Genomic DNA, 115343 nt, shown 5'->3' with positions numbered 1-115343 from the left:
ACAAATGGAGAGGTTTGGTCAAGTGTAATTCTTGGTTTAATCACGATTATATTTAGTTTATGGAGCTTGGGATCTAATTCGGGCTCAAAGGCTGTGGGTTAAGGATAAAATGGATAGGAGCCAACTACTTTAGCAAGCTACTTAACAACGATGAAGTGGTTAAGGATCCAAAAAGCGAAAATCAAAAAACAGGGAGCTATTTCCTAAGGGGAATAGCTCCCTGTTTTTTGATCTGGTTGTACATGTTTAAGATCCCCATTTCCTTGTGCAACAAGTTGCTCGTTACGATAATTTACTGGGGATTGTCGATTTAATTATTTTTGTCTCTTTATATAATATATTGATTTTTTAATACTTCTGGTACGTAAATCCTTGCCTTTTCCCTCCCTCATTAAGATTCCATGGAAATTCTTAAAACAACATTCCTCATTTCCCATCTTTTGATGTAACACTCTTGATCAGTATATCCTTTTTTTGCACGCCTCTATTATCTAAAAAAAGCTTGACCCTCTTTTCCATCCAAGGTCGACTAACTGTGATTTTTTCAACATCCGCTCTAAGGGTGCAGCCTCGAGGTTCAGCGTTCTTTTCTATTCTAAACGTATACAGTAAGTAAAGATTATCCAGTTAAAATAATCATTATTATTAAGAAATTGGAACTCTCAATTTTAATGGCGTTCTATCTATCTTCACATGTCCAAACTTTTTTCATTCAAGTGAATATTCTACTAGTACAAATATCTTTTATGAAAGGAGAACATCTCTTTGCCAATCAATATTCAACCGATCCTCATCAGTATGGAACTTATTCTGCAGGATGTTTTAAAAACAAATTTAGTTACGCCACAGTACCCCGCTGCATTCAGAGAAATAGCAATACCTGTCCCTACACCTCCGGGAGTTACCAATTTACCCTCCTTTATTTATTTTGACCTTGACAATCAATTTACCCTAACACAAGAACAAGGTATTAAAGATGCCATTTCACTTGTACTATTTAATTGGTTCCATCATCTGAGGCAAAAATGGAATGGTGGAACTAATAATGGTATTTCTAATTTAGCTGCTTGCAATAATGTGTATGCAATACGGAATTTACAACCTGCTTGGTATACTGGACCACGTATTCCCAATGGGTTAGTGGCTACGAACATAGCTATGGATCAATTCACCCGACTTATACGTGACAACGGTTTGCGTCTCGCTCCCAAAGCGAAGATCTTTGCTGGCTCCCTTGATAATGATTCCCTTACTTTGGCTTTAACAGCTTTAAACCGAACCAAAGTACCTTTATCATTTATTGTTGATCTATCGAAGGTAGGCAATATTGGCATAGATGCAGGATCCATTATGCATGCTTGGTTACATCGGGCAGGATTTTATAATCCTAATACAACTAGTTATTTTATTACGGAGTGTTCAATGTGTATTATGCGGGATTATGAACTTAAAAACCTCTTTCTACCCGATAGTGCTTTCTATAAATTTTTTAGCCAATGATGAAGAAGTTAAAAGTGTAAGGGATATATAAAGTTAGTTTTTAAAAGAACTAATCGGATCCAATATCTTGAGCAAACTACCCAGGATGCTCTAAAGCGTCCATTCGGAAATCCACATTGTTTTGAGTTGACAACATGTATCATGAAAAGCTACTGAGACCTGTTCAGTGCTTTTCCTTGTCTTTTTAATGTATATCATATACAGATCTACTTAACATAATGAACTTCCTAGGAATCAGACACAAAAATAGTAAAAAACTTAGATACACTGAGCGCCTGTCCAAACGCTTTTCATTACTTTGCATACTATAATATTGAGCAACCTCCTTGCTCTTCCAATAGATTTCGGTTCTTACATTGCTATTAGGCGAGAGAAAAGACTACTTTTGGGGCAAAAAGTAGTCTTTTCTGTTTTTAGGATGTATATGCCTTACATAAAAGTAATTGTCCAAGCAAATTTACTCCACTAAGCATCTTATATAGGAGAGTTTCAAAAGAAAAGTAGGAGAATGATTAATTTGAACTTACATGATATCAAAGGATCCTATGATGCTGTGTTTAGTTTGGGAAGTGCTTGTAATCCAGCTATTCAATTTCAACGCCTTAATTTAAAAAGATTTACCTCAAGTCCACTTGATTGGAATTACTCCCCATTCCTTTCCGATGTAAATAGATTGTTAAGAAATAAATTTAATGGATTTATGGAGCTTAAAAACATGCGTGTGATAAATGATAAAGGAGTTTCTATGTACGCTGATGAGGGAGTTTTTATCTTTCCAGATAAAGGGATTCACAAACCTATAAAATCCTATCTAGTACTAGATACTGTTTATAAAATTTTTTCTGCTCATGATTTCCCTATTATCCCTAACCAAAATTGGTTTTTAGCTTATCCACCTTTTAAAAAAACACTCAACTATCGGATAGATAGATTTTTAGATAAGGTTAAAAATAGTCAATCCATTTTATTTGTTAGATGGGTAGCTAATTATCAAGAAGCAGTTGAATTAGAGTCTACCTTATCCCAGATAACGACGGGGAGCTTTAAAGTCCTTATCCTTAATCCAGTAGAAGGTCTGCAGGGAATTAGTGAAGTTGATTGGGGATTAAGTAGAACTTGTGTAGTTAACGTTCCTAACGATCCAAATAGTAATGTAACATGGGATTACGTTTTAAATGGAGTAACATTAACTAATTAAGGGCTTTTTTTAGACCATTAAATCGTTTAATTTATAACAATTTTTTTATCAAGAATAAGATTTAATACTTTGAGAAAACTACTCAAGATGGTGTAAATCATCGCTCTGTATAAAACCAAGTATAAGCAGAAAAACCTACTGTTCAGGGGGTCAGTCTCCAGGAGCAGTAGGTTTTTCCATTATAAGCTGTCTATGCTATACAACATTAGTTAACATAATGGATTAAATCGGTATCTAAAAAATCTTTTAAATGGGTATTTTTTCCTCTGGAGCTTATTTTTATAATTAACTTTTTACAGCTTGTCCAATCAAATTTATCTAATTAATCATCTTATATAGTAAGTCATAAAAAAAGGAGAATTCTGTTGAAGCTAAAAGAAATTAAGGGATTATATGATGTAATTGTTAGCTTAGGTAGCGCTTGTAATCCGGCAATGGAATTAAAACGGTTAAATTTAAGAACATTCGCTGGACCACTAGATTGGAGTGTAGCTCTATCACTTTCTGATGTTAATAGACTACTTAAAAATAAATTCAATGGCTTTATGGAACTTGAAAATATGCAATTGATAGATGGAGCATTTGCATTTAGTAATGACGGAGTCCTGATTGAAGGTGTCGAATCTTATTTGATAGAAGATACTCTTTACAATGTTATTTCAGTACATGATTTCCCAATAATTCCAAATCAACATTGGAGTGCAACATATGTTTCCTATAAAGAGAAACTTACCCATCGAATCGATCGATTTTTCGAAAAAATCACAAGTTCTCAATCTATTTTATTTATTAGATGGGCGGCTACCTATGAACAAGCTGTAGAATTACAATCGACTTTGGAGGGAATTGTTAAAGATCAGTTCAATATTCTTATTCTTTGCCCAGAAGAAGGCTTCAAGGGTGTAAGTGAAATTGATTGGGGACTTGATAAAGTATGTGCAGTTAAAGTACCTAGAATCCCAAATGACCCTGAGACTTGGAATTATGTTTTAGAAGGTATAACATTGACCCCTAGAAAACAATAGTATCCATCGATTTATATAGTTTCCTACCTTCCTGTTCTCTTTCGAGATAACGACATTCGTTTTCTCTCCTGTCCTTTACCCTCTGTCACATCGTTGAATCTTATGATTCCCTTCCTGTTTACACAAGTGACAAGGAGCTTACCAAGTTCCGCATCTTATAGATAAGACGAGGTTAGCTGGGTTCTTTACTTCGGGCAAGATTTGGGGCACATCCCAGCATTATTATGATTATGAATCTTCTTTTCCTCTTGCCAATACCTAGGCAAATCAGTATACACTCCTGAGCTAACCCTTACGAAGATTACAGGTCTCCACTGATGTTCATCATAATGAAGCTTATCGGTAATTATAGATATATAATATATAACACTATAGGCAAGTACTTGACTTGAGTATTGAATTGAAGGCTTACTTACAGCGGTAGCTCTTTCGGATAATGGAAGTTGTTAATTCTTATTTCTGATTATCTTTTCCTAAATCACATAGAAATTGTTAAATAAAAAAGATGAATTTGAATTTCTTAACATTTTAATCTGGATCAATAATTTTTTAGATGAGGTTCATAAAAGTATTATTACTTCAATTAATAATACTTTATTCTTTACTCAATTCCTCAACATTTATAAATCATTTTTTGTACTGTACAGGCATTTTTCAACCAATTGAATATTATAAAAAAAAAGGAAAGGATGATTAAGATAGATTCTTATGGTCATTATCACAACCCTCAAGATGGAAAAAAATACAAAAAGGGAAAAAATTATAAAAAAAAGGGAGAAAATAATCAAAAAAAATTAAGAGAAACCAAAAGTGAAATTAATCAATCCTATAATTTGGACAACAGCTTATATAAGATGAGTATAAAAAATAATCATAACCATCCAATTAAAGTTAGTATAATTATGCCTACCTATAATAAATATAATCAAATCTCCCTTTCCCTTTACGGCCTCTCAAAACAAACGTTTCCTGACTCTGATTATGAGATTATCTTAGTAGATGATGCTTCTTCTGATAAAACTCGTGATATTTTAAAAGAAATTGACGTCCCATTTAAATTTAAATATATACGTATGAAAAAAAATAAAGGACGTTCCTTTGTACGCAATATAGGAATTAAGCATTCTGAAGGAGATGTTTTAATCTTTTTGGATGGAGAAATGTTAGTGACTCCTCATTTTATTCAAAACCACTATAAACATCACTTGCAAGAAACAAACCTTGTAGTCACGGGAGCCATGCATTATGAAGGAGTCTATACTTTTATTATGCCTGATTATAATGAAGATCAATTGGCACACCTAAAAGATCTAGTGAGAAAAGATCCTAAGTATATGGAAATATACGAAAGTTACGAACGTACTAGACATAAATCAAAGAAACCTTATCCGCTTGTAACAATAGAAGATATTGATACAGAACGTTTTCAAAGTTTATCATTTTCTAACCGATATTTTCTTAATAGTGGGTTAAAACATTTCGGGGAGAGGCTTAAGGGATTTACACTTCCCTATATCGCATTTTTAAGTGGAAATGTATCAGTAAGGAAAGAAGAATTAAACAAATCTGGATATTTTGATGAAACCTTTGTTGGTTATGGGGCAGAAGATTGGGAAATTGGATATCGTTTATATAAAAACGGAGCGCAATTTGTTTTAGATCCCTCTACAGTTGCTTATCATCAAGAGCATCCAATATCTAAGAAAAAACTTAAAGAACAATGGGGTAATCATTATCGTTTCGTTAAAAAACATCCAAATATAGACGTTCTTATCTTATCTCTTGAATGGAAAGAACTATCATTTATGCATATGCATCAGACATTAGTTGAATATAATGCACTAGATGAGCGTTTTCCAAATGAATATAATGAACTGAAAAAAGCTTTTCGGGTAATGCTTTTTAGAATTATTGAATGTTTAAATAACGAGCAGCCTGTTACAGAACTTTACAAACTGCCTGGCGGATCAGAAGAAAGAATAAAAATTCATCAACAATTTGAAACACTACGTCCTCGCGGATTTGATTATCTTGCAAGTTCTTTCGAACAAATATATCACTTGTAGTCCTTATAAAGCCGGGATTAAAATTAAAAACAAATGATGTGACAGAAAGAAATTACTTTCAAACAGTAGGTTTTTCTGTATTTAAAATGTGTAGAACATAAAATTTTAGTTACCATAATGAATTTTACAGACATGGAAGGCTTATTCGATGATTAACTGAAGAGGCTTTTGATGTGAGGAAAATGTATATAGGAATGAATTAAAGTAAGGTTGTATTAACTAGTAAATAAACACTATTCATTAACTCACTTCAAGTGAATTGTCCAATCAATAAAGTGGGCTATATCTAGAGTCTTGTTAGTTAAAAGAAAAACTCCCTACCGTTTAAGGGAGTTTTTTCAGTTTAGAGTGTATACGGTATATAAAGTTAGTTTTAGAATCCCACTCAAAAGAACTCTTGGGGAAGTAGCCTTCCAACAAGGATTGTTTTTCCAGAATATGTACGTTTTGTTACATCGTTAACAATAGAATTTCAATGTTCCTTCAGTAGATGAAATTGGAAGTAATCAATAAAACACGTACCTTTTATATATGTGTTATGACCTGTGAAAAATAGCATGAAAGGTATAACTACAAAAAAGTCTTTACCTCTTTCAATCAAATTTTTTTAGATATTTAATACTTAGAATATGGTTAATATTAAAATACATATGCTCAAATTTTCTCTGTTTATCTAAGGATGGTTTGCCAGGTGCAACTGACAGGAATCTACCTAAATGTAACTCCTTGTTACCAATTAATTGCTCCTCTATGTCATATATAGATTGTTTATCTCTAATTGTGTAATTTCTCCCGTCTATTATTTTAATTTCAATGGAAAGTACATCTTTTGTTTTGTCTTCCACTTTTTATCTCTCCTTTAACCTAGAGAACATCATATTTTATAATCATTAATCCTAATTAACGGTAAGGTTTGGCATAGAAATCTATTTTTACTAATGAGCTATTTAAGTGTTTAACAATTTTACAATTTTGCTATTCATCGTAAAGCTGTAGCTCGAACTTTGAAAAGGGTGATCGGAATAACTACATTTATTTAGAGTGCGTGACAGCAATTTTGGCTACCACGTTTTTAACTAACCTCTTTTAGTTAATATAGATATCCTTGGTGTAAACGTATTTAAGATTATCTTGTAATGGGACCCTTTGTTGAATGGATATATGAGGTTTTGAAAAACATAGTAAATTAAACTTCTATCTATCGTGATTGAAAAAATTACTGATTGGAGTTCAGTAGTTTTTTTATTGTATAAGTTATATCAATGGATTTTAGCTTTGAAAATTTTTATTTTATCACTTATCACTGTTAGTGGATAAGCATACAAGCAAATCAGCCGTAGTTTCATAGCTTATATTAACGATATAAAAGGAAGTGCATCGATTGAATAATAGAAAGTCTAAAAAAAAACAAATATGGTTTCTTGGCCTAATCAAATATTAAAAATTAGACCCGATCAACAATACCAAAATAACCTTCAAGTTAATGTTTATGGTATCTTTACTGCAGGCTCTAAGCCTAGTGATTTCAATGGAAGGCAAAAAAGATTTAATCGAGACATCAATTTGGCAAATCAGATATGGAATGGCGGAGGAATGTGTAATATAAATTTTATTCCACAACCTGTATTTGAAATGAAAACAATAATAGACGCGACCAATTTAGGTTTTCAAGCAGCAATGGAAGGTCCTGTTAAAGGTTTAATTAAGAAAGTTAAACATAAGATTGGCAATCCAATTGGGATATACGTTGTTTATACGAGTGGGAATGATTTTGCATTTTCTTCGGATAGTACTTGCCCTATAGGTGCAGGAGGAGTCATAATTGAGGATTTTAGAATTAGAGATGGTATACCTAAATTTAAGCTCTTTGGCTCTATTGCATTGAGCAACAGAGCTTTAAATGCACCTTTTACATTTGCACATGAAGCAGGACATGTTCTATTGACTGAACTTGATAAACAACCTTTTAATAATATATTTAGATTTAATGCTATAGACCCTACGGGTCCTTTTATTAACCCTGTAACGGGGAAGAGTGATATAGCTCACAGTAATCTTGTAGGTAATCTCATGGCCCCTGTACTTCCTAACATTATCCCAACTATTGATCCCTTACAACTGCAAAAAGCTAGAATGAGTAAGATATTTCAAAATGCAATAATAAAATGATAAATAGATTATCATTCATTTGAAAATCCCATTGGATAATGGTATTAAAGCCAATAGGGATACTAAGATGATTCATAAAATCCCAGAATGTTATTAATAGGATAGCTTCTAATCTTAAGAGAGAACAGGAAAAGCAATAGATAGTGGATTTAATAGCTCATCTTCAAATGAATTCTTCATCATATATATTATCCAAGAGTTTGAGCAAGTTACTTCAGACACACTAAAGGCTCGCTCCTATTAGATGATTTTATAGAATAGAAAAAACTACTGATTAGGCGGCACCAGTAGTTTTTTCTATTTTTCAGCTGCAGGCCGGCTGTATAGTTAGTTCGTGCCATGATCTGTATTGATAGTAATTAGAACCATCAAGATAAACAAAATAATTTATAGCTTCTTAGAATTGGATAACAAAATGGCTCTTGAATTAAAGTAACAATTCATAAAAACCAAGTTGTTTCTCATAGTACTATGCAAAATAACTTTCATTAAATTAATGGTTACATTAATCAATTCTTCAACTTCCTCTCTATATTCCCAGGGGTAAAACGATAATAATTTGATTTACTTCTACTTTTACTTTATATGATTACTTCATCTTTTTATTCATAAAACATTCAAATAAAAACCTTAACTATTAGATTCTGAAATGGCTTTTTAGTTTCTTAAAACTTAAAAGTTCATTCCTTAATTAATACAAAGTTGGTTCACACAACAAAAATTACCAGAAATAACATGGGGAAATTATAAACTTTAGACATCGCTAAAATGCAAATAATCATTTTTAGATTTATTGTTTATATATTATTGATTCACCACATTTTAGCGAGGATTAAGCCTGGATTTTTTGTATAAAAACCAGATTCTTATGCTCTCAAATCATACTAAATAAAGGAAATACACAAGTTTTATCGAATTTGTGTAGATAAAATTTTATTATATGGAAAGCACAAAGATAACATATTAGGATCGGAGGCCAACCATGGATATCAAGCAGGATGCAATAAATGCTGAAGAAATGGCTAAGCGCTTAAATACAACTTCCAGCAATATTAGAAAATGGTGTATCGAATTAGAAAAGCATGGTTATAAGTTTGTAAAAGATAACAGAAAGAAGCGTTACTATTCTGTTACTGATCAAACTTTACTGTCAAACTTAAAGTATGCTATTCAAGAAAAAAAACTGCCTTTAGAAATAGCTGCAATGACTGTTGTAAAAGGGTTCGATAGAAACCATTCCTCGTCAAACACACAAGAAGAACACTTGTTTAATGAGGAGAATAACCGTGAGCTAAATATTCTCCAAGAACATGAAAATTACACAAAAGATGTTGTATTAGATACATTAAAACAACAACAATCTGTTAATAATAAGTTACTAGAAATGCTAGATCATTATAAAAATGCTTTAAAAATATCAGAAAAGAGAAGACAAACAGAACAGGAACAGACAAGCAAACAGTTAAAAGAATTAGAGGAACGCTTGGCCGAAAGAATAAGTCAACAGATTAATAATAGGGATAAAGAAATGATGGACTACATACGCCAATCACAAAGACAAAACCAACAACAATTATTAGACATTGTAGCTATAAAAGAAAAAAAACAGCAAAAAAGCTTTTTTGTCCGCTTATTTGGCAAGTAACATTTTAATTGTAAAAATTAAGTGTTCCTCGTTAAGCACACAAGAGGAGCTATCCCTAATAGGTAAGATTTTGGCTGCCTTAAGGCGGCCACTTAGTCTTTATAGCTATTTTAATTTTTTATATCTCCGAACGATATCTACAATGGCATTTCTAGGAAAGAGATAGCTTCTTTTTCGCATATGTTCTTGAAGATATTCATTAGCTTCTTCAATTAAGGAAATCATTCCTCTGTGTTTGCCTGGTGTCAATATTCTTCATCCTCGCCTGTGATTTTATGAGAAATACAATTCAGATTTGTTATTGGACCTGAACACTTTTCCATTGCCTTTATAGTTCAATTATATAAATTATCAATAGCTTGCCCTCTCTCTGTTTCATCTTCAACAATTGATAGTGTTTCAGGTTTTTCTTTCAAAAAAGCTTGTCTAGAAAGATCTTTCCCTTTTGCTAAATCATCTAAATTCTTTACAACAACCGGACACATATTTCTCACTTTAATCTCCATCTTTATTCTCCTTTTCAGTGTTTTTCTACTTCAATATAAAAAAGTAAAAAACATCTTGAAGAGCATAAGGGGTTTTTGCCCCCACCATAGGTGTGGGGCTAGGCAGAGCCTAGCAAAACCGTGGGGACAAAGAAAATTGCTAAATGTCCCCTTTACGTCTCCTTTTTTTGGTGTACGTCCCTTTTACGTACCCTTTTAAAATCCCGATGTCCCCTTTATGTCCCCCTGTTTTGGAGCCATGTCCCCTTTGCGTCCCCCTCACAGATGACTTAATGTATATATTCTGTTGATGTTAAGCCCCTTCAAAGGTCACATGAGTTTATCCAGATTGAAGAAATTTTCTTGGTGATTCATATGCTAAATTCTGAAGTTTTCCAACAGCTTACTTTATAGAGGATACACCTAATTTGCGTGTGATATGTTGTCTTTGTGATCTAATCGTGGTTTCTTTTTTAGACAGTATCAACTGCATATCTCGTCCTGAATATCTATCTAAAGCAGACTCAAAAACTTGCGGTTCGGCGATTGTAAATTGATTTAGAAATACTTTTTCTTTAAGAGTTTTGCATTCCTCTTCTACATTTTTTACTCAAGCAACCCTCAAAATGTATTCAATTCCCATTGAAGTTTTTCATTTTGATCCACAATAAGACCCTTCTATTTTTTAAGGGCAACCGCTGTTATAATAAAGTCTACCAATACTTTAATATCTACATGGGGTGCTTCCTATCCAGAGGAAGTACCCTTTCTTTTCTTACTTTCTTTACATGTTTTTTGAAATCGCTTTCACGTATACCATAATGCTTGTGTTGTTCTCTGAAGTTAAAAAATGTAAATCCTTATGTAGCTCTTCTGAAATGTCAAAAGTAAGACGAGAATTTCCTTTCCTAATCATATGCTTTTCCTTTCAGACAACGTATTTAATTTGCAACGTTACTTATAATTTTGTCTAAAAGGATATAATTTCTATTCTAGAAAGTAAAAAAAATCCAGGTTCTAAAAAAAGAATCTGGCTAAAGAAAATGAAAAGGTGGTAACACATCATATAGGCTTTATAAAAAATATCGTATTAGAAAATAATCTAATCGTAATAAATAAAGCTAGATTTCTAGAGCAAACTATTCAAGGTGCAGCAATGCATCAATCTATGCGATAATTCTTGTAGCAGAAAAGCTCCCTGCGGAAATAGGGAATTTCCCTGTTTTTTATTCCTGCATATCCAAATAAATATATGTGAATTTATTTTTAAAGATCTTTCAATTGCCTAATAAAATTAGATTTTATATATTTAAATAGTTCTATATCTAACTCATTATTTTTTTCTATTTTCTTTATTATTGCAGTTGATACTTCACTGAGTCGAGGGCGGGATTTTGTAACATTCTTCTTCACGTATTCAATATTAGTCCAATTAAATTTATTCTTTAGTAATAGAAGTGATTCATTAAACAACTCTGTTATTCCAACTAATTCAAATACTCCTAGATTTTCTTTTGCTTTTTCTAAACTTAGTTGAGAGCTTAACCCACAAATTTGATGAATTTGTCCATTCTTAGCTTGTGGATCCCAATCAATGTATTCTTCAAAGGACATATTTTTCATATTTTCCTCATAATAACCCGGATATGTTTTTAAAAAATAATATAACGATATCACACGTTCAATAGGATTACGCATCATAGTAAAGTAAGTATAGGGTTTAGAAAAAAGGTCATGTATTCCATAAAAATGGTGACCAGATATTGCTTTGATTACTTTTTTATTTTCTGCTTTTAACTGACTGAAATGCTCATTCATTACTTCCACGGGGACATGATCATATATCTCATTCTCAGCATAAGATTTTTTGAAAATTTCATTTAATGTGGTTCCTCCAGTTTTAGGAATGTGTATAAAGATAATAAGCTTTTTCCCCATTCGAAAATTTACCTCCTCTCTTAAAAATCCTTTAATTCTTATTTTCCAAATGCAAAGAGAAAAATTCCCTTTTAGAAATTATGTAACAAGCATAGCCATAAATTAATAGAATTAAAAGTCCTTGCAAACAATGATTTCAAGGGTTTTTAATTTAGTGTTGTAAGTAACACATACCATTTCCACATGATTTTCTTAATTTTTAGTATATTCCCCTTTTTTCCTTTTTGGAACTTGAAAACTTAAAGAATAAATTCTAACACCTCGAACAAACTACTCAAGGCAATTAGAGTTATCAATAAACACATAGTTTTTTCTGTTTTAGACTGTATATGATATACAAACTTAGTTAACACGGAAGTCTATGAAAAAGAGAACCTTGATATACCAAAGGTTCTCTGTGTGTCACTTTTTTTTCAATATGCAGCTTTCTACACAGCCTTGATATAACAATGATTTCTCTACAAGTGAATGAAAATAAGGTGTATAAAAAGCGCACATTTTATACATATGCAGCTAAGGTAAAATGTAGTATTAGTGGTAAAAATACGGTTTCATTAATTCGAAATTATCTTTTCATTGCTTGTTATACGTGTGAAAGCTGATAAAAAGATACCTCAGTCTAGAGTGACTTCAATTAGAATCAACTTAAATTCACTTTTTTATGAATAGATAGAAAACTATTACTTTTACACCATTAAAAATTCAATAACAGGACGTGTTTGTAATTCTTTTTTCATTACTCTTGTGGGTTTAATGGCCCGTAATTCTACAACCATTTCACTTACAACATTTCGCTTTCTCATCACGTCCTCGTATATTTCGTGAAATGATTTTTTCTTATATACTGCTTGACTAACAAATAAAGAGATTTTTTCTGTTTTCCAATCACCCTTGTATCCATAATCAGTTCTCCAATAATAAGGTTGTGAAAAACAAGCAAAAGAATCTATAAAGTATGGTTTTACCACATATTTATCATCACTCAATCCATATTGAAGGCGAAAAACCGCTTTTGAATCATTCTTTGCTATTCTGTGAAGTTCCTGCATTAGAGGGAGCGTAAAGTGGATATGTTCAATTAGATGACTTGCATAAAATTCATCTATGCTATTGTCTTCAAAAGGAAGAGGGATTTCTGAACACATTTCTAGGTCAGCTACAATGTCTACTCCTTGTCCTTTCATGATATCTAGATTTATCCACTCTTTTAGAATAGTTTTCCCACAACCCAGATGAAGTTTTTCCTTCATTAATATCTCCTCCTTTTTTGAGTGAGTGCCTTTTTAAGCATTGTCTATTTTTCTTTATAAATGTTTCTCTTGTTGAGGTTACAAAAGGATCCAGTCTCAGTTTAATAGAATGTCACTTAAAAATAATAAGAATAATTAATTGATAAAATCAAAATCTTTTATTGTAACACTACATAAGGACTTCTTGAGGAAATAGGCATCTTATATGGAATCAGCACTCGTCCATACCCTTCTTACTACTTTACATATTGTCAATTAAGCAATTCTATTTTAGTATCCTTCTAACTTTTTAACAGAAGGTTTGAATATCTGTCTGTTCAAGAAAAAACTACCTTAATTTCCGCATAAGATAGTTTTTCTTTTCGTATAATCACAATTATTAAAAAAGCCCTTAGAAGTGTTTGTTCTAGGGACTTTTTGATTTATAAAGATCAGAATGATGTAAAAATATGAACGTTAAAAGTTAATGATTCCATCACCAAAATAAACTATTCTTAATACACTATATGTTTTCATTCTCAATCAGGTGACTTGCCTAAGCTGAATATTTTCTATCATTGGAGAAAAGTAATCGAGATGGTTCACATTATTACTCTGTATAAACCTGCTTCTAAACAGAAATAAACACTGTTCAGGAGCATTAGTTTTTTGTTTTAAGCTGTATAGTTTATTCATTTTTAGTTATCTGGGTTTTCTCGGAGGAATAAAAAGGGAAATCACTGCTCGGTTCATGAAAGTAATAATATTTCTCTAGACCTAACTTAGTAAATTTATTACATGAAAAATAATTATCTTTTTAAGTTGTCCAATCACTTTTAATTAATTGATCATTTTATATAATAAGGACAAAAAAAGGGAGGGAATAACCATCATGCATCCTGATAACGAAAATTTACATGAAGTATTAGGTTATGTTGACAAGGCCCTTATTAACATTAACAAAGCGATAGATGATTTTGAAATACAAAAAGATTTTGAAAGAATATATGAACTTAAAATAGTAAAAGCCAATCTCGAAATATCAAAGAAAATAATAATATATGGACTATTTCATAATTAGCTTTAATTTATAATATAAAAGGTTTTCACAACAATTTGGACATAAAGCTATATAAATTTTCTTATTAATGAAAAAAGGGAGAATTCAATTGATAACACCATCTTCGATTATTTATAGTGTTCTTGCTTATGTTGCAAATCCTGGAAATAACACAGTTTCAATAATCGATACAGAAACTAATTTAATGATCTACAACATTTTAGTTAGAAGTATCCCATACAGACTGGCTATCACACCGGATGGAAGGCGAATTTTTGTTGCAAATTATGGAGATCTTACGATCTCAGTAATTGATACGATTGCTCATGCAGTGACTGCTACTATTTTCACTGAAGGCGATCCATCTGGACTGGCTATTACACCAGATGGATCGCGAATTTTTGTTACAAATGAGGATAATAATACAATTTCGGTAATTGATATTGCTACAAATACAGTAATCGCCACAGTTTATGTTGGCACTACCCCTAATGAAGTGGCTATTACACCAGATGGGAAATGCACTTACGTTACAAATGCGGATAGCGATAATGTATCGGTCATTAATACAAATACAAATACAGTAATTTCTACTATTTCCGTTGGCTATAAACCATCTGGAGTAGCTATTACACCAGACGGGAACCATGCTTATGTTACAAATAAGTTCAGTGACAATGTATCGGTTATTAATACAGCCATAAATACAGTGATTTCTACTATTTTCGTTGGTTATAAACCATCTGGAATAGCTATTACACCAGACGGGAACCATGCTTATGTTACAAACTTGGGTAGTAATAATATATCAGTTATTAATACCGCTACAAATACGGTAACAGCTACTGTTTCCGTGGGGGATGCTCCATCCGGAATAGCTATTACACCGGATGGAACCCATGTTTATGTTACAAATGAGTTCAGTGACAATGTATCGGTTATTAATACAGCTACGAACACAGTGACCTCCACTATTGATATCGGAAGTAGTTCTTTTCCAGTTAGAATATTAATTAAAAATGGCATGTAATCAATTTATTATCCACGAAAATTAATTAACATAATGAACTTTATTAGAAATAATCAGAAAAAAATATTAAGCATACTATATTGAAAAAGAAACTTTTATTTTAAAAATGCATTGGCTGATACAGTATCGGTGTCTTTCTTGTATCCATATAAAAGGATTAAACAAATATGGATCCTCTATTTAGAATAATAATAACTGTGCAAGGCTTCAATCATTGAGGTGAAAGTAAGTGAAGAAAGAAAAAGCTAATTTAAAACTGGTCATTTTCCTTGTACAATAATGTATCCTCTAGTCTTTTCTAATTTACGTAATCGTTATTAATAAGAAGGGTAAAAGGTTAACTAAGAACCATTCCCCAGCGAGGATTCCTGTATTCGACACTGGCTTGGTTAAGCTGTACATAATCCCTTCCTCCCTAAAAGAAGGATTTAAAACCCACTGAATTAGAAACCCCTTCAGGATTCCCATTCAGAAATAAAAATGAGCCACTGAATGGGTTCAGCAGCTTTCTTAGTTATTATATATAAATTTAGTTAACAAGAAATATTTTGGATTATTTTCTACAACCGGAACCATGCTCATTATCTCTATAGTGTCTACAACCACAGCTATGATCATTAATCCCCTTGTGTATTCAAAACACAGACTTATTTCACTTGTAAGGTATATCCCTCTTTAACCAGTAAGGACATTGTATAAGTTACAATAAAATTAGCTAATACTGAAAGCATAGAATAAAACAGGGGGCTCATAGTCATAGTATCAGCCAACTAATAAAATTTTATAAAAATAGGCAACTATCCAACGATTTATTATATGTCTTTTAATATAACTTAAAATCCATTAGGAGTATTCTATCTAAAAAGAACTAGTTATTAAACTAGCTCTTGATATGACAATTTAATTGCTAATTCATTATTATAAATATAATTTAAATATTTTAAATTTTCATTAAAAAATCCGATTTATAGTAAGAGAAGAACTACCCACAATAACTGAATCACCAACTTTATGAATTCGAACATCAATTACATCATTAGCTAAAAGATCTAATTGAATAGTTTTACTTACAGTGGTTAAAGCTTGTGTATTACTCGTTACAGTTAAACTTACCGCAGAAAAATTTAATGGAACATCATTAACAAAAAGAAACCCCCTAGCGAGGTCTGTTGGATTAATTCCAAGAGTTAAACTCATAGAAATTTCGTAAATCCCTGATTCATTAATAGTTATTGTATCATTAACTATACTTAATGTTACATTAGCAGAAGGACCCACGAAGTCATAATCAACTTTTGTTCCATCAACATCTATAACTTGTCCAGATTCTTTACGTAAAGAACCAAAAGCGGGTAATACACTTGACCCTAAAGGTCTTGATGTTGTGCAATAACAGGAGTTCGAAGTGCAATTGGAGCAACAATAACAGTGTTTTTTTCGACATGAAGACAAAAAACTCCCCCCTTTATTTAACTCATACTATAGCTATATTAAAAATACATTAATTTTGCTTGTATGCCTGTCTAGAATATTCTACATAATTTTTTGTTCTCAAGAGAGAAGCTGTTGAAATTATTTTCAATAGCTTTTTCCATATACGAATAGGTCTGTGTTTACTAAGGATTTGTTTCTTTCGTTTATTAACATTACTTTCATCGTCTTCGCGACCATGATCTCCACCACCGTAACCATTGCCAGCGCCACCATCTACGAAAAATCATGTGTTTTCACTCCTATATGTTTATACCTTTAAAATATGTACAAGGGATGAAAGTGTTCATTTTGAAGTTAGAAAACTTCTAAAGGCGTTTTCGAGCATTATCATATAATTACGTTTCATTGAAAGAAAAAAGCCACTGACTAGGTTCAGTGACTTTTTTCTTTTGTTCATGGATGGACGCTTCCTTGGGTTTTAGGGATTCAATACCATCATTCTCATAAATAGTTTACTATCTGTTAAGCGTTTTTCTAGATTTAGTATTCAAAACGTTGAATCCAACAGTGCACATCTTTCTGATTTGTCGCCATTAAATTTCTGGTTTTTGAAAAGGTGTTTCCTCTCAAATACGCAGCTTTTTATCTATCGTAGATTCGATAGTATTCTAAGGGCGTTTGAATGAAAGATGTATAAACAAGTGCACCTTTCATAAACATGTTAGCCCAAGAAAATAGTACTAATAAAAAATAGGATATTATCTGTAGTTATATATTATTTCCTTAAAAGCATTTTATAATTACTTAGTCGTTAAAAAACGATTCCTAGGTAATGGGGGGGCCAGTAAAACGCAGAATTTTGTTTCTAGATTATATTTTTCCTTGGATTACTTTATAACTACCTATAAAACACATTAATAAAATTATAAAAAATTTGTCAATTATAAGGTGTTTTTAATTTATATTAAAATATAAATATTTTTTGTTTGATATATACCACCAAAGACAATTAAAAAAATACTAATTTATGATAAGTAAATGGTAAAATATCTATGAAAAATTAATGGTTCTATCATTTACTCTAATTGATGACAAATTAGAGATTTTTCTACAAATAAAGTAATAATTAAAATAAATTTATACAAAGTAATTTTTATAATATTTATATAAAAGTAAGAAGATTATAGATATATCTTAATAAAAGTTAATTATTAAATTTTATTAAGTAATAAAATAATATTTAATGTGATTTCTTGATAAACTATCTATTAATTTTTATTATCATATTTATAGTTATTGGAAAATAATCCACGAATATAGGACGTATACAAAATGTATTTGAATAGATGGCAGGAACATAAGGACCAAGTGCTGAATATGTATACAAATTGTATACACGAGGTGATGAGGTGGGAAAACTAGATAAGTATGCTCGTCAATCAAGATCAAAAGAATCGAGTAAAGTGTTACCGATTCGATTGCCAGAAAGTATATATGAGCAATTTCGAGAGCGTTGTGATGAGTTAGGGCTATCAATGTCGGAAGCTGGGTATTTACTCATCAGGGAAGAGTTAGAAGAGAATCTATACACAACGACTACAAATGAAGTTGCTGCAACTACAGGACGAATACAAAAATCTATACAAGATGAGAATACACCGTATATAAAAAAAAATACAAATAGCGCTTCTTCTTTTTCTAGTCGCTGGACGTCAGCTCATTATGAGGTTGAAAATGAACTACCTTGTCCTTTATGCTACCAATGGTACAGTAAAACTAACTTTGCTCGTCATGCCAAGAACCATAATACAACTACAAAAGAGCTCTTAGAAAATAACAAAGAGTTTATTTTTCAAATGATAAAAGAACGTAAACACAATGCGTAACAATAACGTAAGAGGGTTTTTGCATATGCATACCCTCTTGCTCGAAAGTAAAGTGGAAGAACGGATTTATTCCTTGTAACATAAGTATTTATGAAGATATAGAAGAATTTCGAAAGCAGGGCATACTTGTTTTTTCTTACTTAGGGGGTTAAAAAGTAAGTTATTTATTGAATTCACAGAAATTTAGCATAACTGGACAAGCACAAAAAGAAAGGAATTTTGTATATATAATAAATTAGAAGGAATCCAATTGAGGTCTATTTTTTACATTTAACAATTGATATTGGTAACAACGTTTATCATAGCTTGATGGGGTTGCTATTGCAGAGAATGCTAAGAAAAGAGTATCAAATTAGTATTTTTGCCTATAGTAGGCTAAGAATACTAACCCTTTTTCTATAAAGGAATAAACTATATAAAAATACAGGAAACGGGGTTTATGAAATGAAAAATTATTATATTCCTCCTAATTATGAGGGAGTATATAGACCGTATGTTAACGATGTAAGAGCAGGAGCTTCTGCTTTTAGAGCTATTAATAATGTAGATATTCCTCTCCAGGCTAACAGTGCTAACAAGGTTCGTTTTCAAACTGAACAATATGATTTGGCAAATGAATATGATCTAAATACCTCTACTTTTGTCCCGAGAGAAAGTGGAGTATATTCCCTTTCATCCTCAGTTAAATTTAACCCTTTTAATAGTAGCCCATATAACTTAGATATAGTTTTTCTCATAACCAACAAGGGAGAAACTGAAGGAAGAGATAATGAAGCTTTTGCAGCAAAAAGACCAGGAATTATAACAGCAAGTGAAACCTTTTGGTTAAATGCGGGAGATCAGGTTGTAGTAGGGATGAGAAGTAGCATTGCTGGCATGATACAAGGGGACGGCAGTACAACTTTTTCAGCAGTCAAAGTATTTCCCTAAACAATATGAATTTTAGTTTAAGCTTAATTTTATTTGACCTATTATCTCCGAGTAAACCTTCTTTCTCCTATATAAAAACGTCTTTAAATTGATGAATAGAATAATTTCTATACTACTTATACATTTCTTTGAACTGTTCAAGCTTGTTAATTTTACCTTTCCCCCTTATATAATTGCCTTGTAAGTTATTAACCCTTTTTTTAATAATTCATACTAAATGAGAAAGTTCAATTTTAAGATCTATCTAGAACTCAACGCAGATGTATTAATATTTTCATTAGTTTAAGAGGAAAATATCTTTTAAATATATCATATAGTCAAACTTTTAGAGAAAAGAGGAGGAAAAGTGGTAAGTGCTATTTTGCGTGATGAAGATATAAAGTCCATTAATTTGTGGATAACGAAGATGAGGCGGTATAAAACACAAGATACGGAGTGGATGACTAAAGCCGCAGTAAGGACCTTAAAATTAGATTATAAAATAATTGGATATGGATACGAGCGGGTCACTTATGATCTTCAAAATGGATATGTATTAAAAGTTGCCACGTCAGAGTTAGGACTTAAAAGTAATAAAAATGAATTTATAATATATAAGTACTGTCATGCTAAGTTAAAAGAACATCTGTGTCCGGTTAAGGAAGTCGGATATGGGTGGATTATAATGAAAAAAATGACAATCTCAGTACCTAGAACTGAAGAGTATGATAACCAATTAAAGTATTTAAAAAAGAGGTTTAGACAATATGGAGTAAGACCTAAAGATTTAGTAAGACCTAATTTAGCTTTAACAAAGAAAGGGAAGATTGTCTTTATTGATTATGGGGACTTTACATTAAAGTGAAAAGGATATCCTATAAAATTAAAAGATTAATATTAGCTTTTGTTTTTATGGATTATCCTTTCACTACTATCTGCATAATGAAATAATAATATCTTTACTTATATTTTTTCCATTCATCATAGACGGATGGACGAATTTCTCTTGCGAATTTCAAAAACTCATCTGTTAACCCTAGTTTTTTTAATCCTTTTAATAATTTAACAGGTACAGGTTGGTCAGAAGTAAAAGCCCTTTTATGATCGATAACTTTTAAATCTCCTAACTCGTTGATTAACACATGGCGTATTTCTGCATCATATCTAGTGAACCCTAATTTTTTTAGTTCATCCAACATGTTTAAAATCTTCTCAACTAGAGGCCTTGTTAACTGTCCGTGCTTTTTTAGGTATCGTGCGAGTGAGAATCCTTTTATATATTCCATAACTATAAAGTTTGCACCATATTGATAAAGACGTGGCATTACTGGAGATGATTGGCCTCTACGCAGTGCTTCCAATTCTCTTTGTTGTGTTTCTTCTTTAAAAAAAATTTTAATACACCGATCAGATGTTAGTTGATAAACTATACCATCTGCTCCGTTCCCGATTATTTCATATTCTTTTAAGTCTTCCTTTTGAATAACCTTATTGGGTTTATGAATGATTGTTGGTGAAAAATCTTTCAAATCTATTCCTCCTAAAATGAAGAATCATGTTTTCAAAATCTGAGCTGGTGATTTCTTCATTGTTATTACTATTAGGTAACATAAATGTTAATGACTTGAACCTTCTACTTATAAATGTATAAAAGATTCATTAATTTACTTAAGTTAGCATTTAGAAGAGTATCTTATGACTCTTTTTCTATTGAACTTCAGGATATATTTCCCGAGGGAGAAGTGAGTTTTCTTATTTTCTCATATTTTATATCTTATTCTTGGATTAATAAGATGCTTGGATTCTTGTCCGTTAATTAGAAAATATATTTTGTAGTGTAAATTAATAATTCTAGCTGATGTTAATTGTCTTGATAATCTGTTGACTTATGATTTGTTATTTGGTGTTATTAAAGAAATTCCTAAATATTTATTTTTTAAATGTTATTTTAAATAAAAATTTTTTTTGGAAATATGGTACAAGTACCCTTTCCGATTGCTTGTTTTTACATATAATATTATTAAAATTGGAAGAGAGGTGCTGTTATTATGGGTTACAAAGAATACTGGGACGAGGAAAAGAATTCAGAAGAAGTTTCTTCTAAAAAGAAAAAAAAGAAAAGTGAGCACAAAGGTTCTGGTGCAACGGTAAGAATTATTAGTTTGTGGAAAAAAGGATAATATTCACATTCATATGTCTTTTTTTATGTAACTATTAATAGAAGCTACATAACCATTCTTTCAAGCCTAATGAAGGAATGGTTATGTAATTTTATCTGGAATATATTTAATAATAAAGGGTGTTATTTCCAAAGAAAGTAATAAAACAGTAGGAATTACTTTAAAACTTATAGATACTACTGATTGTTAAAATATTAAATCCTTAAGGTTTGGATTCTCACGAATACTAAAGAAAAGTTTAGAAACCAAGAGACATATTATGAGTAACTAATCACTCTTTTAATTGACTTAAATAAAAAGGTTAGGTGTAATCCTATTAAACTAACTATACACAAACTGATTTTCTAATAAAGATTCCTACATAACTTACCAAAGCACAAAACATTACTGTAATTAAAGACATACATACTTAGGGTCTATTTTACAAACGGCTATGTTACTAGAGGAATTAGTAAAGTTTCATAATACTATTTTTAGGAAACGTTATGTGGTATTGCTGCTAACTTATTGAAGCTATATAAAGATTGCTTCTTTACATTTTTGAGACAAATTAGATGAGTCAAACATCAATGAATATGTATAATACTTAGGTGGAAAATATCCCTTTATTAATCGTGAATTGTGATTAAAAAGGGATATTTATTTAGAAATTTAATTGAATTTTATTTGAAAATTAAAAAAGGATTATTTACGGATACATTGTATCGTAATCTGTGCTTTTATATTTACATTTATCCTTTTTGTGCTTGTACTCGTCTTTTTCTTTATATTTATCTTTTTTGTCTTTAGACTCGTATTTGTCTTTTTTGTGCTTGTACTCGTCTTTTTCTTTATATTTATCTTTTTTGTCTTTAGACTCGTATTTGTCTTTTTTGTGCTTGTACTCGTCTTTTTCTTTATATTTATCTTTTTTGTCTTTAGACTCATATTTGTCTTTTTTGTGCTTGTACTCGTCTTTTTCTTCATATTTATCTTTTTTGCACTTACAGTCATGTTTGTCTTTGCTAGCGTCATGGATGACTTTTAAATCGTAATGCTGGCCTTCTTTTTTGTTCTTATAAGATTTACTCATATTGCTTTCCTCCTTTCATATTATATTCTATTTTTTTACAGTAAAATTGCTTGTACTATACGGAAAAATATTCAACATTACAGCCTATTTTTAAATTTTTCCGGAGAGTCATTTTTAAATGTCTCTCCGGAAAAATTGTTATTTATAGATATTGATAACTTACTTTTTATATATCAATCTATTCCTAATTCCCTACCCCAAATTGCTACTTTTTCCAGATGATAACCTAGTAACTCGCCTCCACGGTTATCAAATATTCTTCGTAATTGGGTGTGCAATCCTTTTTCTAATGTTCTTTGTAAATAAGCCATTTTGTAAAGATCTCTTGGATCAGTTTTAAATTTAATTCCATGCTTTTTCATTTCGTTAACGTAAGTTACTATACAATGATTTCGAATTTCTTCGGCGTATTTTTGCCAATCTGCTCTGAATCCTAATAATATTTCTACTAAAACTACCATATCAAACCATGTTGGAGCATATCTTGCTGACTCCCAATCGATGAACTGAATATTCCAGGGATAATCTTTGGTAACATCTTTACTACATATATTTTGCATGTGAAGATCTCCATGTGTAAGAGAAGAACCACTTTCCAGTATTTCAGGGAAAAAATCCGGACCTTTACTATATAGTTTTATTAAGGGCTTATAATAAGGTTTTATTAAATCTTTTGTTCTGTCATCGCTAACTGCCTCATCGAGAAAAACGACCGTTTTTTCAATGTGTTTTTCTCGTTCCTTTCTTGCTGATGCGGAATCATAAGTTGGAAGCCAAGAACTCCAAGCATCATTATATTTTTTGAATTTGTCTTCGAACGTGCGAGCATGAAGTTTAGCAACCGTGGGAATAATGTAGTCTAAATGTTTTGGGGTAAATTTTAATTGACCGCGTATTTGATTAACAAATTCCATAAATACCCAATCCTCATTTAGATTCCTTTCTATGAGGTAAATTTGAGGTAAAAATTCTTTCAGCAGTGGGTGGAGTTTCTTATATATATTAATTTCAACTTCATTTTTTTGAGTTGTTGAACTATAGACCTTAAAAATAATTGGATAGTAACCACTTTTTTTTCGAAGTAATAATTTATATATGCTGCTTCTTTTGGTTGATTTCAGACACTCTATTTTAGTTGGATCAATGATAACTTTTTCGCCCATGGAATAAGAAAGCTTTTCGGAAATCTTTAATTTCGTAAATAGTTTGTATAATAATTTAGGTTCATACACAATTTTCATTCCTTCCTTTGTTGTTTCCAAGCGTTAACCAAGTGGGAACATGTACTTCTAATAAATGGCATTGGGTCATTCCATGCAAATAAGGCGAACTCTTTTTTTCCTTGAAAACCTTTATAAAAATCAATAAAACTCATTTCTTTTCTTTTTCTTTTTTGAAGAAAAGTCAGATAATATCTTACTAGATATATCCATTTAACCCCGTCTATTTGATAGAAGATGGGCTCGGGATTTTGTTTAGTTAAATATAAATAATACATATACACAAAATTAATACCAGAAGGTTCTGTTAAGCTGTGTGTTAGCCAGAAACGTGGATTTATTTCAATGAATTTGTAAACACCATCTCGAGGATCCTTTTTGAATTCAGCCATACCAATGCCTTTAAGTCCAATTTCTTCAAAAAAGGGTAAAGATATATCAAAAAGCTCTGGAACTCGCTTACTTATAATATGTGCACCCGTTCCAAACTCTGCAGGAAATTGGTGATTTTTTTGTAAGGAGAATAATGCCATTAATTTCATATTGTCATCGTAGAAAGTAGCGACTTTATAAAAGCAATTATCATCTCCAGGAATAATTTCTTGAATGAGTAGCTTTCCATATTCCCTATAGATCTGGTAATCAGCTTTTAATTGATCTAAATCATTTATTAAGATAGCTTTTTTGTTAATATTTTTTCTGAATTCATGGCCAAGAACTGGCTTGAGGATACAAGGAAAATCAAGATTAGCAATCGCTTCTTCAAAGTGGTCTTCATTTTCCACGATATATGTTTTAGGACATGCGATATTATGCTTTAAAGCCAATTCATATGCCTTCTCTTTGTCCAAAACTTCTTCAATTAAGGAGTGGTCAGGAAGTAAGAACAAAAAGTATTTAGACAATTCTTTGCGGTTTTTTGAAATGAAAACAATATAATCATCAGAACCTGCGTACAATACAGGTTTTTTTCCTATACTTTTGGAAAGATTGATTAAAAACGTAAGCAATTCATTTTCTTGGGTTAAAGGGTTGGGGCATATATCACAAGTCGCTAAACGGGATCTTCCTATCTTATAAGCTCTCTCTGTATCAAAAGCATATATTTTTATTCCTTTTTTAGATAAACTTCGGATTATTCCAACCCCATTTGCACTCAAATCAAGTACAACTGCACAATGTTCATGTTTCATAAGGTTTAGCCACCTTTAAAATTTATTATATATACTTTCTATTTTTCTTATCATTCCATCTGTGGTTAAGTGTGTCTTGGCAAAATTGAATGCATTAGTACTAGCTTTATCTCGAGCTTGTTTATTAACAATGAAAAATCTTAATGCTTGTGCTAGTTCTTCTGTATCCCCAGGTTCAACAACGATTCCTGTTTTACCATGTTTAACAATTTCTGGAATACCACCGCAATTTGTTGAAATTATTGCCGTCCCACTATGCATAGCCTCAATAATCGCAATTGGTAAGCTATCGTTAATTGTTGGAAGTACAAAAATGTCTGTTTTGCTTAAAATATAAGGTACATCGTCTCTTGAACCTAAAAAATTCACCATAGGTAAATCTAAGGAATGCACTTGTTTCTCTAAAGCTTCCCTCATTTCACCATCGCCAACTATTAATACTTCAACATTATTTGTATATTGCCTAATATGTGATAATGCACTAAGTAAATAGTTATGCCCTTTTCTTGGTCCTAATCTAGCGACACATGTAATTACAAGCTTTTCTTGGGGACCCAGCTTTTTCTTGTAGTATTTTTCTGGATAATTAATACCTGTTATTACTGTTGTCATTTTTGCGTGTTTTGCTCCTAATTCTGTTAATGAATCACGGAATGAGTCACTAAGAATAATGAGCTGACTAGCAAACTCTATTGCTTTCCTCTCTAGCTCTTTATAGTAGGTTTCTTCAATAGAACCCTTTTCCATTAAATTGAATTTTAATCTTTTAAAAGTGAACATTCCATGAGGGGTGAAAAATAAAGGCTTGTTGTAATTTGCATTAAATCTTCCTAGAATATTTGCTGTAAATATATCCTGTGCATGAAAGATATCGTATTTCTCCAAATCCATTTTTTGAAGCATCTGTTCATATACATATAAGAGACGACTATTAGATAAGATTTTTTTATCATAACTTCCATATCTTCTAAGGAAGAATTCTTTTAATTTAGGGGTAATATGCACTCGTAAATTTTTTACTGTTGCACTAGGAAATAAATTAGGGGAGATAACGTCAACCTTGTGACCTTGTTTTTTTAAACCTTTACTAAGCTCTGTAATATAATTGGATAATCCTCCTATATGAGGGTAGTCCCAAAATGTAGCGATTAATATAGTGAGTTTCTTTTTGGAGGGCCGTTTTTGAGGGCTTTTCTTTGTTCTATAGTCTTCCCTAACTTTTACTGGCGGGAGGTTAGGTTTATAGTATTCATCCATTTTTTCAATGATATAAGGATAAGGGAAAATAAGATCTGTTATCATTTCCAAACCCTTCTTATCACTTCAAAAGCTTCTGCATACGGCACACCAATAGTCATGCCTCGAACTTTGCCTAGATGTTTAACTCCCTCGTAGGAACGGGGGTGAGGGAAATTTCGCATTTCAACGTCATAATATTTAAGTGCATTAATCTTAGCATCAATATTACTTGTGATATCAACAAAATAATTCGGTTTAAATAGGTTATCAGAAGTTGAGACATTCCATTCACTAGAGGATACAGTTTCAAATGTAATTAACTCTATTGGTTCCTTATTAGGGAGAGGTCTAGTTGCTGTTAATACTGCTTTAAATGTAATTTGATGATCAATATTTAGATCGCCATAATGATGAGTAAATATTTTACTAGGTTTATATTTTTCAATCAATTTTTCAATTTCCTTCGTTAATAAATGAAGAGGAATTGATTCTAACTCTAAATTGGGATGCCCAAGGAATATCACTTCATCAATACCAAGCTGCTTGTTTGCAAGCTTTCCTAATTCTTGAATGTGGTGTGCTTCTTCTTTTCTTCCTAAAGCCACAACGATTGAAATTACTTGATGGCCTTCATCTACAAATCTTTTTAAGGTTCCTGCTGTTCCTAATAGTTCATCATCAGGATGGGCTCCAATTACTAATATACAATCTCTCATTTTCTTTCCTCCTGGTTCCGTATTATATTTAATATATGAGGTACTTGTACTTTTAGAAACTGTCATTGGCGGAGACTAATAGTTATAAATTTAGAAATTTCCTCAATGACAGTAACCTAGAACGATTGTATATTTTTTAATTTTTACATAACAAATAATTATGAGTGGAAAAAAGGAGGAAATTGAAAAACGTTCGTTTTTAAACAATTGTTTAAGTGATATATATAGGTGCTTTTTTATAAGCACTAAATTAACACGAAAAATATGTAATTTTTCTTGGTTATCCCTTAATTAGTCTAGGAGCACACAAAAAAAGCCAGGGCTCTCCAAACCTATGGCTTTTTAATCCACTTACATAAAAATTAAATTTAATTTTGGCGCGAATCTTATAGTATAGTAGTTAACTCTTATTTACTTACTATATCCAGAGATACGCTGCTTAAAAAGGAATTTTGTGATACCAATTTAATGGTATTTTAATACAAATATTATCAATATACTTATAATAACATGCCCAATTTTATATATTTTTGTCTAATCATTAAATTGTTACTCCTTATAAATTTTATAAGGTTAGATTATTCTAAAGAAAGGTCCTCATCGATGTTAGCCATAGGAGATGTTACTGGAACAGTAGCAACTACAATATTAGTTAGTCCATCAATTACAGAAATTGTATTTTCTGCTTCATGTGTCACATAGATCTGATTATTGGATGAATTAACCTCTATACCTGTAGGCTGATTTCCTACAGGAATAATAGCCATTACAGTGTTTGTTATTGCATCAATTACAGAAACAGTATTACTTCCCTTATTTGAGATATAAATTCGATTAGTGGCCGAATTTATACCTATACCAGACGGTTGAGATTCTACTAAGATCGTGGAAATTACAGTATTAGTTAACCCATCAATTACAGAAACGGTATTCTTAAATTCATTTGTTACGTAAATTCGATTGATATATGGATGGACATCTATATCAGTTGGGTAAGTTTCTACTGAAATCGTGGAAATTACAGTATTAGTTAACCCATCAATTACAGAAACGGTATTACTTCCCCTGTTTGAGATATAAATTCGATTGATATATGGATTGATCCCTACACCGGCCGGTTGAACTCCTACTGGAATGATAGCAATTACAGTGTTAGTTGCCCCGTCAATTACAGAAACCGTTTGGCTCCCCCCATTTGTTACATAAATCCGATTGTTATTTGGATTCCCATTTAGGCTAACTGGCTGATGCCCTACAGGAATAGTAGAAACTACATTATTTGTTGTTGCATTAACGACAGAAATTACGTTATTATTCTCATCTATTACATATAGCTGATCGTTAGAAGCTCCACTATCGCTAAAATTAACATTTATTTTTTTTGCTTTCTTCGCCATTTTCACCAACTCTTTTCATAATTACTGTAAGAAAATTGTTGAAAACATAAGGGGAATATCTTATGTATAAATATATGATATTATTATTTTTTTATTATTCAAAAAAAAAACTTGACCTTATTATAAGATAAATTTCTCCACATATACTTTTACCCCTATATTGGATATGATATACCCCTGGCATCATTTTAAAACTTATAATATTTGGAAATAAAGGTCGAAATCAGGAGTTTCCTTTTGTGCAGTAAATACATATAGTATTATGGCAAATATCATGAAAGGAGCAGGTAACTTGAATAATTCAAACCAAAAGCCCGGGGAAACCCCTAACAAACTTATGGAATTAATGATGCTAAACATTCTTCAAAAACACGGTATTACAAAAGAGAATGTTAAAGGGAAAGTAACTGATGAACAAAAGCAACTAATCTTCGATTTATTAGAAGAATTAAAACAGCAATCCGGTTCACTTGTTGATAGGGCCAAGTCCAATTCTCCAAAAACGAAACCAAAGTAATTCCGTTTCTTCTTAAAAGCGCCTTTTTTAGGCGTTTTTTCTATTTTAAAATTGGACATAGGCTCATAGGGTTTAGCCCAATCTTATTCATTCAAAAAATCATATATTATTTCATATAAGGAAAGGAGTGTTAATCATGCCAACTCATAAACGCTATGAGTCTCGTGAAGTAAAGAAAAGAAGTAAAAAGAAACATTCTGATCATGACCACAAAAGTCGTTTCGAATTAGAAGAGGATGATCATTTTTCCCATTTATTTGAAAGCGATGATCATTTTGAGGACGAGAGTAAAGAGGATGCAGTTATTGAACAAGAAGCAGATGCATTTTCATTTGTAGATCAAGAATCTACTGAATTAATTTGGATTAAGGATTCATGTGACATTGAAGTTACTACAACAGATACTCAGGTAGCTGTGCAGCTTCAAGTTGCTATCCAAGTAGCTCTTGGAGTAGTAATTTCCATTCTTTCCGCGAATGTTGCAAATTCTGAAGTTATAGCTCAGGACTTACTAGCACACGCTAACATTGAGCAAACTAACAAACAAAAAATTGTCATTGTAAATTCAAAAGATGTCAAAATTACAACAACTGATGTAGATGCTGCTGTAAACATTCAGGTAGCAGTTCAAGCACTAATTGCAGTATTTGTTTCTGTCCTTAGTTCTTAATTCTTATTTAATTAAAATTTTAAAGAGGTGAAATAGTATGGGTGAACAAAAATGGAGAGCGCTGGACCATTGTAAAATTGGAACACATAATGGAGCAGTTATCGATCAGGATGCAGATGCAGTAAGTTCAGTTGAACAAGAATCTTTTGAATGGATTATTGTTAAAGATTCTGAGGGTGTTGAAGTAAACACAACAGATGCACAAGTAGCGGTACAACTACAAGTTGCTATTCAGGTAGCTATTGCAGCAGTGGTAGCCATCCTCACAAGTAATGTCAATCAGGGTGAAATTGTAGCTGAAGAAATGACAGCACTATTAGGGACTAAACAACGCAATAGTCAAAAAACAGTTATCGAAGGCTCAGTAAATGTAAAAGTTAATACAACTGATGCGGATGTGGCTTTAAATATTCAAGTGGCCATTCAAGTGTTAATCGCAATATTTGTTTCTCTACTTAGCTCATAATTATGAGTTATTTTTTTAACGCTACAAACTAAAATAAAGAGATAATCGTAATAATCTTGGATTTTTTTATCTATTAAGAGGTTACTAGCAGAAAAAGAGAGGGATAGTCTAAAAAACGGTTCCCTCAGTTAATAGTTTTAGAGTACACCAAAATTATATAGAGTTCTAAAGATTATTACGTCACATTTAAACTCATGGATATATTTAGCTAAATTTATTCGTTATTTAATTTCCCTAAAATGGAAAAGCACTTTTCTTGTGAAAGGTGCTTTTTATATTTTATAGATAAAATTATTAAAGGATAAGAGAATTAAACAATTCTAGTATTTAGATTCACCATCTGAGGGGGAGAGTGACAAGATTTTCATTTAGTATTAGTCTGAGTAAGCAATACCATTAAAACTCTCTGGTCCCACTCTCACGGTACCTAGGAGATTTGAGCCAATAAATGCCGTATAGACTAAAAGGCCAGAAGCCGGTGCAGGGATGTTAAAATCAGAAGCTGTGAAGGTAAAAAGTTGGGGGCCTAATAGATTTATATTTAAGGATTCTGAAGAGGAATAAATGACAGGATCAGTGAGGGCAGTTCCTCTGACTATTGTAATAGAAATCGTTGTTGCTGCAGGTAGTAGAGGTAATTGGCAAGTAACTGTCCCGCTTAATTGAGTACGGATAGGGCCTGTAGCTCCTGAAACATTAAGCCCAATTTGTCCAAATAATCCCGGCTGCGAGAGAATAGTAATAGGAATAGAAATAGAGTTAGCGATGCTAGCATTTTGGGATGTTCTAGCATCTAATAATCTAGTCATGGAGTAACCTCCTTTCTATATTATTTATTATTATATGACAAGTAAGTTTTTATGCTTGGACAAACTAATTAGTTTAGTACAACTTCAAACCTTAATTAACGGAATGGAATTTAATCAATTATACTTCCCTAGGGTAAAATTTACATACATTATTTAATATCATAAAGAAGTTAAACTACATATGAGTAACTTTATAAATAATTACTTTTTAATTCCGTTACAAATATTGTAACGAAATTTCATAAGGTAAGATATCTGCTATACAAAAATTAAATTAGGGTACCGTCTTATTAGTGACAATAAGCTTATAAAAGTATCAATACCCCCGTTATTGGAATATTTATAATCATTACCTTGTATAATGGAGGTTATTTTATATCATGAAAGATATTCAAGTCTTTTTACTGAGTTATTCTAACTCAAATGCATTACAGCAGGCCTTAACGTCTTTAAACTTTATTATCAATCGAGTAAAAGAGGTCGTAGTTATAGATATACCGGACTTTTTGTTAAAGGTAGCTGATTCTTTTACTACGCATGTGAAAATTGAATATGTGAAAATAGAAAACAATGATTTGGGAAAAGTGTTAAATAATTATATTAACGAGCTATCTTGTGAATATGTTTTATTTCTTTACGACCAGGATTATTTAAATTCAAACATAACAGAGATACAATTAGAGTTAAACAATGAAAAACAAGTGATGGCTTATCAGAATACAATTAAAAATATAACAATTCAACGACCTTTTTTTGTAAAGACGCATTTCTTAAAACAAAATATATTTTTTCAGGATAACGGAGTTCCTTTTAAAGAAGCCATATTACCTTCATGGCTATCTCTGGTTAGTCATTACCACCTTATACTAGAGAATAGGGGTATTATTAGTCAGTACTCTAAAGATGCTTCTACAAGTAATATTGAAAAAATAAGATTTATAGAAAAATATCAGTTAAAAATACCTAACCAAATAGCTCACCCCTCCGTAGCAGTAATGGTATCAAATTATAATATGGCTAACTATGTAGGAACTGCTATTAATTCATGTTTCCTACAAAGTAGTCCACCACAACAGATATTAGTGGTTGATGATGGCTCGACTGACGAGTCTTATAAGATTTTAGAAAAATGGATTTACCATCCTAGGTTTAAACTTTTAACTAAAGAGAATGGTGGAAAGGCCAGAGCCTTGAATGAATTACTCCCATACATTGAGACAGATTTTATAATTGAACTAGACGCTGATGATTGGCTAGATCCTGATGCGATCTTTGTTATCAGAGATTATTTAAGGAGCTTATCAGACGATGTTGCTGTTCTTTATGGTAATTTAAGAGCTTGGAAACAGGTAAACCCAGAGAAAGTAAAATACAAAGGTATTAGAAAAGGAAGCCAAGTGTTTAATAAAATGGAATTGCTCTCATATACGTTTCCTTTAGGCCCGCGCGTCTATCGGACATTGCCTTTAAAGGAGAATAAAGGATTTCCAATTATAGACTTTGAGAATGGTCGTATGTATGAAGACGTTAGTATATTAAATCATTTACTAAGAGAAAATCGTTTATTATATAAAGATTTTACAGTTTATAATGTGAGAGAGCATGAATTAAGCATCACAAAAAAAAACCCCTCCGGTTGGAGCGATTTTTTAAAATTGCTTAATTAAGCAACTGGAGAAAAAGTAACAAAGTTAATTGCAGGGATAGATATAGTTAGTGGAGTAGTAGTAGTACCATAACCATATCCAACTGTCTGAAGGATAGTAAGAAGGTTACCTGTAACAGAAGTAATAATTCCTTCCACAAAACCATCAGACATAGCAATTTCTACTGGTGTCCCAATACGTTTTGTTAATTCTGCAGCTAAAAAGCTTTCAAACATATAATAAACCTCCTCCTTAAAGTGATGCTACTGTTTCAATTTTGCTTAGATTTACAAAATTCATCGTTCCATCACTTTCTACTAAAACGGCATAATCTGATAGAACGGCAAGTAAAACTCCTGTAAGTGTCTCGTACTCTGTTGAAAATTGTACTGTTTGGTTAAGACGATTTGTTAAATCATTACGTAGAGCGTTTAAACTAGGTAGAAGTCTTAGTCTTAGAAGATCAATTAAAAGGTTAGTAGTCGCTGTAGTGGTAGTGTTTAGAAGGCCAGTAGCAGTAGCAGTCGTAGTGTTTAACAGGTCAGTAGCGCTGGCGGTAGTAGTGTTTAACAGATCAGTTACATTAGTGGTAGTAGAGTTCAAAAGATTAGTGATTGAAGAAGTATCCACAAGGCCATTAGTATTTAAAGTGTTAAGGAGCTCAGTTACATTAGTTGATGAATTAGCAGTGTTTAACAGATTGTTAGTTGTAGAAGTCGCTGTAGTGGGTAACGTTTGTAATGTCCCAAGTAGGTTGAGTAACCTTGCTTTAGCTTCACTTGATAGTGCCAATATAATCATCCTTTCTTAATTGCATTTTTTTACATTATTGTCTATGTTTTATAATATGCTTATCCGATTTTTTCGGTGCTCAGCATTTTAATTATTTTAGTCAGGGGTTGAATAATCTTTTATGTGTATTTGAGGGGTATATGCAAGAGAGCAGTGTATTACAAATGTTCTGTGTTTATATTTAAATTTTTTAGTATGAAGAATAAACTTAACAATTTGTTTTGGTAAAGTAACTTTTAGACTGTGAATATATCAGGCATTGACTGCCCTAAGGTATTGTTGTTTATCAACTGTCTTTTGCTATATATTCTGTGATTAGTTGCGTCAGAGTATTTTGATGGCGGTTAATGACGACTTTATTTTCTTCCTTAATAAAGGAAGCATATTTTTTAGTACCCATATTTTCATGAATTCTAGATAATAAAAGCGGTTCGGAAAGATAATGAAGATCAAATTTTTGAATGATTCGCGCCCATAAATCATAGTCATGAGTATAAAGGAGTGTTTCATCAAAAAAGCCTACAGAAGTAAACACATTTTTATTTATCATTGTAGAACAGCCATTAATAATGTTTCCCTTACTCATTTGTTTTAGTACTTCAAGCTTACTTGAGGGATGAAATCCTATAGGAGGAGTTATAATATTACCTTTTGCATTAATAGCGTAGTAATTTGTATGGCTAAAAAGAGCATTGTTTATAATCATGAATTCTAACTGGAGAGCAATCTTTTGGGGATAATAAATATCATCTGAACTAAGCCAGCATATATAATCTCCGGTAGCCAACTTGATACCCACATTCAAAGCACTTGCTGTTCCCCCATTTTCTTTTTCTGTATATATAATTTTATCTAAATAAGGAATGATTTTTTCTTTATATTGAGTAGATCCGTCATTTATCACGATAATTTCAATATCATTGTAGGTTTGATTTAGTAAACTGTCCAATGCATGACTAATAAATGGACAGTTGAAGAAAGGTACAATAACAGATACTTTTAACATATTTAATTCTCCTTTCAGATAACATTAAACTTATTAATATCCTATTTGATTATTATTTTATCTCTAATACCTTATTAAATAACATTACATTTATTAAGATATGAAACATATTTTAAATATGAAATAGATATTCGTTAGATTAATTTTACTCACCATTTAAAGTGAATAAAAATTTTAATTTAATAATATTGGTAAGTTAAGTAAAAGAGCAGTTCAATTTATGCATATTATTTATTAGAGTGACCTTTATTATCTTAAGGTTTAATATACGATCTATAATTTTTGTTTTTAAATTAATTTACTAAATGGGGGTAAGAAATGAATATATTGTTTGTATTCTATGTCCCAAGTGGTGGTGTAGAGACTTTAAATCGTCAAAGGTGTAAAGCTCTTAAGAAATATAATATTAATGCCGACTGTCTCTATTATGAAAATAGAAAAAAGACAATAAATGATCATGGTACTCAAACGTTTGTAACAAATGAAGACACAGAGATAAAAAAAATATTGGATGATGGAAATTACAGTCTCGTTGTGATCGTTTCAGATTTCCAAGCTTTACCTAGATTTAAATCACTAGGTTATCGGGGAAAGATGATTATAGAAATACAAGGATACGGTCCAAAAAGCACCGCCAGAGCTGCCCTTACAAATGCTGTGCCTCTTGTAACTAAATACGCTTCTGGTTTCCTTAACCCTAAAACCCCTCACATTATGCAGCTGTTAGATGAACTTTATCCCTCATTCCCTGTTTTTAGTTTTAACAACTGTTTTGATACTAATGAGTTTTCATACCGATCCGTACCTGAAAGTCATACTCCACATATTGCATGGATTGGAAGAATTGAAGATAATAAGAATTGGAGAGAATTTTTAAAAATAGGTAGTGAATTAGTTCATAATTATAATTCAGGCATACAATTACATATGTTTGAAGATCCTACTATAAGTGAACCAAAAGAAAGAGCTGAATTTAAAAATTTAATTAAAGAATTAAATTTAGAGGCAAATCTTCTGCTTCACGCAAATGTCCCTAACAATGAAATGGCAAATTATTTTTCAATGATCGGTGAATCTGGTGGCTTTTTATGCTCTACCTCTAAAGTAGAGGGAGCACCTTATTCGCTTCTTGAGGCAATGAGCTGTAAGTGTCCTGTATTGACAACAGACTCTGATGGTGTAAAAAGTTCAATTATTCATAATCAAACAGGAAAATATTATACGTTAGGTAATGTTGATGAAGCTGTTAAGGAAGCAAAAGAGTTGATAATGGATTCTCAATTAAGAGAGTATATACGAAAAAATGCTCTCCAGCATGTAAAGATAAACTTTAGTCCGGAATTATACTGTACAAATTTTATTGCTATGATTAGGTCCCTTGGAATATGATAATAAATAAAACACCAGAGCCTTTACATGCTCTGGTGTTTTATTTAAGTTGAATTTTCATTTTCTGTTTCTAAACCTTTAGCCTGTTGGTACAGTGACAGAACATTATTAACCATGGTATCAAGAGACCATCGCTCTTTCGCCCATTCCTTAGTACAGACAGCCAGTTGTTTACGAAGAATATCATTTTCAAGTAAATATCTTAACTGATCATATAGTTCATGGATGTTTCCAACAGAGGAAACTAATCCGCTTCTGCCGGTCTCAACCATTTCAGGTAAACCTGCCGTATTGCTTACAAGAACCGGTAAACCTGCTAGTTGAGCTTCCATGACAGAATAAGGCTGGGTATCATGTATACTAGGGTGAACAAAAATATCTGCCTCTTTGAGAAAATGAGCAACATCATTAGAGATTCCTAAAAATCTAATGTGGGTACTAAGCTCTAAACTTTGGCATTGTTCTTGCAACTCTGCTTTTAATTCTCCTTCTCCGAGTATCCAGCATTCCCAATCATCTCTATCCTTTTTTAAAAGCGCAAGTGCATCAAGTAGATGATGAACACCCTTTAAATAAACGAGCCTCCCCATAAACAGGATAATTTTCTTTCCCTTTTTTGGTCCAATAATAGGGTGTTTCATAGAATCTTCTTGAAAATTTTTAATATCTAATCCGTATGAAAAAGTCATTATTTTATCCGGAGAAATAGAAAAGTTATCTATAATATTATTACGCATCCAAAGCGTGGGACTATGAATCAAATTACTAGATTGATATCCTAGACGTTCAAGGGTTTTATGGTATTGATATTCAAATGTATCTTGCAGTTGTTGATCAGTTTTTTTTCGATGCATGGTCTTAAGGGTAAAGAAAATATCCCTTGATAGGTTACCCAGTGCACTAGTAACAAGGGGGATGTTTGAAGGTTTAACTCTACTTATAGCTCTTGCCGCTGTTACATCTAGTGCATGAATGATGTCATAGTGTTGGAGATTATAATATACGGCTGATAGCTCCAAGCTATAACGAAATATTTCAACATTATATATCCAGCTGTTTATAGGTAATGAAGGCATCTCTGTTATGATCTTTTCTTTAATATAAGGAGAAATATTATCAATTTCTATTTCTGTTTCTTGCCCTATAATTCGATATTTGGTTGTATCAGGAGTATGGCTGAGTACATCGACAGAATGCCCCAAGTCTTCAAGAGATTTTTTGAGTAATGATACAAACGTCCAAACTCCCCCGGTATAGGGGAGTGGATAATAGGAAACCAATAAAATTTTCATTTATAATCATCCCTTAATTGTTTTGCATATATTTTGGTGTTGGGTGTGTAAGCTTATAACAACATTGTAGAAAGCTCTACTAGCTTACTGAGTATATTTAAAAATTATATTTATAACTTGAGGATCAGGAATTTTATAGTCTGGATGCAATTTGGTTTTTATCTCATCTAAGAAATCAGTAAGATTTTTATCAAATGATGAAGTATTTTTGTCTTTCATTTATTATTAATTCCCTTCTTTCTTAAAAAAATTGGGCCAAAAATAATATCCGATTTACCACATTTATATAAGGTTAAGTAAATTTTTCTTAGTTATATAGGCTTTCCTTAATGTATAATATGTGAAAAATTTTTAATTGATATGGAGGGGGCTTATTCTTTTAATATTTCAATTAGAGATGTATGTAACAAGATTTAAATGTATATAGGTGTAAGGAGACTAAGAATAAGGGGTAGCACTACTTGTAAGGGAGGATTTTAATTATTTGGATGGGATTCATAATTCGAACAAGTAGTGAAGTAGCTTATTAAATAAGGTTGAGATAGATATTGGTGGGCATAGAGAATTGTAAACTTATACACACTTTATGACTGGTCTGACTGAAGCGATTTTATATATTCTTTTAAAAGAGGACGGTAATGATATTCAATAATTTTCATCTCTTTTTGCATTTCGGGTTGATATTTACGTGTTCCCGAATTCTCATGTGAGCGAAATTTTGTAAGGGATTCATCAAAGTAATGAATTTCATAGCCATTCACAAGCATGCGGAACCACATTTCATAATCGTGTGTATAACGAAAGTCTGGAGAAAAAACCCCCACTTTATCAAAAAATTCCTTTTTTATAAGAATTGTACAGCCATTAATAGCATTATAAGTTAGAAAAGCATTATATACATCATCAAGATTGCTAAAGCGTTTAGTACACCAAGGAACTAAAACTTGATTATCTTTATTAATGTAATCAAAATTTGTGAAACTGGCGTCTATTTTCTTTTTAGTCATGAATTCTATCTGTTTAGAAACTTTTGCAGGAACAAAATAATCATCTGAACTTAACCAAGCAATATACTCTCCTGTAGCAACAAATAAGCCGGTGTTAAGAGCAGTAGCAGTTCCTCCGTTTTCTTTCCTTATATAAATAATCTTGTCTTTAAATGGCATAATTTTTTCCGTATGGCTTGTAGAACCATCGTCTATTACCACTATCTCTATATTTTCATATGTCTGATCTAAGGCACTTTTAATTGCCTGATCAACGTAAGGACAGTTATAAAAAGGAATGATTATTGATACTTTTGGACCCATTATTTACCCTCCAAAAAATAAATTGTGTTCAGGGTATATGACTCGCTTATTATCCATGCTTAATTCAAAATTCATCAAAATGATAGCTTTAATTTAAGCAATGGAAATTATAAGTTATATACTTTACGGAATATTAAGGAACCCATTAGTTTGAAATTACCTTGTTTAATTCCTCAATTAGAATATGCAAAGAACTTGTTAAATGATATGAAAACTCTCTAAAAAACACCTTTCATATGCCAACCTCTAGTGAGAATATGGAAAAAGGCTCAATTAAAGTAAATCTTAATTAATTTCACACAAGAGATTTTATAAGAAGCAGCAAAGGACTAATTAATAAAGTAGCCATTTTTCTTTCACTAGTTATTAGGACCATCTACTTGTTGACGATAAAAATCAACAATGTTCTTTATAGTAGTTTCCAGAGGGATTTTTGGTTGCCACCCTAATTCAATTAAAGATACAGGGTGCAGATCAACATGATTAACTATAGGGCTTTGATTATCTAATTTTGTTTGAAATGGAATATTCGTTGTTTTCCTAAACATGTTTATAATTTCACCTAAGGAATGGCTCTTACCAGAAGAGACATCATATATGTCACCAGACTTCCCTTTCTTGAGAAGACAATCATAAGCTTTCACTGCATCTCGTACATCTAAAAAATCTAAACGATTATTTAAATTACTAACATTTAAGAATTTTTCTTCTTTCCCTCTTTCCATATTTACAATCCTCTGAGCAAAAATTGAACAGACCCCTGTAGAGAATCCCGGTCCTATTAAATTTGATGGTTTAGCAATGACAATATGCATATTATATAAGGCAGCCCAAAATTGAGAAAAAATAGATTGTATCGTTTTGCTTAGGCCATAGGGATGATTAAAAGTGGGGATAGAGGTTGGATTAAATTGGAGAGCTGAACTCACAATAACTGTCTTAGAAGCTGGTGCTTCTTGTCGGAGAGCCTCAATAAGATATACTGTACCCATTGCATTCACTTCAAGGGAATTAAGAGGGTCTTCCCATGAACGACCTACCGCATTTTGTCCTGCTAAATGGAGAACATAATCAGGCTTTATTTGTTTAATAAGGTCTTTTATTCCCTTTTTATTAATTAAATCGCATTGTTTTGTTCTAACTTTTTTATAACAAAAGTTTCTCTTGTTAGTTATGGCTATAATATCCAAGTCTAATTTTGAAAAATATTCACACGCATGTTGTCCAGTAAAGCCGCTTGCTCCGGTAATTAATAATTTATGTTTTGCGTTCATTAGTTTCACATCCCACCCAGTGTATTTAAACTTTCCATTAAATTAAGCTTAATATTAGATGTATGCTAAAAAAAACAAATCTTTCATTTAGAGCCTTTATGCTACTGGATTAAAATATTGTTTTTTAAATAAAAATGGTAGTTTATAACATTAATTAGCTGCATGAATACCTATATATAAGGGGATTTGGGAGCGCTGATGTTATAAAAAGAGGAGAGAAATTTATGAAAATATTACTTGCTACATTTTGGGAAGTCCCTCATGTAGGTGGCGTTTGGAATTATATGCAACAGTTAAAAAAAGAACTTGAAGCCTTGGGACATGAAGTAGACTTGCTTGGTCATGGAGCAGGGAATGAATCAGTTCATATTGTTAATAAAAATCAAGAATTTATTAAAGATGAGCTTTCATTAGTCACAAAGTTAGCTCAAAAAGAGAAAAATCAACCTCTCCTATATAAAGATGAAGTAGTTAAATTTTATGAGAAGCAGCGTCTGGGTTATATGGAAGGAATTACGAATCTAGGCATAGATCAATACGATATAATTCATACACAAGATGTAGTGTCAACTGCCTGTATTAGCCCGCTAAAACCTGAAAAAACAGCATTAGTAGCAACTATACACGGTTGTGTGGCTCACGAATTAAATCACTACGTTAAAAATACTTTGAAATCCTCTACCGCCGATATAGCATGTAAGTATTTTAATGAGCTTGAGCATACAGGTGCTATGTCTGCTGACTGTACAGTGGTCGCAAATAACTGGCTTAAGAATATTTTAATAAAGGAATTTCAGGTTCAAGAGCAAAAGCTCACAGTATTTCATTATGGATATGATATTAATTCTTTTCTTCAGCGGATGCAAAACCCCTCAACTCTTCGTTCACGCGTTGGTCAACAAGTAATTATTTATACGGGAAGGTTGGTTGAGATTAAGGGAATTCATCATTTATTATCTGCACTCAGTGAATTAAAAAAGTTAAAAAAAGGATGGGTATGTTGGATAGTTGGGGATGGGGATAAAAAAGCTGAGTTAAAAGCTCAGAGCAGAGCACTAGGGCTAGGAAAAAGAGTTGTTTTTTTAGGCAACAGAAATGATGTCCCTTCTTTACTATCTCTCGCTAATATCTTTGTACTTCCCAGCCTTATAGAAAATCAACCCCTATCCGTAATTGAAGCGCAACTTGCTGGAAAACCCGTAATAGTAAGTGATGCAGGGGGATTACCAGAAATGGTTCAACACGGTTCAACAGGAATAATTTCGCCTGCTGGAGATCCAAACTCACTATGTAAAAATATTTATAACTTATTAATAAACCCAGAATACAGGGATAACTTAGGGTCTAAAGCACAGGAATGGGCCTTAAATCATTGGTCACAAAAAAAAGCAGTTGATAAGGTATTGAACGTTTACGAAAAGGCTCTCTCAGACCGGAAGTAAGCTTATAACTTTTAGTAGTGTGGCAAAGGTAAATCAATACATCTTTTTAATGAAGTATTGGGTAGGGAGCTTACACAGTAACCTTTTTGATGACATATACTATTGAAACTTAAAGAGGGAGAGAATAGTATATGAAGGCTATAGTAACTGGAGGGGCGGGTTTTATTGGTTCCCATCTTGTGGAAGAACTTATTATAAAAGGATTTGAAGTTCATATAATTGATAGCATGATCTCAGGAAAGCAAGAGAATATACATCCTCTTGCTACTCTTCATGTTGAAGATATATGTAGCAAACAGACTAAACAAATTATTCTCAAGGAAAAGCCAAATATAGTGTTTCACCTGGCTGCTCAGGCGGATGTTTCAAGATCCATCAATGATCCCCAGTACGATGCTGATGTAAATATAAAGGGCACTATCAATATACTTGAGGCTTGTCGAGATGCTTCTGTTGATAAATTTATATTTGCATCCACTTCAGCTGTTTATGGAGAGTTGCAAAAAGATTTAATTACCGAGATGGACCCTACAGTACCTATTTCTTATTATGGTTTATCTAAGCTAACAGCCGAGTCATATATACGCCTATTTTCTCATTTATATGGACTATCTTATACAATTCTTCGTTATGGAAATGTATATGGACCTAGGCAGACCCCAAAGGGTGAAGGAGGAGTAGTTGCAGTATTCTTAGATAGACTAAATAAAGGAACCATGCTAAATATTCATGGTGATGGTGAACAAACCCGTGATTTTATTTACGTAAAGGACATTGTTCAGGCAAATATAGCTGCTATTGACAAGGGCCACCAGGAGGTTATTCATGCTAGTACTACGCAGAGAACCTCTGTGAATCGTCTATTAAAGGAGCTTGAGAAGATTCATGGTTCTAAAATTAATATAAGCCATACGGAAGGACGACCTGGAGATATTAAACATAGCTGTCTCGATAGTAAAAAAGCGCATAAGCTATTAAAGTGGCAGTCTCAAGTTTCTATCTTTAGTGGCTTAGCAGAAACATACGCATTTTTAAAAAAATAATCAATGGCATTTATAAATATGATTGTTTAATAGTTAGTCGATTTACTCACTTGACTTAAAGCTTCTCTATGATCCACCCATAATCCTTTGTGTGAATGCTTATTTTATTAGATTAGTAGTTACTAGCCCTTCCTTTTTTTAGATTTGTGCATTTAATATAATATATAGACTCGTACAAATTTTATTTTAAGGGGAAAATAGTATGAATTTAGAAGGTATAAAAGGGCAATACGACGCTATTTTCAGTTTAGGGGATTTGTGTTTGACTTCACTTCAGCTTAAAGATAACAACTTAAGAACGTTTTCCGGAATCTTAGATTGGGTTTCGTCTCCTTCTTTAAAGAATGTTAATGTTCTCTTACAGAACCGATTTGCTGATTTTTTGAATCTAAAGAATCTTAGAATTATAAAATATATATCACAATGGGACTTATTAGTGTGGGATGAAATTTATAATATAGGGTTTAACCATGATTTTAAAACAGACAAAAATACACTTACCTATTTAGGTGGCTATGCTGAGGTTAAAGAAAAATATGATAGAAGAATTCAGCGCTTTTTAGAGAAGTTGTCTACAGGTCAAAGAATCCTGTTTATAAGAACTGAAGCAAGTTTTGAAGAAGCTGCTGAGCTTGAAGCTATCTTATCTGGAATGATTGCTAATGATTTTAAAATTCTTGTTATTAATCATACAGATGTGGACCATTTAGTTGAAAAGAGTTGGTCTCTGCAAAGAGTCTGTGCTATTGAACTGCCTAATCATGATAAATGGAATGCAAACAATCATTATTGGAAGATGATACTAGCCGATATTACCCTTTTATAATTACATGAAGGAGCCTTTTCTTACCTAATTATAAAAGGGTAATTTTATATAATTGTGAAGTTTTGCTGTTAGTAAGAGCAAATATTAAATCTCCAAGGAGGATATGTGCTGAGGTATTAGTGTAAATACATAGAATTTATTCTTTATTTTGTTCTAAGTCAGTTATACCGTATAAATTGTTTTCTCTAAATATAATTAACATGAAGATTATTGGACAAGTTGAAACGAATTTTTATTCAATTTCATTTAAGGCATCTCTTCTAAGGATGTTAGGGTGCTTTTTAAGGGTGCCCTTACTATGGTAAAGAGCAACTGATAAATCTGTTTGTAACTAAGTATTTAAATTAACTTATCCTTAGTTATAACATAGTAAGCAAATAAGGAGGGGTGTATTATGGATAATAATCACTTTCAAGAGACTCATAATAGTAATGATAATAACTCCACTCAAAAACAACGTTACCGCGTGATAACAGGAGCATTTAACGATAAAGTAACAGCAGATCAAATTGCAACTGAAATAAAAGAGCGTTATGGTTTAACAGTGTATGTAATTCCTGAACAAGTTAAAAGATCTAGCTCTTCCTGAATGGGTTATGCTAAGTTAGCTTTTATAATTATAAGAGTTACACAACAAATAAGGTATTATAAAAAGAGACAGCTAATTAGCTTCATTTTGAAATAATTGGCTGTCTATTACCCCTTTAATTTAATTATTTAAAAATGAATGTTTAAATAAATCACAAAACTTCAAACAATAGGTGGAGATAAAAAAGGACATCATTTTTAGTGTGGCTTTCTTTATCATTTCTATTATTTAGAGGGAATTATTTAGACATCCATTCTTTTAATTCATTTAACATTTCTCTGTAACCTGGAGGGGTGTAACAAAAGTCTGTGCGGGTACTAATGATTGTTCGGTCTAATACTACTTCCTCGTCGGGACTTATTTCAATATCATCCTTCTCAAAAACTTCTTTAAACAATTCTAATAATGTTAATTTTGATAACTTTTGCTTTGAATGTAGATGGTATAATCCCGTAACATTATTTTCTATAAAAAATTCAATTGCCTTCGCTAACTCTAAGGTTGTTACTCCGTTCCAAAAAACTTTTTTATACCCTTTTATTATTCCCCGTTGGTTCATGAACCAAAGAAATAGACCAATTCCACCTTCCTTCAGTTCAGGACCTATTATTGAAGTACGGATTGTTAGGTGCTTATTATCAACAATTTCACCAAGTTGTTTAGATTGAGCATATACCGATGTACCATCTGGAGAATCGTTTTCTGTATAATCCCCTTTTAATCCTAAAAATACGCAATCTGTGCTAATATGAATTAACTTACCTTGATAACGTTCAATTAATTTAGCTAATTGATGCGGTAGTAAGCTATTTATTTGAAAAGCACGCATAGGATTATTACTTGCGTGTTCATTTAAGACTCCAATGCAATTGATAATAATATCTGGCTTTATAGCATCGATAGTTTCCTCGAGCCTTTTAAAATTTGTTATATCCAAGTAAATTCCATTTTTATCCTTAGGATCTCTTGATGTATAGGATACATCATAATTTGAATTTAGCATGAAATACCTTGTGATTACATGCCCTGCCATTCCTTTTCCACCAAGAATCAATAATTTCATTTAAATAAAACCGCCTTTCAGCAACATTTCTCTAATTGCCTCTTTGCTAATTGTTTCTTTACTTGAATCATATTTTTCTAGGTTTACAAGGGTGTATGGTGCATAATATTCTTTTAAGCCTTCAATATGGATTGGAGGTAAAATAACGAAATATTCATCATCATATGTGACAGTGGTCGTACTCTCATATTCAGATAAAAGTAATTCGTGTATTTTCTCTCCAGGTCGTATACCTAATGTTTCAATTTCAATCTTTTCTTTACCAGAAGCCTCTATCAATACACTAGCTAGGTCAATAATTTTGCAAGTAGGCATTTTCATAACAAAAATTTCTCCGCCCAGACTTTCAAATGTCGCCTTAAAAACAAGTTTTATTGCATCTTCTAAAGTTAGAAAGAAGCGGGTCATATTCGGGTCCGTAATGCCAATTTTCCCTTTCTCCTGAATTTGCTTTTTAAATACATGAATAACACTCCCGTTTGTTCCTAGTACATTACCGCCACGTATACAAACAAATTTAGTTTTAGTATTTAATGTGTTAGCGTGAATAATTAGCCTTTCTCCCATCGCCTTTGATAAGCCATAGAAGTTAGCGGGGTTTGATGCTTTATCAGTAGAAATATAGACAACTCTATCTACATTGCAACTTATAGCTGCATCTATTACATTTTGTGTTCCATGTACATTTGTTTTCAATGCCTCAATTGGCTGATCTTCGCATACTGGAACATGCTTTAAAGCAGCTAAGTGAAAAACATAATTCACATCTTGACAGGATTCCATTATTGCTTCTCTGTCTTTAATATCACCAATTATGAAACTTAATTTAGGATGGTTGTCAAACTCTTGCTTCATTGTGAATTGGTTGGACTCATTTCTTGAAAAAACGCGGATTTCTTTAGGGTTATGTGTTAATAGTTGTTTAACTAATTCGTATCCCCATGAACCTGTACCGCCTGTCACTAAAATAGTTTTATTTTCAAACACCTTTTATTCCTCCTAATACTACTTTAATCACTTTATCTGAAACGTTTAGATGGCCGTACCCTTCGGGATAGTACCAATTTTTTAATTGATTAACCATTACATGGACACAGCTTAAAATTTGATCAGCACTTATTCCTGAAAGCATATTACTTCCACATTCAATTGTTTCTGGTCTTTCAGTTGTTTTACGAATGGTTACAGTAGGAACGTGAAATAAACAGCATTCTTCTTGTACTGTACCGCTATCTGTCAAGACACAGTAAGCGTTTTTTTCAAGTTTTACAAAATCAAAAAAGCCAAATGGCTTATGAAGTTCTACTAGTGGGTGAATGTTAACAAGTGAACTATGTTCTATTCGAGACTTTGTACGAGGATGTATGCTACATATGACTCTTTTTTGGTAATATTCGGCCACCATATTGATCCCTTTAATAATTTCCAGTAATCGATCTTCATGATCAACATTTTCCGCACGATGAGCAGTAACTAAAAAGTAGTCTCCTTCTTTTAAGGACAATTTGTTAAGAATCTTACTATCTTCTATTCTAGATTTGTAATACGTTAAAACTTCATTAATTGGGTTTCCAGAAACAATAATTCGATTAGAGGGGATACCCTCTCTAAGTAAGTTTTCTTTACTTTGGGGAGTATAAGGAAGATTGAAACTTGAAATAGAATCAATAATTCGTCGATTCTTTTCTTCAGGCACTTCTAAGTCAAAGCAACGATTTCCAGCTTCCATATGAATAACTGGTATACCCATTCTTTCAGCTAAAATCGCACTTAGACCACTATTCGTATCACCTAATACTAAAATTTTGTCCGGTTTTTCTTTCAAAAATATACCTTCTAGCTCTTTGTACATTTTTGATAACTGTTCCCCTAGGGTAAGTTGTTGGTTAGCCAATATATAATCTGGTTGGCGAACATTTAATTCTTGGAAAAATACCTCGCTTAATGAAGCGGTAAAATTTTGTCCTGTATGCACCAAAATGTGTTCTGTAGCATAATCATCCAGTTTTCTGATAATGAGGCTTAAACGTATAATTTCGGGTCTTGTACCCAAAATAGTCATAACTTTCATTGTATACACGCCCTATTCATGTTATTTGAGCATAAGTACCTGCTCTATTTCGTATTCGCCCCCTTATTTATTAAAATATGCTCACCCTTGTTTCTTGCTATAGGCTAATCTATTAATCTTCCCAATAAAAACTTAGCTACCCAATTTATAAAACTTTTTAAGTGAAGTGGGAGGAAGGCGGTATAAACATAAGGATTTCTTTAGAGCTTATTATTCTTTTGTGAAACTTTAAAAATAGCGTTAAAAAGAGTTGCGTATTGGGCTTATAAAAAAATTTAAAAGGGATATTTATTTATTCAATCATTATAAAGAAAGACAGCAGAAGCTTTTTAGGAAGTTCTGCTGTCTTTCTTTATAATGACTCTTTCTTTTTATCTTCATTATCATGGCCATAAAAAAGATATGCTCTATCTTAAATGCTAATCCCAATAATTACTCAAACTTACTCCGTTTAATACATAATCCCATACTAGTTCATTATTTGGGTCATCCATAGGTACTTGAACAGAACAGACCCCATCAATCGTCCAATGCATATCAATAACGTTTTTAAGTCCCTCTGCCGGCTGAAGGAGTAATATATTAAACGACCCTTTTGTCAACCCTGATATTACAGATTTTAATTCTATAGCTTCTTCTGGACTAGCTGCTCCCCATCTAATAAATAAAATGGAGGAACTATTTTCGACTTTCTCCAAAAATCTAGCTATTCGCTGATGGAGTTTCTCTTTATAGGAAGGGTACATTACAGTCCAATCCACGTTTGGAATGATAGGGAAATCATGGACAGAAATGATATTGTAGTAAGTATCATGAATGAAGTGAGCATTAACTGGTTCAGTTCCTCCTTCTTCAGGAAAGATTGCTACACCATCATCGAGAAAATGAGCATAACCGTCAGTTCGCTGTAAGTTTTGAAACTCCATAAATCCAGTAAATCTATTTTTTAGCAATCTACTCACATCAGAAATTGAATTAGATATCATCCAGTCTAAAGGGAACGAAAATCTTCTCCAATTATGTCTTCTTAAATTAAGAGAGGGACCACACCAGCTGCCTAACCCTAACATTAAATCATAAGATCCTCTAATATCCTGTAAATTCAATATAATCATCCCTTTACTTTTAACAGTTCTATTATAGTAAATGCTAAATCATTTATTTTTGCTTGGACAAAGTAACTACAGACTTAGAGAAACTTAATCCTAATAGGTCTTAAGTAACTAAGAAAAGTGGATAAATACCTAAAAATTATCCCCCCACTTATTTTAAAATTTAGGGTACATAGCTAAATACGTCCAGATGGCAATTTGTTTAGTTATTTCTAGATTCATGTTCATATAAAATATTCAATTTACACTAAAATATAAAAACACTGAATATTCTTGCAAGGTCAGTGCTTTTAAAAGTGTATGTTATATTTTTCACATTGGTAGTGGTATTTAATATACCAATAGTTTTTTCATTAATTTAGAAGAGTTAATGAACTGCTCGGTTTGCATTGATTCTTCCGTAAGTCCAATATAAGCCTGTGCCTGGTACTGGATCACAGGTAGATAAAATAGTATTTTTAATTTGTACATTATTTTTCCCTTGAGCTGCTAATAATGCTGCTAATCCAGCTACGTGGGGGCAGGCCATCGATGTACCACTTAAATACGCATAATAACTCCCTGTGTAAGTGGATAAGATAGTTGAACCAGGAGCTGATACTTCTACCCAAGTACCATAATTAGAAAAATCAGATTTTTGATCGTTTATATCTGTAGAAGCGACAGCAATTACGTTCTGATAAGCAGCTGGATATGTTAGTGTATTAGAAGCTTCATTTCCAGCCGCAGCTACAATAACCACCCCTTGATTCCAGGCGTGATTAATGGCATTCTCTAAAGTAATTGATCCTTGAGAAGAGCCTAAACTCAAATTAATTACTTTAGCTCCTGCATTTGTTGAGTAAGTAATTGCATTTGCAATATTACTCAAGGTTCCATTTCCGCTGTTATCAAGAGCACGAACAGGTATTATAGATGCTGAAGGAGCTATCCCTGCAATACCTAAACTATTTTCTGTAAGAGCTCCAGCAATACCAGCTACATGAGTTCCATGACCATTACCATCGTTAGGATTTAAATTCCCCTCTACAAAATTATAACCAGGCCAAAGCTTAATAGCTAACTCAGGATGGTTTAATTGAACTCCTGTATCTATAATAGCAATTTTTATATTTCCGTTACTGGTAGTAACATCCCAAGCATCAGGAGCTTGTACTTTTTGAGGGCCATACTGATAGGCGAAAAAAGGATCATTGGGTGTATAGAAGGCTTTCAACATATGATTTGGTTCTGCGTATTCTACCTCTTCTAATTTATTATAAATTTTAATAAGTGTATTAATATCCCTTTTAGAATGTAAAACTTGAAAGTCAAGTTCCTTGTTGTGGTCTAAAATTGTACATTTATGCTTATGATGAATTTTTAGCTGTGTTTCTTCACACACATCCTCTTTAAACTTAACGATTATTTGAGTGTTCTTAGTAAATTCTGAAGAATTTAACTGTAAGAGTATCACTATATATTTCACAGTATAAAATAACAGTATAATAACGAATAGAGATGAGACAGTAACAAGCCAACTAAGCATCTATTTCCCTCCTAAAGAACTGAGTACTTATAGAATATTCATGTTCCATTAGAAAGGATTGGACAAACGTATTACTTATGAAAACATTAATTGAATTTATAAATTCAGGTTAAAATATGTATAAAGATATATTCGTAAGCAATGTATTACTGAATTCTTTAATTACAGTTCTGTAGACCTCGGTTTGTGAAAATACTGATCCTCAAGGAGTGGATAAATCAATAAAACAAAAACAACTATCCTCAAACGAAGACAGCTGTTTTTTTCTTATAAAATTTAGTTGAATGTCTCAACGCTTCTTGGCAATTTTGCCTGAATTATTTGATGTTAATGTTAAGAAAATTTTCGTTTTATTACCCACAGATTTTCTTGCTTTTTTCATGGCTAATCCCCCTCTTTATATTTATAATGATGCTACATTGACTATTATAGAAAAAATCATCAAGTTTGCCTGGGCTATTTTTAGTAAATTAGGATTGTGCCCTCTTTTAAATTAATGTATAAAAATTACATTTTATAATAAAAGCATATAGGAAAAGTGCGTTTTTATAATTTGTGAGGAAAGATATATAAATTACATTATGGTGATAAAAAAAGATTTCGGTTTAGGAAGAAAACTTATTCCAATTACCTGGTTTATTATAATGTCACTAAAAATTACCTTAATTATGGTTCTTACTTTTTCATAATTAGATAATATTCTTAGATATTACTTCTTATCTTAAGGTGTGTATTCAGTATAATATATACGTATTTCCACCTCTTTTGTTTCATAATAAGGATTTTTAGTCTTTTGGGATTATACACTTTATAATATGTAAGGTAAATACAAGTTTTTGAACAAGTTTTAATACTCTAAAAAAATATTATGTAATTAGAATGATTTAATAAGACTAAATAAGTAGAGTAGAACTAGATTATTTAACCATTTTTAGTAAAACAAATAATAATTGAGCTTTTTGCTTATACAGATTTCAATTTTTTTCATATCATGTAGTATCTCTTTTAGGGGGTGATTGCATGCCAAAACATCGTACTTCTGATGAGCGCCGTAGCTCACGACGTACTTCTGACGAGCGCCGTACTTCTTCAAGTAACCGTGGGACATCTTCGAATGGTTTTCGTTTGGATGGTTTAAGACAAGGTGATAGAATTGAAGTTTTTTCTGCTGGAAATCAACTTAACGGAGTTGGTACATTTATCCGTATACGCGATGGATTTTTAGTCTGGGTGAATGAAGATGGTAATATTACTTCAACTAGCTTAGATACTATTAGTATCAGTAGAGTATCTGGAACTTAGTATCGGTAGAGTATCTGGAACAATGTAATTTGGACGGGCTATTTGCAAAGTTTTAATAAATTAGAAAACTAAAAAAACTACTGTGTTAAGCCAGTAGTTTTTTTCTTTTACAAAGAAAAGGATCTTGGGATATAGAAGTCTACTGCCTGGTTGGTGTAATTAGAATTTTGTATGTAAGGGGTCTGTACAAAATTTTAGCTTTTAATTCAAGAAAATTTTGCTCAGTACGAAGAGCATTAACCTCTGAGAACAAAGAATTTCTTACAGCTCTCCTTTGTAAGGAGGCTTAGAGATATTATAGAATACATAACCAAATTGTATTTGAAAAGATCACTTCTTCATAGAAAAAGTAGTTATTTGCTTTTTTTAGTTTCCGCAAGTTTACATAAACTAAAGGTATAAAGAGTAAACATAAAAAAGATCCTTACCTCTCAGGAGATAAGGGTCTTTTCAGTTGCCTTCACTTACATACTATTATTTAACATCCTAGAACATTTTTGTATTTCATTACACAGTATTACGTTCTTTCGTGCAACTTGGCCGCCTAGAGGAACATGGTTAGATACTATACACGTAGAGTTTTCAACCACGGAAAATCCTATGCCAAAAACTTTTAGGTTTTGATTCTAGGTTTTCCTGAGCAGCTGCAATTAGTTTCTTTGTATCACTAATTTCTCGAATAGCATTAGTTAACTTCTCGTCTCTTTTTTCTAGATTATTTTCAATATATTTATCTTGAGAGGATAACTTTTCTGTAAGCTGTCCTATAAGCTTGCTTTGTTCATCTAAACGTTGAATAAGTGCAAATTGAAACTGCTCATCTTTTTCAGAACGATTAAGTAATTCTTGAACTTTATCTTCGAGAGATTCCACCTTTTTTTCGAGCTTTGATTGAACCTCGATAGATTCTGGTATGATTTCTCCCTGAAGCCATTGGTTAATCATTTTATAACTCCAATTTTGTTCTTGTATTCTTTTCTTGATTTCAATTAGCAAATCAATATTCTGTTTAGTATATCTTCGGTGGCCTCCCTCTGTTCTTTGAATCTGGAGATTAAATTCTTTTTCATACAACCTAACTAAATCAATACTTAATCCAGTTAATTTCACCGTATCTTTCAGAGTGTAAACAACTTCTTCATCTAAGTTATTGGACATTTTTCTAGACTTCTCCTTTCTAAATAAAAAATCTAGATGGTATATAACATCGTTACAAAAGGATTATTCGTGAATCTAGAACCTAGATGTACGAGATATTAATCAAGATTTATATTTCTGGTTTAATTCTAGATAAAAACAAAAAAATCTTTTTTATTTGTTGATATTCTAATTCGCTGGAATAATCTTTATACCTTCTTTCTTTTAATTCTAGATAAAAATAGGGAATTTTCAAGAGGGGAATATTTATTTTATATATTAATAAAATGTCCATTATTCTCCTCGAAATCTCTTATATATAATTCTTATAAATGTACGAGATAGAATTACTTGGAGATCTTTACATACTTTATATACATGAGAATTATTTTTAAATTATCTCTGATATCTAGAAAACTAGAGTATTTGCAAACCAATCTACAAAAGGCTTTTTGGTGATTCTAGAATGTACTTACACTAGTTTTTATTCCAGATTGAAAGTTACTTTCAAAACCATATATTTTAGTGGAGAATAAAGTGATATTATTCCTTATTGTAAATTGATGGAACAACTAGTTTTTTTATGGACTTCATTCACCAGATGTATAGATAAGCTCAACTTCTTCATAGATTACTCTATTTATTTTATTAGATATTTTTCAAGTATTCTTGTTTGTAAATAACTAAATCTTGAATTGGTTAAAGCCTTGGTAATTAAGGCGTGATAATGATTCTAGAATGTACTTTATCTAGCTTTAAATCAAGAATAGAAATTCAATTTAAATTCCAGAATGATAATCATTTAAATATAGACGCCTATCTAAGATATTTTTAAAATATCTTAGATTAATGCTTTATTATTAATCTATCTAACCAACAAATTTCGATTTAATGAAAGTGGCTGCGTTTATTTCAAACCAAGAAGTTAAACTTAAGTTTAACTTCTTGGTTTTTTTAGGGTTAGGCACAAAAAAAAGAGAATATAAGTTGAACTCATCATATAAAAGTACTTTAATTTAGCGATTTCAATAGAAAATAAGTTTAACTTAATAAAAAATGCATTTTGAAGAAAAATAGGAACTTTGCTTATTTTGTCTTTAGGTATTTCTTATATCGATACAAAGCATGGCGACTAGACAAACCAAAGTAGGTGATAAGGTATTCATTTGAATATCCTTCACTGATTTTATTTAGTATACAACTGTTTCGAAACTGTGTTGATCTTGCCTTAGCTTGTATACCTGAGCGTTCGACTTCTTTCTCAATCATCCGCTTTACACCAATTAGACTAATTCTTTTAGGCTTGTTTAAATTATAATCGTACCAATAAACCATCTTCTGAGGATGAAAAGAAAGAAACAAAGGATCGTCTGTATAATCTTTAGGTTTAAATAAGGTAGGTATGTTTGAAAAGTAATTGTATATTATTTTTTTATCGTCTTTAGAAAGGTTTAAGACACGTTTTCCTTTGTTAGTTATAATAGTTAATTCATTTTGGCTAAAGTTAATATCGTTTATATTTAAAGATACCACTTCATTAAGTGTAAGGCCGTAATGAAGCATTAGAATTAAAATTGAATAATTACGAGGAGCTATATATTTATGTATTTGCAATTGAGTTTCTGTCAGATTTTTTTTACTGACAACAGAGTTTAAAAGCGAAAAGGTATCCTTTTCAGTTATAAAGTCACTGTCAACTAAATCCCTCTGCTTTTTTGTTGTAGCTTTAAGCGCTCCAAATTGATCCGTTAAATTATGATATTCTAACAATCTGTTCAGATGGGAAGCCACACGCCTTAAATTGGCCTCTGATAAGTTTTTTTCTTTCAGGTAGGTAAGGTATTCTTTGTAACAACTTTTCTCTTCTGGCAAGATTCCTGGCGTTATATCAGGGGAGTGTTGATTTAACCATTTGAAGAACGCCATCAAATCATGTTTATACATGGAAACTGTAGAAGGTTTTTTCCCTGTTTCATGTAAATGAATAAGGAAATGCTGAACAAGAAGAGGAATATCCATATAAAACACCTCCATTATTGGTAAATTTAATATACTATTGATGAATATAAAAATCAAAAAAACGCCAACTAGATTAAGTAATATATATTGTATATTAAATTTACCTTTCGCACAAAAAAATTCCGTTTAAAAACATTAAAACACGCCCATAAAAGGCGTGCTAATAACACTATTTTTTTATTAAACTTGTTTATGCAAGAAGGTTCGATATATTTCCCTTAGTTCTTTATTTTCGAAGTCATTTATCAGCCTTGGCTTAAGGCCTATTTCTTCACGTTTTCTTAAGTCCTCGTTCATATTTCGTAGTACTTCTTGTACTGCTGCTTCTTGGGCTTTTTTTAATTCTTCCTGGTTGGGCTCCTCGGAATTTAAAACTAACATTTTTCTTAATTCTTGAAATTGTAAAAGCCTTTTTTCAAATTCTATTTGATTTCCATTTTCTTTATAAAATAATTCTTGTTTTTCCTTTAATGTAAGGTTTTCAAGAGCCTTTTCTTTATCTTCAGCTTCTATCATAAAATCTGGAACTAACTCTTTTCTAGTAGACTTTTTAGGTGTAGAAACCTTTGATTCTTGTGATACTTTCGCGTAGTCTTTTTGAATGGCTTTTATTACATAAGAATGCGGATGAGTGATATCTCCAACAACTAAACGACCTTGCGTGTATTTTACATTTCTTTTAACTTGTTCTTTTGGAAATTCTGATAAAACCCACTCGATTTTTTCAGGCTTAACTCCTAAGCTCATTAAGTCATGGTACAGTCCATTTTCTTTTTCGTTATCTAATAAATCTAATGAAGATTGGGTTGATTTAAGTTTCGTCTCTTTGGAAGAACTAGTAATGATAAACTCTATAGAGGTTACTTTTCTGCCTGTTTTTATTTCTACAAATTCAAAGTAAATATCTGTTTTATTATTTATTTCTTTTTGAGCTACTGCTAATACTTTGCTCTTAAAATGGCCATACTGTTTGTATTTAGTAGGCTCAATAGCTAAAAAATGACGTAATTCTTCAAGAGTTAGTTCTCTTTTTCTCAAACGCTCGTATTGCTTAAGAAGTTCATAAATACGAATTGAATAAACCGAATTAAGCCTCACAACATTTTCTAACTGGTACGAAGTAAACTTTTCCTTAAGCTCTAAAAATAAATATTTTAGACTAGGGTGAAATTGTAATGTTATATACCCTTCATTTTCTTCGTAGATCGAGGTAATAACCCAGTTATAGTTTCTTTGTCGGCCTTTTTCCTTTATGGTAAGAATTTTTGTTTGAAGACCATTCACAATTTCTTTTAAGTATGAGTAGAATCCTGTTCCTTTCTTATTTCCCACTATTTCTATAAAATCTTTAGCTCGGAATCTATATGTCTTTAATGTTTCATCATTAGGTTGAACTTTAGACGCCATAATCAACAAAATCCTTTGTTCCTGCAAGGATAATTTATATGTACTCTCAATTAAAATGTTTGACTTAGTTACCCAATTTTTTATGTTTATGCTTTCCAGATCATATGGTTGAACTACATTTGATTTCTTCATAAAATCCCCCATATTTTTCTAAACTATCACTAAAATATCATAAAAGTGATACTGTGTAAATTGCATGTTTAAGAGCAGCCTGTCCTTGCAATTTAAATATCACGCAAAATTAGTGATACTTAAGGAGGGATTTTAACCCTAAAAACATAACTCAACCTTAATTTGTTACCTTATATCTTAATTTTGGTGCGCAAAATTGGTGATACTTAAAGCATGTCTACATTTATCACGCAAAATTGGTGATACTTAAGCCGAATCTGCATTTTCCACGCAAAATTAGTGATACTTATAAACGTATAGGGATAAATACGCAAAATTAGTGATAGTTCGCGCAAAATTAGTGATAGTTTCGCGCAAAATTAGTGATAGTTTTGCGCAAAATTAGTGATAGTTTACGCAAAATTAGTGATAGTTCGCGCAAAATTAGTGATAGTTTATGCTTATAAATGCTGTAATATAAGGGTCTGCGGAGGGTCTAAAACAATAAAACAGGAAAACAATATATAAAACAATATGTAAAACAGGAAAACAACAGTAGTATACATTATATTTTAATATTATTATTTGTTTAGAGAGAAAATCCTAATCCCAGAGTATTTACTTTAACAGCATATCCAATTGAAGTGATTTTTAATCATAAGTGAAGGGAGGTTATATTATTTTACTGAGGACTTGATGAATTTTTATTGAATTACAAGATTAATAGACGTTATAATAGAGTCAACAAAACAGTGCGGAATATAAAAAGACTCCAACGTGTGCAAGTGGTGCGCCAACACCCTTACACCGTTAACCCTAAAAGCGCTAGGGAAAACATCTGTCGAAGTCCTAATACATAAATTTAATTACGCCTTTATTTTATAGGATAATTAAATTTATTTCAAGGGCGTAGTCTATCAAAAAATCCGACATCGTTTTCCTATTTTCTGGGATGCGATGTCTTTTTTTGTTCCTGAAAAGGAGAGGATAGGCTAATGTCTACTACGCGTATGCTTACGACGGAAGAATTTGATTACATGAAAAACTATCAAAGTTTCATAGAAAACCGTTCTCAACATCAATCAATGAAACGAAAATTACTTAAAGAAATTATTAAGCTTTATGGAGAAAAATTTTATCGTCTCCATGAAGGGACTAGAAAAGCCTTAGACCGGCTTTGTTGGTTTGCTGCGGAAAGAGGATTTTGCTTTCCTGGTAGTACATATTTAGGTAAAACATACGAAAAGTCAAAAGGAACAATTGATCGTCACCTAAGTGAGCTTCGAAAGCAAGGACAAATTGTTACAGTTTATCGACGTTGTCCTCGTAATAATGGAAAAGGCAGTCCTGTACATCTGTTTGTAAATCATCCTTATTTCAAATATTGGGTGAACTATTTACAACTAAATTTGGCTAAGAATGTTGAAACAGATGTTAAAGCAGAAAAAGACGTAATCCCTTGTGAGAGTAAGAAAGAGGTCTCTAAAAATTCTTCTACCTATAATTTATCTTTAAAAGATTTAAATAAATACATACGTAAAGAAGATACAAGTATTAAACTTTCACAGGATTATGTACCATCTTTTATTCCGAAACCGTTTAAACAAGCAGTAGCTCCATTCTTTAGGAATGCAGATGATATTTATAGCTTATGGGGAAAAGTCCTGCTAGCTTATAAAATTAGTGGCTTAGAAAAGCCTATAGAAGACTTAGTTTCTATTGCTGTGCAAGGTTTTAGGGAAACTCTTTTCGCTTACAAAAGAAAACGAATAAAAACTGCCTTTGAAGCCTACTTTTTTGGGACATTAAGAGGTTTATTTAGTGCTGAACGTAGACGAGAGGTTCAGCAAAATTCCGTTAATCCTTTATTTTTTAATTTTTTAGAAGCATAATTTTGCTTCTTATCTTCTTGCTTAGTATAGAATCCTAGGATCCAGCAAGAGATAAAAATAAAGGTGATAATCGGTTTGTTATATCAATGTTACTTACCGAATTGTCAGAGCAACTGCCTGAAGTTTCATCTCTTTAATAAATGTATTGATACAAAGATCAATAGTCAACCATCCATTCAGAAACGAAGGGGAAAGAATATGATAAAAGAACATTTTTTTAAGGGTACAAGCAGCCTTTTATTTATTGAATAGAATATCAAGAAAGATATAAAGATAGGGTGATAAAAATAGTTAAAAAAATTAAAGGTAACAAGGACAATTATTGCTTTAACCCCCCAGCTCAACCAGGAATTCCATCAGCTACTACCATCAATTTGGCTGTTGTGGGCGATAGCCACGTAGGATTTCAAAATAGTCAAAACATGTTTAATACCCTTTTGCAGAGGGTGGTGAGCAATGGTAACAAAAGGTATATTATTTTCGGGGGAGATGATGTGCATGCTTTGGGGGCCTCTTCATCGCAAGAAGCTGAGAGATATTACCAACAATTCACACATATTTCAAATAGTGTTTTAGGTTCAAATATCTTCCATAGAACAGCCATAGGAAATTGGGAAGATACCGATAGAAATAACAGTAGAGCCTTATTTCAACAGTATCTCAACCCTTTTTTAACTGGGTATGTGGGTATTCCAGGAACGCAGGGGCTGGTACGGCATGTCTGGTTAGATAACGGGCGTGGAGGAATATTCAGCCAAGATAGCTTAGACCTATTAAGGAATTTGGATCCTAATCATTATTATATTATCGATTTTCATTGGCCTTTGAGAGTTCCTGGAATCACTAATGCAATACTTGAAGACCATATTATGTCTCAAGCAGAAACAGAGATTTTTTTTAACGCAATACCTGCCAATGTGAGAAATAGAATCTTGGCCATTTTTACTCACCATGCACATAAATTTTATTCAAATTCAAATAATATTCATCCTGGCTTTCCTAATACGCCGTTTTTTGTAACGGGATGTTCAGGAGATTATGCATGTAGTTCTGCTAGTAGAGGTTATTATGATGTGGACTTAACGATCCAAAACAATATGGCCACTCTACAGGCTACGCCAATAAGAGTCCAGTAGCTAGTAGAGTGAGGAAATGAAAAAGAGCTTAATTGTAGACTACTCTAAGCTCTTTTTTCTATGGAAAATATGTTAGTTTTTTAGAGAACATTAAACCTTGCGATTACATGGCCGCCTTCAGGCGACCAACTTTTAGACGTTCCTAATGTGTGTCTGATGAGGAACGGTTTTTATCAAATCCCTTTATAACGGTCATTGCAGCTACATCTAAAGGAAGTTTTCTTCTTAAATAGCATACTTTAAATTTATTGAATAATAGAATAGTAACGTTTCTTTCTGTTATTAATCAAACTTATAACCATGCTTTTCTAATTTGATACACCATTTCCTAATATTGCTGGAAGTTGTGTTTAGCCGCCTGGTCATTTCTTCAGCATTTATTGTATCCTGCCTGATATCTATAGTTTGTCTCCGTTCCTATTGTGTGCACCTTGTATCCCCCGATGACACAATTTTACGTAAATAAATTCAAGGGAAATCTCTTTTCATTTAGTGTGATTTAAGTGTTAAAAAAAGCAACCTCGGCTAGGCGAGATTGCTTTTTAAGAGATAGAAGAATTAGGGGATTCTTGCTTAACTTAGTTTAAAAAGGTTTAATTGAACGTTGTTTCCAACACTATCACAAGTGATTATCATTGTAACAAGATCCTGTGTAGTTATATTTCTCAATTCAAGTATCGAGTTGTCTGGAATAGATAGAATAGTATCTCCAACAATTGGTTTGCAACCTCGGCCTTCTGCTTGAGTAATTTCAAGTCCAAAGCTAGTTTGTTCGAGTGGAACTTGAACATTATTTAAGAATAATCCAACAGTAGGCAGGTGAGGAAATGCAGTTCCAGTTAGTACTGTTACGAGACTAGTATTATTGAAAAAGTTACCGTAAGCAGGGCAAGACTTAGGTGGCGATTCCGGAGATGAACAAGAAGTGGACAACAAACCTTTCTTTTTTTACATGAAGACATATCATAACCTCCTTTATCCGATATACTATATTCAATGTTGAATATTTTTTTGTTTGTATGCTTGTCCACTAGTAAATAAAAATATTTACGTATGGTAAACATTAATAAGTTTTTGTAAAGGAGATTACCTTAGATTGAAATGCAGCATATATATAAAGGACAGACTTTTTATACATCTTCCTTCCACCTGGATCCTGAGAAAAATCCGTTATATCAGGGATGTATGAAAACTGTTTAGTCAAAAAATTTATTCTTCCTGGGAACCCTTGTCTTGGTGAACAAGGGTTCTTTTTTATTGAGGATTATAAAAGAAGCTGCAATAAAAAAACTACATTGGTATTTCAAAACGAGCTGAAATTAAAAATTAGACACTTCATTTAAGCAGCCGTTAAACATTATCAATGTATGCTTCCTTCCTAAGTCTTGAGGTGGAGTACTATGGATATAGGTAGGATGAGATACAATCTGAGGCCAATTTCGTGAATCTGCATTTAAGTTTACAGGAACATTTGCTAAGGGATAGCCACTTGTTACGGTATAACCTGAATCTATGTACTCTCTAAACTTCCTGCTGGAATAGTATCAAGACAGGAAACAATAACATATTGTGGGTTCATTCCCCCTAGGTGGCTTAAATGACAGGGGATAGGGCTGCCTTTTCAAGGTCTCAAACGGTTACTTCATCTAAAGCTTCTTACAGGTTTTTATAATTAAAGAGTCTGAACGGTTAGATTTTGCTCTATATTGAAGTTCCTTTATGAAAGAAGAATTAGAATTATGCTATCGATTTTATATTAAAATAGTTTATATATAGGCTATTTACCTTATAAAGATATCTTCTCAACTTTAACTATTAAATTTAAGTAAATACATGTGGTTATAAGTTAAAACCCCATAGATTTAAGAATCTATAGGGCGGTGAGTCTTACATAGGGTTTACTTTATTTTACTAATTATATATGTTTTTTATGACTACCTAAAAAGATAATTACGGCAACTTGAGTTGAAATCCTCTTATGACACACATTAGGCATTTAAAAGTAAATTTAAGCTCGCTATGATTTGTGGCACGAATTCCCACTTGAATTATTATATTTTATAAAATTTTAATCTATTAAATTTATTCCTTCTAATAGAACATTCCAAATAGAAGGGTTAATACCATTTTTTCGGGAAACCTGAACCCAACAAATACCGTCTTCAGCTGTCCCAAAATTCATATCCTTCACGCCCTGTAAGTCATCATCAACGGTTTCTATTAACAGAATATTAAAGTTACCATTAGTCATTTCAGCTAATATAGACTTTAGTATGACTATATCTTGATAATTTGTTGGCAACCATTCGTGTCGTATAAACAAGGTGCGTTGACTTTGTGCAATTTGATTAAGGAATGTTTGGATGCGATGATCTAGTCTTACTTTATAGGAAGGATATTGTAGAAACCATTCTTGATTCGGGATTATTGGGAAGTCATGAACAGAGTCGATGTTATATTGGGTATCTGTAATATAATGAGCTCTTACTGATTCATGAGTTCCAAATTTAAAAATAGGATATCCATTGTCGTCTATATAATTGGCTAATATATCTTTTTCAATCATATTTTCTAATTCCATAAAACCTTGAAATTTATTTTTTAATAATTTATTTACATCAGAAAGAAAAGGGGTTTGAACCCAATCAAGTGGGAATGAATGCCTTCTTAAACTATGACGTTCAGAATAAAGTGCTGGACCACACCAACTCCCTAAGCCTGCTACTAAATTATAAGAGCCTCGCAGTGTTTGTAAATTCATACTAATCACTCCTATGCTTTTTTATATTATATAGGGAAGCATTCTAAATTGATTGGACAAGACAGAATATATTTATAATATTTTCAGATTTAAATGGTTTTTCATAGATTGAAATTTAAATTCCATACCCTAAGATTGGATGGGCGTTTGTACTGCATATTTTATGGTATCCAAGAAAAGCGAACAGGATTAAATGGGTCATTTTCATAACTATAAATAAGCTTTTGGCTTGTACTAAACTTAATTTTTTTCATAGTATATATTATTCCTTATCTTTTTTAGGAGGTGATTTCATGTCTAATGGCCATACCTTTGAAGGCAATGTTAACTCAAGTGATAACATTACGCCTTTAGAAGGAGCATCTTCAAATGATTTCGATTTTAATGGTTTAAGAAGAGGAGATCGGATTCAAATTTTTTCTTTTGGAAACCAAATTGATGGAAATGGTACTTTTATTCATGTACAAGATGGATTTCTAATTTGGACAGATAGCTCGGATAATATTAATACAACTAGTTTAGATGCTATTAGTATCAGCAGGATAACTGGAACAGCTTAATTTAGAAGAGTTTCAAAAATGTATTGGATAAAGCTCTTTAAAGAACTTTATAATAAATTTAAGAAAGAAGGAGCATTCTATAAAGGAATGTTCCTTCTTTTATAATTTCAGGCAACAAAAATCAGGGTATGACAAGCAGTTGCTACTATATATGAGGGCAAAAGCCACTAGTTTAGACGCAAAAAATATTCATGTCAAAAACGTTGACTTGGTAACGGATTTGAGGGTTACATGAGAAAGCGCCGAAATAGAGAATCGATACACGGTCTGGAACACTGTTAGGGAAGATAAGTAAGATGAATGCCAGTGAAGGTTTGGAAGCTTCGGAAATGTGAGCTCAAGACAGGGCACAGATTTGTTTGCGTATTGGCAAGAGAAAAAGTAGATACATAATACTCCTGTGATACGTCATGTATCTTGCCTGGGGTAAAGAATCTACTTAAGCTGATTGTATCTATAGGATGATGAACTCAGTAAACCCCTTATTATATGAGTAGGGAGACTGTACAATTAAATCACGTGACAGGGTATAAAGAATACAAGAGAAAGTGAACACCGGTATATGGAAAGTGAACAGAAAAGCATAAAACTGCATAACTGGATGAATACTATTTTCCTTATGGACAAATCCATGATAAATCTCAAATGAAGCTGACCTCTTGCTGGTCCCTTATAGGTACATAAGGTTGTGGCTATTCTCTGATGAAAGAAAGATGCTGTTATGTGTACCTCTATTTGAAGTATGGGCGTACGTTTTATCTACCAATACGGTAGGGGATGAGGAGACGATAAAAAAACTTGCTATGGGAGGCAGGGGCAATGTTGCCCCTTACTTACTCGACATGGTATGGCTATAAAGTAAAAAAACTATCCCCATGCAGAGGCATGTGTTTTCAGATCATTAAAAATTATCTATTGAATTGAAATCCTATATTAATTAATAATGCTTGTATTTCTATATAAATAAAATTCAGCTAATATTTTTTATTTTTATCAGCTAGATATTGGGCATATTGAAGAGTATTCCTTACTACATCCAATTCAACATTCATAATGACAGGAGGGCCTGGTCTCCAATTTACCTCAAAAATCCAAAGTTTTCCTTTTTCATCGAGTCCTACATCAATTCCTAACTCGTCAAATAGTGTATCCTGGTATAGAGATTCAAAATGGTTAGAAAAACTTAAAGCAAATTGTTCAAGATGCTTTTGGACATTATAGTAGTTATCTCCAAATTCCTGTTTTAAAAAAATATCCGGAATACAAGTATAGCCACCGTTGCCTAGGTTTGAAGCTATACTACCCATTTTACCTATCCTTGGATATATAGAAGTAATTAGCCAATTACCGTTTCCGCCTTTTTGTACATGTAATCTAAAATCATATACATTCCCTAATTTTGTCTTACATGTTATAAATTTTTGTACTAAGTAAGTGTCCTGTTTTATATGGCTATCGATAAACTTTTCTAGTTGATTTTCACTAAATATGGAGTCCTGTTCATCTTTACTAACTTTATAACTGTCACCTATCTTTTCTATATAGAAAATACCAGCCCCTTTATGGCCGGATAAGGGTTTTACAATTATTTTTGTGTAGTTTTCCACCATATTTAGCAATACTCTATAATTAGTTAATTCTGAAGTAGGAATAAGGTACTGATTAAATTTTTTAGCCTTATTCACTTTGTTATAAACAGTTAATTTATCCCCAACGGAGTGACTGGTAAATGGAATTACCTTCCTTAATTCATCTACTATATCTGCTGCTTTATCACTTATAGGGGGGCTCGCATTATAAATAACATCAGGATAAGGATATCTTTTCTCTATCCATTTTCCTTTTTCGTATGTTTTACCTAAAATAGTACGCTTTTCCAAATTAACTTTCCCTGGAGTGAAATAAAAAAAATCTATACCTTCGACTTTTGCTACTGCAGAGAAAGCATAAGCTTTTCTAACATTTATTGGGTCCTTACGATGATGAAGCATGCCGATTGATGCCATAGCAATCATCCTTTCTTCTACTCTTACTTGTTTAGGTATATTCACCAAATTCGTATATTATTTACATTTGGACGAACCTTGGTTGTCTTTTTTTATATCATAGAGTGAGAGAACATTTTTGATCGGATAGGATGAGGGATATTTATGGATACTATTGTCTTTATTGAAACAAATAAATCAGGATCGAGTCGGGAAGCAATTAAGGCAGCAAATAATCTTAATTTCTTTACGGTTTTGTTAACTTGTAGAAAAAAATTTCTTAAAGATCGAAGTGAATTTCCAGATGTGCATGAGATGATCTTTACTGATATAAATGATTATGATAATTTAGTCACGGTAATCGAAAAATTAAAAAAAACAAGAAAAAATATAAAAGGAATTTTTAGTTTCATTGACCCTTTTGTTTATGTGGCTGCACGTCTGTCAGAGGAATTCTGTCAGAGTGATATATCCACTGATGCAATCTATCATATGGAAGATAAGATATTGACTCGTAATGTGCTAAAGGAATTACCCATTTCACTTAATTATTTAATTTATAAACCAACAGAATCATTATCTTCATTTCTTAAAACTAAAGAGATAAATTTTCCCCTTATTGTTAAGTCCCCTAAATCAACAGGATCAAAGGATGTATTGTTAGCGAAGGATGAGAGTGAGTTAATATCATCTATGCATACCCTTTTAAAAAAGCTACCTAACGAGGAAATCTTACTCGAGGAATACGTAGATGGCCCTCAGTACTTAGTTGAGGTGTTGGTTCATAATGAAAGGGTTCATATTATTGCAGTAATTGAACAAGAAATTACCCTTTTTGAGCGTTTTATCGTCACTGGTTATTCTTTGCTAGGGAAATTGAATGATAGCTTATCTCATAGTCTTTTTAATGCTGTTAGTTCCATTATACAGGCCTTTGGTATGAAAAATGGAGCGTGTCATTTGGAGCTTCGTAAAGCAAATGAAGGTTGGAAATTAATTGAGATAAATCCAAGAATATCGGGTGGAGCTATGAATCGTATGATTGAAATCGGACATGGAATTAACTTAGTACAAGAGACTATGCAATTAATGATGGGAAACGAACCTTCTTTGACTAAAAAGGATTATAAATATGTGTACGCTCATTATTTAACAGTTGAGTCTAAAGGAAAGCTAATTCAAGTTACAGGAAAAGAACGCAGTTCTAACTACCGAGGCATAGAAGAGGTTTATATAAAGCCTAAAAAAGGGGCAATTTTACAGCCACCTACATCAATGGGGCATCGTTATGGTTACATTTTAGCGTCATCATATTATAAAGAAACTGCTAGAAGAAGAGCTTTAGAGGCAGCAGAAGAAATCTCCTTTAAAATTGCAACAACAGATTTAACATAAATACGATGCTGTAACATATGTATTATTACGGGGTTTTTCCCTTTAAATAACAATAAGTTTAATATTGGGCTTAGGGCTTCCTGTAGCTGTGTTTATATTAAAATAAATCATTGTATATGGTATAGAGTATGAAAACAAGAAAAACCGCTGGGGCTAATCAGCGGTTTTTTCTGCTCTATTGCTACAAGGATTTTCGTAGAGGCCTCACGGCATCATCTATAGTTTATTCATTCATATAATACATTTGACTTATGTTACAAGGATCTAAACAAAGTATTAATTTGACGAGTATCATTAGATGCAATACTATCAATTTGAATAATGTCTTTCTCACTAAACTTAATGTCAAGCATTCTGAATATATTTCTTACAAAACGAAGAACATCAATTATTTCTGCTCTAGTACCTCCAACTAAAAGTCTAATAAGATTTTCATTTACATTAGTTTTTGTTTGAGAGTAGTCATTAATATTGATTCCTTTTTGAGCAATACTATTTAAAATATAGCCTAAAGTACGATCATTTGTTGTAAATTTAAACTGAGTTCTTATGTTAAAGTTGAATTTTTCATCGTTCATTCTTGTGTTTATTCTCCTTTCATAACAGATACTGGTGGTAGAATACAGAAAGAGTTTAGAAGAAAAAAAGCTACTGGCCTAAACAGTAGCTTTTCCTCTTGTTATACTGGGTTATATGACCTGATATTTAACGAGCTTTTGGATAGTTTGCTCAAATTATGGGTAACATTTAGGGTGAAAAATTAATTTAAAAGCGAGTCCGTAAATCGATTATATATCACTTGTCCAATCTAGAAGGTTCTTCATAATAATTTCAATCTTTGTTATGACATCCACAACGATGTGTTTTTTTGATCATCTTAGAAAATGTCCTTTAACAGTTTTTCAAAGACTTTTTGTAGGATGGACTGACAGTTGTCTGTGTGTTCATGTTTTTTTCATGGTATTTACTCACTTTAGTCACTCCTTTTTTTCTCATAATACAGTATTCCTTAGTCAAGAAAGTGCTTGTGTACTTGTCCATTAGCATATGAATTCTATATGAAGAAGATTTCAAAATAATTTACTTTAGATATGTTTATTATGTTAACTAAGATTGTATATCATACACAGCTTAAATTTAATCAAGGAATTGAATATAGAAACTATCAGGAGTGATAGTTTCTTTAATTTGAAATCCTCTCATAATACACATTGGACATTCGATAATAAAATGGCCACTTTTTTTAGGATGATAGAAACCGGCGCGGTGGAGCCAGGCATGAAACATAGATCCAGTGAGAAACTTAATATTCAAACCTGAACTATCAAGCTGTGCTGGGTTAACGATAAGAGATAGGGGAACTTGACTTTGTGCTAAAGTAGTTAAAGCAAAGATGGTGGAAGAATTTGCAGGGAATGAAATATTTGAAAAAATTTTTGCCTGGGGAGCCAGTCCAAATCCATTGTCACGGATGAGTCGAGTAAATTGATCCATGGCGATATTAGTAGCGGCTAATCCATTATGAATGGGTAACCCTAGATACCAAGTTGGTCGTAAATTTCTGATGGCGTACAAATTAGTGCAATTTGCCAATTGGGAGATCCCATTATTAGAGCCTCCATTCCATTTTTCAGTTAGATGTTGAAACCATTGAAATAGTACACCGTTAATAGCATCACGAATCCATTGTTGTTGGGCTAAGGTAAAACGGTTATCAATATAAAAATAAATGAAGAGTGGTAAATCGGATACGCCAGGTGGTTCAGGTACCGGAAAGGCTATTTTTGTGAATGTGCTGGAATAGGGAGGTACTAAGGAGTTTATTTGTAATACATCTTGCAGAATCAATTTCATTATGATTAGAGTTCGTTTTACACTATGAAACATTTTTATTTTATCCTTTCATAGAAGATACTTGTACTAGTAGGGTATGTAACTAAATGAAAAAGGTTTGGACATGGTTAAATACAGAAAAAGCCCTTGTAATTATTGATTACAACGGCTTTTGTTTCCAAATTTAAATAGGGCATTTAGTTAAGCCGTTGTTATAGCCTGAATCTCATTAGCATTTACTGTGACAATATTTGTTCTAGCATTTGTCCCAGTACCTGTTCTAGTAGCAAAAGAAGCTAAATTAGTTGTAGCATTAAAGCTTGAAAATACAAGATTAGTAAGCGTAGCACCGCCTACGACTAAGGTTGGAACTGGTGTTCCAGGATCTAAGATTCTTAATAAGTCCCTAATCATCCTTTGTATCCCCCCTTATTGCAATAAATCAAATATAAATTATGAATTTACATTTGATTTATTATATGTAAATTTCAAGTAAGGGCTTGTACTATTTCATTATTTTAATAGTATTTTTATTTTTTAGAAGTTAGTTTACTGGGAATGAACAACGTATATAATATAAAATAAAAAAACTATCATGAGAGTAGATAATTTTTTTGATACATAATCTACTTAATGATTATTGATACCCTAAGGTATCTTGAGTAGCTTTCTTCGTTATCAGGAATTTATGTATAGAAAGAAGAAAAAACTACTTCTTCCCCAGCATAGTTTTTTCTTCAACTCCATAGCAATGGAATGCCCTCTAATGAAAGAGAAGGAGGTTAATGCAATGCTCAATTTATGATATGCAAAACAATGAAAAAGGTTTGGACAAGCGCTGGTTTTATATAAAACTTTTACTATCTTTGTATCCTTTTTCTATAAAATCTACTATGTTAACTTAAAATGTATACAGTACTCATTTTTAAATAAAAAATACTTTAGAAAAATAAAAACAATCTAAAGTATTTTTATATAAATTATCCCTATTAGTAATTAAATTCCCTTATTTATCTTGTTGGAGAAGGGAATTTAGCAACTTCAAAATGTGTACTAATTACATTATTGGTATCCGTTAAAATCATACATCTACACTACTTTGAGCAAAGATATCAACTCTATCTCCAGCTTCTAGCTTAAGAATAGTAGAAACATTTACTGCATTAGCGAAAATTACTCCTCAACGAAGAAATCACTATTGATAGCGATAGCAGGGTTTCCATTTATTTAAATTCCTACCTGTGCTCTTTAATCTAATGTAGGAACGTTAGGAAGAAGTGAAATAATCCAAAGGCTTAAATATACACCGGCTTTTTGCTCTTGCAATTGATGGCCATTCCATTACAGAAATGCAAGATATTTTGTTCAAAGAAGTGAACACAGTTAAGAATCAGAGACGCAGCATTTTACAAAAATTAAACCTTTTTTCGATGGAGGAAACGATCGGTTTTATAAAAAAGCTACCCAGACTTCTTCTCAAAACTTCACGAATTATCATCAAGAAACCTTTCAAAAACTCGTTAAAACTTCATAAAAGTTGAGGGGGCGTTGAGTGCACAGCAGGTCAACATGTGCAAAAAAAGCACCAAAATTGATGTCAGTACTAGATCAATATTAGGCGTTTTTCTTCTTTTTAGGTAAACAGCATGTCGACAGACTGGAAGTTTTCGTGATATCACCTTTTTTGAGATGAAAACATTGTTTTGCTGGGCTCTGCCCAGCATATCACAGTCATGTGATATCAAAAACCCCTTATGCTCTTTCTTATTCATACTGGAAATTTTAAAATTTGACAAAAAGAAATGATTAAATTGAAGAGTATAGGAATGCCTTAAGTGATTCTAAAAATGATTTAAGGGAGTTAGAGGACCAAGGACGAGTAGATAGCGAGCAAACAAATAGGCAACTCGAACAGTTGCAAGCCAGCTTTGATAAGCAAGCCGAGCAAATGAAAAAACACATAGAGAGCCGTGATAAAGAAATGATGGAATACATTCGCTCATCACAAAAACAACAGCAAAAACATTTACTTGAAACAGCAGCCGCCCAGGAAAAAGGGAGAGAAAATAAAAAAGGCTTCTTTGCTCGTCTTTTTGGGAACTAAGACGAATAAAGAAGCGCTGGTGCAATCTATTTCATTACAGTACAATCGTTTTATGAAATAGAGAAGGATAATTGAGTTATTCTATACTTGTTCACTAATTCCTGTAAAAAAGATTTAAAAAAAGTGCTAGTACTAAGCATAAGTTCAAAGAGCATTTTTAATAAATAATACATGTTCGAAAGATAAGAAACTTTAATGAGTGTATAAAGATTGCAAACTCAATGCTCGTAGCAAGTCAAGATGCACAAAATTATACATAACTATCTTAAATCACACTTCTCAAAAACAAAAGAGTCAATATATTATGTAGTGGCTCTTTTACTTTATTATACTTATTTTTGGAGATGGATAGCTTAATTAAACCAAGAGCACTAAAATCATAGTTGCTATTAAAAAAACACCCTTTCATAGCTGATGAAAAGGGTGTTTTTTCGTAAAAAGTGAAGGATGTAAACAAGCTAATTTTAGAAAGTTTACATAAAGTTTTGTGAGATAAAAACTTATATACTATCTTATTAATATTATGAATTTATGTGTTGCTTATTTTGCATTTTATTCCTATAAAACATTAGGCGAGCAATTTTGCAACTTGTACATATAATAAAGAAAGAATATTATAGGTGGTGAAAGTATGGGTAACTTTGGAGGCAGCTTCGCTTTATTAGTGGTACTTTTTATTTTATTAGTTATTGTAGGTTGTTCTTGTTTTGGTGGGGGATACTAAGAATATAAATGACCTGTAAAGTTCGTGGGCCTTATTTTACTATAGGGCTTACGAACTTTGTTTTCTGCCTTAAATCGTTAACCCTTTTGTAAGATTTACATATATAAGTAGTGGATACCGGCGTCCACGCCATTACATATTAATCATCTTTATCTAGGGGGTCATACTCATCTTGGTATGGCTTTTAAAACTTTTTAATTAAGTTGCCCAATGTCGTGATAAAAGTGATGCTACAAAGAAAGTAAAAGGTTGGTACAAACAAATAAAACTTATATAAACATTTTCTGTAATTTAACATACACTGAATTATCCTAAGACCCATTATATGTACCCCTTCAGCATTGCAGACTGTTTTTCGCTCTCAGTCTGCTTACATATTCAATCGTCATAAGGGCAAAAAACAGAGCCTTTTGGACTCACTTGGGCTCTGTTTTGCAATGATTACCATCCGCCAAAACAACTACATCCGACAATGATAAGAAGGATAAATAGCACAACTAGGAAGGCAAAGCCCCCGCCAAATCCATATCCGCCACATTCAGACATATAATAAACACCCCTTTGTATTTTTTATATTAGATAAAAATAATTAGTGGATAGGGTACAGCACATTTTTAGTATATGTCTGAGTGGTTATATGGTTTATCGCTCTTGTAAAATAGGCCTTTGTCCCACATATTAAGCTTTTATAAGTTTCTAAGCTCATATGATCGTTATCTTATTAAGGGAAATATAACTTGAGACAGGGCAGTTCCTCTTTTAAAGCTATATCCGACATAATGATCCCCCACTATAAATTGGGAAATATCAGGGATTTATAGAGGGGGGAAATAGAATATAAGGACCTCGCAACATTTCTTAAGGAATTAAAACGTTATTTTTTAAGAAATTTTGTAATGAAGGGGCTGAACTGATTAAACAATCCCTTCGCTTGCTGCGCAGTACCAGCAATCTTGTCAAAATCTAAATTTCCATCTGATGTACGAAAAAAGGACAATAGACTTGGGTTATTTTGTTTTGTATTCGGACGCTGAAATTGATGTGGAAAAAAAGGGTTTATAGGTCGACGTGTTCTTCTATACATTAATTTAAAGATCTCCTTTTAGTTATGTTAATTTTATAATATGTACAAGGAGTAAGAATGATCGCCTAAAATAATAGTTTTAAATAAAGATAACCACTGAATTAAAAAGGCTAGCTTTATTAAGATACTTGGGAATTATGCTTACTAATTCATTGCGGATTTATACAAGTAAGGCAAATCTAAATTTCTATACATCTAAAAAATATTTTATTAAGTTATTACCTTTTACTTTTTTTCTCATACCTTGTTACATACAAAAATAAGAGGTGATTCATATGAAGTATATGGATATGCTTGCCTTACTAGGGGTTGGTGGGGCCCATCCTGGCGGTTTACATTTAACAAAACATTTATTGGAAAAAGAGGAAATAAATGGAGATACCTCCATATTAGATATAGGTTGTGGTACAGGACAAACATCCGCATACCTATATTGCAGGTATGGGTGTGAAATAACAGCATGTGATATAAATGCAACTATGGTACAAAAGGCAAATAAAAGATTTGAACAGTTAAAATTACCCTGCAAGGCTACAATTGAAGATATGGAGGATCTCTCATTTGATAACGAGTCATTTGATATCATTCTGTTAGAATCTGTTGCTACTTTTACAAATCTTTCCTTTTCGTTAAAGGAATGTAAACGGGTGCTAAAAAAGGGAGGAATTATCTTAGCTATTGAAACGGTAAAAGAACCACAAATGACAGAACAGGATGAACGTTTAGTTTCGGAATTTTATCATTTTCAATCCATCCCTAATGAATTGGAATGGGTCGAATATTGGAAAAAGGCAGGCTTTTCCACAGTGGTAAGTAGGCGTGAATATAAAGTGGAAGGGGAAGATGAAGAGCAAAATATTGATTTTGGAACAGAGTTTGATTTATCTGATGAAATCCCTTCAAATGTTTATGATTTACTTGATGATCATGAAAGATTAACTAAAAAGTATCAAAATTTATTAGGATTTCGTATATTTCGTTGTATTTCCTAATTTTCAAGACACTCGTCCAAACATTTAGGACTTCCTTTTCATATCATATCAGATAAAAAGGGGGTTCTAATAATGAGCGGCGGAAACTATTATCAACTTTGTCATCGACACCGTGGACGTACCGTAAGAATTAATGATCGTTATGGTCGAACGCATCTTGGACGTATTACAAGGGTAACTCCAAGTCATGTTTATATCCAGCCTATGAGACGTAGAAATGGTATTGGCTATGGTTTTTATGGTGGGGGTTTTTATGGGTTTGGAGCACCTTATGCTGTAGCACTGGGAGCAATTACAGGTCTTGCATTAGCTTCATTGTTTTTCTGGTAAAAGTATGAAATTGACATCATAATGAGTTTTATCAGAAGAAACAGCCGTTGGAATTAATCATTTCAACGGCTGTTTTTATATCTAACTATGTCCAAGCTCCTTCAGTTGTGGTGTAGAAAAACTGACCCATAAACTTAACCGAATGATTTTGGATAGGTTAGCTTCTTCTATTTTGTTTTACAGGACAGGCTAGTAAAATAGGTGATGCTTGTTAATTGCTCTTAATTACCTATGGTTAGTAAATTGATTAATCATTTTATTTCATATTCTTTGTGCTCGAAGTTCCCGCTAGGACCTACCCCTTTTTGAATGAGGAAAAGCATTAGGGTTTAAAGAATATTATAATTCCAGTTACAAAAAATTTTATAACTCATCTTGTAATGCCGTTATAAAAAAGGAATACAAGAGAATCTCTAAGCTTTTTATTCTCCTGAAGAGGTGGCGTTACAATTAAGTATTCAAAGACAAACAGTAATTAAGTATGGTACGCTACAACTTTTGAAAATGGGAATTTTATATTCCATAAAGATGAGAAAGGTAACAGATCTTACACCGATACAAGCGTTTCAAAGTTCAGAAGAGTTACAGATAAAAAAACGTTATAACTCTTGAAACGTCCAGGAAAGGCCTAATACCAACATATAATAAAGTTTTTATAACTCTATGCGCTACAGAAATATCTACTGAAAATGAACATTATAATAACAGTGTAAGCGAAAAATTAAATGGGCATGGGCTCAATTTAAACTTTTAGAACATGTAGAGAACATCAGAAAGAGAGTAAGGAGAAACTGCTGCCCATCGCATCGCCTTAGATAAAGTAGCAGTTGCTAAACAAGAGGAGCAAAAAATCGTTGTAAAGGTGAGCGAGCTTATTAACAAAATAAAAAGCAACCTCCAGTCGTCAGTAGAGGTTGCCTTTCGAACATCATCATTATGGAATTATATATTAACATCTTTTTCTAAAAAAAGCCACCTCTGTTGGGATATTGCATATGTATAAAAAGCTGCATAAAGAAGAAACAAGGCCCCATCTAGAACCCAAGAAGGTTCTTTTTGGTGATGTGTTCCGAAATGAGACATTATGGTAACTAGTCCTGTATATCATATACAGCCTGAAAACAGAAAAACTACCTATCAGCCAAAGGTAGTTTTTCTGCTAAAAGAATAGGAATTTTAAAGTGGTAGATGCCTCACGGCTTCTTGGATAGTTTGCTTCGGTTATAAAAAAATATTCAGGATGGGCAAGTTACCTAATAAAGAATGAGAACATAAGCTACAATTAAAGTGAATTTAGCTCTTATATTATCTCTTTATCACTTAAAATTCAGGATATATGAAACAGTTGTTATAAAGAATGGATGATTTTATATTCTGTAAAGTGAGAAAATGAGAAAGGAGTAATCTTATGCCTTATTCTATTATTATTGGTAATGTACTGACCAATGGTATTACTCAAAATGGAAATGTGGATTTTGGTCACACGGTTCATAATAGTCATACAGCTAATTCAAAGTGGGTAGGAGCTAATATTTCTTTAGGTAACTTTTCTCCTTCTACAGCTTGGATGGCTAATGGTAATTTTGATCCCGATTTTAGTGATCAAGATCAAATTGCTAACCCTTCCATGCCAATATCAGGCCAAGTTTAAGAATAAAGGAGTATATTCTTTATGCCATCTAATATTAATGTGCAAAATTTCAATGCTAATGGAGTTACAGAAAACGCTAATCTAGATATAGGTAATAATGTTCAAAACAGTCATACGGCTAATTCAAAATCAGTAGGAGCTTGTTTTTCATTTGGCAATGCTTCCCCTTCAGTGGCGCATATGTTAAATAATAATTGTGATCCAGATATTAGTGATCAAGGACAAATTGATAATACTTCTAATTCCTAGATTCTAATAAGCGATACTAAATAAAGGATGTACCTGAAGGCTATAAAAATTATCCTAAAGGTCATTAATCTCATTAATAAAATCGGATACAGTTTGAAAATAGAAAAAACTACTGGAACGGAGGGAACCAGTAGTTTTTTTGCTGTTGAATAATTGGTTTTTATGAGATGATTCCCCGTTTCTTCTTGAGTAGTTTTCTTCAGCTATAAAAAATATATTCATAGTGGGCAATTTACCTAATCTAGAATGAAAACATATAGTGTAGTAAAAATAATTTAAGTGACGGCATCAGTAACTCTTCCCCTCAGTTTTTTTACACCTTCCTGATTTATATAGTTAAAAAAGAAAAAGACTATCTCTCGCCTCTCACGGGTTAAAAGAGATAGTCTTTTTTCTACCTAATAACAATGTACAAGGCGAAATCTATTGGAAGAGCAAGGAGGTTGCTCACTTCTATAGTATGCAAAGTAATTGCAAGTGTTTGGACAAGTGCTGGTGTTATTTTTTTATAGATAAATAATTTATATTTTTGATCATTTTATAGACATTAGTCTAAGCCATTTTACTAATTTCACATAAGATATCCTTATATCACATAAAGACATCCCATTTCATATTTCCTCACCAAGACCTGTTACTAACACCGCCCAAGTAACAGGTCTTTTATATGGGTTTCTTAAGACACTAATAAAGACATAGAAGTTGGTCAGGCGTGGACAATTCTACTTTTACCAGTTTGGGACGAACCTTTTTCCTTCTTGTACATATTTTAAAAGTAGAAACATATGGGGGTGAGAAATATGTGTTGTTTCGGAGGTTATAGTGGAGGCTACGGTTACGGTGGAGGTTCTGGCTGTTTTCGAAGCGGAGGCTTTGGTAGTAGTTTTGCGTTAATTGTTGTCCTCTTTATTTTATTAGTTATCGTTGGTCGTTCTTGTTTTAGTCATGGGGGGTACTAATCAGAAAGAAATCTTATTTCAGCTTCTGATTATATGAAGGAAATTAAGGCAAGTCTATTTCATTATTTTATATGTTTGTCTAGTAAAACAGCTAGTAATAATTATGCTAGCTGTTTTACTTCCAGAGAGGTTATGTATTGCAGCGTAACCAATCTGTATTTTGGGCTATAACTCACATTATGGTAACTAAGGTTTAATATGACACACATAAAATAATACAGAAAAATAGTTTTAGAGAAATTTTTCTTTTAAACATAGACAAGTTGTCCAAGCGAATTCCCCCTTAACGACATACTGTAGGGTATAAAAGTTAAGGGGGGAATTATAATGTTTCGTATTGTTGATTATCAAGCAACTGAACCAGTTCATAAAGTTAATCAAAAAAACCCAAGTTCTATTGCTCATTCTCCTAAAAAAACTGTATTAGCAGATATATGTATAACTATTCCTGGAAGAGATGCAAATAGAAATCATGTGGAGTTAATTGCAACAGTTGGTGTTCGAGGAGTAAGTGGTACATCACAAATTTTATTTAAAATTTTCCACGATGGACAAGAAATCTTTAGAGCTCAAGAAGGAGTAGAAGCAGATCCAGGATCAGAGCTAAATTATATTGTGACATTTCAGGCTATAGACAAGAACGTGAGAGCTGGATCACATGATTATCGAGTAACTGCTGAGAATATTATAAATGGTACAGAAGCAGCTGTCGTAGGACCAATTTCTTTTAGTGGTTTAGCCATAGCTAAAGATTACTAACTAATTCTTTAGTAATTTGTTGTAGCTAATAAGAAGCCTTTGGAGCTCAATTTTTAAGGACAGGAAAAACACACTAGCTATCAGGAAAATAGTCAGTGTGTTTTGTAATTCTCATTATTGACTATTAAGAATTACGAACAAATACAGCGATACCAAACACACCTAATCTTTCATTTGTTATCTGATTAAAACCATTATCAAGTAAGCATTCTGCTGCAGTTCTGTAACGTTTTCCATTTTGTAACAATTGTTGACAAGGTCTAGCACTTCCAATTACCGTTGCTTCTACAATTGTCCGTGGAGATCGTCTATCTAGTGGATTTCGCTGCCAAAGAATAGTGACAACATCCGGAGGACGTGGAATAGATACATTTTCTTTATAGTTCTCTATATTAATCACCTCTTTTCGTTATTTCTTTATAGTAGATGCAAGAAAAAGAGGGATTGCTTGTACATATGCTGACTTCTTAATAATATGTGTTTATTTTATTACTAATTGTTGAGTGTCCTCGTTTTAAAGATGGTTAACTTGTTAAAAACAAGGAAGCAACTTTAAGTTGTTTCTAATTGCCTTAAGGCAATTTTTTATCCTTAACGGCTAAGATCTGGACCTTTATTCTTTGCTCTATTTATAGTTGTACTTCTTATGCTTCCTAAATGATGTTTTCGCAGGCTAAATATTAGGTGTATCGTTTTCGATACAAAAACAACTTAAAATGTATCGAAAACGATACACCCCTGAAAGTCCATTCAAGCTATTCATATCAAGGGTTTGAACTTATTTTTTTGTTTAGTCCCTATTATCATTATTATTTTAATAGCAATTCGCTATTAGAATTGCAATGGTTTTTTTATAATTTTTCGTAAGAAAAATAAAAACCTTAAGGTTAGTATGACCGCCTCAAGGCGGACCAAATTGTTCTTAAGGTTTATTACTTTCCATTGCTTTAATTCTCATTATCGTTGTCAATCCAGCCATTTCTTGTAAGTAGCAGTACTCACATATTTTTTTCATTAGAGAACTTAAATGCTAAAGCGTGGATTTTTTTCATTTCTTCTTTTTTAGAACCTGGAAATTTCATGGCGTCTTTACGAATTTTTCTTAAAAGGGCTTTATTGATGTCTTCTATGGGCTCATTACAGATAGAACAATTTTTAATGTGAATACACACCTTTCTGTATCTCTAATTAGATCTTACTAAAAAGTCGTTGCCAGAAAGTCTTCTTCGCTTGTTCTTGAGAAGCCGCGATTAATTGTTTAACTTCTTCTTTTTCTGCTCGTATTGATCTAATTACGGACATAAGATTATCATCTCGTTCCTCAGATCTTTTTTCTATTTTTTTCATCATTTCTTTAATTTCTTTTGGCCTTGTTGGCGGCCTTCTTCAAAGGCGTGTTGTATTGCTTTATTTATTTTTTATCTAAAACTTCTTCTAAAAACTGCCTTGTTAAACGCGTTTCTTCCCGATAAACGCTAGGCGTTTGCGATGCGTTTAGACCTTCTACATCCATTGATACTACAGCATTTATAGCGTCTATTAGTACAACGCTATTACTTATTAATTTCTTCAATTCCCTGAACGCCTTAAAATCGCGATCATAGTAAATCCTTTGATCTTTTTCATTTTTTTTAAACTTATATCCGGCTTTTTCTAACTCAATAGACCAACGTCTTAGAGTTGACGTAGTAACTTCAAGGTCGGCTGCCACGTCTTTTGCAAAATATCCATATTCAGACGCGTTTGACAATGCGTTCACCCCCATTTAGGTGTTATTCTATTATGTTGATTATAATACCTTTAATATAATAGCCAACATATTAATTTTGAGATAGTCTAAGGAGCATATCTAAAATTAGTAACGCTCTTTAAAAAATGAGCAGACGCGTTTAGACGCTAATATATTAATAAGCTGTAGTGGCATCCACAAACATAAGAAAAGCTCCTAATATTGAGAGCTTTTCTTATGTTTGTGGTTTCTATTTATTTTCGATAAAAGATGAAACATGTGCAAATATAAAATACCTCATGTATCCATGCCTTGTCGAGGTAAAAAAGTAACAAAATAAAAAGCAACCTCATATCCCATGGTACTGGAGAGAGGTTGCTCTTTATGCTCGTTGAAGAATGAATGCTACAACGACTAAATTGTATCATTTTTTACCAATAAATATATATTTTTCTTTTTTTTGCATATGTATAAAAGGTGCGCTTTTTATACATCGTGGCTTCAATCACCTCAAGAGAAAAAGCTGATTTATCAAGGATGTATAAAAAGCTGCATATTACAGAAATCGTAACCTCCTTAGAACCCAACTCCCACAAGGGTTCTTTTTTATGGTGTGTTCCGGAAAGAGTGATTATGTTAACTAACTTTGTATATCTTATACAGCTTAAAAAACCGAAAAACCAACCTCTGAGTCCTAAAGGTTGGTTTTTCTGCTCTTGGAGAAGAGATTCATGTTGAATATTGGATGCCTCACGGCGTCTTGAGTAGTTTGCTCAAGTTCGTAAGAACTTATGAAGAGAAAAGAGAAAATCCTACATAATTGTGCATGAAATGTCGGATGGATCTATTTAAATCTTGCTATTCTGATGATAAGGGAGGTCATATAAATGGATTCGCTTAGAAATATGAATAGAGCTTTACACTATATCGAGGAGAACTTAACCAACGATATAGATTTTAGAGAAGTAGCAAAGCTAGCTCTTTGCTCTGAATATCATTTTAAAAGGATGTTTTCTTTTCTTGCAGGTATTACTTTGTCAGAATACATTCGCCGAAGACGACTTACTCTTGCAGCATTCGAACTTAAAGATAATAACATGAAGGTTATTGATATTGCGATCAAATACGGATATAACTCACCAGATTCTTTTACAAGAGCTTTTCAAAACTTACATGGTATAACTCCTTCAGAAGCCAAAAAGAATGGTTATTCACTTAGAGCCTATCCACAAATGACCTTTCAGCTATCAATTAAAGGAGGAAATGAAATGAACTATCGTATTGAAGAAAAAGAGGCATTTCATATAGTCGGTATTAAAGAAAGAGTGCCTATAATTTTTCATGGAGTTAACCCCAGGATTGCTGCTATGTGGGAAAGCTTAAATAATGAAACCATAAATAAACTAAAAAAACTTTCTAATGTTAAACCATTAGGATTGCTTAGTGCATCTGTGAATTTTTCTGAAGGAAGAATGGAAGAAAAAGGGGAGCTTGACCATTATATCGGTGTAGCAACAACTAAGGATTGTCCCGATAATTTAATACAACTTGAAGTACCTGCCTTAACATGGGCTGTATTTGAAGCAGTTGGTCCATTTCCTGATACTTTACAAGATGTATGGGGACGAATTTATTCCGAATGGTTTCCATCCTCAAATTATGAACAAGTAGAGGGACCAGAAATTTTATGGAATGAACATAAAGATGTAACCTCATCAACTTTTAAAAGTGAAATATGGATACCAGTGTTAAAAAAGTAATGATGACTCAATAATAAATATTTTTAATGTAGAGAAAAGGGAGGTCACAAATATGATCTCCCTTTTCTAATTTATAGCTTCCTGTAATGTTGATTATGTTAACTACCTCTGTATACGATATACAGACTAAAATAGAAAAAAACTCCTGTCGCTAAATCAGAAGTTTTTTTCAAAAATTATTACCGATGGGATGATATTAATCATCTTGAGTAGTTTGCTCAATATGTAAAAAAATTAATCATTATATAAAAGGAGAAAAAACAATCCGTGGGATTTGGATTGTTTTTTCTTAAGGAAAGATCAGGCTGATGTTCCTTATTGTATTTTATGTTTCTTACTTTGTGTTATGACTACCTATGAAATCTATTATGTTAACTAAAGATCTATACCATATATAGCCTAAAAACAGAAAAAACTACTGTTCACCACACAGTAGTTTTTTAACCTAATAGTGATAAGAAAACCGATCTATTGGAAGAGCAGGAGGATGCTCACTTTTATAGTATGCAAAGTAATAAAAAGGGTTTGGACAAGCGCCGATATTATGTAGGATTTCTATTATTTTTTTGTCTACTTCCTATAAAATCCATTATGTTAACTACCTTTGTATATCACATACAGCTTAAAAACAGAAAAACTCCCTATTTCCGTAGGGAGTTTTTCTGTCGTGCTTACCATTATTTTTGAGATGATATTCTGTTGAAAACATCTTTAGTAGTTTGTTCAAATTATCAATAACTTATGTATCAAGAAAAAACCACTGAACAGGGATCAGTAGTTTTTCTTGATACATGTTGTCAACTCAAAAAGATGAGGATTTCCAAAGTGATGCTTCACAGCATCTAGTGTAGTTTGCTCATCATATAAGAAAATATTCATGATAAGCAAGTTACCTAAAGGAAAATAAAAGCATATGATGTATTTCGAATAATTTTCGTCTCACACTTAGAATCCTTTTAACTTCATTTTTCACCTTCATAATTTACAAAGTCAAAAAAAGAAAAAACAATCTGTATTGGAAGACAGGTTGTTTTTTCTTTTTTTTGATGGGCGATAAATCCAGTAACTGGTATTTCTATTTATATTTTTAATCACTTTTCTTGTACTTACTCCAAAACTTAAACAGTTGAATAAAGTAGAAGGTAGAAAATATGTCTAGGAGGTTATGTTTTGGAACATCAAGACTTTAATTCTGAAGAACAACTTTTATTGCAAAATGATTGTGGCGATGTTGACTTTGTAAATCTTGGGGATGAAAGACAACCATATAGCCATTACCCATATCCAAGGCCGAGACCACGACCATATTATCCATACTATTACCCACCATATTACTATCCACGTCCACGACCATATTATCCATACTATTACCCACCATATTACTATCCACGTCCACGGCCATATTATCCATACTATTACCCACCATATTACTATCCACGTCCACGGCCATATTATCCTTATTATCCACCATATTATTATCCATATCCATATTACCCTTGGTACGGATATGGCGGAGGCTATTGAAAAGAATCTCTTTCATAGTAATTAAAAGGAGTCTCATATGTGACTCCTAAAATCAGTAAAAATACAGTTCTTTAAAAATAAAACAAGAAAATCTATTTATTACATATGTACAACCTAATTATCATATATTTTCAAAGGATTTTTCGCTAGAAGATGACGGGAGGGAATTAGATGTATGAACATGATTTTATATTTAAGACAGTGTACGATTTAAACAGTGAGGAAATTAGACATGAGAAATGAGTTTTTAGCAAAAAAAGAAAAACACTAGTCAATGTTCCAAATAATAAAGCTTAACTTTTCAAACAAGAAAGCTATTAGAATCATAATTCTAATAGCTTTCTTGTTCCTGTAATAGTGATTATGTTAACTAAAGATGTATACCATATACAGCTTAAAACCAGAAAAACTACTACTGGGCCCAGTAGTAGTTTTTCTGGTTCATGAATGATAATCAATGTTTAGCCTACGTTGCAGAACGTCTTGAGTAGTTTGCTCTGTTAAAAAAGGCTAATTTCATTGTATATATACCTATGCTTGTCCCCTCTTATATACATATCTTATTTATTAAGGAGGTGAATTTCTTGGCTAAAGAAAAATGTCTTTGTGAAGAATTGGCGAACATTCTTAAAGGTGAGGCTGAACAAAAAAAGAACTTATGTAAGGTAACACGGGAGAGAAAAAATTTAAAACCTACCATCCTTGGTCATCCTACAAGTTCAGATTTGGTAATTGCTTTAGAGTTTAGTTTCGAACCTGTTGCTAAAAAGGATAAAACTTTGAATTTAGCAGAACTTGTTTTTTTACAAGAAGAAGTAAATCCTTTTCTGCAGGAGATCAAAAAGAGTGAGCAAATACTAGTTACAGCTATACACAATCACTGGTTATTTGAAGAACCAAGACTTATCTATGTACATCTTGAATCAGTTCAAAATCCAATAGAATTTGCAAAAGAAGTTGCTTATGCTTTGAAAAAAGCGGGAGTTAAATAAATATATAGAGTATACAGACTAAAAACAGAACAAACTACCCTGGTGTGTGATAGGTTAGTTTGTTCTGTTACGTAATTGGGTTTCATGAGTGATGCCTCATTGCATCTTGGGTAGTTTTCTCAAATTATTAAATGTTATTCGTATAGATAATTCACCTAAAAAAAGGTCGATGAATAGAATGTAATCTGAATTCTGAAGAATCATCCGTTTTTTTTGAAAAAGCCCTCCTCAGGGTATCTATCTCAACATAAAAAACATTGGCTAAGTCTTAGCCAATGTTTTTTATGTTTGGTGCAACATTTGTTTTATTCATTATAGGCGAGTTACTTAAGTAAAGAAACTGAAGATGCTGAAATTGATAAATTTATAAAGCTTTGATTTTCTAAATTTAGTAAGTTATTCCAAAAAGCCTTAAGATCAATGATCTTAAGGCTTTTTGGATATAGTTCATTTAATATAAAAAGGAACTACCAAAACCAGGGCCCTCCCCAACCGATTCCAGGGCCAAACCAAGGTCCCCAACCAAAACCAGGTCTTCCAAAACCGAAACCGAACCCAGGTCCCCAACCAAATCCGGGGCGTCCCCAACCGAACCCAGGTCTTCCGAAACCAGGGCGACCGAAGCCAGGACCACCAAAACCAGGTCTTCCAAACCTCATATCTCCATAGGGTTCTCCATAGGGTGACTGATTTTCTTGAAAATATAAATTAGGTAATAAGTGCATTTCTGAATTCATCATTAAAACCTCCGTTTTTTTTGTTTGTCAGAGCAAGAATATGCATTTACCTAGTTTCCTTCTTGGGTGAATGTCCATGTTTTTTAAAAAATAGGTAAGAAGTAATAGGAGAGAAAAGCCTATTTTTAAAATAAAAAAATAGAAGTAATTAAATTATGTAATAAATAGAATAAGAGGACTCATTCAATGAAGGCTAGTCCTTATACAAGGTACGAGTCGTATTTTTTAAGATGTTCCGAAAAAATTCATTATGTTAACTAAAGATGTATATGATATACAGCTTAAAAAACAGAAAAAACTCCTGATCGTAGCAGGAGTTTTTTCTATCGGCAGCAAGAGATTCGAATGGATGCAGCGCATCTTGAGTAGTTTGCTCAAATTATTAGGCAGTATTCATATTTCATATCAAGAAATTAATTAAAAAATGAGTCGATAAATCAATTATTTATTGCTTGTCCTTCTCTTTTTCAATAGTGGTAGCTATTTTATTAATAGCTTCTGTTAAATGGTCTATTTTCTTTTCAAAGCGTAATAGAAGATAAAAAGTAACAACAATAGGAAAGCCAAAATTCCCAATAAGGTTAAGCCATTGTTCTATCTTACTTACCCCCTTTTAGATACCGTTATTTTATATAATATGTATTCCAATTAAAAGAGTTTGGACATGTCTTGATATAGAAGAAGCTGTTGAAATCATTGATTTCAACAGCTTCTTCTATATCAAATCCAGTAGTTTTCTGTTTTACACATTAATAATTTTAGAAAAGTTTTATACGTTATGTTAAATATGGTATTTAAAGTATTGGTATTATTTTTCTTTCATTTCATCTTCAAAATTAAATTTTTTCACTTTAGTATTTTTGTTTTTTTTTCCACATTCTTTAATAACCACACCGTCTTGATTAGCATTTTGTCCACCTGTTTGGGCAATCTGTCCACCCTGATTAGCATTTTGTCCCCCATTACCACTAATTTGTCCGCCAGTTTCAGCATGGTTATAAATGTTGATGTGAATACAAGTTTTTTCTCTTTTCTGCTTTTTGTTTTTTTGTTGACACTTTGATTCTTTTTTATAGTCACAATCATACTTTTTTATTGTAATCACCTTCTTTTTTTATTTATCTATATAATTTATTCATCCATAGAGAGAGTGATTGTATGCTTGTCCTACGCATTAAGTAACATTTTTATCTAATAGGAGGACTGAGATATGAAATTAAAAAAGAGCCAGTCTTATATTGAATTGACAGTAATAAATTGGGATAACACAGAGTTTGGCAATACATTGAGGGAAATGTGTGAAGCAGCTAAAGAATATGAAAATGATAATGTTAAAGTCCATCAAGTGGTGGATTTAGGGAAACGTAAAGGAGAATGGCATTACTTAATTATCTTAAATATCAGTCAGGATTTAGATAATTTGGGGGCACTGGTAGAAAATAATTATAGGTGATCAAAACTCCTTTATCCTATATAGGGTAAAGGAGTTTTTGGGTTCCTGTAATTTTCATTATGTTAACTGAATTTATATATGGTATACAGAGTAAAAATAGAAAAAGACCACTGTTTCCTATACAGTAGTCTTTTTTCTAAACCCTGCCCTAAAGGTTTATTTTGATGTTTAATACATCTTGGGTAGTTTGCTTGAGTTATAAAAAATATATTCATCATGGATAATTAATTTATATTTTTATTAGTTTTATGGGTATTTGTACAAGCTGTATTACTAACTTGACATAGAATATTTTATCCTTGTATAAGGACATCCCATATACTTCCTTTATAGGACCTGTTACTACCACCGATTAATTAACAGGTCTTCGTTGAATGCCAGTCAAAATAGTTCGAATCAGCTCAATAAAAATATAAAAAAATATGTAACATAAGTCTTAGAAAGTATATATACATTTCCATAATAATGGCCATGTCCCCTCATGGCTAAGGGACATGGCTTATAGATAAGGATGATAAATCTGCAAGCCGGGCGACTTACCCACCATCTGGAATATTATATGCACCTTATATTGATTGGTTCTGGATATTATCTTTTGATATTCAAGTGAACATTTCACCGTTCTAAAGATATATTTTTATAACTTGAAAATTTTTATTAGGTTGTAAGTCTGATGGTTTAACAACTAAAAAAAGATGAGTCAACCCTTTGGTGAATTAGTATCCACCTAGACCTGTACAAGAACATCCTACAATGATAAGCAAGATGAATAAGATGACAATTAATGTGAAACTCATATTTAACACCTTCCTTTCATAGTAAATAGTCTATTTTTAAGAACATAATAAGAGTTTATTACTGCTCCATAAAGGGAGAGGCTGTTGTTAGACGTGCCGAATATAGACTACGGGTGGTTACATGAGAATTTCTATCTCATATGTTTTAAAATATGCAAAATAGAATAAAAGGTAATGGACAGGCGTGGATATAAAAATGGAATTTTCAATAGGTAAATCTAAGTTATAAATTCAATTATATTAGAGGACCTGCTGAAGTCTGAGCAATAGGTCTTTTTATATAGATTCCTTAAGATATTAATAAAGGCATAGAAATTGGTCATGCGTGGATAATTTTTCTTTTAGTAATTTGGGACGAACATTTTTTCTTCTTGTACATATTTTAAAGTAGAAACGTATGGAGGTGAAGTATATGTGTTGTTTTGGAGGTTATGGTGGCGGTTGCGGCTATGGTTACGGTGGAGGCGGCTATGGTTTTGGCAGTAGTTTTGCTTTAATTGTTGTCCTCTTTATTTTATTAATTATTGTCGGTTGTTCTTGTTTTAGTGGTGGAGGGTACTAATAAGAAGTAAATCTTATTTCAGCTTCTGACTATATGAGGGAAACTCAGACAATTCTATTTCATTATTTTTTGTGTTTATCCAGCAAAACAGCTAGTAATAATATGCTAGCTGTTTTACTTCCAGAGAGGTTATGTATTGCAGCGTAACCAATCTATATTTGGGTCTATAACTCACATTATGGTAACTAAGATTGAATGTGATATACATAAAATAATACGGAAAAATAGTTTTAGAAAAATTTTTCTTTTAAACATAAAAAAGTTGTCCAAGCCAATTCTCTCTTAACTACATACTTTAGAGTATAAAAGTTAAGGGGGGAATTATAATGTTTCATATTGTTGATTATCAAGCAATTGAACCAGTTCATAAAGTTAATCAAAAAAAACCAAGTCCTATTGCTCATTCTCCTAAAAAAACTGTATTAGCAGATATATGTATAACTATTCCTGGAAGAGATGCAAATAGAAATCATGTGGAGTTAATTGCAACAGTTGGTGTTCGAGGAGTAAGTGGTACATCACAAATTTTATTTAAAATTTTCCGCGATGGACAAGAAATCTTTAGAGCTCAAGAAGGAGTAGAAGCAGATCCAGGATCAGAGCTAAATTATATTGTGACATTCCAAGCTATAGATAAGAATGTGAGGGCTGGATCACATGATTACCGAGTAACTGCTGAGAATATTACAAATGGTACAGAAGCAGCTGTCGTAGGACCTATTTCTTTTAGTGGTTTAGCTATAGCTAAAGATTACTAACCAATCCTTGAATAGGTTTCTCTAGTTATTTTTGTTTTATTTATATTAGCAATATGCATAAAATATAAGGACTGAAAAGTAAGGCATTTTATCTTCGGAATTCACCTTTCAAGGACAAGAAAAGCACCCTGACTACCTGGAAAATAGTTAGCGTGTTTTTATTTTGACTTCTTATAACTGATATATGTATTTATATGGTGATTGACTTGTGTAGTATATACATATGACAAAAAGCTCTTACAATTAAGAGCTTTTTAGACTTCTAATGACTTGGAAACCATGGTCCTTTTCTTTTTCCTGTTTTATTTATCTTTATAACTTTTTCATTGCTCCTAGTCTGTGATTCTCCTGAGTTTGGTACTTCTTGTTCATTTACTTTATCTACCTGTTGTCTCCCCCAAAAAAACCCCCATGGATCCCTTGGAGTAATTTCCTTTCGATTGTGAATAATTTCAACATCCTTTGTATGAATAACTACTTTGTCAGCATGGATTACTTTTTGTTTATCTTCATGTGACATCTTAATTCCCCCCTTTACTAGTATAATCCCTCCTATTTTATTCAAATACGCTTATTAAGGTATAGGCATCTAGATTTAGTTATGGGATATCAAGACCGAACTGTCAGTGAAAAAAGATTAAAAAATAATATCTGATAAACTACATTTCAAGACCCTAATCCCCTCCAAAATATAGCTGGTTTCACTTCCCGGATAGATTACATCTAGAGTATGTTGAATTTATGACCAAATTAAATGTCCTATTTCCACAAGTGATCTTTTTCATAAGATTTGAACTAGTAATGAGGTGAACGGGGATATTAGAAATTATTAAAATTTAATAAAAACAAAAAAAGTCCAAACTTGGCAATGTGGGAGATCATAGGATATACCAAAATGAAAGGAAGGATAATAGTGGAAGATAATATTGATTTTAATGAAATTTCCCAGGGTAGCTCAACAACGGGAGATTCCTTACGGAGTGGCAATTCAAGTGTAAATAGGGATCGTATGCTGAAACAGAATAATAATCGGGATATTGATAGGTTCTCACAATTCATGTTTGGAAATTCTAGGATCAGGGGGGCAAAAACCGAAGAAGTAAATCATGATTTATTTAGTAACGGTGCTAGGCCTAATAATATTTCTCCTAATCCTTCTGAAGATATTAGTAGCAATAAGAATATTATTGAACTCATGGCAACCATTGATACTTTGATTGAAACAGTTAATGTATATAAACCCATAATAAATGACATTTCACCATTAGTTAAACAGGTAATTAATAAGCTTAAGGACGAGGGGGGTAGTAAAGAAGCAAAATAGTGAAGAGGGTTATAAGCTTAAATCCTTAAGTATGATGAAACGGGTTTTAATGTAAGAACTTCGGAATAATTGCAAGTAATCTCTAAATCTTGTACAGGATGTAGTGGATATTAACTTTTTTGTAAAGTGAATATATAAAAGCTTCTTAATTTTATATTTCCTTTTTAAGTGCAAGCATTAAACGTAATTCATTTGTTGAGAGTGTTAGGGGCAGAATTAAGATTATCTACCTTTTTTTATCTTGACTAATCTAAAAAGCCATATCTTCTTTATGAAGATATGGTAAATTGGCAAGAAACGAAGAAATAAAAATTTACATATTGTATGGGTCTTATTGTTGGGTTGTCCCATATAGATTTATTTTATTACTAAGGACTTGTGTATCGGAAAAACTTATCTCATTAGGTAGATACTTTAAGGCGTCCCGTATAGCTTGCTCCTGATAAGCGAATTAATTTGTAATGAACAAGTTACCTAAGGGAAGATGAAGGCATGTAGTGTGGTTGAAATAATTCAGTTCCCGCACTTAAAATCCCTTCACCCTCCTTTTTACGCCTCCCCAATCTATAAAGTAAACGGATCCTTTCTGGGTATTAGGAGTTACTGTGAGCAGTCATGCTAGAAGGAGCGTAATGATTTACTAAGTCTTACAAAGTTAGAAAATAGGGCTGCATCCCTTCCTTTTCTTGTATGGGAATTGATTTTAGGGCGCATACAGTTAATAAATAGGTTATCACAATAGGCCGAAGGCCCACCAAACCTCCGATAACATTCGTCGTGTAATTTACAGCAAGCGTCAACATCGTTTGTCGGCGCCCCTGGACCACTACATCCAGGACCACACCATCGGTACCCAGGCATACAAAAACCTAATCTTTTTCTCTTCATGGTATCACCATCCTTTTTAATTAGAATTGGACGTGCTTATATAAAGTATGTTGACTTTGTTTTAAAGGGAAGGGTATAAGACCAGGGGAGAAGGGAATTGCATACTTAAATCTCTCCAATATACTTAACTAATATAAATATTACATATTTAGACACTATTGAGTAAAGGAATGTGACAAACGTCTAAAAAAACCAAGAGAAAAACTACTTATAAAAAGTAGTTTTTCCCGTACCAAGCGTTAAGTTGTATGAGTCAATGTTTGATTACACCTTGAGTAGTATACTAAAAATAGTAAATGTTATTCGTATAGACAATTTACGTAAAAATGGGTCAATGAATATAGTGAAATTAGAATGAATTGTATTTTCTTTAAAAGCTCTTTTTTTGATGGTGTATTAAAATAAAAACCTGATCTAAATACACCACCATAATGATTTTTTCATGTTTATAGATAAAGCTAATGGGATTAATAATTCCATTAGATTTATTTACTATAACTTTGATATTAGGAGGATATTCCCCTTGGATGTAAACTTATATGGTATAACTCATGACTTTGAAAGGATATTACGTAGGAGCAATGAATTTAGAAGTTTAAAGAGTATATATAGAGAAGTTAATGCTGACCCAGAGACAAAGCAACTTTTTAATAAGTTCTACAATTTACAAATGGAATTACAACATAAGCAGATGACAGGCCAGAAAATTATGCGGGATGAAATTGAGGAAGTTCAAAAAGTAGGGGAAGTTGTTCAGAGAAATGAAAAGATTGTACGATTAATAGAAGTTGAACAAAGGATGAATATGTTGATTATGGAATTAAATAAGATTATTACAAAGCCTTTTCAAGAAGTTTACGGTAACTTTGAAGAAAGATAATTCAAAAACAAAAGTATGTAAGTATTAAAAACATATCCTTTCTTCAGCAAAATAAAACTCCTCAAGGTTTTTAAATCTAAGGAGTTTTAGCCTTGATAAAATTTTTCACAAAAGCGATTAGGACATATATCCAGACTTCCGATGACTATTTTACATAAGATAAGAGCAGTATTGATAAAACTATATTTATCTTATTTAAACTATGAATGATTAACAACAACCACCGTAACCATATGGGGACCCATACCCGTAGCCACCATATCCTCCATAAGGATATCCATAACCATAACCACCATATCCACCGGAAAATAAAGAACCAGCTAATAATCCACCTGCTAATCCACCTATGAATGGACCACCAAATCCGAAACCAGGTCTGCCAAAGCCAAATCCAGGTCTACCGAACCCGAAACCAGGCCCGCCAAAGCCAAATCCGGGTCTACCAATAAATCTTTCATCTAAATTCATGAGAAAAACCTCCGTTTTGTTTTCTTATCAAACCAAGAATCTACATTAACCTAGATTCTCTCTTGGGTAAATGCCTTTATTTGGTGAAAAATAAGTGAAAAGTAATAAAAGAGAAAAGCCTATTTTTGAAATTATTAGAGTTATTTTTAAGTTTTAGAAAACTACTTGTTCAATATTCAATTTTAAAAGCCATTGGGATTTTTAATCCCAATGGCTTTTAGTTCTTAATGGAATAGCCCATATTTGATGAAGATAAGCTCTTTATAACTTAATATCCATAAACTATAAAAGCTTAATAGAGAGAAGGTGAATTCAATGCAACAAGAACATTCTTCATATGTACCGTGGGAACAATGGCATCAGCAACATCCTCATAGTAGCTGGCAACAGTGGCATCATCAGCACCCGTACGTACCATGGGAACAATGGCACCATCATTATCCTCACAGCACGTGGCAGCAATGGCATCAGCAAAACCCATATGTGCCATGGGGACAATGGCATCATCAGCATCCTCATAGTAGTTGGCAACAATGGCATCAAACGTACCATCAGGAATAATAAGATTTACTTTCCACAGAAAAATCAAAGTGATCATAAGAATACTTTATTATTCTATGTAAAATAACATAGAAAGTTTATATATATGTCTATTTTCCTGGCTTCAGTTAAAAAAACCACTTATAAAGAGTGGTTTTTTATTTATCCTTGCTGTTTATACAGAGCAATTGCCGATAACATCCATTATGTTAACTAAAGATGTATACCATATACAGGGTGAAAAGAGAAAAAAACTACTGGCTCATCCGGCGCCAATAGCTTTTTTGCTAAGGAAGAAAATTGGTTGTAGATGCCTCACGGTGTCTCGAGTAGTTTGCTCTAATTATTTTTGTTTTATTCATGTGGACAATTCACTAAAAGTAAGCTAATGAATATAATTTATTTGGTAGATAATATAATCATCCTTTTAAGTTCCTTCGAAATACACTAATCACACATCAGGATCCTCTTCAGTTAATTATTGAAGGGGATTTTAAGGTTGATAAAAAATATTATATGAACTAAAAGTTTATACTATATATATATCTTTAAAATCAAAAAAACTACTGGTGTGTGAATCAGTAGTTTTTTCTCTTATTTATAGGGAGAGATAGAAGGTGTCAATGCATAATTTATGATATATAAAGTAATTACAAGTGTTTGGACAAGTGCTGATATTATAAAAATTTTATTAACTTTCATTGATATAGTGAGAGTATATACTTGAAAATGAAAAAACTCCCAGGCGGAAGGTCGTTTTTTCTACTGATAGATGAAAATAAGTTGTGGATGAAGTCTTAGAAGACTTCTCGAGTAGTTTGCCCGGGCTATAGAGTTTTATTCATTTCCTATTTTGTATCATAGTAGCTTTTACATTTTGAGAAGACAAAGGTTTCCTGATAGAATGCTTGAATTGTATAGCCGTCTTTCAATAAGCACACGGTAAGATCTTGGATGGATGTGTCATTTTCACAAACTGGAGGAATTGTGCCTATGGAAGGACTAATAAGGATCACTCTGCCAGTTGTTTGATCGAATGTCACAAATATTACATTGCAATGGCGATAGCCATTTCCACGAAAATGATGTTCCAAAGACATATCATCACTTCCCTTCGTAAGACAAGATATATAATTATGATATGTAGTTTAATGAAAAAAGCTTGGACGATTTTTGCTCCTTCTATGAAAATTAGAAATCGTTAAAACAGAAAAAACTAATGTTTATCACTAGGCAGTAGTTTTTTCTTTAAGATAGTAGCAATATAGGAACTCAGGATCTATTGGAAGAGCAAGGAGGTTGCTCAACATTATGGTATGTAAAGTAATAAAAAGGGTTTTGATAAGTGCTGGCGTTATTTTTTATGGATAAATAATTTATATTTTTAATGATTTTATAGACATTATTATAAGTTGTTTCACTAATTTTACGTAGGGTATCTTAGCGGCGTATAAGGAAATCCTATTTCATATTTCCTTTACAGGATCTGTTACTAACACCGCCTAAGTAACAGGTCTTTCTTTAATGATCGTCAACATAGCCTAAATTAAATAAATCTATTGGAAACAGATATTTAAAATAAATATTGTTAAATACGTATATTTTTTAACGAAGGCCATATCTTCGAATTTTAAAGAATATGGCTTATAGATAAGTTTGTGTGAGCTATTACATGAATACTATATGTATTTTATAATCATTATGTTCTTTGTATTATACTTTCTAAGATAGCATCTTCTTTATAATAACAGGCTTTTTCATCATAATTTTTATATACACATTAATAGGCATAAAATTTATTTTTATGCCTATTAATGTGTTTGTCCAATCGAATTTAGCTTTAAGGACATACCTTAGAGTAGAGATTAATTTTTCTTAGTATTTAGTGGAGGTGAGTTATTGATGTGTTGGGGTGGAAACAATTATGGTGGCTGTGGCTACGGTGGATCTAGTTATGGTGGATCTGGTTTTAGTTTGGCTTTAATTCTCGTTTTATTTATCTTATTAATTATTGTAGGTTGCTCATGTTTCAAGTCTTCTTATTAATTAATCCTATGATGTAAAAGTAGGAGGTGTTATAGTTAATGGCATTTTCATTAATTGTTATTCTATTTATTTTACTTGTCATTATAGGTTGTTCTTGTACAGGATTTAGTGGATATTAATTTATTTGTTGAGAATAAAAAGGACAGAATTAAGTTTATCTGTCCTTTTTTATTTTATATGGATTGATCCAAAAAAACCATATCTTTATGAAGATATGGTAAGTAAATGACAAAAGACAAAGAAATATAATATTATTATATGGATCTTATTATCGGGTTGTTCCATATAGATTTATTTTAATATAGAGGAATCGGGAAGCATACTTAAGAAGAAATTGTTAACTAAACATGTATATCATATGCAGCTTAAAAGAAAGAAAAACTCCTGGTGCTGTTCTGTTACATTTATTTGATTGAAGAATGGAAACTTTACAGCTTCTTGAATAGTTTGCTCTAGAAATCTAATTTTATTTATTAAAATTAGATTATTGTCTAATACAACTTATTTATAAAGTATATATAATGTATTACAACCTTTTCATCTTCCCTAGCCATGTTCTCTTTTTAGGAACATGGCTTTTTTATTTCTTAGAATGCTTATTATGTTAACTAATCTTCCTCTAAAGTAAGTTCGAAAATAAGCTGGTAATTACGGTTAGTTAAGTCAATTTCAATGATTTGAAAATCTTCTCCGTACCAATCCGTTTCAGTAATAATTAATTTGGCCGTAATGAAATAAAATTCATCCGAAAAATGAGGACGGAACGTATTTCCTAGGTCTTTCCCTGCTGCCTTATACTTTTTGAATTCCCGCAAGTACAATTCCGCATAAAATGGATTGTCTTTCCAAAAAATTCTAGCATTCTTTTCGACATGTGATTGGATATAGGTATCACGCTCTTTAGTGCCCATTTTCCTTATATGGCGAGGGTAGTCTAAGATGTGACCTTCGATAAATGATCCCTTTTCATCATGGAAGAAATCACCACACAGCCCTTCAATCGAAAAGTCATCAATATGCGCTCTGATACCAAAATCCTCTTGTTCTTCTAATTCTCGGTTAACAAGAATAGTAAGTACTTCTTTTTCATTCTCAGCTTTAGCAACGGCAAAAAAGGACATACCTGCACTGATAGCAAATAGTTTGGTCACATCGTGTTCCCCCGGATTTTAATTTGTTAATTCTCCCTATGATATTCAAGATTTCTGTTATAGGTAATTAATTACTAAATAACCATTTTAATTTTAGTTATTGTCTATGGTAATTATATCCTTTAATTATCACTTATTTGAGTGCGCACTCATTCTAGGAGGAAGCTTAATATGCTTAAAACACTGCCTGGATTTAAGCGTTTAAATGCTGATATACCAGAAGAATTATTTAAAGAATTTGCTAAGAGATGTATTGAAGAAGGTATGAGCAAAAAAGATTCTCTTGTTCAGCTTTTGGAGAAAGAATTCTTTAAGAATTCAAAAAAGTAGGAGGAGACAACAAAATAAAAGGGCACTTTCCCGTCAAAGCAAGCACTCCATGTAGAACTCATAAAGACTTTTATTATAATATGGGGTGCCCTCAAAAAATGGAAGGGTCTTATCATGGATCGAACTAAAAATTATTGATAGGTATTGAAAATGATTTAAGTGTAGCTGCCGATTTAATTCATTATGTTAACTAAAAATATATATCATATACAGCTAAAAAAGAAAAAACTATCTTACTGTTGAGCCGAATATAAAAAAGTTAACCATCCTTTTAGGACCATTTTTCAATTTTGTATGCAACTTGGTGGAACTCTGGAACTGTTAAAAAACGATAATTATTTTTTAATAAATATGTGATGATTTCAGGCAATGAAGTAACGATTTGGTCTCTAGGTCCACTACCGTATTGATCCCCGTCATGCATTACAATGAGACTCTTTTTCTTGATTCCTGAAATGACATTCTTTTGTATACTTAAGGGGGATTTCTCCTGCCAATCTTTACTATCTACATTCCATAATACAGAAGTCATCCCAAATTTTTTAATAGCATCAGCATTTTTATCATTTATTGAACTATAGGGAGGACGAAATAAATCTGGAGAATGTCCTATTATTTTCTTGATTTGAATATTTGTCGAATTAATTTCCTTCCACAATTCATTCCTTGAAAGGGTTGTTATATCAGGATGGTTCCAAGTATGATTGCCAATGATATGCTTTTCCCTATAAATTCTTTGTATTATATCTGGGAATTTTTTCACTTCTGAACCAACAACAAAGAATGTTGCGGATATATTATATCTTTTTAGAATATCTAAAATGGAGATTGTGTAAGCTGACGGTCCATCATCAAAAGTTAAAGCAACATACTGAGGTATATTTTGATTCATATATTCACTCCTTTTTATAAATAAAGATATTAATTATATGTAGAAATCTCTTGAGTTTGTATAATTCAAGGGATTTTTATTACAAGATAAATCTTAGTATTATTAATCAAAGGTTAAGGTGACTATTATCTATAAATTGTATTATTTTAACTACACCTGTATATTCACTACAGCAAAAAAAGAAAGAACCACTGTTCACCACGCAGTAGTCTTTTTAAGATAAATACTGTAGAAAGAAAAGTCTGCCTTTTTAAATCAATTGAAAGGCTTTTACATATGCCTGTTTGGTCATTTTAAATTTATTTATAATAGAATAGTTTCTTAAAAGTAAGAGGACTATTTTATCTGTGAAAGTGATAAAAATCTAATAGAGAAGGGATTCTTTATACGTCTAATTGCGGCGAATTTGGGGCTGCTTTATTAATTGTATTATTTATTCTTCTTATCATTATTGGATGTAGTTGTTTTGGCGGAGGCTTTGGTAGCTACTCATAGTAATAACTAAATAAGAAGAACCCTTATTCAATAAAATAGGGGCTCTTATCATTTCTGGGAATAACGATTATGTTTACTAAAGATGTATAAAATACGCAGCTTAAAAAACGAAAAAACTACCTTATGGGGAGTTTTTCTAGTCGTAAAATATAGATGTTAGCTGATGCTTTATTACATTTTGAGTAGTTTGTTCAAATGATAGAAAAATATTAATTTAGGCAAGTTACCTAAAGAAAAATGTAGGCATATAATGTAACTTGAATAAATTTCGTCTCACACGTAGAATCCTTTTAACTTCATTTTTCACCTTCATAATTGACAAAATCAAAAAAAGAAAAAACAATCTGTATTGGAAGACAGATTGTTTTTTTTTTAAATAGAGATGGCTTTATCGAAGTGGGATTCCTAGAGCCTTCTCTAATAATATGCAAAACCTTTTCAGATAATGAATTCCAATACAATCCATTACACTAACTAAACATATATATGATATACATCTAAAAGACAGAAAAACTCCCAGGCGGCAGGGGGTTTTTCTGTTCTTTTAACAACTGCAAATCCGTTAGGGAGGTAACTGATCTACGGGCTTAAATCGGATGGTTCATTCATTCTATGTAAACTAATCTAAAGGGTTTATATATATCTACAAAATCCTATTATTTTTACCAGTTCAGAGTATGGGCTGGCATTTTAATTTTCTATACATATCTTAAAAGTATTAAACATATAGGGGGGTGAAAATATGGGCTTTGGAGGTTATGGTGGCGGTTGCGGCTATGGCGGAGGCGGCTGTGGTTTTGGTAGTGGTTTTGCTTTAATTATTGTGCTGTTTATCTTATTAATCATTATCGGTGCTTCTTGTTTTGGCGGCTTCGCTGGAGGATGCTAATCATTAAATCCAGTTTGTTTGAAAAAAAGTTAGCTAGATGCTAGCTTTTTTTATTCACTTTTTCTATATATACTTAGCAATTGCTGATAATGCACATTATATTAACTAACTTTGTATATTCTATACAGTTTAAAAAAAGAAAAAACTATGTTTTATTGATGACTCTAATCATCTTGGGTAGTTTGCTCAAATTGTTAAATGTTATTCATATAGGTAATTCACCTGAAAACAGGTCGATGAATAGAATGTAATCTGAATTCTGAAGAATCATCCGTTTTTTTTGGAAAAAGCCCTCCTCAGGGTATCTATCTAAACATAAAAAACATTGGCTAAGTCTTAGCCAATGTTTTTTATGTTTGTTGCATCATTTGTTTTATTCATTATAGGCAAGTCACTTAAGTAAAGAAACTGAACATGCTGAAATTGATAAATTTATAAAGCTTTGATTTTCTAAATTTAGTAAGTTATTTCAAAAAAAGCCTTAAGATCATTGATCTTAAGGCTTTTTGGATATAGTTCATTTAATATAAAAAGGGACTACCAAAACCAGGGCCCTCCCCAACCGAGTCCAGGGCCAAACCAAGGTCCCCAACCAAATCCAGGGCGTCCAAAACCGAACCCGAACCCGAAACCAGGTCCCCAACCAAATCCGGGGCGTCCAAAACCGAAACCAGGTCTTCCAAAACCAGGGCGGCCGAAGCCAGGACCACCAAAACCTGGTCTTCCAAACCTCATATCTCCATAGGGTAACTGATTTTCTTGAAAATATAAATTAGGTAACAAATGCATTTCTGAATTCATGACAAAAACCTCCATTTTTTCTTATCAAAGCAAGAATATGCATTTACCTAGTTTCATTCTTGGGTGAATGTCCATATTTTTGGGGAAATAGGTAGGAAGTAATGGTAGAGAAAAGCCTATTTTTAAAAAAAATGACGAAAAGACATTATACGGGCCATAGGGAAATATCTTATTTCTGGAGGTGAAATTATGGCGGTTGTTAAAGCGACAACTTCAGACATAGCTCTTTTAGCGAGGCTCCTTAGAGCAGAAGGTGAAGGTGAAGGTGAACAAGGAATGCTTCTTATAGGAAATGTGGGGGTTAATCGAATTAGAGCAAATTGCTCTGATTTTAAAGGACTGAGAACTATTCCACAAATGATTTATCAACCCCATGCATTTGAAGCTACTCAAAAAGGCTATTTCTATCAAAGAGCACGAGAAAGTGAAAAACGTTTGGCACGTCGATCTGTCAGAGGAGAACGTAGTTGGCCTGCAAAATTTAGCCTATGGTATTTCAGACCTCCTCAACAGTGCCCTCCAACATGGTACAATCAACCTCTTGTTGCTCGATATAAGCTTCATTGCTTTTATCAACCAAAAGCTGAAACATGCGAAAATATTTATAATACTTATTAGGAATTCTCTATAATTTTATAAGATGATGTATTAATCTATATCATTAAAAGCAAAAAAACTAACTTCTTTCTGACTCAAAGTTAGTTTTTTTGCTTTCCAAATTGGATATTTTCAAAGGATTTCCTCAACGTCCAAGTCCACTATGAAGTATATTTGATGTTAAAAAGACACCAACAGGAGGTAAATCACTATTGCTAAAGGCAGGTCCTGTGAGACTTGTATCTGTGGTAGCCACCCAAGTTCCACTCCTACCTGCTAGCAAAGAAGGTGACTTCATAATAACCCGCCCACTTAAAACAAGATGTCGAATTCTAGTAGTGGAATCGTCAAACATACTTAAGTTACCAGAATATGTGGCATAAGGTGAATTAAAGGTGATTTGTTTGCTCCCCTCATTCCAATACCCGTTAATAGGAATGAGGGTGCCCCGAAAATTAACTGTACCCATTACTCTATTCTCTGTAATAGAGTTAATGATAAGCACACCCCAAACCATAGGTCTACCTGCAATCTCAGCGTGGATACCCCATCGTGATGGGAATGGCATACTAGCCCTGACATTCTCTGTAGGTTGCAAAGCTGGTTCCCCCTTTTTTCTAGGGCTATAAATTATGAACACTTAGAAACATGTAAATGAAACAATTCGTCTTGTATCTATACCAAAAATAGTCCAGAATCGCCCGTTCCATCTGAAACCAGCAACTGATCTCGGTCCTACAAAAATAGGGTAATACCAAAAACTTGACCCATTTCTAAGCCATATATAGGTGTTACGGAATAAACATAAAGAAATGGCTCCTGGATCGACTGCAAATGGTGTTGCTGTTTGCTGTTGTGGGATAAATGCTGGTGGTGGGGAAGTTGGAGCTTGTTGCCCACCACCAGGTGATCCAGGGAAACCGCCAGGTGATCCAGGGAAACCGCCAGGTGATCCAGGGAAACCGCCAGGTGATCCAGGGAAACCGCCAGGTGATCCAGGGAAACCACCAGGTGATCCAGGGAAACCACCAGGTGATCCAGGGAAACCACCAGGTGATCCAGGGAAACTAGGGGACGGGAACTGTGAGTCTAAAAATCTTGGGTAATAATAAGAATCTATATAATTTGCGTCCATATTTTTCACCTCAATATATTATTAATACCTAATACAGTATGAGAAATAGGCCCAAAATGTTCAGACCCTTATGAATATAGCAAAAATCTTCTTGTTCAAACGAAAATCTCTATGTTAAATAAGTTCCAGGAGAAATATACAAACGGGTTAGTTAAACAAAATGTCTTAAAGAGTGTTTTAGTTCAGTGGTAATAGCATCTTTATAGATAAGATGCTATTAGTTATTTCCTATAAAATTCATTATGTTAATTAGCTTTGTATATGATATACAGCTTAAAAACAGAAAAACTCCCCGAATGCGTTAAGGAAGTTTTTCTGTTGCGGAAATTTTGGGCAGAAAGCTAATAAGCTTCTTGAGTAGTTTGTTCGTAAAAGCAAATCTTATTCGTAACAGCGTCTTACTCTTTAGAGATCAATCAGCTTTACCTAACCCTTTTTTAATTAATTCTAAAATAGCTTCATTTCTAGAAGATATTGTTTTAGATTCTTTATACTCATCAATCCTTTTTACAATATCAACAGGAAGCCTTACAAATTGAGCATGTCTTTTCTGTTTCTCATGCATAAGTATAGTCCCCCACTTTTAAAATGAAAACGCTTAATTAGATAAGAATGACGATTTAACTCCATAATAATCAGATAAGTTTAAGAATATCAATCATTAAAAAATTACATTTATGGTAATAAAGTGGAAAAGTGTTTTTGGCAATCCTTTTACTGTAGATATAGTGCCTATAAAATCAAATATGCTAGCTACATGTGTATACTATATATAGGTTAAAAACAAAAAAAGCTACTGGCTTCAACAGTAGCTTTTTTTGTTTGTTGAAAGGTAGTCGTAAAGTGATGATTTATCCATCTTAGCTAGTTTGTCCAAATGATAAAAAAAATTATTCATAATGGACAATTTGTTTAGTAATGAATAGTAACATATATTATGTATTGTAAATAACAGATCTCTTACTCTATCATTATTCTTTTCGAATAAACCTCTCAGGCGTCAAAAGCCTCTTTGTTTAATGATCGGAGGGGCTTTTAATGTTGATAAAAAACATTATATGAACTAAAAGTCTATACCAAATATATCTTTAAAGTCAAAAAAACTACTGATGTGTGCCATCAGTAGTTTTTTCTCCCATTTATAGAAAGAGACAAAATGCTTCGTCGCATAATTTATGATATGTAAAGTAATTACAAGTGCTTGGACAAGTGCCAATATTATAAAAATTTTATTAATTTTGATTGATATAGTGAGAATATACAACTTAAAAATAAAAAAACTCCCAGGCGGCAGGGAGTTTTTCTGTTTTTTTAACAACTGTAAATCAGTTAGGGAGGGGGAGATGATCCACCGAGCTTAAATGGAATGGTTCATTCATTCTATGTAAACTAATCTAAAGGGTTTATATATATCTACAAAAATCCTGTTATTTCACTGGTTCAGAGTATGGGCTAACATTTTAATTTTTTATACATATCTTAAGAGTATTAAGCATATAGGGGGGTGAAAATATGGGCTTTGGAGGTTATGGTGGCGGTTGCTGCTATGGCGGATATGGTTACGGTGGGGGCGGCTGTGGTTTTGGCAGTGGTTTTGCTTTAATTATTGTACTGTTTATCCTGTTAATCATTATCGGTGCTTCTTGTTTTGGCGGCTTCGTTGGAGGATGTTAATCATTAAACCTATTTTGTTTAAAAAAGGGCTAGCTAGATGCTAGCTTTTTTTATTTACCTTTTCTGTATACACTTAGCAATTGTTGATAAAGTACATTATATTAACTGTAAATAAATGGATCACACATAAAGGCGATTTGCAATTATTCCCATTAAATCGATATGAATAATCATTATTCACTGTTAATTTGTGTTATACTTCTAATTGGGTTTTTTTAGAAAATGTAAATTATCAGTTTTAAAACCCTACAAAATATTTCAGGGGGGCATTTATGAAAAGGTTCAAAAAAGTTATAGCCTTTATTTTAGTTTTTGCTGTATTATTCTCGCCACTCGTTCCACATACACAGGCAGAAGCCAAAGTAATGTGGGGAAATCAAGAACTCGTTAAAGGACAAATAGGGCGCGTTACAATTTTAAAGAATACTAGTCTTTACAACATTAAAAATAATAAATTAGTAGCTGCTAAAAAAGTATCAAAGGGTCAAACATATCGTGTTTATTCTTATTCTGGAAAATACGGTGGAATTTACGGTTTATCAAAAGATTTATATGCTCAAAAATCGTCTAGTATCAAGTATGAGAGAGCACCTAGTGACAAAATTCAAGCCTTTGGAATAACCGTTATAAAAAAATCATTAGCAAGTAATATTAGTTATCCACAAGCATCTGGTCTTTTTAATAAACCATTTGAGGCTAGTTTCAATAGAAAATTCTTAAACCTTGCTAAAGAAACTCAGCAAGCAAATAAAGAATTAAAAGAACAGGAGAAAGAGGACCGGGAAAACGGTTGGTCACCAGGCCCTTATTATCAAAATATGAAATACTCTGTACCCTACAATCAAGATAATATCTTAAGTATCTCTATTACCTATGATGAGTACTCTGGTGGTGCACACGGTAATGCTTGGATTGATACTTACAATTATGATTTATTAAAAGCTAAGCAACTTAGTTTGAAAGACGTCATTAAAAATCAAACTCAATTAGGTAAGGTGAATAAATATATTCGTGACCAAATGATTGTGCTTAATAAAAAAGGAGCTGGATTCGAGGTTAAAGATTTTAAATCTGTGAACTTAACTCAAGATCAATTTTATTACACGAGTGGTGGCATTGTGATTATATTTGGTGAATATGAATACGGCCCTTATGCCAATGGTATTAATTTCTTTAAAGTTCCATATTCCGTTTTTAAGTAAGGTAATTCCTGGACATTGGAAAAAAGAAGCTTAAGGACTATTAACGTAACTCTTAAGCTTCCTTTTCATTCCTAGAATATTGATTATGGTAACTCACATTTTATATCGTATACAGCTTAAAAAACAGAAAACCTATCTCTATTTTTGCGTCTATTTCTTATAGATGCTGTAGAAAGAACAGCCTGCCCTTTTTAAATCAAAAGAGGCAGGCTTTTTTAATGAGTATAACAGGTTTTCTTAAAAACCTGTTATACTTCCTATAAGAAATAGAGACCTTACATTAATAAATTAATTAATAAGAATAACCATCGTTTTTCTTGTCTTTACATTTAGACTTGTATTCTTTATTTTTTTTACATTTATATTCCTTATGCTTGTCCTCTTTATACTTCTTATCTTTTGACTTGCAATAATATTTACACATGTTTATCACCTCCATTATTAGTTTCTATATATCTTATTCATTGATTAATAAAATGTTTGTATGCTTGTCCTATCTTAGGACAAGCATTTTGTATAAGTGAGGCACATTATATTAACTAGTTTTATATATCGTATACAGTCTAAAAGAGAAAAAGCCTCTGTTGCAACAGACGCTTTTCCTTTTGGGTTCTAAATTGGGGATACTTTTCAGCATTTTGAGTAAATCGTTTGAATTATGGGTCAGTATTTAAGACAAGAATTCAATCCTTTATTGCTTGTCCCCGCTAAAAGGTCTTTTATAATAATGTTAATCTTAGCTATGACATCCACAATCATGTTTGTCCTTATGGTGATCTTTATGGTGATCTTTATGGTGATCTTTATGATGATCTTTATGATGATCTTCGAAGATTTCTTTTAAAAGTTTTTCAAAGGCTTTCTGAAGGATAGATTCACAGTTGTGTTTGTGTTCATGTTTTTTTTCATGGCAGTTACCCACTATAATCCCTCCTTTCTCATTTCTCTTAATATACTATTCTTTAATCAAGAAAGTGCTTGTGTGCTTGTCCAATATAATCTGAATCCTATATAGAAAGCCTTTAGGGTAACTTGTAAAAAAAGTTTTCTTTCTAATAAAATTCATTATGTTAACTAAAAGTGTATAAGGTATACGTACACTTTTAGTTAATCGAAAAACTGATAATAAAGGTTATCAGGCATGTCAGGGTTTTTAGGTCGAAATCCTCTCATGACACACATTGAGCATTCCGTGTTGAAATAACTAGTTGTATTAGGGTCGAAGAATCCTGCGCAATGTAGCCAAGAGTGCATCATAGAACCAGTGATAAAGTTTAGAGTAGCAATATCAATTAAGGTTGGGTCAACAATAAATGATAAGGGTACAAAATTCTGAGTAAAAGCAGTTAATGCAAAGACAATAGTATTATTGTTAAGTGGAGCAGCGAAGATTTTCGCTCTTGGGGAACGCCTAAATCCATTATCACGTATAAGTTGAGTAAACTGATCCATAGCTATATTAGTAGCTGTTAGTCCATTTTGAATAGGTGATTCACTATACCAAGCAGGGCGTAAATTCTGTGTTGCATATATGTTTATACAAGCTGCCATTTGTGAAATTCCAGTGTTTGTTCCGCCATTCCATTTTTCATTCATATGAGTAGCCCATACCAACATAGTTTCACTAATGGCATCTCTGATTCTTTGTTCTTGTTCTACATTAAATCGATTATCAAGATCAAAATAAATGTTAGGTGGCAAATCTGTAACTCCTAAAGGCGTAGGGACAGGTATAATGGTTTCTCTAAATGTAGTTGGATATAAAGGGATTACAAAGTTTGTTTTTAACACATCTTGGAATAGCAGTTCCATAACGATTAAAGTTTTTCTAAAGTTAAAGGGCATTAATTTTTCTCCTTTCATAAAGTTATATAGTGCTTGTACTAGTAAAATATGCAACTAAATGAAAAGAGTTTGGGCATTTTCTGATATGGAAAAAAAACGTTTGAATCATTAGTTCCAATGGCTTTTAACTCAGATGACACTCATTATGTTAACTAGATTTATATACCTTATACATTTTAAAAACAGAAAAAGTTATCTAAAGAGAACAGTAGTAGACGATTGCCCATTTCTTAATTTATGTAAGTACATATTATAACAAGATTATATGTTATTTATAGGAGGCATTTTCATGAGGAACATGGACAATCAACCATCTGAACTCTGTCGAGAGTTTGCAAGAATACTTGACTCAACGCCAAGTGTTATTAATAGCGTATGTACTGCAACTAGATCTCGTACCAATCTCCATCCTGTAGTATTAGGGAGAAGAGCAGAATCTTTCATGTTTGTACCACAAGCTTTTTCTTTTGAAGACGTTGATCGAAATGGGAGAGCTTTATGTCTTGGGGAAACAGTAATTCTCCAAGATGAAATTAATCCATTCATGAGTAAACTTAGGGAGCATGGCATCATAGTAACTGCTGTTCATAACCACTGGTTATTTGATGAACCACGTCTAATGTATATGCACTTTGAATCTATTGATCAGCCACTTTCTTTTGCGAGAAAAGTTAGAGATGCATTGAGTGTATTGACTACACGTAATGTTTATCCTGATTGTAAAACCATAACTTCTGATTATAGTAACTCATCTAATCTCTGTGACAGATTTAATAACATTCTGGGGGGATCCATGCATACATTTGAGAATGGAATTTGTACAGTAATGAAATCTCGTACAAACATTCACCCTGAGGTTCTTGGGAGAAGAGGAAAATCATTTTTACTAATCCCTCAAATGTTTACATTCGAGTCTATGACAGGAGATGGTCAGGCTCTTTGCAGTGGAGAAACTGTGATTTTGCAGACTGAAATCAATCCATTTATTACTAGGCTTCGAGAACATGGTATCATCGTAACAGCTGTTCATAATCATTGGCTATTTGATCAACCTCGTCTCATGTTTATGCATTTCGAGTCTATTGATCAGCCGCTCTCCTTTGCAAGAAAAGTTAAGGATGCTCTGAGTGTACTTACCACTAGGCAAGTATACCCTAAAGAGTAAAATACAACTTTGTATCTAAAATAGATTTACCTATTTATGGAACTTGAATTATGTTAACTAAACATATATATATCATATATAGCTTAAAAACAGAAAAAACTATCTTGGCGTATGGAGATAGTTTTTTTCTGTTTTTTATTGTAATCTTTTGCTGATGCTTCGTTGCTAAAAGCTTTATCTAATAATGATATATGTTATTTAAAACTTATGATAAATAAAAATTAGTTTTTTGTTATTATCATAAGTTTTGTCTAAACTAATTAGATAAAAAAGGATACGGTCCTTTTATATAACTTATCCCTTTTTTTAGCAATTGCTTTTTCGTTTACGTTTTTTATTTAGTTCCATTGGTTATATCGTTTTTGAAGGGATAGGCTACAGTTATATCACCATATGGACCATCTTTGTATAAATTGTCTAGGAATGAATCACGATAGGATGAAGTCCCAAGATCGGAATTACGATAAGATGAAGTCTCAAAATCTGGATCATGAGGGGATGAAGTCCCAAGATCGGAATTACGATAAGATGAAGCCTCAAAATCTGGATCATGAGGGGATGAAGTCCCAAGATCGGAATTACGATAAGATGAAGTCTCAAAATCTGGATCATGAGGGGATGAAGTCCCAAGATCGGAATTACGATAAGATGAAGTCTCAAAATCTGGATCATGAGGGGATGAAGTCTCAAGATCGGAATTACGATAAGATGAAGCCTCAAAATCTGAATCACGATAGGATGAAGTCCCAAGATCGGAATTACGATAAGATGAAGTCTCAAAATCTGGATCATGAGGGGATGAAGTCCCAAGATCGGAATTACGATAAGATGAAGCCTCAAAATCTGAATCATGAGAGGATGAAGTCCCAAGATCGGAATTACGATAAGATGAAGTCTCAAAATCTGGATCATGAGGGGATGAAGTCCCAAGATCGGAATTACGATAAGATGAAGTCTCAAAATCTGGATCATGAGGGGATGAAGTCTCAAGATCGGAATTACGATAAGATGAAGCCTCAAAATCTGAATCATGAGAGGATGAAGTCCCAAGATCGGAATTACGATAAGATGAAGTCTCAAAATCTGGATCATGAGGGGATGAAGTCTCAAGATCGGAATTACGATAAGATGAAGTCTCAAAATCTGGATCATGAGGGGATGAAGTCTCAAGATCGGAATTACGATAAGATGAAGCCTCAAAATCTGAATCATGAGAGGATGAAGTCTCAAGGTCGGAATTACGATAAGATGAAGCCTCAAAATCTGAATTATGAGAGGATGAAGTCTCAAGGTCGGAATTACGATAAGATGAAGCCTCAAAATCTGAATCATGAGAGGATGAAGTCTCAAGGTCGGAATTACGATAAGATGAAGCCTCAAAATCTGAATCATGAGAGGATGAAGTCCCAAGATCGGAATTACGATAAGATGGGGCCTCAAAATCTGGACCACCTTTTTCTTTTCTAACTTTTCTTCTGCCCATTTGGTATTCTGTTTCATGATAAGTCGGAACAGCGTAGAAACGATAATCAAAATAAGTAGGGTGGGTATAATGCATGTCTACAGGATATGAATTTTTGCATTTATGATCAGTTGGGTGATAGGTATGCATCAGAGGATAATATGGAACATAAACATAATAGTTCATTTATTCACAACCTTTCATTTTTCATTCATCAGCATATGACCCAATTGCTTGGTTTGTGTTACTAAAAAAAATTTCATATGAACAAATATTAAGATTATTAACCGCAGCAATTATAAGGGACCAACTCCTTATTTTTACGAGAAGTTACGAGGGATATTTAATCATTATATTTAATCATTATATTTAAGCAATATCTAAAGGTTTTCCCTTCTTATAAAATCTTTCTTATCCTCTTGATTAGTTTGTTCAAATTGGTAAACAATTTATTTATAAAAAAGAAAAATATTGGTTTTTACTTGTAACCATCAAGATTTTTTCTTTAAGGATAACCATTCTATATTGTAGAGCCTATTTTTTAGACTAGGTGACACTAATACAAGCCATTTTTTTTATTGTGAATATAATATCCTATTCTATATATAGGGGGTATTATATATGAATTGTTGGAATCGTCTTGTATTTTGTTGTAGATGTAGACGTCGTCATGAATGTAATCATCACCATGGTTCTAGCTGTAAACATCACCATGAATGCGATCATCACCATGGCTCTAGCTGTAAACACCACCATGAATGTAATAATCATCATGATCACCGTTCTAATTGTAGATGCCATCGTCACTGTGATTGCAATCATTGTGACTGTTCTAAATACTAAATGTAACTTTATAAGAATGGGATGGTCTAAGAATAGACTATGCCATTCTTATTAAACAGATTATGTAAATTGTCTTTGTATGTCGTATACAGCCTAAAAGCAGAAAAAAAACTACTGGATCCATCAGTAGTTTTTTGTAATTATACGAGTATTAAGTTAATTTTTAGAATTTATTACATTAAATTAGATGTAAGTGTTTGGGCAAACATGGAGATTTAAAAATATATCTAATAAAATATATAGTCAAATGAAGCATGTCCAATTCTAAATAAGATATATATTTAAGCTGTTGTTATAGCATGAATCTGATTAGCATTTACTGTGACAATATTTGTGGTAGCGTTTGTCCCAGTGCCTGTTCTAGTTGCAAAAGAAGCTAAATTAGTTGTAGCATTAAAGCTTGAAAATACAAGATTAGTAAGCGTAGCACCGTCTACGACTAAGGTTGGAACTCGTGTTCCAGGATCTAAAATTCTTAATAAGTCTGTAATCATCCTTTGTATCCCCCCTTATTGCAATAAATTAAATATAAATTATAAATTTACATTTGATTTATTATATGTAAATTTATAATAAGAGCTTGTACTATTTAATTATTTATTATAAAAATAAATATCGAGAATAATAATTATGTTTCTAAAAATGTATAGTATATATAGATTAGAAACAGAATAACTACTGCTTTTGTACAGTAGTTGTTCTGTTTACCGCAAGGTTTTTGAATGTATGTTTCACCGCATCAGTTCACTCTAATTATTGTTATTTTATTCATATAGACAATTTACTTAAAGTAAGCTAATGAATATGATTTATTTGGTAGTTAATATAATCTTTATCTTAATTCTTTTCATAATATAATCATTACACATTGAAATCCTCTTCAGTTAATCACTGAAGAGGATTTTAAATCTATTATGCTAACAAGAAATTAAATGCTTGCTCGATAACATTTGAATCTTTGTATGATGAGCCTTTCTTAAGTCGACCTTTATTTAGTTATACATTGCCCTAGATAATTAGTAAAATAGTCAAAACTAATATAAAACTTTGTATAAAAATAACTGTATCAATATTAGTTGTAGTAGCATGAACATTTTTAGAATTTTCGATAATAATTTTATGATTGCTAGATTGTATAACTTTTGCAAGGAGTAAAACTTCGACTGTAATTAATCTTATTGAATTAGCATCTAAACCTATTAACGTTAAAATAAAGGTTAAAACTTGCAATAATGATTGTAAAATTATTGCTGTTTGTGTATCTGTGATAGAAATATTAATATTACAAGAATCTTTAACAACAATTATTGAATTGGAAATTTGTTTGCTTAGGATTTTTTGTGTTGTTTCAGTTCCAATAAGTGCATTGCTATTAAAGTTCAACACTTCACCTCCCTTTTTAAGATATAATATATTAATATGAAAAAGAAAAAGTTTTGCTTGTATGCTTGTCCTTTTCAGGCAATGAAATTTAAAAATAGGGGTAGCTACTCCTAAAGTATCTATATAGTGCATCCATTGGATGATTTTTCCTCAATAGTTATGTTCTTGTTTAAGAAACATAGCTTTTTAATTCTGATAAAGCTCATTATATAAACTAAAAGTGAGTAATTTATACAACCTAAAAACAGAAAACCATTGCTTCTGTACAGTAGCTTTTCTCTACTTAGAACAGAAAATTTGGTGTGATTTATATAGAACCTTATAAACTAAATTGTTTTCAATATTTTAATAGGACTAAACTTTTTTGGTTTTTACTATTCCATGGTTAATAATTTTAAAAAGGCTTCTATTTTTAAGAAGCCTTTTTGTTGCAAAAAAATATGCATCAGAGTATTGTAAATTCTATAAACATTTGTAATGTAACCTTATATTTGTATAAATGATGTGGAAGTATAAAAATAGCTGTTATTAATTCTCTATAAACAATATTACAGTAAGGGGTATCTTCACTGATTAACAAGACACAGAAGGGCATTATAGTGTGAAAATTATTTTAAAGTGTAATAGCGTCAATACGCTCACAATCAACTAAAAGAATACCATCATTCTTTCCCCAAAATGTAGCGAGACCAGTCTTAGGGTTAAATCCTACAAAATTCTGAACTTTTATTTGTGTACCATTTACTAAAAGGTTTTTAACCTTTTTTCCTTGGTGAAAAGTTTCTAAAAGGCTGCACACACTTTTAGAACTGTATTTTGAATTCAGATCAATATGATATACCTTCTGGTTATGATTCTCGGCTATAGAATTAGAATTAAATATTTTGGGATTGGTAAAGTGATTAACAAAAATTGACATTTTAGGTTTCCCTTTCTTAGTTTGGATAATATCTGAATAGAGCGTTCTTTTAAATTAACAGAAGAGCTCTTTTACAAGCTCTTCTGCAGTTACACTGTTACACTATTATCTTATAATGCTACTCAATTCGAAGTGCTTGTATATCTCTACAATCTAAAACAATAATAGTTCCTGTCTCCGTTTCCACATCAACAAAAGTTGCACAGAAAGTATCCAAATTAAAGTTAGTAAAAATAAGGTCTTCCAGTACATTTCCGTTTAGAAATATATCAACTTGTGTCCCTGGTTGTAATCTTTCTAACTGATCACACACACATTTATGATCTCTGCCCATCCAAAACCCCTCCTTAAAGAAGAAAAATAAATTCACATTGCTATATATTATATGAAAAATATTAAACATTGAATGGACAAAGTATGGAGGGAAAATACCTATTTTTAGCTGTATGTTAACATCAACACTAAACTTGTACATGATAAGCTTGTTTAGATAAAAAGGGCCATCGAGATTAGAAACTAAAGCTTAAAAGTTAGATACATTGCCTAAGTACCTAATGAGATCAAACTCTTTATCGTACGAGGCTCAACCCTTTTAATTTTATTCGTTTACAATTACAGTAAAGCTTGTAGATCTTCTAACTCTTGTTTAAATCGTTGCTCAATTTTCACCTCTCAAATATTCCACATCGTATTAAAATCTACATCTAAGCTCATATTTTCTGTATTATTTACCTTACCAATATCGATATAACGGTTTCTACAGATAGGAATAGATTACTAAAAGGGCAGGTTTAAGTCTGTGCTCTAAGTTATATAAGGTTATATATAGTTATTATGGCATAGAATAAGTGAATCAGGCTATTAGTCGCTCACTTTATGGAAGCAATTTAGATCAAGCATGAAATATAGAATTAATAAGAAAACTTATCCACACCTTTGTGGTTATCAGAGTTTTACGATGCTAAAAAGATAATTGCCTACTATTGAAAAATATTATGTATATATTCTATATAGTAATAAGTCTCCTTTATTGTATCTGCAAACAGTTAACATGATCATAAAATTTAATTATATAACAGAAAAAATGCTATCGATCTTTTAAAGTAGCTTCTTATTATGTAAGCAGAAAGAGTTATATTTTAAAGTAGCCGACCCATTTTAAGGCTTATTAATATAATTTCATAGCCTATACTAAATTCTATAAGCGGCCTTTAATTTTATAAATGGAGTGATGGAAGCTCTATGTGTAGAATTGTAATCTTTGGGAATAGTTGTGCTGGTAAAACAACATTGGCTACCTCTCTCGGAAAGGACCTAATGATACCTGTTTATCATTTGGACTTATGGTTTCGTGATAAAAACATGCAAAGGATTAAACAGCTTCGTCGCCGAAGGCGCAAATTCAGAAGGCAATTAGACAAGGTAGTAGAGCAAAAAGAATGGATTATTGAGGGATGGGGGTATTTTGAAACTTACGATATACGTTTTGAGAAGGCTGATGTAATTATTTTTTTAGACCTTTCACCGGAAGAGTGTAAGAAACGTTTAATGAATAGAGAGAATTATAGAAAAAAAGATGGAACGGTTGATAAGAGAACCTTGAATAATCATTTACACAAAATTGATAAATTTCATCAAACAAACCGTCTTCTTATATTAGAGTTGTTTCAGAAATATGAAGGGACATATGAGAAAACCTTATTTCCTATTGTGAAAAAATTCAATTATGATCAGCTGATGACTGCTCTTAAAAATATAGTATCGTAGCAAATTTTCTTTATAAATAAAAATTATTGTTACCTCTTATACACAAAATATCAAATAATGTTTTCTTTTTCTAAATGTATTTTTGTATTTATTTTGATAATATTTTTAAGTCTTCATTTCTTCTTTTTCACTAAAAAACACCTTTACATTCAATGTTAGTTATTAAATGTGAAGGTGTTTTTATTTTGTGAAATTAGAGAACCGTGAATTACTTTATTGGCAACCAAAGGATCAGTTTCTATATCTTATTTTTTTCTCTTTTTAGAACAATCATCCCGAGATTTCTCTTTTTTTGTTTCAGAACAATCATCCTGTGATTTCTCTTTTTTCGTTTTAGAACAATCATCCTGTGATTTCTCTTTTTTCGTTTTAGAACAATCATCCTGTGATTTCTCTTTTTTCGTTTTAGAGCAGTCATTTTTTTGTTTGCGTTTTTTCTTTTTAAGACGTTTTCTTTTCCTTAGATTGTTGACTGGACGGCTAATTGGGGGTGTAGGTGTAGGCGCCCTTTCTACAGTAAATGTAACCGTAGCTTCACTTGATACCCCATCCGTATTTGTTACACGCACGACAGCAGTGTCCGTTCCTACAAAATTAGGGTTAGGAACATAAATAAATTCACCTGTTATTCGATCAACCAGCAACTGCCCGTTTTGTGGATTTTGAGTCACTTGATAAAACAATTGTAGAGAATTTGGATCTGTGGCGATAATTCGTCCTGTTGCTATAGTGTTAACCAACAATCTAAACGTTTGGGCTGCTATGATAGGAGGCTGAGGTAACCTACCTACTATAATTGTAACTAGCACAATAGAGTCTGTGCCTAAATCGTCTCTTACTAATACTGTAAAGGAATCTGTTCCTATAAATCCGGAGTTTGGTTGATATACAAACCTCCCAGAAGCATCAAGGGTTACATTGCCATTAGCCGGTTCAGTAGTCAGTGTGTAATTTAATGGTCTTTGTAATAGATTCGTTGCTTGCACGCTGTCAATCACCTGTATCCCCTGAAGAGTAGTAAACGTATTACTGCCCGGTGTAATGATATTATTACTTGGAGTTGAATTAACCGTCACAACTGAGAATGCCTCTTGCCCAGTGTCATTCCTTACAACTACAACAAACTGATCTTGACCGACAAACCCTAAGTTTGAAGTATAGGTGAATGTGCCGTCTGTATTTAAAATCACTACACCGTTTGCAGGCGGTGTTACCACTGTGTAGGTGAGGGGTCTTCCTAATGCATCAACCGCAATAATTTGACTTCCAATAATTTGACCTGTTGGAATTGTTAATTCCTGATCCTGTGTACTAATCGTATTATTTATTCCTTCAACTACAACGTTCACACTGCTCGTTGCAAACTGACCCAAATCATTTTGAACAAGTACGGTAAAGGAGTCAATACCGGTAAAACCCATATTGGGTGTATAAATAAATGTACCATTCGCATTGAAAACAATTGTTCCATTTGAAGGTAAATTATTTACTTGATATGTTAACGGCCTTCCTAGTGTGTCGGTTGCTGTAACTTGCCCTGTAACCGATTGGTTTGCTTGCCCTCTCACTGTAAGAGGAGTAACTGTAATAATATCTTGATTTTCTTGAACCACTACTCGAACAATTCCAATGGCTGAATTTCCTCGATCGTTTTGGACAAGTATGGTAAAAGAGTCTATTCCAAAAAATTGAGGGTTCGGCGTGTATGTGAATGTGCCATCCGGATTTATTCTAACTGTTCCATTTAAAGGTGGCAGGTTCAATGAAAAGCGAAGAGGTCTTCCAAGAGAATCGGTAGCTATTACTGTCCCTGAGACACTCACATTTTGTTGGGTTTGCACTGTTACATCCTCTAGTGTAATAGTGCTCTGGGCTGGATTTATTATTACAATAACGGGTGCAATTGCTTGGTCTCCCTGATCATTCTGAATAAGCACATCAAACTGATCAATACCGCTTACACCTGGAGTTGGTGTATAGATAAAAGTTCCATCCTGGTTCACAATTGCTGTTCCGTATAATGGAGGAGTGTTAAGCGTGTAGGTTAACGGCCTGTTTAACTGATCGCGAGCTGATACTTGATCGTTTACTGACTGATTTTCCTCTGTTCGAACTGTCGTATTTGTCACTATAATTTGATTTACTAGTGGGTTAACAGTCACTTGTATGGTAGCTGTGGCGTTTAAACCAGTTTGGTTCTGAACAGCCACTGTAAATGACTCAGTTCCCACAAACCCTGAATTTGGTGTATACGTAAAGGTTCCATCCGGATTTAATACGACTATTCCATTTGGTGGTGTGCCAAGTAACGTATAGGTTAATGCTTCATCTTGAGGGTCAACTGCCTGCACTGCCCCTGACACTGGCTGTTCTTCAATTGTAGTCAAGGTTTGATCAGACACAATGGGTGCCCTTTCTACTGGTCCTTCCGTAATAATGGAAACAGTTGCAACAGCCGTATTACCGAGAACATCACTTACAAGCACTTGGAATTGATCTGTTCCAAAGAATCCAGCATTTGGTGTATAACTAAATGTACCATCTGGGTTAACTAAGACAGATCCATTAATAGGATTAGACGTAAGTGTATAAAACAACTGATTTCCACTCAAATTTGTAGCACTTACTTGCCCAGAAACTGGTGCATTGAATAAAGTAGTTATTTCACTATTAACAACTGAAATTCTGTCTCCTACTACTACTGTCACAACAGCGTTAGCAATACTTTGGTTTACAGCTGAATCTCTAACAACGATATCAAAGACATCTTCTCCTGTGAATCCAGGATTTGGTGTGTAAACTAAAGTACCATCTTGATTTAACACAACGGTTCCATTTAATGGGAGAATGGCTACAGCATAACTTAATAGAAAGCCTGCTGGATTCACAGTGGCAATAGATCCACTTACAGGTTGATCTGCTAAAGTAGTTAAAGTGAGCCCTTCAGCACTAATCGGTAAATCTTGAGGCTGCACTTCCACAGTGATAGTTCCAAACCCTTGGTTTCCAAGAGTATCCCTCGCGAAAACAGAGAATGAATCTGTTCCTACAAAACTTGGGTTCGGTGTATAGGCAAAGGTGCCATCTGCATTAATAATGACGTTACCATTAAGTGGGGCTAAATTTAATCCATATACTATTGGTTCACCTTCAGGATCAAAGGCAGGAATTTGCCCTGTTACAAACTGTCCCTGTACAGTCGAAATTGATAAATCTATAACGAGAGGCGGTTGGTCTACTCGAATTACACTTATAGTCACAAGAGATTGTGCACTAGCTCCGCGACTATCCCTTACCTCTACTGTAAAAGAATCCAAGCCAATAAAATTAAGGTTTGGTGTATATAAAAATGTTCCATCTGCATTTACCACAGCTGTGCCGTTAAAGGGAGTACCAGATAAACTGAAAGTGAGTAAATTATCATCTGGATCTGTAGCGAACACTTGCCCATTGATTGCTACGTTTTCTATAGTCTGAAGAATAACATCACTCGTAACTGGCGCATCATTCATATCAATAACTGTAACATTTACAATAGACACTGCTGTAAGACCTGTTGAATCTTCTACAATAACAGTAAATGAATCTGGACCTACATAATTAGAATTTGGTAAATATACAAAACTTCCATCTTCATTTACTATAACGTGCCCATTTACTGGAGAGGTTCCTAAACGATAAGTGAGTGGGTTCCCATTCGGATCGGTGCCTACTACCTGGCTGATTACGGATTGGTTTTCAGGAGTAGTAATTGAATAATTCGGTACAGTAGGTGGCTGTTCAACTGGTATAACAACAACAAATACATTAGTAATAATAAATTGTCCAGTTGGATCAGCTATACGTACAGTGAACGTATCATTTCCAGCAAAATTCTCATTTGGTATATAAGTGAACAATCCTTCTTGATTGATTATCGCTGTTCCATTAGTCGGTAGATCTTGTAAGGTGTATATTAGAGAGTCTCCATCTGGATCAGTTGCTACGATTTGGCCTGTAACTGGAGTTTCTTCAAATGTAGTAACCGTAATAACATTTGGCCCCACTGGCGGATCATTTACTGGCAGAATCGTAATCGTGATTGTAGAAACTGCCGCTCCTCCCTGGCCATCGCTTACTACTACACTAAAGCTATCTACCCCATTGTAATTTTCATTTGGCGTATATGTGTAGGTGCCGTCTGAATTCACAACGACCGTTCCATTCACTGGACCTGTCAGTAACCCGTACGTCAATGGGTTGCCATCGACATCCGTTGCCACCACTTGGCTATTTAAGGTCGTGTCTTCATTGATTACAAACTCATAGTTTGGCACCACAGGCACATCATTCACTGGCGTAACCGTCACAAATACACTCGTCACTATAAATGCGCCCGACGGGTCGCTAATTAACACTGTAAACGTATCAGGACCATTGTAATTTCCATTTGGCGTATATGTGAAGGTGCCATCCGCATTGACCACTGCCACTCCGTTTGTCGGAGGATCTTGTAAGGTGTACGTCAGC

113 protein-coding genes (1 of these 113 running past the window's edge) are annotated in these 115343 nt (G+C 32.5%); 53 read left to right on the top strand and 60 right to left on the bottom strand.

Features of this window, described 5'->3' with window-relative positions; genetic code table 11:
• From POF52_RS25445 to POF52_RS25425, 5 genes are all read left to right on the top strand, one after another.
• On the top strand, positions 1-102 hold the end of the coding sequence (locus POF52_RS25445; protein ID WP_176585955.1) for an SPW repeat protein. It extends 234 nt beyond the left edge of the window; 102 of the gene's 336 nt are visible here — the last part of the coding sequence; the start codon falls outside the window, past its left edge; its stop codon occupies positions 100-102.
• Between the two features lie 663 nt (positions 103-765).
• Positions 766-1500 carry a hypothetical protein gene (locus POF52_RS25440; RefSeq protein ID WP_176585956.1) on the top strand — a complete coding sequence of 245 codons (735 nt, stop codon included), beginning with the start codon at positions 766-768 and terminating at the stop codon, positions 1498-1500.
• Between the two features lie 508 nt (positions 1501-2008).
• Entirely contained in the window at positions 2009-2698 is a 690-nt protein-coding gene (locus POF52_RS25435; protein ID WP_255323607.1) for a DUF1796 family putative cysteine peptidase, read from the top strand.
• A gap of 365 nt (positions 2699-3063) precedes the next feature.
• The gene (locus POF52_RS25430) at positions 3064-3723 is read left to right on the top strand and encodes a DUF1796 family putative cysteine peptidase (RefSeq protein ID WP_176585958.1); all 660 of its coding nucleotides are present in this window, start codon (positions 3064-3066) and stop codon (positions 3721-3723) included.
• A 689-nt stretch (positions 3724-4412) separates the two neighbouring features.
• A complete protein-coding gene (locus POF52_RS25425) occupies positions 4413-5789 on the top strand; it encodes a glycosyltransferase (protein ID WP_271996025.1) in 1377 nt (458 codons plus the stop codon).
• A 593-nt stretch (positions 5790-6382) separates the two neighbouring features.
• Here the strand turns inward: POF52_RS25425 and POF52_RS25420 are convergent.
• Positions 6383-6634 carry a hypothetical protein gene (locus POF52_RS25420; protein ID WP_176585960.1) on the bottom strand — a complete coding sequence of 84 codons (252 nt, stop codon included), beginning with the start codon at positions 6632-6634 and terminating at the stop codon, positions 6383-6385.
• Between the two features lie 568 nt (positions 6635-7202).
• Here POF52_RS25420 and POF52_RS25415 point away from each other — a divergent pair.
• Together POF52_RS25415 and POF52_RS25410 are read left to right on the top strand one after the other, a co-directional pair.
• Complete coding sequence (locus tag POF52_RS25415) at positions 7203-7958, top strand: hypothetical protein (protein ID WP_176585961.1); 756 nt, start codon at positions 7203-7205, stop codon at positions 7956-7958.
• A gap of 982 nt (positions 7959-8940) precedes the next feature.
• Positions 8941-9603 (top strand): hypothetical protein, encoded by a 663-nt coding sequence (locus POF52_RS25410; protein ID WP_271996022.1) that lies wholly within the window; start codon positions 8941-8943, stop codon positions 9601-9603.
• Between the two features lie 105 nt (positions 9604-9708).
• On the opposite strand, the gene POF52_RS25405 is transcribed toward POF52_RS25410, so the two are convergent.
• From POF52_RS25405 to POF52_RS25390, 4 genes are all read right to left on the bottom strand, one after another.
• A complete protein-coding gene (locus POF52_RS25405; protein WP_271996019.1) occupies positions 9709-9852 on the bottom strand; it encodes a hypothetical protein in 144 nt (47 codons plus the stop codon).
• A gap of 86 nt (positions 9853-9938) precedes the next feature.
• On the bottom strand, positions 9939-10109 hold the full coding sequence (locus POF52_RS25400; RefSeq protein ID WP_176585952.1) for a hypothetical protein: 171 nt from the start codon (positions 10107-10109) through the stop codon (positions 9939-9941).
• A 1245-nt stretch (positions 10110-11354) separates the two neighbouring features.
• Positions 11355-12026, bottom strand: coding sequence for a sulfotransferase family 2 domain-containing protein (locus tag POF52_RS25395; RefSeq protein ID WP_271996015.1), 672 nt, complete (start codon positions 12024-12026; stop codon positions 11355-11357).
• 686 nt (positions 12027-12712) lie between these two features.
• Positions 12713-13276 carry a class I SAM-dependent methyltransferase gene (locus POF52_RS25390; RefSeq protein ID WP_029319713.1) on the bottom strand — a complete coding sequence of 188 codons (564 nt, stop codon included), beginning with the start codon at positions 13274-13276 and terminating at the stop codon, positions 12713-12715.
• Positions 13277-14147: 871 nt separating this feature from the next.
• On the opposite strand from POF52_RS25390, the gene POF52_RS25385 reads away from it, so the two are divergent.
• Positions 14148-14336, top strand: a complete 189-nt coding sequence (locus POF52_RS25385; RefSeq protein ID WP_176585964.1) for a hypothetical protein — start codon at positions 14148-14150, stop codon at positions 14334-14336.
• Between the two features lie 67 nt (positions 14337-14403).
• Positions 14404-15345, top strand: a complete 942-nt coding sequence (locus tag POF52_RS25380) for a beta-propeller fold lactonase family protein (protein ID WP_271996010.1) — start codon at positions 14404-14406, stop codon at positions 15343-15345.
• 951 nt (positions 15346-16296) lie between these two features.
• On the opposite strand, the gene POF52_RS25375 is transcribed toward POF52_RS25380, so the two are convergent.
• Positions 16297-16797, bottom strand: coding sequence for a hypothetical protein (locus POF52_RS25375; protein WP_176585966.1), 501 nt, complete (start codon positions 16795-16797; stop codon positions 16297-16299).
• Positions 16798-18188: 1391 nt separating this feature from the next.
• Here POF52_RS25375 and POF52_RS25370 point away from each other — a divergent pair.
• From POF52_RS25370 to POF52_RS25360, 3 genes are all read left to right on the top strand, one after another.
• Positions 18189-18665 (top strand): hypothetical protein, encoded by a 477-nt coding sequence (locus POF52_RS25370; RefSeq protein ID WP_176585967.1) that lies wholly within the window; start codon positions 18189-18191, stop codon positions 18663-18665.
• Positions 18666-19109: 444 nt separating this feature from the next.
• A complete protein-coding gene (locus POF52_RS25365; protein ID WP_176585968.1) occupies positions 19110-19595 on the top strand; it encodes a C1q-like domain-containing protein in 486 nt (161 codons plus the stop codon).
• Positions 19596-19941: 346 nt separating this feature from the next.
• The gene (locus POF52_RS25360; RefSeq protein ID WP_271996005.1) at positions 19942-20439 is read left to right on the top strand and encodes a hypothetical protein; all 498 of its coding nucleotides are present in this window, start codon (positions 19942-19944) and stop codon (positions 20437-20439) included.
• A 94-nt stretch (positions 20440-20533) separates the two neighbouring features.
• Here the strand turns inward: POF52_RS25360 and POF52_RS25355 are convergent, their stop codons facing one another.
• Complete coding sequence (locus POF52_RS25355; protein WP_176585969.1) at positions 20534-21103, bottom strand: kinase; 570 nt, start codon at positions 21101-21103, stop codon at positions 20534-20536.
• Positions 21104-21622: 519 nt separating this feature from the next.
• Between POF52_RS25355 and POF52_RS25350 the strand changes: the two genes are divergently transcribed.
• Positions 21623-21754 (top strand): hypothetical protein, encoded by a 132-nt coding sequence (locus POF52_RS25350; RefSeq protein WP_016766729.1) that lies wholly within the window; start codon positions 21623-21625, stop codon positions 21752-21754.
• Between the two features lie 688 nt (positions 21755-22442).
• Here POF52_RS25350 and POF52_RS25345 read toward each other — a convergent pair.
• From POF52_RS25345 to POF52_RS25320, 6 genes are all read right to left on the bottom strand, one after another.
• A complete protein-coding gene (locus tag POF52_RS25345) occupies positions 22443-22826 on the bottom strand; it encodes a hypothetical protein (RefSeq protein WP_211079277.1) in 384 nt (127 codons plus the stop codon).
• Positions 22827-22999: 173 nt separating this feature from the next.
• Positions 23000-24058 (bottom strand): phosphotransferase, encoded by a 1059-nt coding sequence (locus POF52_RS25340; protein WP_098197440.1) that lies wholly within the window; start codon positions 24056-24058, stop codon positions 23000-23002.
• Between the two features lie 5 nt (positions 24059-24063).
• Complete coding sequence (locus POF52_RS25335; RefSeq protein ID WP_098450046.1) at positions 24064-25239, bottom strand: carboxylate--amine ligase; 1176 nt, start codon at positions 25237-25239, stop codon at positions 24064-24066.
• Positions 25240-25254: 15 nt separating this feature from the next.
• On the bottom strand, positions 25255-26541 hold the full coding sequence (locus POF52_RS25330; protein WP_271995996.1) for a glycosyltransferase family 4 protein: 1287 nt from the start codon (positions 26539-26541) through the stop codon (positions 25255-25257).
• The gene (locus tag POF52_RS25325) at positions 26538-27194 is read right to left on the bottom strand and encodes a PIG-L deacetylase family protein (protein WP_098450048.1); all 657 of its coding nucleotides are present in this window, start codon (positions 27192-27194) and stop codon (positions 26538-26540) included. Before POF52_RS25325 ends, POF52_RS25330 begins: the two co-directional genes overlap by 4 nt.
• A gap of 578 nt (positions 27195-27772) precedes the next feature.
• Positions 27773-28591: a YncE family protein gene (locus POF52_RS25320; protein ID WP_098450049.1), complete on the bottom strand. Its 819-nt coding sequence runs from the start codon at positions 28589-28591 to the stop codon at positions 27773-27775.
• Between the two features lie 292 nt (positions 28592-28883).
• On the opposite strand from POF52_RS25320, the gene POF52_RS25315 reads away from it, so the two are divergent.
• The 3 genes from POF52_RS25315 to POF52_RS25305 all read left to right on the top strand — a co-directional run bounded on the left by POF52_RS25315 (position 28884) and on the right by POF52_RS25305 (position 30244).
• Positions 28884-29108, top strand: a complete 225-nt coding sequence (locus POF52_RS25315; protein WP_223272403.1) for a hypothetical protein — start codon at positions 28884-28886, stop codon at positions 29106-29108.
• A 136-nt stretch (positions 29109-29244) separates the two neighbouring features.
• Positions 29245-29778 carry a spore coat protein gene (locus POF52_RS25310; protein ID WP_271995991.1) on the top strand — a complete coding sequence of 178 codons (534 nt, stop codon included), beginning with the start codon at positions 29245-29247 and terminating at the stop codon, positions 29776-29778.
• Between the two features lie 37 nt (positions 29779-29815).
• Complete coding sequence (locus POF52_RS25305) at positions 29816-30244, top strand: spore coat protein (RefSeq protein WP_098450051.1); 429 nt, start codon at positions 29816-29818, stop codon at positions 30242-30244.
• 374 nt (positions 30245-30618) lie between these two features.
• On the opposite strand, the gene POF52_RS25300 is transcribed toward POF52_RS25305, so the two are convergent.
• Positions 30619-31053, bottom strand: a complete 435-nt coding sequence (locus POF52_RS25300; protein ID WP_271995987.1) for a hypothetical protein — start codon at positions 31051-31053, stop codon at positions 30619-30621.
• Between the two features lie 380 nt (positions 31054-31433).
• On the opposite strand from POF52_RS25300, the gene POF52_RS25295 reads away from it, so the two are divergent.
• Positions 31434-32720 (top strand): glycosyltransferase family 2 protein, encoded by a 1287-nt coding sequence (locus tag POF52_RS25295; RefSeq protein WP_271995985.1) that lies wholly within the window; start codon positions 31434-31436, stop codon positions 32718-32720.
• On the opposite strand, the gene POF52_RS25290 is transcribed toward POF52_RS25295, so the two are convergent.
• From POF52_RS25290 to POF52_RS25280, 3 genes are all read right to left on the bottom strand, one after another.
• On the bottom strand, positions 32717-32935 hold the full coding sequence (locus POF52_RS25290; protein ID WP_074684250.1) for a hypothetical protein: 219 nt from the start codon (positions 32933-32935) through the stop codon (positions 32717-32719). The two genes, POF52_RS25295 and POF52_RS25290, sit on opposite strands and share 4 nt — an antisense overlap.
• Before the next feature lie 16 nt (positions 32936-32951).
• A complete protein-coding gene (locus POF52_RS25285; RefSeq protein WP_271995982.1) occupies positions 32952-33500 on the bottom strand; it encodes a DUF2642 domain-containing protein in 549 nt (182 codons plus the stop codon).
• 277 nt (positions 33501-33777) lie between these two features.
• The gene (locus tag POF52_RS25280) at positions 33778-34497 is read right to left on the bottom strand and encodes a glycosyltransferase family 2 protein (RefSeq protein WP_271995979.1); all 720 of its coding nucleotides are present in this window, start codon (positions 34495-34497) and stop codon (positions 33778-33780) included.
• 318 nt (positions 34498-34815) lie between these two features.
• Between POF52_RS25280 and POF52_RS25275 the strand changes: the two genes are divergently transcribed.
• Complete coding sequence (locus POF52_RS25275) at positions 34816-35886, top strand: glycosyltransferase family 4 protein (RefSeq protein ID WP_098450054.1); 1071 nt, start codon at positions 34816-34818, stop codon at positions 35884-35886.
• A 44-nt stretch (positions 35887-35930) separates the two neighbouring features.
• Here the strand turns inward: POF52_RS25275 and POF52_RS25270 are convergent, their stop codons facing one another.
• From POF52_RS25270 to POF52_RS25260, 3 genes are all read right to left on the bottom strand, one after another.
• Complete coding sequence (locus POF52_RS25270) at positions 35931-37178, bottom strand: glycosyltransferase family 4 protein (RefSeq protein WP_098450055.1); 1248 nt, start codon at positions 37176-37178, stop codon at positions 35931-35933.
• Between the two features lie 584 nt (positions 37179-37762).
• Positions 37763-38488, bottom strand: coding sequence for a glycosyltransferase (locus tag POF52_RS25265; RefSeq protein ID WP_271995975.1), 726 nt, complete (start codon positions 38486-38488; stop codon positions 37763-37765).
• Between the two features lie 359 nt (positions 38489-38847).
• Positions 38848-39762 carry an NAD-dependent epimerase/dehydratase family protein gene (locus tag POF52_RS25260; RefSeq protein WP_211079285.1) on the bottom strand — a complete coding sequence of 305 codons (915 nt, stop codon included), beginning with the start codon at positions 39760-39762 and terminating at the stop codon, positions 38848-38850.
• Positions 39763-39986: 224 nt separating this feature from the next.
• On the opposite strand from POF52_RS25260, the gene POF52_RS25255 reads away from it, so the two are divergent.
• The 4 genes from POF52_RS25255 to POF52_RS25240 all read left to right on the top strand — a co-directional run bounded on the left by POF52_RS25255 (position 39987) and on the right by POF52_RS25240 (position 43662).
• The gene (locus POF52_RS25255) at positions 39987-41204 is read left to right on the top strand and encodes a glycosyltransferase family 4 protein (protein ID WP_116327263.1); all 1218 of its coding nucleotides are present in this window, start codon (positions 39987-39989) and stop codon (positions 41202-41204) included.
• Between the two features lie 131 nt (positions 41205-41335).
• Positions 41336-42247 (top strand): NAD-dependent epimerase/dehydratase family protein, encoded by a 912-nt coding sequence (locus POF52_RS25250; RefSeq protein ID WP_098450059.1) that lies wholly within the window; start codon positions 41336-41338, stop codon positions 42245-42247.
• A 202-nt stretch (positions 42248-42449) separates the two neighbouring features.
• Positions 42450-43073, top strand: a complete 624-nt coding sequence (locus POF52_RS25245; RefSeq protein ID WP_098450060.1) for a DUF1796 family putative cysteine peptidase — start codon at positions 42450-42452, stop codon at positions 43071-43073.
• 394 nt (positions 43074-43467) lie between these two features.
• Positions 43468-43662 (top strand): SPOR domain-containing protein, encoded by a 195-nt coding sequence (locus POF52_RS25240; protein ID WP_097813206.1) that lies wholly within the window; start codon positions 43468-43470, stop codon positions 43660-43662.
• 238 nt (positions 43663-43900) lie between these two features.
• Here the strand turns inward: POF52_RS25240 and POF52_RS25235 are convergent, their stop codons facing one another.
• The 5 genes from POF52_RS25235 to POF52_RS25215 form a co-directional block, all read right to left on the bottom strand.
• On the bottom strand, positions 43901-44725 hold the full coding sequence (locus POF52_RS25235) for a dTDP-4-dehydrorhamnose reductase family protein (RefSeq protein WP_097813205.1): 825 nt from the start codon (positions 44723-44725) through the stop codon (positions 43901-43903).
• Positions 44726-45712, bottom strand: a complete 987-nt coding sequence (locus POF52_RS25230; RefSeq protein WP_176585979.1) for a polysaccharide biosynthesis protein — start codon at positions 45710-45712, stop codon at positions 44726-44728.
• Entirely contained in the window at positions 45705-46796 is a 1092-nt protein-coding gene (gene wecB, locus POF52_RS25225) for a non-hydrolyzing UDP-N-acetylglucosamine 2-epimerase (RefSeq protein ID WP_029319773.1), read from the bottom strand. Before wecB ends, POF52_RS25230 begins: the two co-directional genes overlap by 8 nt.
• A gap of 419 nt (positions 46797-47215) precedes the next feature.
• On the bottom strand, positions 47216-47902 hold the full coding sequence (locus POF52_RS25220) for a DUF1796 family putative cysteine peptidase (protein WP_170959602.1): 687 nt from the start codon (positions 47900-47902) through the stop codon (positions 47216-47218).
• A 373-nt stretch (positions 47903-48275) separates the two neighbouring features.
• The gene (locus tag POF52_RS25215; RefSeq protein ID WP_176585980.1) at positions 48276-49436 is read right to left on the bottom strand and encodes a S8 family peptidase; all 1161 of its coding nucleotides are present in this window, start codon (positions 49434-49436) and stop codon (positions 48276-48278) included.
• A gap of 1020 nt (positions 49437-50456) precedes the next feature.
• Between POF52_RS25215 and POF52_RS25210 the strand changes: the two genes are divergently transcribed.
• Positions 50457-50738 (top strand): hypothetical protein, encoded by a 282-nt coding sequence (locus tag POF52_RS25210; RefSeq protein ID WP_029319780.1) that lies wholly within the window; start codon positions 50457-50459, stop codon positions 50736-50738.
• A 582-nt stretch (positions 50739-51320) separates the two neighbouring features.
• On the opposite strand, the gene POF52_RS25205 is transcribed toward POF52_RS25210, so the two are convergent.
• The 3 genes from POF52_RS25205 to POF52_RS25195 form a co-directional block, all read right to left on the bottom strand.
• Positions 51321-51896, bottom strand: coding sequence for a MerR family transcriptional regulator (locus POF52_RS25205; RefSeq protein ID WP_029319782.1), 576 nt, complete (start codon positions 51894-51896; stop codon positions 51321-51323).
• A gap of 1065 nt (positions 51897-52961) precedes the next feature.
• A complete protein-coding gene (locus tag POF52_RS25200; RefSeq protein WP_271995951.1) occupies positions 52962-53894 on the bottom strand; it encodes a tyrosine-type recombinase/integrase in 933 nt (310 codons plus the stop codon).
• 180 nt (positions 53895-54074) lie between these two features.
• Entirely contained in the window at positions 54075-55433 is a 1359-nt protein-coding gene (locus POF52_RS25195; RefSeq protein WP_176585982.1) for a replication initiation protein, read from the bottom strand.
• Positions 55434-56449: 1016 nt separating this feature from the next.
• On the opposite strand from POF52_RS25195, the gene POF52_RS25190 reads away from it, so the two are divergent.
• The gene (locus POF52_RS25190) at positions 56450-57304 is read left to right on the top strand and encodes a transcriptional regulator (RefSeq protein WP_271995947.1); all 855 of its coding nucleotides are present in this window, start codon (positions 56450-56452) and stop codon (positions 57302-57304) included.
• 278 nt (positions 57305-57582) lie between these two features.
• Complete coding sequence (locus POF52_RS25185; RefSeq protein WP_271995945.1) at positions 57583-58440, top strand: hypothetical protein; 858 nt, start codon at positions 57583-57585, stop codon at positions 58438-58440.
• A gap of 2068 nt (positions 58441-60508) precedes the next feature.
• Here POF52_RS25185 and POF52_RS25180 read toward each other — a convergent pair.
• Positions 60509-61201 (bottom strand): DUF1796 family putative cysteine peptidase, encoded by a 693-nt coding sequence (locus POF52_RS25180; RefSeq protein ID WP_271995942.1) that lies wholly within the window; start codon positions 61199-61201, stop codon positions 60509-60511.
• Positions 61202-61494: 293 nt separating this feature from the next.
• Here POF52_RS25180 and POF52_RS25175 point away from each other — a divergent pair, with 293 nt between their 5' ends.
• Positions 61495-61761, top strand: a complete 267-nt coding sequence (locus POF52_RS25175) for a hypothetical protein (protein ID WP_271995939.1) — start codon at positions 61495-61497, stop codon at positions 61759-61761.
• Positions 61762-62735: 974 nt separating this feature from the next.
• On the opposite strand, the gene POF52_RS25170 is transcribed toward POF52_RS25175, so the two are convergent.
• Positions 62736-63767, bottom strand: coding sequence for a YheC/YheD family endospore coat-associated protein (locus POF52_RS25170; protein ID WP_271995937.1), 1032 nt, complete (start codon positions 63765-63767; stop codon positions 62736-62738).
• Positions 63768-63911: 144 nt separating this feature from the next.
• Here POF52_RS25170 and POF52_RS25165 point away from each other — a divergent pair, with 144 nt between their 5' ends.
• Complete coding sequence (locus POF52_RS25165) at positions 63912-65141, top strand: ATP-grasp domain-containing protein (protein ID WP_271995935.1); 1230 nt, start codon at positions 63912-63914, stop codon at positions 65139-65141.
• A 254-nt stretch (positions 65142-65395) separates the two neighbouring features.
• Here the strand turns inward: POF52_RS25165 and POF52_RS25160 are convergent, their stop codons facing one another.
• From POF52_RS25160 to POF52_RS25150, 3 genes are all read right to left on the bottom strand, one after another.
• The gene (locus POF52_RS25160; RefSeq protein WP_271995932.1) at positions 65396-65719 is read right to left on the bottom strand and encodes a hypothetical protein; all 324 of its coding nucleotides are present in this window, start codon (positions 65717-65719) and stop codon (positions 65396-65398) included.
• A gap of 559 nt (positions 65720-66278) precedes the next feature.
• The gene (locus POF52_RS25155) at positions 66279-67028 is read right to left on the bottom strand and encodes a hypothetical protein (protein WP_271995929.1); all 750 of its coding nucleotides are present in this window, start codon (positions 67026-67028) and stop codon (positions 66279-66281) included.
• A 147-nt stretch (positions 67029-67175) separates the two neighbouring features.
• The gene (locus POF52_RS25150; protein WP_271995927.1) at positions 67176-67388 is read right to left on the bottom strand and encodes a hypothetical protein; all 213 of its coding nucleotides are present in this window, start codon (positions 67386-67388) and stop codon (positions 67176-67178) included.
• A 1534-nt stretch (positions 67389-68922) separates the two neighbouring features.
• Between POF52_RS25150 and POF52_RS25145 the strand changes: the two genes are divergently transcribed.
• Both POF52_RS25145 and POF52_RS25140 read left to right on the top strand, forming a co-directional pair.
• Positions 68923-69078: a hypothetical protein gene (locus POF52_RS25145; protein ID WP_271995924.1), complete on the top strand. Its 156-nt coding sequence runs from the start codon at positions 68923-68925 to the stop codon at positions 69076-69078.
• A 631-nt stretch (positions 69079-69709) separates the two neighbouring features.
• Positions 69710-69802 (top strand): YjcZ family sporulation protein, encoded by a 93-nt coding sequence (locus POF52_RS25140; protein ID WP_074684410.1) that lies wholly within the window; start codon positions 69710-69712, stop codon positions 69800-69802.
• A 441-nt stretch (positions 69803-70243) separates the two neighbouring features.
• Here the strand turns inward: POF52_RS25140 and POF52_RS25135 are convergent, their stop codons facing one another.
• Together POF52_RS25135 and POF52_RS25130 are read right to left on the bottom strand one after the other, a co-directional pair.
• Positions 70244-70348: a YjcZ family sporulation protein gene (locus POF52_RS25135; protein WP_081715117.1), complete on the bottom strand. Its 105-nt coding sequence runs from the start codon at positions 70346-70348 to the stop codon at positions 70244-70246.
• 328 nt (positions 70349-70676) lie between these two features.
• Positions 70677-70886 carry a YppG family protein gene (locus POF52_RS25130; RefSeq protein WP_098526713.1) on the bottom strand — a complete coding sequence of 70 codons (210 nt, stop codon included), beginning with the start codon at positions 70884-70886 and terminating at the stop codon, positions 70677-70679.
• Between the two features lie 275 nt (positions 70887-71161).
• Here POF52_RS25130 and POF52_RS25125 point away from each other — a divergent pair, with 275 nt between their 5' ends.
• The 6 genes from POF52_RS25125 to POF52_RS25100 all read left to right on the top strand — a co-directional run bounded on the left by POF52_RS25125 (position 71162) and on the right by POF52_RS25100 (position 75826).
• The gene (locus tag POF52_RS25125; protein WP_271995917.1) at positions 71162-71878 is read left to right on the top strand and encodes a class I SAM-dependent methyltransferase; all 717 of its coding nucleotides are present in this window, start codon (positions 71162-71164) and stop codon (positions 71876-71878) included.
• A gap of 72 nt (positions 71879-71950) precedes the next feature.
• On the top strand, positions 71951-72208 hold the full coding sequence (locus POF52_RS25120) for a hypothetical protein (protein WP_097812780.1): 258 nt from the start codon (positions 71951-71953) through the stop codon (positions 72206-72208).
• A gap of 1408 nt (positions 72209-73616) precedes the next feature.
• Positions 73617-73859 (top strand): spore germination protein, encoded by a 243-nt coding sequence (locus tag POF52_RS25115; protein WP_029319824.1) that lies wholly within the window; start codon positions 73617-73619, stop codon positions 73857-73859.
• 21 nt (positions 73860-73880) lie between these two features.
• On the top strand, positions 73881-74108 hold the full coding sequence (locus POF52_RS25110) for a spore germination protein (RefSeq protein ID WP_029319826.1): 228 nt from the start codon (positions 73881-73883) through the stop codon (positions 74106-74108).
• An 800-nt stretch (positions 74109-74908) separates the two neighbouring features.
• Complete coding sequence (locus POF52_RS25105; RefSeq protein ID WP_176585989.1) at positions 74909-75067, top strand: YjcZ family sporulation protein; 159 nt, start codon at positions 74909-74911, stop codon at positions 75065-75067.
• A 327-nt stretch (positions 75068-75394) separates the two neighbouring features.
• On the top strand, positions 75395-75826 hold the full coding sequence (locus POF52_RS25100; RefSeq protein ID WP_271995909.1) for an exosporium protein C: 432 nt from the start codon (positions 75395-75397) through the stop codon (positions 75824-75826).
• 1188 nt (positions 75827-77014) lie between these two features.
• Here POF52_RS25100 and POF52_RS25095 read toward each other — a convergent pair.
• Together POF52_RS25095 and POF52_RS25090 are read right to left on the bottom strand one after the other, a co-directional pair.
• A complete protein-coding gene (locus POF52_RS25095; protein ID WP_442956658.1) occupies positions 77015-77128 on the bottom strand; it encodes a hypothetical protein in 114 nt (37 codons plus the stop codon).
• 109 nt (positions 77129-77237) lie between these two features.
• Entirely contained in the window at positions 77238-77576 is a 339-nt protein-coding gene (locus POF52_RS25090) for a MerR family transcriptional regulator (RefSeq protein WP_176585991.1), read from the bottom strand.
• An 866-nt stretch (positions 77577-78442) separates the two neighbouring features.
• Here POF52_RS25090 and POF52_RS25085 point away from each other — a divergent pair.
• Complete coding sequence (locus POF52_RS25085; RefSeq protein ID WP_176585992.1) at positions 78443-79315, top strand: AraC family transcriptional regulator; 873 nt, start codon at positions 78443-78445, stop codon at positions 79313-79315.
• Positions 79316-80501: 1186 nt separating this feature from the next.
• Here the strand turns inward: POF52_RS25085 and POF52_RS25080 are convergent.
• Positions 80502-80798, bottom strand: a complete 297-nt coding sequence (locus tag POF52_RS25080; protein WP_271995904.1) for a hypothetical protein — start codon at positions 80796-80798, stop codon at positions 80502-80504.
• A 625-nt stretch (positions 80799-81423) separates the two neighbouring features.
• On the opposite strand from POF52_RS25080, the gene POF52_RS25075 reads away from it, so the two are divergent.
• Positions 81424-81831, top strand: a complete 408-nt coding sequence (locus tag POF52_RS25075) for a DUF1259 domain-containing protein (RefSeq protein ID WP_255323611.1) — start codon at positions 81424-81426, stop codon at positions 81829-81831.
• Between the two features lie 467 nt (positions 81832-82298).
• Here POF52_RS25075 and POF52_RS25070 read toward each other — a convergent pair whose 3' ends face one another.
• The 3 genes from POF52_RS25070 to POF52_RS25060 all read right to left on the bottom strand — a co-directional run bounded on the left by POF52_RS25070 (position 82299) and on the right by POF52_RS25060 (position 83673).
• A complete protein-coding gene (locus tag POF52_RS25070; protein WP_271995901.1) occupies positions 82299-82571 on the bottom strand; it encodes a hypothetical protein in 273 nt (90 codons plus the stop codon).
• A 442-nt stretch (positions 82572-83013) separates the two neighbouring features.
• Entirely contained in the window at positions 83014-83145 is a 132-nt protein-coding gene (locus tag POF52_RS25065; protein WP_334314417.1) for a YvrJ family protein, read from the bottom strand.
• A gap of 231 nt (positions 83146-83376) precedes the next feature.
• Complete coding sequence (locus tag POF52_RS25060; RefSeq protein ID WP_176586002.1) at positions 83377-83673, bottom strand: hypothetical protein; 297 nt, start codon at positions 83671-83673, stop codon at positions 83377-83379.
• 105 nt (positions 83674-83778) lie between these two features.
• On the opposite strand from POF52_RS25060, the gene POF52_RS25055 reads away from it, so the two are divergent.
• Complete coding sequence (locus tag POF52_RS25055; RefSeq protein ID WP_176586003.1) at positions 83779-84021, top strand: hypothetical protein; 243 nt, start codon at positions 83779-83781, stop codon at positions 84019-84021.
• Between the two features lie 716 nt (positions 84022-84737).
• Here the strand turns inward: POF52_RS25055 and POF52_RS25050 are convergent.
• Positions 84738-84818, bottom strand: a complete 81-nt coding sequence (locus POF52_RS25050; protein ID WP_098450077.1) for a YjcZ family sporulation protein — start codon at positions 84816-84818, stop codon at positions 84738-84740.
• Positions 84819-85215: 397 nt separating this feature from the next.
• Between POF52_RS25050 and POF52_RS25045 the strand changes: the two genes are divergently transcribed.
• Together POF52_RS25045 and POF52_RS25040 are read left to right on the top strand one after the other, a co-directional pair.
• A complete protein-coding gene (locus tag POF52_RS25045) occupies positions 85216-85380 on the top strand; it encodes a YjcZ family sporulation protein (RefSeq protein WP_442956657.1) in 165 nt (54 codons plus the stop codon).
• 326 nt (positions 85381-85706) lie between these two features.
• Positions 85707-86138, top strand: coding sequence for an exosporium protein C (locus POF52_RS25040; protein WP_271995895.1), 432 nt, complete (start codon positions 85707-85709; stop codon positions 86136-86138).
• Between the two features lie 262 nt (positions 86139-86400).
• Here POF52_RS25040 and POF52_RS25035 read toward each other — a convergent pair whose 3' ends face one another.
• Complete coding sequence (locus POF52_RS25035) at positions 86401-86658, bottom strand: hypothetical protein (RefSeq protein ID WP_176586007.1); 258 nt, start codon at positions 86656-86658, stop codon at positions 86401-86403.
• 393 nt (positions 86659-87051) lie between these two features.
• Here POF52_RS25035 and POF52_RS25030 point away from each other — a divergent pair, with 393 nt between their 5' ends.
• On the top strand, positions 87052-87462 hold the full coding sequence (locus POF52_RS25030; protein WP_271995892.1) for a hypothetical protein: 411 nt from the start codon (positions 87052-87054) through the stop codon (positions 87460-87462).
• A 618-nt stretch (positions 87463-88080) separates the two neighbouring features.
• Here the strand turns inward: POF52_RS25030 and POF52_RS25025 are convergent.
• Complete coding sequence (locus tag POF52_RS25025) at positions 88081-88323, bottom strand: Parvovirus coat protein VP1-like protein (protein WP_306441403.1); 243 nt, start codon at positions 88321-88323, stop codon at positions 88081-88083.
• Positions 88324-88873: 550 nt separating this feature from the next.
• Between POF52_RS25025 and POF52_RS25020 the strand changes: the two genes are divergently transcribed.
• Positions 88874-89230: a YlbF family regulator gene (locus tag POF52_RS25020; RefSeq protein ID WP_098450083.1), complete on the top strand. Its 357-nt coding sequence runs from the start codon at positions 88874-88876 to the stop codon at positions 89228-89230.
• Between the two features lie 210 nt (positions 89231-89440).
• Here the strand turns inward: POF52_RS25020 and POF52_RS25015 are convergent, their stop codons facing one another.
• Positions 89441-89698: a hypothetical protein gene (locus POF52_RS25015; protein ID WP_271995884.1), complete on the bottom strand. Its 258-nt coding sequence runs from the start codon at positions 89696-89698 to the stop codon at positions 89441-89443.
• 315 nt (positions 89699-90013) lie between these two features.
• Here POF52_RS25015 and POF52_RS25010 point away from each other — a divergent pair, with 315 nt between their 5' ends.
• The 3 genes from POF52_RS25010 to POF52_RS25000 all read left to right on the top strand — a co-directional run bounded on the left by POF52_RS25010 (position 90014) and on the right by POF52_RS25000 (position 92403).
• Entirely contained in the window at positions 90014-90259 is a 246-nt protein-coding gene (locus tag POF52_RS25010) for a hypothetical protein (protein ID WP_176586010.1), read from the top strand.
• Positions 90260-92140: 1881 nt separating this feature from the next.
• Positions 92141-92284, top strand: coding sequence for a sporulation protein YjcZ (gene yjcZ, locus POF52_RS25005; protein WP_098278594.1), 144 nt, complete (start codon positions 92141-92143; stop codon positions 92282-92284).
• A gap of 38 nt (positions 92285-92322) precedes the next feature.
• Complete coding sequence (locus tag POF52_RS25000) at positions 92323-92403, top strand: YjcZ family sporulation protein (protein ID WP_271996037.1); 81 nt, start codon at positions 92323-92325, stop codon at positions 92401-92403.
• A 489-nt stretch (positions 92404-92892) separates the two neighbouring features.
• Here the strand turns inward: POF52_RS25000 and POF52_RS24995 are convergent, their stop codons facing one another.
• On the bottom strand, positions 92893-93435 hold the full coding sequence (locus tag POF52_RS24995; protein WP_029319861.1) for a hypothetical protein: 543 nt from the start codon (positions 93433-93435) through the stop codon (positions 92893-92895).
• A gap of 171 nt (positions 93436-93606) precedes the next feature.
• Here POF52_RS24995 and POF52_RS24990 point away from each other — a divergent pair, with 171 nt between their 5' ends.
• Positions 93607-93765 carry a hypothetical protein gene (locus POF52_RS24990; RefSeq protein ID WP_170960124.1) on the top strand — a complete coding sequence of 53 codons (159 nt, stop codon included), beginning with the start codon at positions 93607-93609 and terminating at the stop codon, positions 93763-93765.
• Between the two features lie 271 nt (positions 93766-94036).
• Here POF52_RS24990 and POF52_RS24985 read toward each other — a convergent pair whose 3' ends face one another.
• Positions 94037-94657 carry a polysaccharide deacetylase family protein gene (locus POF52_RS24985; RefSeq protein WP_098278596.1) on the bottom strand — a complete coding sequence of 207 codons (621 nt, stop codon included), beginning with the start codon at positions 94655-94657 and terminating at the stop codon, positions 94037-94039.
• Positions 94658-95035: 378 nt separating this feature from the next.
• On the opposite strand from POF52_RS24985, the gene yjcZ (POF52_RS24980) reads away from it, so the two are divergent.
• Positions 95036-95152: a sporulation protein YjcZ gene (yjcZ, locus tag POF52_RS24980; protein ID WP_074684461.1), complete on the top strand. Its 117-nt coding sequence runs from the start codon at positions 95036-95038 to the stop codon at positions 95150-95152.
• 742 nt (positions 95153-95894) lie between these two features.
• Positions 95895-96041 (top strand): YjcZ family sporulation protein, encoded by a 147-nt coding sequence (locus POF52_RS24975; RefSeq protein WP_074684460.1) that lies wholly within the window; start codon positions 95895-95897, stop codon positions 96039-96041.
• 537 nt (positions 96042-96578) lie between these two features.
• Here POF52_RS24975 and POF52_RS24970 read toward each other — a convergent pair.
• A complete protein-coding gene (locus tag POF52_RS24970) occupies positions 96579-96842 on the bottom strand; it encodes a hypothetical protein (RefSeq protein ID WP_176586012.1) in 264 nt (87 codons plus the stop codon).
• Positions 96843-97031: 189 nt separating this feature from the next.
• On the opposite strand from POF52_RS24970, the gene POF52_RS24965 reads away from it, so the two are divergent.
• A complete protein-coding gene (locus POF52_RS24965; RefSeq protein WP_097812776.1) occupies positions 97032-97460 on the top strand; it encodes a cell wall hydrolase in 429 nt (142 codons plus the stop codon).
• A 124-nt stretch (positions 97461-97584) separates the two neighbouring features.
• Here POF52_RS24965 and POF52_RS24960 read toward each other — a convergent pair whose 3' ends face one another.
• The 3 genes from POF52_RS24960 to POF52_RS24950 all read right to left on the bottom strand — a co-directional run bounded on the left by POF52_RS24960 (position 97585) and on the right by POF52_RS24950 (position 99139).
• Complete coding sequence (locus tag POF52_RS24960; protein ID WP_271995873.1) at positions 97585-97956, bottom strand: hypothetical protein; 372 nt, start codon at positions 97954-97956, stop codon at positions 97585-97587.
• 123 nt (positions 97957-98079) lie between these two features.
• A complete protein-coding gene (locus POF52_RS24955) occupies positions 98080-98574 on the bottom strand; it encodes a transporter (protein ID WP_098476211.1) in 495 nt (164 codons plus the stop codon).
• A 412-nt stretch (positions 98575-98986) separates the two neighbouring features.
• A complete protein-coding gene (locus POF52_RS24950) occupies positions 98987-99139 on the bottom strand; it encodes a hypothetical protein (RefSeq protein WP_170960126.1) in 153 nt (50 codons plus the stop codon).
• Positions 99140-100086: 947 nt separating this feature from the next.
• Here POF52_RS24950 and POF52_RS24945 point away from each other — a divergent pair.
• Entirely contained in the window at positions 100087-100248 is a 162-nt protein-coding gene (locus POF52_RS24945; protein WP_029319866.1) for a YjcZ family sporulation protein, read from the top strand.
• Between the two features lie 272 nt (positions 100249-100520).
• On the top strand, positions 100521-101450 hold the full coding sequence (locus POF52_RS24940) for a DUF3298 and DUF4163 domain-containing protein (RefSeq protein WP_029319868.1): 930 nt from the start codon (positions 100521-100523) through the stop codon (positions 101448-101450).
• 736 nt (positions 101451-102186) lie between these two features.
• Here the strand turns inward: POF52_RS24940 and POF52_RS24935 are convergent.
• Together POF52_RS24935 and POF52_RS24930 are read right to left on the bottom strand one after the other, a co-directional pair.
• A complete protein-coding gene (locus tag POF52_RS24935) occupies positions 102187-102372 on the bottom strand; it encodes a hypothetical protein (RefSeq protein ID WP_271995864.1) in 186 nt (61 codons plus the stop codon).
• Between the two features lie 185 nt (positions 102373-102557).
• Positions 102558-103313, bottom strand: coding sequence for a hypothetical protein (locus tag POF52_RS24930; protein ID WP_236019622.1), 756 nt, complete (start codon positions 103311-103313; stop codon positions 102558-102560).
• A gap of 271 nt (positions 103314-103584) precedes the next feature.
• Here POF52_RS24930 and POF52_RS24925 point away from each other — a divergent pair, with 271 nt between their 5' ends.
• Complete coding sequence (locus POF52_RS24925; RefSeq protein WP_176586015.1) at positions 103585-104460, top strand: DUF1259 domain-containing protein; 876 nt, start codon at positions 103585-103587, stop codon at positions 104458-104460.
• A gap of 334 nt (positions 104461-104794) precedes the next feature.
• Here POF52_RS24925 and POF52_RS24920 read toward each other — a convergent pair whose 3' ends face one another.
• The 6 genes from POF52_RS24920 to POF52_RS24895 all read right to left on the bottom strand — a co-directional run bounded on the left by POF52_RS24920 (position 104795) and on the right by POF52_RS24895 (position 109401).
• Positions 104795-106108: a pentapeptide repeat-containing protein gene (locus POF52_RS24920; RefSeq protein ID WP_271995860.1), complete on the bottom strand. Its 1314-nt coding sequence runs from the start codon at positions 106106-106108 to the stop codon at positions 104795-104797.
• Positions 106109-106537: 429 nt separating this feature from the next.
• Positions 106538-106744 carry a hypothetical protein gene (locus POF52_RS24915; RefSeq protein ID WP_141559026.1) on the bottom strand — a complete coding sequence of 69 codons (207 nt, stop codon included), beginning with the start codon at positions 106742-106744 and terminating at the stop codon, positions 106538-106540.
• A 302-nt stretch (positions 106745-107046) separates the two neighbouring features.
• Positions 107047-107259, bottom strand: a complete 213-nt coding sequence (locus tag POF52_RS24910) for a hypothetical protein (RefSeq protein ID WP_176586572.1) — start codon at positions 107257-107259, stop codon at positions 107047-107049.
• A gap of 514 nt (positions 107260-107773) precedes the next feature.
• Entirely contained in the window at positions 107774-108148 is a 375-nt protein-coding gene (locus POF52_RS24905; protein WP_176586573.1) for a spore coat protein, read from the bottom strand.
• A 613-nt stretch (positions 108149-108761) separates the two neighbouring features.
• Positions 108762-109067: a hypothetical protein gene (locus POF52_RS24900; RefSeq protein WP_176586574.1), complete on the bottom strand. Its 306-nt coding sequence runs from the start codon at positions 109065-109067 to the stop codon at positions 108762-108764.
• 118 nt (positions 109068-109185) lie between these two features.
• On the bottom strand, positions 109186-109401 hold the full coding sequence (locus POF52_RS24895) for a hypothetical protein (protein WP_029319888.1): 216 nt from the start codon (positions 109399-109401) through the stop codon (positions 109186-109188).
• A 908-nt stretch (positions 109402-110309) separates the two neighbouring features.
• Between POF52_RS24895 and POF52_RS24890 the strand changes: the two genes are divergently transcribed.
• Complete coding sequence (locus POF52_RS24890) at positions 110310-110834, top strand: AAA family ATPase (RefSeq protein WP_098196963.1); 525 nt, start codon at positions 110310-110312, stop codon at positions 110832-110834.
• Between the two features lie 245 nt (positions 110835-111079).
• Here the strand turns inward: POF52_RS24890 and POF52_RS24885 are convergent.
• A partial coding sequence (locus tag POF52_RS24885; RefSeq protein ID WP_271995843.1) for an Ig-like domain-containing protein occupies positions 111080-115343 on the bottom strand: 4264 nt, incomplete at its 5' end.

The organism is Priestia sp. AB, from assembly GCF_028369225.1.
GTDB lineage: Bacteria > Bacillota > Bacilli > Bacillales > Bacillaceae_H > Priestia > Priestia megaterium.
This window is presented reverse-complemented; position numbering and strand designations above follow the sequence as displayed.

What these genes read in the sequence shown, in the direction of transcription:
- POF52_RS25125 (WP_271995917.1), top strand. Translation starts at nt 71,162, where the DNA reads ATGAAGTATATGGATATGCTTGCCTTACTAGGGGTTGGTGGGGCCCAT.
- POF52_RS25255 (WP_116327263.1), top strand. Translation starts at nt 39,987, where the DNA reads ATGAAAATATTACTTGCTACATTTTGGGAAGTCCCTCATGTAGGTGGC.
- POF52_RS25100 (WP_271995909.1), top strand. Translation starts at nt 75,395, where the DNA reads ATGTTTCGTATTGTTGATTATCAAGCAACTGAACCAGTTCATAAAGTT.
- POF52_RS25215 (WP_176585980.1), bottom strand. Translation starts at nt 49,436, where the DNA reads ATGCTTAGTTGGCTTGTTACTGTCTCATCTCTATTCGTTATTATACTG.
- POF52_RS25305 (WP_098450051.1), top strand. Translation starts at nt 29,816, where the DNA reads ATGGGTGAACAAAAATGGAGAGCGCTGGACCATTGTAAAATTGGAACA.
- POF52_RS25045 (WP_442956657.1), top strand. Translation starts at nt 85,216, where the DNA reads ATGGAGGTGAAGTATATGTGTTGTTTTGGAGGTTATGGTGGCGGTTGC.
- POF52_RS25435 (WP_255323607.1), top strand. Translation starts at nt 2,009, where the DNA reads ATGATTAATTTGAACTTACATGATATCAAAGGATCCTATGATGCTGTG.
- POF52_RS25400 (WP_176585952.1), bottom strand. Translation starts at nt 10,109, where the DNA reads ATGGAGATTAAAGTGAGAAATATGTGTCCGGTTGTTGTAAAGAATTTA.
- POF52_RS24990 (WP_170960124.1), top strand. Translation starts at nt 93,607, where the DNA reads ATGCTTAAAACACTGCCTGGATTTAAGCGTTTAAATGCTGATATACCA.
- POF52_RS25320 (WP_098450049.1), bottom strand. Translation starts at nt 28,591, where the DNA reads ATGGCGAAGAAAGCAAAAAAAATAAATGTTAATTTTAGCGATAGTGGA.
- POF52_RS24890 (WP_098196963.1), top strand. Translation starts at nt 110,310, where the DNA reads ATGTGTAGAATTGTAATCTTTGGGAATAGTTGTGCTGGTAAAACAACA.
- POF52_RS25425 (WP_271996025.1), top strand. Translation starts at nt 4,413, where the DNA reads ATGATTAAGATAGATTCTTATGGTCATTATCACAACCCTCAAGATGGA.
- POF52_RS25140 (WP_074684410.1), top strand. Translation starts at nt 69,710, where the DNA reads ATGGGTAACTTTGGAGGCAGCTTCGCTTTATTAGTGGTACTTTTTATT.
- POF52_RS25070 (WP_271995901.1), bottom strand. Translation starts at nt 82,571, where the DNA reads ATGATGAATTCAGAAATGCACTTATTACCTAATTTATATTTTCAAGAA.
- POF52_RS25200 (WP_271995951.1), bottom strand. Translation starts at nt 53,894, where the DNA reads ATGGATATTCCTCTTCTTGTTCAGCATTTCCTTATTCATTTACATGAA.
- POF52_RS25145 (WP_271995924.1), top strand. Translation starts at nt 68,923, where the DNA reads ATGAAAAAACACATAGAGAGCCGTGATAAAGAAATGATGGAATACATT.
- POF52_RS25330 (WP_271995996.1), bottom strand. Translation starts at nt 26,541, where the DNA reads ATGATAACAGATCTTATTTTCCCTTATCCTTATATCATTGAAAAAATG.
- POF52_RS25250 (WP_098450059.1), top strand. Translation starts at nt 41,336, where the DNA reads ATGAAGGCTATAGTAACTGGAGGGGCGGGTTTTATTGGTTCCCATCTT.
- POF52_RS24955 (WP_098476211.1), bottom strand. Translation starts at nt 98,574, where the DNA reads ATGGACGCAAATTATATAGATTCTTATTATTACCCAAGATTTTTAGAC.
- POF52_RS25385 (WP_176585964.1), top strand. Translation starts at nt 14,148, where the DNA reads ATGCATCCTGATAACGAAAATTTACATGAAGTATTAGGTTATGTTGAC.
- POF52_RS25350 (WP_016766729.1), top strand. Translation starts at nt 21,623, where the DNA reads ATGGGTTACAAAGAATACTGGGACGAGGAAAAGAATTCAGAAGAAGTT.
- POF52_RS25290 (WP_074684250.1), bottom strand. Translation starts at nt 32,935, where the DNA reads ATGTTTGAAAGCTTTTTAGCTGCAGAATTAACAAAACGTATTGGGACA.
- POF52_RS25345 (WP_211079277.1), bottom strand. Translation starts at nt 22,826, where the DNA reads ATGAGTAAATCTTATAAGAACAAAAAAGAAGGCCAGCATTACGATTTA.
- POF52_RS25055 (WP_176586003.1), top strand. Translation starts at nt 83,779, where the DNA reads ATGAAATTAAAAAAGAGCCAGTCTTATATTGAATTGACAGTAATAAAT.
- POF52_RS25135 (WP_081715117.1), bottom strand. Translation starts at nt 70,348, where the DNA reads ATGTCTGAATGTGGCGGATATGGATTTGGCGGGGGCTTTGCCTTCCTA.
- POF52_RS25195 (WP_176585982.1), bottom strand. Translation starts at nt 55,433, where the DNA reads ATGAAGAAATCAAATGTAGTTCAACCATATGATCTGGAAAGCATAAAC.
- POF52_RS25295 (WP_271995985.1), top strand. Translation starts at nt 31,434, where the DNA reads ATGAAAGATATTCAAGTCTTTTTACTGAGTTATTCTAACTCAAATGCA.
- POF52_RS25130 (WP_098526713.1), bottom strand. Translation starts at nt 70,886, where the DNA reads ATGTATAGAAGAACACGTCGACCTATAAACCCTTTTTTTCCACATCAA.
- POF52_RS25395 (WP_271996015.1), bottom strand. Translation starts at nt 12,026, where the DNA reads ATGGGGAAAAAGCTTATTATCTTTATACACATTCCTAAAACTGGAGGA.
- wecB (WP_029319773.1), bottom strand. Translation starts at nt 46,796, where the DNA reads ATGAAAGTTATGACTATTTTGGGTACAAGACCCGAAATTATACGTTTA.
- POF52_RS24925 (WP_176586015.1), top strand. Translation starts at nt 103,585, where the DNA reads ATGAGGAACATGGACAATCAACCATCTGAACTCTGTCGAGAGTTTGCA.
- POF52_RS25205 (WP_029319782.1), bottom strand. Translation starts at nt 51,896, where the DNA reads ATGTCCAATAACTTAGATGAAGAAGTTGTTTACACTCTGAAAGATACG.
- POF52_RS25300 (WP_271995987.1), bottom strand. Translation starts at nt 31,053, where the DNA reads ATGACTAGATTATTAGATGCTAGAACATCCCAAAATGCTAGCATCGCT.
- POF52_RS24960 (WP_271995873.1), bottom strand. Translation starts at nt 97,956, where the DNA reads ATGGTTTGGGGTGTGCTTATCATTAACTCTATTACAGAGAATAGAGTA.
- POF52_RS25390 (WP_029319713.1), bottom strand. Translation starts at nt 13,276, where the DNA reads ATGAAGGAAAAACTTCATCTGGGTTGTGGGAAAACTATTCTAAAAGAG.
- POF52_RS24965 (WP_097812776.1), top strand. Translation starts at nt 97,032, where the DNA reads ATGGCGGTTGTTAAAGCGACAACTTCAGACATAGCTCTTTTAGCGAGG.
- POF52_RS25235 (WP_097813205.1), bottom strand. Translation starts at nt 44,725, where the DNA reads ATGAAATTATTGATTCTTGGTGGAAAAGGAATGGCAGGGCATGTAATC.
- POF52_RS25270 (WP_098450055.1), bottom strand. Translation starts at nt 37,178, where the DNA reads ATGAAAATTTTATTGGTTTCCTATTATCCACTCCCCTATACCGGGGGA.
- POF52_RS25150 (WP_271995927.1), bottom strand. Translation starts at nt 67,388, where the DNA reads ATGATTAGGGACTTATTAAGAATCTTAGATCCTGGAACACCAGTTCCA.
- POF52_RS25310 (WP_271995991.1), top strand. Translation starts at nt 29,245, where the DNA reads ATGCCAACTCATAAACGCTATGAGTCTCGTGAAGTAAAGAAAAGAAGT.
- POF52_RS25050 (WP_098450077.1), bottom strand. Translation starts at nt 84,818, where the DNA reads ATGAGTTTCACATTAATTGTCATCTTATTCATCTTGCTTATCATTGTA.
- POF52_RS24940 (WP_029319868.1), top strand. Translation starts at nt 100,521, where the DNA reads ATGAAAAGGTTCAAAAAAGTTATAGCCTTTATTTTAGTTTTTGCTGTA.
- POF52_RS25110 (WP_029319826.1), top strand. Translation starts at nt 73,881, where the DNA reads ATGCCATCTAATATTAATGTGCAAAATTTCAATGCTAATGGAGTTACA.
- POF52_RS25365 (WP_176585968.1), top strand. Translation starts at nt 19,110, where the DNA reads ATGAAAAATTATTATATTCCTCCTAATTATGAGGGAGTATATAGACCG.
- POF52_RS25335 (WP_098450046.1), bottom strand. Translation starts at nt 25,239, where the DNA reads ATGAAACATGAACATTGTGCAGTTGTACTTGATTTGAGTGCAAATGGG.
- POF52_RS25240 (WP_097813206.1), top strand. Translation starts at nt 43,468, where the DNA reads ATGGATAATAATCACTTTCAAGAGACTCATAATAGTAATGATAATAAC.
- POF52_RS25165 (WP_271995935.1), top strand. Translation starts at nt 63,912, where the DNA reads ATGGATACTATTGTCTTTATTGAAACAAATAAATCAGGATCGAGTCGG.
- POF52_RS25095 (WP_442956658.1), bottom strand. Translation starts at nt 77,128, where the DNA reads ATGTCCGTAATTAGATCAATACGAGCAGAAAAAGAAGAAGTTAAACAA.
- POF52_RS25120 (WP_097812780.1), top strand. Translation starts at nt 71,951, where the DNA reads ATGAGCGGCGGAAACTATTATCAACTTTGTCATCGACACCGTGGACGT.
- POF52_RS24910 (WP_176586572.1), bottom strand. Translation starts at nt 107,259, where the DNA reads ATGATTACAGACTTATTAAGAATTTTAGATCCTGGAACACGAGTTCCA.
- POF52_RS25160 (WP_271995932.1), bottom strand. Translation starts at nt 65,719, where the DNA reads ATGAACGATGAAAAATTCAACTTTAACATAAGAACTCAGTTTAAATTT.
- POF52_RS25190 (WP_271995947.1), top strand. Translation starts at nt 56,450, where the DNA reads ATGAAAAACTATCAAAGTTTCATAGAAAACCGTTCTCAACATCAATCA.
- POF52_RS25175 (WP_271995939.1), top strand. Translation starts at nt 61,495, where the DNA reads ATGTCTAATGGCCATACCTTTGAAGGCAATGTTAACTCAAGTGATAAC.
- POF52_RS24920 (WP_271995860.1), bottom strand. Translation starts at nt 106,108, where the DNA reads ATGAACTATTATGTTTATGTTCCATATTATCCTCTGATGCATACCTAT.
- POF52_RS24970 (WP_176586012.1), bottom strand. Translation starts at nt 96,842, where the DNA reads ATGAATTCAGAAATGCATTTGTTACCTAATTTATATTTTCAAGAAAAT.
- POF52_RS25085 (WP_176585992.1), top strand. Translation starts at nt 78,443, where the DNA reads ATGGATTCGCTTAGAAATATGAATAGAGCTTTACACTATATCGAGGAG.
- POF52_RS25210 (WP_029319780.1), top strand. Translation starts at nt 50,457, where the DNA reads ATGCCAAAACATCGTACTTCTGATGAGCGCCGTAGCTCACGACGTACT.
- POF52_RS25245 (WP_098450060.1), top strand. Translation starts at nt 42,450, where the DNA reads ATGAATTTAGAAGGTATAAAAGGGCAATACGACGCTATTTTCAGTTTA.
- POF52_RS25260 (WP_211079285.1), bottom strand. Translation starts at nt 39,762, where the DNA reads ATGAACGCAAAACATAAATTATTAATTACCGGAGCAAGCGGCTTTACT.
- POF52_RS25040 (WP_271995895.1), top strand. Translation starts at nt 85,707, where the DNA reads ATGTTTCATATTGTTGATTATCAAGCAATTGAACCAGTTCATAAAGTT.
- POF52_RS25080 (WP_271995904.1), bottom strand. Translation starts at nt 80,798, where the DNA reads ATGGATAATAATATGGTGGATAATAAGGATAATATGGCCGTGGACGTG.
- POF52_RS25035 (WP_176586007.1), bottom strand. Translation starts at nt 86,658, where the DNA reads ATGTCACATGAAGATAAACAAAAAGTAATCCATGCTGACAAAGTAGTT.
- POF52_RS24945 (WP_029319866.1), top strand. Translation starts at nt 100,087, where the DNA reads ATGGGCTTTGGAGGTTATGGTGGCGGTTGCTGCTATGGCGGATATGGT.
- POF52_RS25410 (WP_271996022.1), top strand. Translation starts at nt 8,941, where the DNA reads ATGGATATCAAGCAGGATGCAATAAATGCTGAAGAAATGGCTAAGCGC.
- POF52_RS24895 (WP_029319888.1), bottom strand. Translation starts at nt 109,401, where the DNA reads ATGGGCAGAGATCATAAATGTGTGTGTGATCAGTTAGAAAGATTACAA.
- POF52_RS25415 (WP_176585961.1), top strand. Translation starts at nt 7,203, where the DNA reads ATGGTTTCTTGGCCTAATCAAATATTAAAAATTAGACCCGATCAACAA.
- POF52_RS25155 (WP_271995929.1), bottom strand. Translation starts at nt 67,028, where the DNA reads ATGTTTCATAGTGTAAAACGAACTCTAATCATAATGAAATTGATTCTG.
- POF52_RS25105 (WP_176585989.1), top strand. Translation starts at nt 74,909, where the DNA reads ATGTGTTGTTTCGGAGGTTATAGTGGAGGCTACGGTTACGGTGGAGGT.
- POF52_RS24915 (WP_141559026.1), bottom strand. Translation starts at nt 106,744, where the DNA reads ATGATTGCAATCACAGTGACGATGGCATCTACAATTAGAACGGTGATC.
- POF52_RS25170 (WP_271995937.1), bottom strand. Translation starts at nt 63,767, where the DNA reads ATGGCATCAATCGGCATGCTTCATCATCGTAAGGACCCAATAAATGTT.
- POF52_RS24950 (WP_170960126.1), bottom strand. Translation starts at nt 99,139, where the DNA reads ATGCATGAGAAACAGAAAAGACATGCTCAATTTGTAAGGCTTCCTGTT.
- POF52_RS24985 (WP_098278596.1), bottom strand. Translation starts at nt 94,657, where the DNA reads ATGAATCAAAATATACCTCAGTATGTTGCTTTAACTTTTGATGATGGA.
- POF52_RS25265 (WP_271995975.1), bottom strand. Translation starts at nt 38,488, where the DNA reads ATGGGTCCAAAAGTATCAATAATCATTCCTTTTTATAACTGTCCTTAC.
- POF52_RS25285 (WP_271995982.1), bottom strand. Translation starts at nt 33,500, where the DNA reads ATGATTATATTGGCACTATCAAGTGAAGCTAAAGCAAGGTTACTCAAC.
- POF52_RS25115 (WP_029319824.1), top strand. Translation starts at nt 73,617, where the DNA reads ATGCCTTATTCTATTATTATTGGTAATGTACTGACCAATGGTATTACT.
- yjcZ (WP_098278594.1), top strand. Translation starts at nt 92,141, where the DNA reads ATGTGTTGGGGTGGAAACAATTATGGTGGCTGTGGCTACGGTGGATCT.
- POF52_RS25000 (WP_271996037.1), top strand. Translation starts at nt 92,323, where the DNA reads ATGGCATTTTCATTAATTGTTATTCTATTTATTTTACTTGTCATTATA.
- POF52_RS25280 (WP_271995979.1), bottom strand. Translation starts at nt 34,497, where the DNA reads ATGTTAAAAGTATCTGTTATTGTACCTTTCTTCAACTGTCCATTTATT.
- POF52_RS24975 (WP_074684460.1), top strand. Translation starts at nt 95,895, where the DNA reads ATGGGCTTTGGAGGTTATGGTGGCGGTTGCGGCTATGGCGGAGGCGGC.
- POF52_RS25380 (WP_271996010.1), top strand. Translation starts at nt 14,404, where the DNA reads ATGAAAAAAGGGAGAATTCAATTGATAACACCATCTTCGATTATTTAT.
- POF52_RS25325 (WP_098450048.1), bottom strand. Translation starts at nt 27,194, where the DNA reads ATGAGAGATTGTATATTAGTAATTGGAGCCCATCCTGATGATGAACTA.
- POF52_RS25025 (WP_306441403.1), bottom strand. Translation starts at nt 88,323, where the DNA reads ATGCCTGGGTACCGATGGTGTGGTCCTGGATGTAGTGGTCCAGGGGCG.
- POF52_RS25180 (WP_271995942.1), bottom strand. Translation starts at nt 61,201, where the DNA reads ATGAATTTACAAACACTGCGAGGCTCTTATAATTTAGTAGCAGGCTTA.
- POF52_RS24930 (WP_236019622.1), bottom strand. Translation starts at nt 103,313, where the DNA reads ATGAAAGGAGAAAAATTAATGCCCTTTAACTTTAGAAAAACTTTAATC.
- POF52_RS25010 (WP_176586010.1), top strand. Translation starts at nt 90,014, where the DNA reads ATGCAACAAGAACATTCTTCATATGTACCGTGGGAACAATGGCATCAG.
- POF52_RS24900 (WP_176586574.1), bottom strand. Translation starts at nt 109,067, where the DNA reads ATGTCAATTTTTGTTAATCACTTTACCAATCCCAAAATATTTAATTCT.
- POF52_RS25015 (WP_271995884.1), bottom strand. Translation starts at nt 89,698, where the DNA reads ATGAATTTAGATGAAAGATTTATTGGTAGACCCGGATTTGGCTTTGGC.
- POF52_RS25275 (WP_098450054.1), top strand. Translation starts at nt 34,816, where the DNA reads ATGAATATATTGTTTGTATTCTATGTCCCAAGTGGTGGTGTAGAGACT.